Source organism: Serratia sp. CY47280 (genome assembly GCF_052168655.1).
Lineage (GTDB): Bacteria > Pseudomonadota > Gammaproteobacteria > Enterobacterales > Enterobacteriaceae > Serratia > Serratia bockelmannii.
The window spans coordinates 166279-277084 of record NZ_JBJNMG010000002.1; the positions used below are offsets into that span (position 1 = coordinate 166279).

110 protein-coding genes, 1 tRNA gene, 1 other RNA gene, 1 riboswitch and 1 other annotated feature (1 of these 114 cut by a window edge) are annotated in these 110806 nt (G+C 60.2%); of the genes, 48 read left to right on the forward strand and 64 right to left on the reverse strand.

The genetic code is table 11. From position 1 onward, the window contains the following. Nucleotides 1-268 carry the 3' end of an HMP-PP phosphatase gene (cof, locus tag ACJ8J4_RS10140; protein WP_197836498.1) on the forward strand. Its footprint begins 557 nt before the window's first position, so the window shows 268 of its 825 coding nt (coding positions 558-825); its start codon lies off the left edge, out of view; its stop codon occupies nt 266-268. Nucleotides 269-328: 60 nt separating this feature from the next. Here the strand turns inward: cof and ACJ8J4_RS10145 are convergent, their stop codons facing one another. Next, on the reverse strand, nt 329-1369 hold the full coding sequence (locus tag ACJ8J4_RS10145) for a PLP-dependent cysteine synthase family protein (RefSeq protein WP_025301773.1): 1041 nt from the start codon (nt 1367-1369) through the stop codon (nt 329-331). A gap of 122 nt (nt 1370-1491) precedes the next feature. Between ACJ8J4_RS10145 and ACJ8J4_RS10150 the strand changes: the two genes are divergently transcribed. The 5 genes from ACJ8J4_RS10150 (at nt 1492) to amtB (ending at nt 7533) form a co-directional block, all read left to right on the forward strand. Further along, nucleotides 1492-1953 carry an Lrp/AsnC family transcriptional regulator gene (locus ACJ8J4_RS10150; RefSeq protein ID WP_004940330.1) on the forward strand — a complete coding sequence of 154 codons (462 nt, stop codon included), beginning with the start codon at nt 1492-1494 and terminating at the stop codon, nt 1951-1953. A gap of 92 nt (nt 1954-2045) precedes the next feature. After that, nucleotides 2046-3821, forward strand: coding sequence for a multidrug efflux ABC transporter permease/ATP-binding subunit SmdA (gene smdA, locus ACJ8J4_RS10155; RefSeq protein ID WP_025301774.1), 1776 nt, complete (start codon nt 2046-2048; stop codon nt 3819-3821). Next, nucleotides 3814-5592, forward strand: coding sequence for a multidrug efflux ABC transporter permease/ATP-binding subunit SmdB (gene smdB / locus ACJ8J4_RS10160; protein WP_151429016.1), 1779 nt, complete (start codon nt 3814-3816; stop codon nt 5590-5592). The genes smdA and smdB overlap by 8 nt, the downstream gene beginning before the upstream one ends. Nucleotides 5593-5871: 279 nt before the next feature. Continuing rightward, entirely contained in the window at nt 5872-6210 is a 339-nt protein-coding gene (gene glnK / locus ACJ8J4_RS10165; protein ID WP_004940327.1) for a P-II family nitrogen regulator, read from the forward strand. Between the two features lie 36 nt (nt 6211-6246). Next, nucleotides 6247-7533: an ammonium transporter AmtB gene (amtB, locus tag ACJ8J4_RS10170; RefSeq protein WP_049295142.1), complete on the forward strand. Its 1287-nt coding sequence runs from the start codon at nt 6247-6249 to the stop codon at nt 7531-7533. Between the two features lie 90 nt (nt 7534-7623). Here the strand turns inward: amtB and tesB are convergent, their stop codons facing one another. Further along, a complete protein-coding gene (gene tesB / locus ACJ8J4_RS10175; RefSeq protein WP_016928847.1) occupies nt 7624-8487 on the reverse strand; it encodes an acyl-CoA thioesterase II in 864 nt (287 codons plus the stop codon). A 231-nt stretch (nt 8488-8718) separates the two neighbouring features. Here tesB and ACJ8J4_RS10180 point away from each other — a divergent pair, with 231 nt between their 5' ends. Continuing rightward, a complete protein-coding gene (locus ACJ8J4_RS10180) occupies nt 8719-9210 on the forward strand; it encodes a YbaY family lipoprotein (RefSeq protein WP_025301777.1) in 492 nt (163 codons plus the stop codon). Nucleotides 9211-9274: 64 nt separating this feature from the next. On the opposite strand, the gene ACJ8J4_RS10185 is transcribed toward ACJ8J4_RS10180, so the two are convergent. Then, the gene (locus tag ACJ8J4_RS10185) at nt 9275-9589 is read right to left on the reverse strand and encodes an MGMT family protein (RefSeq protein WP_025301778.1); all 315 of its coding nucleotides are present in this window, start codon (nt 9587-9589) and stop codon (nt 9275-9277) included. 156 nt (nt 9590-9745) lie between these two features. On the opposite strand from ACJ8J4_RS10185, the gene ffs reads away from it, so the two are divergent. Further along, nucleotides 9746-9842: signal recognition particle sRNA small type (gene ffs, locus ACJ8J4_RS10190), an RNA gene on the forward strand. Nucleotides 9843-10172: 330 nt separating this feature from the next. On the opposite strand, the gene ACJ8J4_RS10195 is transcribed toward ffs, so the two are convergent. The 3 genes from ACJ8J4_RS10195 to ACJ8J4_RS10205 all read right to left on the reverse strand — a co-directional run bounded on the left by ACJ8J4_RS10195 (nt 10173) and on the right by ACJ8J4_RS10205 (nt 11307). Continuing rightward, nucleotides 10173-10376: an HHA domain-containing protein gene (locus tag ACJ8J4_RS10195; protein WP_004940313.1), complete on the reverse strand. Its 204-nt coding sequence runs from the start codon at nt 10374-10376 to the stop codon at nt 10173-10175. Nucleotides 10377-10426: 50 nt separating this feature from the next. After that, complete coding sequence (tomB, locus tag ACJ8J4_RS10200) at nt 10427-10795, reverse strand: Hha toxicity modulator TomB (RefSeq protein ID WP_004940312.1); 369 nt, start codon at nt 10793-10795, stop codon at nt 10427-10429. Between the two features lie 158 nt (nt 10796-10953). Further along, entirely contained in the window at nt 10954-11307 is a 354-nt protein-coding gene (locus ACJ8J4_RS10205; protein ID WP_025301779.1) for a hypothetical protein, read from the reverse strand. Nucleotides 11308-11715: 408 nt separating this feature from the next. Between ACJ8J4_RS10205 and ACJ8J4_RS10210 the strand changes: the two genes are divergently transcribed. Genes ACJ8J4_RS10210 through ACJ8J4_RS10220 form a run of 3 tightly spaced genes read left to right on the forward strand, consistent with a single transcriptional unit; the run spans nt 11716 to nt 14187 of the window. Continuing rightward, nucleotides 11716-12429, forward strand: coding sequence for a metal ABC transporter ATP-binding protein (locus ACJ8J4_RS10210; protein ID WP_025301780.1), 714 nt, complete (start codon nt 11716-11718; stop codon nt 12427-12429). Continuing rightward, nucleotides 12426-13283 (forward strand): metal ABC transporter permease, encoded by an 858-nt coding sequence (locus ACJ8J4_RS10215; RefSeq protein WP_043135664.1) that lies wholly within the window; start codon nt 12426-12428, stop codon nt 13281-13283. Before ACJ8J4_RS10210 ends, ACJ8J4_RS10215 begins: the two co-directional genes overlap by 4 nt. 25 nt (nt 13284-13308) lie before the next feature. Then, a complete protein-coding gene (locus ACJ8J4_RS10220) occupies nt 13309-14187 on the forward strand; it encodes a metal ABC transporter substrate-binding protein (protein WP_049209312.1) in 879 nt (292 codons plus the stop codon). A gap of 108 nt (nt 14188-14295) precedes the next feature. On the opposite strand, the gene ykgO is transcribed toward ACJ8J4_RS10220, so the two are convergent. From ykgO to sdeX, 4 genes are all read right to left on the reverse strand, one after another. Next, complete coding sequence (gene ykgO / locus ACJ8J4_RS10225) at nt 14296-14436, reverse strand: type B 50S ribosomal protein L36 (RefSeq protein ID WP_004940304.1); 141 nt, start codon at nt 14434-14436, stop codon at nt 14296-14298. 12 nt (nt 14437-14448) lie between these two features. Further along, nucleotides 14449-14703: a type B 50S ribosomal protein L31 gene (locus ACJ8J4_RS10230; protein WP_004940303.1), complete on the reverse strand. Its 255-nt coding sequence runs from the start codon at nt 14701-14703 to the stop codon at nt 14449-14451. 186 nt (nt 14704-14889) lie between these two features. Next, nucleotides 14890-18036: a multidrug efflux RND transporter permease subunit SdeY gene (gene sdeY, locus ACJ8J4_RS10235; RefSeq protein WP_025301783.1), complete on the reverse strand. Its 3147-nt coding sequence runs from the start codon at nt 18034-18036 to the stop codon at nt 14890-14892. 17 nt (nt 18037-18053) lie between these two features. Further along, complete coding sequence (sdeX, locus tag ACJ8J4_RS10240) at nt 18054-19241, reverse strand: multidrug efflux RND transporter periplasmic adaptor subunit SdeX (RefSeq protein ID WP_025301784.1); 1188 nt, start codon at nt 19239-19241, stop codon at nt 18054-18056. A 142-nt stretch (nt 19242-19383) separates the two neighbouring features. Between sdeX and acrR the strand changes: the two genes are divergently transcribed. The 3 genes from acrR (at nt 19384) to mscK (ending at nt 23907) form a co-directional block, all read left to right on the forward strand. Beyond that, complete coding sequence (gene acrR / locus ACJ8J4_RS10245; RefSeq protein ID WP_043135668.1) at nt 19384-20058, forward strand: multidrug efflux transporter transcriptional repressor AcrR; 675 nt, start codon at nt 19384-19386, stop codon at nt 20056-20058. Between the two features lie 11 nt (nt 20059-20069). Beyond that, entirely contained in the window at nt 20070-20423 is a 354-nt protein-coding gene (locus ACJ8J4_RS10250; RefSeq protein WP_004940282.1) for a DsrE/DsrF/TusD sulfur relay family protein, read from the forward strand. 100 nt (nt 20424-20523) lie between these two features. Next, complete coding sequence (gene mscK / locus ACJ8J4_RS10255) at nt 20524-23907, forward strand: mechanosensitive channel MscK (RefSeq protein WP_049209313.1); 3384 nt, start codon at nt 20524-20526, stop codon at nt 23905-23907. 40 nt (nt 23908-23947) lie between these two features. On the opposite strand, the gene rsmS is transcribed toward mscK, so the two are convergent. Both rsmS and priC read right to left on the reverse strand, forming a co-directional pair. Beyond that, nucleotides 23948-24127 (reverse strand): pleiotropic regulatory protein RsmS, encoded by a 180-nt coding sequence (gene rsmS, locus ACJ8J4_RS10260; protein WP_016928837.1) that lies wholly within the window; start codon nt 24125-24127, stop codon nt 23948-23950. 106 nt (nt 24128-24233) lie between these two features. Beyond that, on the reverse strand, nt 24234-24770 hold the full coding sequence (priC, locus tag ACJ8J4_RS10265; RefSeq protein WP_049209315.1) for a primosomal replication protein PriC: 537 nt from the start codon (nt 24768-24770) through the stop codon (nt 24234-24236). Between the two features lie 134 nt (nt 24771-24904). Between priC and ACJ8J4_RS10270 the strand changes: the two genes are divergently transcribed. The 12 genes from ACJ8J4_RS10270 to ACJ8J4_RS10325 all read left to right on the forward strand — a co-directional run bounded on the left by ACJ8J4_RS10270 (nt 24905) and on the right by ACJ8J4_RS10325 (nt 38210). Next, nucleotides 24905-25285, forward strand: a complete 381-nt coding sequence (locus tag ACJ8J4_RS10270) for a DUF454 family protein (RefSeq protein ID WP_043135674.1) — start codon at nt 24905-24907, stop codon at nt 25283-25285. Nucleotides 25286-25438: 153 nt separating this feature from the next. Then, entirely contained in the window at nt 25439-25990 is a 552-nt protein-coding gene (apt, locus tag ACJ8J4_RS10275) for an adenine phosphoribosyltransferase (RefSeq protein ID WP_019454166.1), read from the forward strand. Nucleotides 25991-26082: 92 nt separating this feature from the next. After that, the gene (dnaX, locus tag ACJ8J4_RS10280) at nt 26083-28041 is read left to right on the forward strand and encodes a DNA polymerase III subunit gamma/tau (RefSeq protein ID WP_127146258.1); all 1959 of its coding nucleotides are present in this window, start codon (nt 26083-26085) and stop codon (nt 28039-28041) included. Further along, nucleotides 27374-27438 (forward strand) — a sequence feature (DnaX frameshifting element). It overlaps the preceding gene by 65 nt. Before the next feature lie 41 nt (nt 28042-28082). Further along, the gene (locus ACJ8J4_RS10285) at nt 28083-28412 is read left to right on the forward strand and encodes a YbaB/EbfC family nucleoid-associated protein (RefSeq protein WP_025301790.1); all 330 of its coding nucleotides are present in this window, start codon (nt 28083-28085) and stop codon (nt 28410-28412) included. After that, on the forward strand, nt 28412-29017 hold the full coding sequence (gene recR, locus ACJ8J4_RS10290) for a recombination mediator RecR (RefSeq protein ID WP_025301791.1): 606 nt from the start codon (nt 28412-28414) through the stop codon (nt 29015-29017). Before ACJ8J4_RS10285 ends, recR begins: the two co-directional genes overlap by 1 nt. Before the next feature lie 144 nt (nt 29018-29161). After that, entirely contained in the window at nt 29162-31027 is a 1866-nt protein-coding gene (gene htpG / locus ACJ8J4_RS10295; protein ID WP_038628970.1) for a molecular chaperone HtpG, read from the forward strand. Nucleotides 31028-31230: 203 nt separating this feature from the next. Then, nucleotides 31231-31875, forward strand: coding sequence for an adenylate kinase (gene adk, locus ACJ8J4_RS10300; RefSeq protein WP_025301793.1), 645 nt, complete (start codon nt 31231-31233; stop codon nt 31873-31875). Nucleotides 31876-32041: 166 nt separating this feature from the next. Continuing rightward, nucleotides 32042-33175 carry a sugar diacid recognition domain-containing protein gene (locus ACJ8J4_RS10305; RefSeq protein ID WP_197836499.1) on the forward strand — a complete coding sequence of 378 codons (1134 nt, stop codon included), beginning with the start codon at nt 32042-32044 and terminating at the stop codon, nt 33173-33175. A 119-nt stretch (nt 33176-33294) separates the two neighbouring features. Then, entirely contained in the window at nt 33295-34560 is a 1266-nt protein-coding gene (locus tag ACJ8J4_RS10310) for a GntP family permease (RefSeq protein WP_025301795.1), read from the forward strand. 9 nt (nt 34561-34569) lie between these two features. Further along, nucleotides 34570-35733 carry a glycerate kinase gene (locus tag ACJ8J4_RS10315; RefSeq protein WP_049295146.1) on the forward strand — a complete coding sequence of 388 codons (1164 nt, stop codon included), beginning with the start codon at nt 34570-34572 and terminating at the stop codon, nt 35731-35733. Nucleotides 35734-35852: 119 nt separating this feature from the next. After that, nucleotides 35853-36815, forward strand: a complete 963-nt coding sequence (gene hemH / locus ACJ8J4_RS10320) for a ferrochelatase (RefSeq protein WP_004940253.1) — start codon at nt 35853-35855, stop codon at nt 36813-36815. Between the two features lie 90 nt (nt 36816-36905). Next, complete coding sequence (locus tag ACJ8J4_RS10325; protein ID WP_025301797.1) at nt 36906-38210, forward strand: inosine/guanosine kinase; 1305 nt, start codon at nt 36906-36908, stop codon at nt 38208-38210. Between the two features lie 58 nt (nt 38211-38268). Here the strand turns inward: ACJ8J4_RS10325 and ybaL are convergent, their stop codons facing one another. Both ybaL and ACJ8J4_RS10335 read right to left on the reverse strand, forming a co-directional pair. After that, nucleotides 38269-39960, reverse strand: coding sequence for a YbaL family putative K(+) efflux transporter (ybaL, locus tag ACJ8J4_RS10330; protein ID WP_025301798.1), 1692 nt, complete (start codon nt 39958-39960; stop codon nt 38269-38271). 245 nt (nt 39961-40205) lie between these two features. Next, entirely contained in the window at nt 40206-41426 is a 1221-nt protein-coding gene (locus ACJ8J4_RS10335; protein WP_049206191.1) for an MFS transporter, read from the reverse strand. A gap of 178 nt (nt 41427-41604) precedes the next feature. On the opposite strand from ACJ8J4_RS10335, the gene ushA reads away from it, so the two are divergent. Next, on the forward strand, nt 41605-43257 hold the full coding sequence (gene ushA, locus ACJ8J4_RS10340; RefSeq protein WP_025301800.1) for a bifunctional UDP-sugar hydrolase/5'-nucleotidase UshA: 1653 nt from the start codon (nt 41605-41607) through the stop codon (nt 43255-43257). 108 nt (nt 43258-43365) lie between these two features. Here ushA and ACJ8J4_RS10345 read toward each other — a convergent pair whose 3' ends face one another. Further along, nucleotides 43366-44133: an AraC family transcriptional regulator gene (locus ACJ8J4_RS10345; protein WP_049209318.1), complete on the reverse strand. Its 768-nt coding sequence runs from the start codon at nt 44131-44133 to the stop codon at nt 43366-43368. Nucleotides 44134-44233: 100 nt separating this feature from the next. Between ACJ8J4_RS10345 and ACJ8J4_RS10350 the strand changes: the two genes are divergently transcribed. Continuing rightward, nucleotides 44234-45391, forward strand: a complete 1158-nt coding sequence (locus ACJ8J4_RS10350) for a multidrug effflux MFS transporter (protein WP_089180608.1) — start codon at nt 44234-44236, stop codon at nt 45389-45391. A 92-nt stretch (nt 45392-45483) separates the two neighbouring features. Continuing rightward, the gene (dacB, locus tag ACJ8J4_RS10355) at nt 45484-46950 is read left to right on the forward strand and encodes a D-alanyl-D-alanine carboxypeptidase/D-alanyl-D-alanine endopeptidase (RefSeq protein WP_049206188.1); all 1467 of its coding nucleotides are present in this window, start codon (nt 45484-45486) and stop codon (nt 46948-46950) included. Nucleotides 46951-46960: 10 nt separating this feature from the next. Here the strand turns inward: dacB and ybaK are convergent, their stop codons facing one another. The 3 genes from ybaK to copA form a co-directional block, all read right to left on the reverse strand. Further along, nucleotides 46961-47440, reverse strand: coding sequence for a Cys-tRNA(Pro)/Cys-tRNA(Cys) deacylase YbaK (ybaK, locus tag ACJ8J4_RS10360; protein ID WP_004940240.1), 480 nt, complete (start codon nt 47438-47440; stop codon nt 46961-46963). 228 nt (nt 47441-47668) lie between these two features. After that, on the reverse strand, nt 47669-48475 hold the full coding sequence (locus ACJ8J4_RS10365) for a TraB/GumN family protein (RefSeq protein ID WP_025301805.1): 807 nt from the start codon (nt 48473-48475) through the stop codon (nt 47669-47671). A 133-nt stretch (nt 48476-48608) separates the two neighbouring features. After that, nucleotides 48609-51320 carry a copper-exporting P-type ATPase CopA gene (gene copA / locus ACJ8J4_RS10370; RefSeq protein ID WP_197812864.1) on the reverse strand — a complete coding sequence of 904 codons (2712 nt, stop codon included), beginning with the start codon at nt 51318-51320 and terminating at the stop codon, nt 48609-48611. 107 nt (nt 51321-51427) lie between these two features. Between copA and cueR the strand changes: the two genes are divergently transcribed. Beyond that, nucleotides 51428-51829, forward strand: a complete 402-nt coding sequence (cueR, locus tag ACJ8J4_RS10375) for a Cu(I)-responsive transcriptional regulator (protein ID WP_025301807.1) — start codon at nt 51428-51430, stop codon at nt 51827-51829. Here the strand turns inward: cueR and ACJ8J4_RS10380 are convergent. Then, nucleotides 51826-52287 carry an NfeD family protein gene (locus tag ACJ8J4_RS10380; RefSeq protein ID WP_025301808.1) on the reverse strand — a complete coding sequence of 154 codons (462 nt, stop codon included), beginning with the start codon at nt 52285-52287 and terminating at the stop codon, nt 51826-51828. The two genes, cueR and ACJ8J4_RS10380, sit on opposite strands and share 4 nt — an antisense overlap. 2 nt (nt 52288-52289) lie before the next feature. Continuing rightward, on the reverse strand, nt 52290-53195 hold the full coding sequence (locus ACJ8J4_RS10385; protein ID WP_004940203.1) for an SPFH domain-containing protein: 906 nt from the start codon (nt 53193-53195) through the stop codon (nt 52290-52292). 320 nt (nt 53196-53515) lie between these two features. Between ACJ8J4_RS10385 and cfa the strand changes: the two genes are divergently transcribed. Continuing rightward, nucleotides 53516-54667, forward strand: coding sequence for a cyclopropane fatty acyl phospholipid synthase (cfa, locus tag ACJ8J4_RS10390; protein ID WP_089180611.1), 1152 nt, complete (start codon nt 53516-53518; stop codon nt 54665-54667). A gap of 112 nt (nt 54668-54779) precedes the next feature. On the opposite strand, the gene ACJ8J4_RS10395 is transcribed toward cfa, so the two are convergent. The 3 genes from ACJ8J4_RS10395 to tesA form a co-directional block, all read right to left on the reverse strand. After that, entirely contained in the window at nt 54780-55634 is an 855-nt protein-coding gene (locus ACJ8J4_RS10395; RefSeq protein ID WP_025301810.1) for a co-chaperone YbbN, read from the reverse strand. 77 nt (nt 55635-55711) lie between these two features. Beyond that, the gene (locus tag ACJ8J4_RS10400; protein WP_004940195.1) at nt 55712-56488 is read right to left on the reverse strand and encodes an SDR family oxidoreductase; all 777 of its coding nucleotides are present in this window, start codon (nt 56486-56488) and stop codon (nt 55712-55714) included. A 26-nt stretch (nt 56489-56514) separates the two neighbouring features. Then, nucleotides 56515-57153, reverse strand: coding sequence for a multifunctional acyl-CoA thioesterase I/protease I/lysophospholipase L1 (gene tesA / locus ACJ8J4_RS10405; protein ID WP_161781779.1), 639 nt, complete (start codon nt 57151-57153; stop codon nt 56515-56517). Here tesA and ybbA point away from each other — a divergent pair. From ybbA to ACJ8J4_RS10420, 3 genes are all read left to right on the forward strand, one after another. Then, nucleotides 57124-57810, forward strand: a complete 687-nt coding sequence (gene ybbA / locus ACJ8J4_RS10410; RefSeq protein ID WP_025301812.1) for a putative ABC transporter ATP-binding protein YbbA — start codon at nt 57124-57126, stop codon at nt 57808-57810. The genes tesA and ybbA overlap by 30 nt on opposite strands. Continuing rightward, nucleotides 57807-60239, forward strand: coding sequence for a putative ABC transporter permease subunit YbbP (gene ybbP, locus ACJ8J4_RS10415; RefSeq protein ID WP_025301813.1), 2433 nt, complete (start codon nt 57807-57809; stop codon nt 60237-60239). The genes ybbA and ybbP overlap by 4 nt, the downstream gene beginning before the upstream one ends. 357 nt (nt 60240-60596) lie before the next feature. Then, entirely contained in the window at nt 60597-62003 is a 1407-nt protein-coding gene (locus tag ACJ8J4_RS10420) for a sugar porter family MFS transporter (protein WP_043135713.1), read from the forward strand. 63 nt (nt 62004-62066) lie between these two features. Here the strand turns inward: ACJ8J4_RS10420 and purK are convergent, their stop codons facing one another. From purK to ppiB, 4 genes are all read right to left on the reverse strand, one after another. Beyond that, nucleotides 62067-63134 carry a 5-(carboxyamino)imidazole ribonucleotide synthase gene (gene purK / locus ACJ8J4_RS10425; protein WP_197836502.1) on the reverse strand — a complete coding sequence of 356 codons (1068 nt, stop codon included), beginning with the start codon at nt 63132-63134 and terminating at the stop codon, nt 62067-62069. Further along, on the reverse strand, nt 63131-63655 hold the full coding sequence (gene purE, locus ACJ8J4_RS10430) for a 5-(carboxyamino)imidazole ribonucleotide mutase (protein ID WP_025301815.1): 525 nt from the start codon (nt 63653-63655) through the stop codon (nt 63131-63133). Before purE ends, purK begins: the two co-directional genes overlap by 4 nt. Before the next feature lie 149 nt (nt 63656-63804). After that, on the reverse strand, nt 63805-64527 hold the full coding sequence (locus tag ACJ8J4_RS10435; RefSeq protein WP_043135719.1) for a UDP-2,3-diacylglucosamine diphosphatase: 723 nt from the start codon (nt 64525-64527) through the stop codon (nt 63805-63807). A gap of 10 nt (nt 64528-64537) precedes the next feature. Continuing rightward, nucleotides 64538-65032 (reverse strand): peptidylprolyl isomerase B, encoded by a 495-nt coding sequence (gene ppiB, locus ACJ8J4_RS10440; RefSeq protein ID WP_025301816.1) that lies wholly within the window; start codon nt 65030-65032, stop codon nt 64538-64540. Between the two features lie 308 nt (nt 65033-65340). Between ppiB and cysS the strand changes: the two genes are divergently transcribed. Continuing rightward, a complete protein-coding gene (gene cysS, locus ACJ8J4_RS10445; protein WP_033637393.1) occupies nt 65341-66726 on the forward strand; it encodes a cysteine--tRNA ligase in 1386 nt (461 codons plus the stop codon). Between the two features lie 61 nt (nt 66727-66787). Here the strand turns inward: cysS and ybcJ are convergent, their stop codons facing one another. After that, nucleotides 66788-67000, reverse strand: coding sequence for a ribosome-associated protein YbcJ (gene ybcJ / locus ACJ8J4_RS10450; RefSeq protein WP_033637394.1), 213 nt, complete (start codon nt 66998-67000; stop codon nt 66788-66790). Between the two features lie 10 nt (nt 67001-67010). Further along, nucleotides 67011-67877 carry a bifunctional methylenetetrahydrofolate dehydrogenase/methenyltetrahydrofolate cyclohydrolase FolD gene (gene folD, locus ACJ8J4_RS10455; protein ID WP_016928798.1) on the reverse strand — a complete coding sequence of 289 codons (867 nt, stop codon included), beginning with the start codon at nt 67875-67877 and terminating at the stop codon, nt 67011-67013. 205 nt (nt 67878-68082) lie between these two features. Between folD and ACJ8J4_RS10460 the strand changes: the two genes are divergently transcribed. From ACJ8J4_RS10460 to ACJ8J4_RS10495, 8 genes are all read left to right on the forward strand, one after another. After that, nucleotides 68083-68292 carry a hypothetical protein gene (locus ACJ8J4_RS10460; protein WP_025301819.1) on the forward strand — a complete coding sequence of 70 codons (210 nt, stop codon included), beginning with the start codon at nt 68083-68085 and terminating at the stop codon, nt 68290-68292. Then, a complete protein-coding gene (locus ACJ8J4_RS10465; RefSeq protein ID WP_197836503.1) occupies nt 68289-68585 on the forward strand; it encodes a hypothetical protein in 297 nt (98 codons plus the stop codon). Before ACJ8J4_RS10460 ends, ACJ8J4_RS10465 begins: the two co-directional genes overlap by 4 nt. 96 nt (nt 68586-68681) lie before the next feature. Next, nucleotides 68682-68758: transfer RNA gene (locus tag ACJ8J4_RS10470), tRNA-Arg, on the forward strand. 133 nt (nt 68759-68891) lie between these two features. Further along, nucleotides 68892-69218, forward strand: coding sequence for a gamma-glutamylcyclotransferase family protein (locus ACJ8J4_RS10475; RefSeq protein WP_049206185.1), 327 nt, complete (start codon nt 68892-68894; stop codon nt 69216-69218). A 109-nt stretch (nt 69219-69327) separates the two neighbouring features. After that, complete coding sequence (locus ACJ8J4_RS10480; RefSeq protein WP_016928795.1) at nt 69328-69471, forward strand: hypothetical protein; 144 nt, start codon at nt 69328-69330, stop codon at nt 69469-69471. Between the two features lie 125 nt (nt 69472-69596). Then, complete coding sequence (locus ACJ8J4_RS10485) at nt 69597-71129, forward strand: glycosyltransferase family 39 protein (protein ID WP_197835175.1); 1533 nt, start codon at nt 69597-69599, stop codon at nt 71127-71129. A gap of 327 nt (nt 71130-71456) precedes the next feature. Next, nucleotides 71457-72008 carry a flavodoxin family protein gene (locus ACJ8J4_RS10490; protein WP_004940045.1) on the forward strand — a complete coding sequence of 184 codons (552 nt, stop codon included), beginning with the start codon at nt 71457-71459 and terminating at the stop codon, nt 72006-72008. A gap of 630 nt (nt 72009-72638) precedes the next feature. Continuing rightward, nucleotides 72639-74087, forward strand: coding sequence for a GGDEF domain-containing protein (locus ACJ8J4_RS10495; protein ID WP_264383867.1), 1449 nt, complete (start codon nt 72639-72641; stop codon nt 74085-74087). Between the two features lie 6 nt (nt 74088-74093). On the opposite strand, the gene ACJ8J4_RS10500 is transcribed toward ACJ8J4_RS10495, so the two are convergent. Together ACJ8J4_RS10500 and ACJ8J4_RS10505 are read right to left on the reverse strand one after the other, a co-directional pair. Continuing rightward, a complete protein-coding gene (locus tag ACJ8J4_RS10500; protein WP_015376921.1) occupies nt 74094-74255 on the reverse strand; it encodes a YnfU family zinc-binding protein in 162 nt (53 codons plus the stop codon). Nucleotides 74256-74336: 81 nt separating this feature from the next. Then, nucleotides 74337-74816, reverse strand: coding sequence for a cold-shock protein (locus tag ACJ8J4_RS10505; protein WP_025301823.1), 480 nt, complete (start codon nt 74814-74816; stop codon nt 74337-74339). Between the two features lie 166 nt (nt 74817-74982). Between ACJ8J4_RS10505 and ACJ8J4_RS10510 the strand changes: the two genes are divergently transcribed. Further along, nucleotides 74983-75492, forward strand: coding sequence for a VOC family protein (locus ACJ8J4_RS10510; RefSeq protein WP_043135732.1), 510 nt, complete (start codon nt 74983-74985; stop codon nt 75490-75492). 36 nt (nt 75493-75528) lie between these two features. On the opposite strand, the gene ACJ8J4_RS10515 is transcribed toward ACJ8J4_RS10510, so the two are convergent. The 6 genes from ACJ8J4_RS10515 to ACJ8J4_RS10540 form a co-directional block, all read right to left on the reverse strand. Beyond that, complete coding sequence (locus tag ACJ8J4_RS10515; RefSeq protein ID WP_025301825.1) at nt 75529-76356, reverse strand: amino acid ABC transporter ATP-binding protein; 828 nt, start codon at nt 76354-76356, stop codon at nt 75529-75531. A gap of 9 nt (nt 76357-76365) precedes the next feature. Further along, the gene (locus ACJ8J4_RS10520) at nt 76366-77253 is read right to left on the reverse strand and encodes an amino acid ABC transporter permease (protein ID WP_197835188.1); all 888 of its coding nucleotides are present in this window, start codon (nt 77251-77253) and stop codon (nt 76366-76368) included. Between the two features lie 30 nt (nt 77254-77283). Continuing rightward, complete coding sequence (locus ACJ8J4_RS10525; RefSeq protein ID WP_043135734.1) at nt 77284-77811, reverse strand: GNAT family N-acetyltransferase; 528 nt, start codon at nt 77809-77811, stop codon at nt 77284-77286. A gap of 9 nt (nt 77812-77820) precedes the next feature. Continuing rightward, nucleotides 77821-78741, reverse strand: a complete 921-nt coding sequence (locus ACJ8J4_RS10530) for an ABC transporter substrate-binding protein (RefSeq protein WP_141997449.1) — start codon at nt 78739-78741, stop codon at nt 77821-77823. 26 nt (nt 78742-78767) lie between these two features. Further along, nucleotides 78768-80093, reverse strand: coding sequence for an LLM class flavin-dependent oxidoreductase (locus ACJ8J4_RS10535; RefSeq protein ID WP_049295155.1), 1326 nt, complete (start codon nt 80091-80093; stop codon nt 78768-78770). Between the two features lie 189 nt (nt 80094-80282). Beyond that, nucleotides 80283-81446, reverse strand: a complete 1164-nt coding sequence (locus ACJ8J4_RS10540) for a M20 peptidase aminoacylase family protein (protein WP_197835190.1) — start codon at nt 81444-81446, stop codon at nt 80283-80285. Nucleotides 81447-81792: 346 nt separating this feature from the next. Here ACJ8J4_RS10540 and cspE point away from each other — a divergent pair, with 346 nt between their 5' ends. Further along, nucleotides 81793-82002 (forward strand): transcription antiterminator/RNA stability regulator CspE, encoded by a 210-nt coding sequence (gene cspE / locus ACJ8J4_RS10545; RefSeq protein ID WP_004940030.1) that lies wholly within the window; start codon nt 81793-81795, stop codon nt 82000-82002. Between the two features lie 57 nt (nt 82003-82059). On the opposite strand, the gene ACJ8J4_RS10550 is transcribed toward cspE, so the two are convergent. From ACJ8J4_RS10550 to crcB, 3 genes are all read right to left on the reverse strand, one after another. Then, complete coding sequence (locus ACJ8J4_RS10550; RefSeq protein WP_193402530.1) at nt 82060-83250, reverse strand: multidrug effflux MFS transporter; 1191 nt, start codon at nt 83248-83250, stop codon at nt 82060-82062. Nucleotides 83251-83256: 6 nt separating this feature from the next. Continuing rightward, complete coding sequence (locus ACJ8J4_RS10555) at nt 83257-83853, reverse strand: TetR/AcrR family transcriptional regulator (RefSeq protein WP_049295158.1); 597 nt, start codon at nt 83851-83853, stop codon at nt 83257-83259. Between the two features lie 288 nt (nt 83854-84141). After that, complete coding sequence (crcB, locus tag ACJ8J4_RS10560; protein ID WP_016928782.1) at nt 84142-84525, reverse strand: fluoride efflux transporter CrcB; 384 nt, start codon at nt 84523-84525, stop codon at nt 84142-84144. A gap of 79 nt (nt 84526-84604) precedes the next feature. Beyond that, nucleotides 84605-84667, reverse strand: a riboswitch (Fluoride riboswitch). 82 nt (nt 84668-84749) lie between these two features. Here crcB and ACJ8J4_RS10565 point away from each other — a divergent pair. After that, nucleotides 84750-85178: a GNAT family N-acetyltransferase gene (locus ACJ8J4_RS10565; protein ID WP_025301832.1), complete on the forward strand. Its 429-nt coding sequence runs from the start codon at nt 84750-84752 to the stop codon at nt 85176-85178. Between the two features lies 1 nt (nt 85179). Here the strand turns inward: ACJ8J4_RS10565 and ACJ8J4_RS10570 are convergent, their stop codons facing one another. Beyond that, nucleotides 85180-86247, reverse strand: coding sequence for a diguanylate cyclase (locus ACJ8J4_RS10570; protein ID WP_043135746.1), 1068 nt, complete (start codon nt 86245-86247; stop codon nt 85180-85182). A 218-nt stretch (nt 86248-86465) separates the two neighbouring features. Here ACJ8J4_RS10570 and tatA point away from each other — a divergent pair, with 218 nt between their 5' ends. Further along, nucleotides 86466-86681 carry a Sec-independent protein translocase subunit TatA gene (gene tatA, locus ACJ8J4_RS10575; RefSeq protein WP_025301834.1) on the forward strand — a complete coding sequence of 72 codons (216 nt, stop codon included), beginning with the start codon at nt 86466-86468 and terminating at the stop codon, nt 86679-86681. Nucleotides 86682-86774: 93 nt separating this feature from the next. Here the strand turns inward: tatA and lipA are convergent, their stop codons facing one another. The 13 genes from lipA to leuS all read right to left on the reverse strand — a co-directional run bounded on the left by lipA (nt 86775) and on the right by leuS (nt 100276). Further along, entirely contained in the window at nt 86775-87740 is a 966-nt protein-coding gene (lipA, locus tag ACJ8J4_RS10580; RefSeq protein ID WP_025301835.1) for a lipoyl synthase, read from the reverse strand. After that, nucleotides 87733-88401 carry a lipoyl(octanoyl) transferase LipB gene (gene lipB, locus ACJ8J4_RS10585; protein WP_015376934.1) on the reverse strand — a complete coding sequence of 223 codons (669 nt, stop codon included), beginning with the start codon at nt 88399-88401 and terminating at the stop codon, nt 87733-87735. The genes lipA and lipB overlap by 8 nt, the downstream gene beginning before the upstream one ends. A 134-nt stretch (nt 88402-88535) precedes the next feature. After that, nucleotides 88536-88802, reverse strand: coding sequence for a DUF493 family protein YbeD (ybeD, locus tag ACJ8J4_RS10590; protein ID WP_004940012.1), 267 nt, complete (start codon nt 88800-88802; stop codon nt 88536-88538). Nucleotides 88803-88906: 104 nt separating this feature from the next. Continuing rightward, nucleotides 88907-90118: a D-alanyl-D-alanine carboxypeptidase DacA gene (gene dacA, locus ACJ8J4_RS10595; RefSeq protein WP_004940010.1), complete on the reverse strand. Its 1212-nt coding sequence runs from the start codon at nt 90116-90118 to the stop codon at nt 88907-88909. Nucleotides 90119-90298: 180 nt separating this feature from the next. Continuing rightward, nucleotides 90299-91384, reverse strand: a complete 1086-nt coding sequence (gene rlpA / locus ACJ8J4_RS10600) for an endolytic peptidoglycan transglycosylase RlpA (protein WP_025301837.1) — start codon at nt 91382-91384, stop codon at nt 90299-90301. A gap of 10 nt (nt 91385-91394) precedes the next feature. Beyond that, the gene (gene mrdB, locus ACJ8J4_RS10605) at nt 91395-92507 is read right to left on the reverse strand and encodes a peptidoglycan glycosyltransferase MrdB (protein WP_004940006.1); all 1113 of its coding nucleotides are present in this window, start codon (nt 92505-92507) and stop codon (nt 91395-91397) included. Between the two features lie 8 nt (nt 92508-92515). Further along, nucleotides 92516-94411, reverse strand: coding sequence for a peptidoglycan DD-transpeptidase MrdA (gene mrdA / locus ACJ8J4_RS10610; RefSeq protein WP_025301838.1), 1896 nt, complete (start codon nt 94409-94411; stop codon nt 92516-92518). 38 nt (nt 94412-94449) lie between these two features. Continuing rightward, on the reverse strand, nt 94450-94920 hold the full coding sequence (gene rlmH, locus ACJ8J4_RS10615) for a 23S rRNA (pseudouridine(1915)-N(3))-methyltransferase RlmH (RefSeq protein WP_004940002.1): 471 nt from the start codon (nt 94918-94920) through the stop codon (nt 94450-94452). A 3-nt stretch (nt 94921-94923) separates the two neighbouring features. Beyond that, nucleotides 94924-95241, reverse strand: coding sequence for a ribosome silencing factor (gene rsfS / locus ACJ8J4_RS10620; protein WP_025301839.1), 318 nt, complete (start codon nt 95239-95241; stop codon nt 94924-94926). Between the two features lie 194 nt (nt 95242-95435). Next, complete coding sequence (gene nadD, locus ACJ8J4_RS10625) at nt 95436-96098, reverse strand: nicotinate-nucleotide adenylyltransferase (protein WP_049295160.1); 663 nt, start codon at nt 96096-96098, stop codon at nt 95436-95438. Next, complete coding sequence (gene holA, locus ACJ8J4_RS10630; protein ID WP_033651150.1) at nt 96088-97122, reverse strand: DNA polymerase III subunit delta; 1035 nt, start codon at nt 97120-97122, stop codon at nt 96088-96090. Before holA ends, nadD begins: the two co-directional genes overlap by 11 nt. After that, on the reverse strand, nt 97119-97679 hold the full coding sequence (gene lptE / locus ACJ8J4_RS10635) for an LPS assembly lipoprotein LptE (protein WP_049242706.1): 561 nt from the start codon (nt 97677-97679) through the stop codon (nt 97119-97121). Before lptE ends, holA begins: the two co-directional genes overlap by 4 nt. A 14-nt stretch (nt 97680-97693) precedes the next feature. Next, the gene (leuS, locus tag ACJ8J4_RS10640; protein ID WP_141970419.1) at nt 97694-100276 is read right to left on the reverse strand and encodes a leucine--tRNA ligase; all 2583 of its coding nucleotides are present in this window, start codon (nt 100274-100276) and stop codon (nt 97694-97696) included. 285 nt (nt 100277-100561) lie between these two features. Between leuS and ACJ8J4_RS10645 the strand changes: the two genes are divergently transcribed. Further along, nucleotides 100562-101044, forward strand: a complete 483-nt coding sequence (locus ACJ8J4_RS10645) for a zinc ribbon-containing protein (RefSeq protein WP_025301844.1) — start codon at nt 100562-100564, stop codon at nt 101042-101044. 40 nt (nt 101045-101084) lie between these two features. On the opposite strand, the gene ACJ8J4_RS10650 is transcribed toward ACJ8J4_RS10645, so the two are convergent. From ACJ8J4_RS10650 to ACJ8J4_RS10695, 10 genes are all read right to left on the reverse strand, one after another. Continuing rightward, nucleotides 101085-101789, reverse strand: a complete 705-nt coding sequence (locus ACJ8J4_RS10650; protein WP_049206176.1) for an FMN-dependent NADH-azoreductase — start codon at nt 101787-101789, stop codon at nt 101085-101087. A gap of 148 nt (nt 101790-101937) precedes the next feature. Beyond that, entirely contained in the window at nt 101938-102870 is a 933-nt protein-coding gene (rihA, locus tag ACJ8J4_RS10655; protein WP_043135761.1) for a pyrimidine-specific ribonucleoside hydrolase RihA, read from the reverse strand. A 115-nt stretch (nt 102871-102985) separates the two neighbouring features. Beyond that, a complete protein-coding gene (locus ACJ8J4_RS10660; RefSeq protein ID WP_025301847.1) occupies nt 102986-103711 on the reverse strand; it encodes an amino acid ABC transporter ATP-binding protein in 726 nt (241 codons plus the stop codon). Then, nucleotides 103711-104385, reverse strand: coding sequence for a glutamate/aspartate ABC transporter permease GltK (gene gltK / locus ACJ8J4_RS10665; RefSeq protein ID WP_025301848.1), 675 nt, complete (start codon nt 104383-104385; stop codon nt 103711-103713). Before gltK ends, ACJ8J4_RS10660 begins: the two co-directional genes overlap by 1 nt. Further along, nucleotides 104385-105125 (reverse strand): amino acid ABC transporter permease, encoded by a 741-nt coding sequence (locus ACJ8J4_RS10670; RefSeq protein ID WP_019454074.1) that lies wholly within the window; start codon nt 105123-105125, stop codon nt 104385-104387. The genes gltK and ACJ8J4_RS10670 overlap by 1 nt, the downstream gene beginning before the upstream one ends. 213 nt (nt 105126-105338) lie before the next feature. Then, complete coding sequence (locus ACJ8J4_RS10675; RefSeq protein ID WP_025301849.1) at nt 105339-106235, reverse strand: amino acid ABC transporter substrate-binding protein; 897 nt, start codon at nt 106233-106235, stop codon at nt 105339-105341. A gap of 392 nt (nt 106236-106627) precedes the next feature. Further along, nucleotides 106628-108157 (reverse strand): apolipoprotein N-acyltransferase, encoded by a 1530-nt coding sequence (lnt, locus tag ACJ8J4_RS10680; protein WP_197835193.1) that lies wholly within the window; start codon nt 108155-108157, stop codon nt 106628-106630. A 7-nt stretch (nt 108158-108164) separates the two neighbouring features. Further along, entirely contained in the window at nt 108165-109043 is an 879-nt protein-coding gene (gene corC / locus ACJ8J4_RS10685) for a CNNM family magnesium/cobalt transport protein CorC (RefSeq protein ID WP_025301851.1), read from the reverse strand. Between the two features lie 85 nt (nt 109044-109128). Further along, complete coding sequence (ybeY, locus tag ACJ8J4_RS10690) at nt 109129-109602, reverse strand: rRNA maturation RNase YbeY (RefSeq protein WP_016928766.1); 474 nt, start codon at nt 109600-109602, stop codon at nt 109129-109131. Further along, complete coding sequence (locus ACJ8J4_RS10695; RefSeq protein WP_149570298.1) at nt 109599-110654, reverse strand: PhoH family protein; 1056 nt, start codon at nt 110652-110654, stop codon at nt 109599-109601. Before ACJ8J4_RS10695 ends, ybeY begins: the two co-directional genes overlap by 4 nt. Nucleotides 110655-110806: the final 152 nt, after the last annotated feature.

The window sequence follows — 110806 nt, forward strand, 5'->3', positions numbered from 1 at the left end:
CGGTTGCAACAAGGGTACGGCGCTGGACCGGCTGAGCCGCCATCTGGGGCTGACGATGGCCGACTGCATAGCGTTCGGCGACGCAATGAACGACAAAGAGATGCTGGGGGCGGTGGGGCACGGCGTGGTGATGGGCAACGCCCTGCCGCAGCTGAAATCCCTGCTGCCGCAGCTACCGGTTATCGGCCATTGCCAGCAACAGGCGGTGGCCCACTATTTACAACATTGGCTGCGTTCACCTTGCCTCACCTATTCCCCCGAAGAATGAGGTTCTCCTTACAGCCGGCCGGGTATGACTACCCGGCTTTTTTTTACCTAACGCCTGGCGTTACAAATCCGCCAGCTGCGCCAGATACGGCTGCAGATCGCCGATGTTGTTGCTGACCCATTCCGGGTTGTAATAGGTATCCAGGTAACGCTCACCGCTGTCGCACAGCAGGGTGACGATCGATCCTTGCTCGCCGTTTTCCCGCATCTGCTTCGCCAACTGCAGCGCACCCCAAACGTTGGTGCCGGTAGAGGCGCCAACCTTGCGGCCCAGCACGCCTTCCAGCCAGTGAATGGTGGCGACGCTGGCAGCATCCGGCACGCGCAGCATGTTGTCGACCACCGATGGGATGAACGACGGCTCGGCGCGTGGGCGGCCGATGCCTTCGATACGGCTGCCGCAGCTGCCGATCAGGGTGCGATCGCCGTGGTGGAAGCAGTCATAGAACACCGAGTTTTCCGGATCGACCACCGTCAACCGGGTGTCGTGCCCCTGATAGCGGATGTAGCGCCCCAGCGTGGCGGAGGTGCCGCCGGTGCCGGCGCTCATTACGATGTGTTTCGGCACCGGGAAGGGTTCGCGCGCCATCTGGCGGAAGATGCTGTCGGCGATGTTGTTGTTGCCGCGCCAGTCGGTGGCGCGTTCGGCGTAGGTGAACTGATCCATATAGTGGCCGTTCAGCTCTTTCGCCAGCTGTTCGGAGGCGGCGTAGATCTGGGCGGCGTGATCGACGAAGTGACAGCGGCCGCCGTAAAAGGCGATCTGTTCCACCTTGCGGCGCGCGGTGCAGGACGGCATCACCGCGATGAACGGCAGGCCGATCAGGCGAGCGAAGTAGGCTTCGGACACCGCGGTGCTGCCGGAAGAGGCCTCGATGATGGTGGTGTTCTCGGTGATCCAGCCGTTGCACAGGCCGTAAAGGAACAGCGAGCGCGCCAGGCGGTGTTTCAGGCTGCCGGTCGGGTGGGTGCTCTCATCTTTCAGGTACAGGCAGATGCCAGGAAACGCCGGCAGGTTCAGGCGAATCAGGTGCGTATCGGCGGAGCGTTGAAAATCCGCTTCTATTTCACCGATAGCATATTTTACCCAAGAGTTTGTCATGATTTGGCCTCAGAATAGGGGGCTGATTTATGGCGTAGCATAGCCTGTCGGCGGGAAAAAAGGATTGCCATTTTTCCTGTTTAATCGCCTAATGAGAGAAAATTTTTCTCCGGGTGGCCGCTATGTTAGATAAAACAGACCGTAAGCTGCTGTGCATGCTGCAGCAAGATTGCACCCAGTCGCTGCAGGCGCTGGCGGATGCGGTCAATTTGACCTCGACGCCGTGCTGGAAACGCCTGAAGCGTCTGGAAGACGAGGGCTATATCCGCGGTCGGGTGGCCTTGCTGGATAATGAAAAGCTCGGCCTGGGGCTGACGGCGTTCGTGCTGATCAAAACCCAGCAGCACAGCAGCGAGTGGTATCAGGCTTTTGTGCAGCTGACCAGCCAGATGCCCGAGGTGCTGGCGTTTTACCGCATGGCGGGAGAGTACGACTACCTGATGCAGGTCGAAGTGGCGGACATGAAAAGCTACGACGGCTTTTATAAGCGTCTGGTGAACGGCGTACCGGGCCTTATCGACGTCACCTCGAGCTTTGCCATGGAAAAAATCAAATACACCACCGCGCTGCCGGTGCCGGAGTGAAAAGTTCACCGGACGGGCGGCTCAACGGTGGTATCCTGCTCTGCTGAAGCAGAAAAAGAGACAAATCCCATAAAACCCTGGAATCAAACTGCGTGAGATTATTTGCTCAAATCGGCTGGTACTTCCGCCGGGAGTGGCGCCGCTACCTCGGGGCGGTGGTGCTGCTGATCGTCATCGCCATCCTGCAACTGCTGCCGCCTAAGCTGGTCGGCATCATCGTGGACGGCGTCACCGAAAAACAGATGTCCACCGGCGTGCTGATGGCCTGGCTCGGGTTGATGATCGGTACCGCGATCGTCGTTTACCTGCTGCGCTATGTGTGGCGGGTGTTGCTGTTCGGCGCGTCCTACCAGCTCGCGGTCGAGCTGCGCGAAAACTTTTACCGTCAGCTCAGCCGGCAAAACCCCGCGTTTTACCTGCGTCACCGCACTGGCGATCTGATGGCGCGCGCCACCAACGACGTGGATCGCGTGGTATTCGCCGCCGGTGAAGGCGTGCTGACGCTGGTGGATTCGCTGGTGATGGGGTTGGTGGTGTTGGTGGTGATGAGCACCCAAATCAGCTGGCAACTGACAGTGCTGGCGTTGATCCCGATGCCGTTGATGGCGATCGCCATCAAATATTACGGCGATCAGCTGCACCAGCGCTTTAAATCGGCACAGGCGGCGTTTTCCAGCCTGAACGATCAGGCGCAGGAAAGCATGACCAGCATCCGCATGATCAAGGCCTTCGGGCTGGAAGATCACCAATCCAACCGCTTCGCCGAGGTGGCGGCGCAGACCGGGGCCAAGAACATGCACGTGGCGCGGGTGGATGCGCGCTTCGATCCGACCATTTATATCGCCATCGGCGCGTCTAACCTGCTGGCCATTGGCGGCGGCAGCTGGATGGTGGTGAACGGTTCGCTGACGCTCGGGCAACTGACCAGCTTTGTGATGTATCTCGGCCTGATGATCTGGCCGATGCTGGCACTGGCCTGGATGTTCAACATCGTCGAACGCGGCAGCGCGGCCTACAGCCGCATCCGCAGCCTGCTTGATGAGGCGCCGGCGGTGCAGGATGGCCCACAGGCGCTGCCGGCCGGGCGCGGCGTGCTGGACGTGGATATCCGCGCGTTCCACTACCTGGAAAACCCACATCCGGCGCTGCACGATGTGGCGGTGACGCTGAAACCAGGGCAAATGCTGGGGCTGTGCGGGCCGACCGGGGCCGGTAAATCGACGCTGTTGTCGCTGATCCAGCGTCAGTTCGACGTCGACCAAGGGCAGATCCGCTATCACGGCCTGCCGTTGCCGCAGGTCAAACTTGACGACTGGCGTTCGCGACTGTCGGTGGTGAGCCAAACGCCGTTCCTGTTCTCCGATACCGTGGCGAACAACATCGCGCTGGGCCATCCGGGCGCGACGCAGGCGCAGATCGAACAGGCAGCGCGGCTGGCCAGCGTCCATGAGGACATTTTGCGGTTGCCGCAGGGATATGACACCGAGGTGGGCGAACGCGGCGTGATGTTGTCGGGCGGGCAGAAACAGCGCATCTCCATTGCGCGTGCGCTGCTGCTGGATGCAGAGATCTTGATCCTCGATGACGCGCTGTCGGCGGTGGACGGCCGTACCGAACACCAAATCCTGCACAACCTGCGCAGCTGGGGGCAAGATCGCACGGTGATCATCAGCGCGCACCGGCTGTCGGCATTGACCGAAGCCAGCGAGATCCTGGTGATGCAGCACGGTGGCGTTGCACAGCGCGGCGATCCGGCGGCGCTGGCGGCGCAGCCGGGCTGGTATCGCGATATGTACCGTTATCAGCAGCTGGAAGCGGCGCTGGACGAAGCGCCGGAAAACGGCGAGGAGGCGTTGGCCAATGAATAAAGTGCAAAAGCTGTGGCCGACGCTGAAGCGGCTGCTGGCCTACGGCTCGCCGTACCGCAAACCGCTGGGGCTGGCGGTGCTGATGCTGTGGATAGCGGCGGCGGCGGAAGTCGCCGGGCCGATCCTGGTCAGCTATTTTATCGATAATTACGTCGCCAAAGGGCAACTGCCGTTGATGATTGTCGGCGGGCTGGCGGCGGCCTACATTCTGCTGGAGTTGCTGGCGGCGGCGCTGCACTACTTCCAGGCGCTGTTGTTCAACCAGGCGGCGGTGGGCGTGGTGCAGCGGTTGCGTACCGACGTGATGGACGCCGCGCTGCGCCAACCGCTCAGCGCCTTTGACACACAACCGGTCGGGCAATTGATCTCGCGCGTTACCAACGACACCGAAGTGATCAAGGATCTGTACGTGATGGTGGTCTCCACGGTGCTGAAAAGCGCCGCGCTGATCGGCGCCATGCTGGTGGCGATGTTCAGCCTCGACTGGCGCATGGCGCTGGTGGCTATCTGCATCTTCCCGGCGGTGTTCGTGGTGATGGGCATCTATCAATACTACAGCACGCCGATTGTGCGCCGGGTGCGCAGTTATCTGGCGGACATCAACGACGGTTTCAACGAAGTGATCAACGGCATGGGCGTGATTCAGCAGTTCCGCCAGCAGGTGCGCTTCGGCGAGCGCATGAGCGCCGCCAGCCAGTCGCATTATCTTGCGCGCATGCAGACCCTGCGGCTCGACGGTTTTCTGCTGCGGCCGCTGCTCAGCCTGTTTTCGGCGCTGGTGCTGTGCGGCCTGTTGATGCTGTTCGGCTTCAGCGGCGAGGGCGTGATTGGCGTCGGCGTCCTCTACGCCTTCATCAACTACCTGGGGCGCCTGAATGAACCGCTGATCGAGCTGACGTCACAGCAGTCGATCCTGCAGCAGGCGGTGGTGGCCGGCGAACGCATTTTCGAGCTGATGGATCGCAGCCAGCAGAGTTACGGTGCCGACGATCGTCCTCTGGCCGGTGGCCGCATCGACATCACCGATCTGAGCTTCGCTTACCGTGCGGACAAAAAGGTGCTGCAGCATATTTCGCTGGCGGTGCCCTCACGCGGCTTCGTGGCGCTGGTCGGACATACCGGCAGCGGCAAGAGCACCTTGGCCAACTTGCTGATGGGCTATTACCCGGTCAGCGAGGGGGAAGTGCGTCTCGATGGACGCCCGATATCCAGCCTGTCGCACCGCACGCTGCGTCAGGGTGTAGCGATGGTGCAGCAGGATCCGGTGGTGATCGCCGATTCGGTACTGGCCAACGTCACGTTGGGGCGTAACATCGAGGAAGACGCCGTTTGGCGGGCGCTGGAAACGGTGCAGTTGGCGAGTCTGGTGCGCGGCTTCCCGCAGGGTATCCACACCCGCCTGGGGGAGCAGGGCAATAACCTGTCGGTCGGGCAGAAACAGCTGCTGGCGATGGCGCGGGTCTTGGTGCAGGCGCCGCAGATTTTGATTCTCGACGAGGCGACTGCCAATATCGACTCGGGCACCGAGCAGGCTATCCAGCGGGCGCTGCGTGCGATCCGCGAGCACACCACGCTGGTGGTGATCGCCCACCGCCTCTCAACCATCGTCGATGCCGATTCCATTCTGGTGCTGCATCGTGGCCACGCGGTGGAGCAGGGCAACCATCAACAGCTGCTGGCGCAGCAGGGGCGCTACTACCAGATGTATCAGCTGCAGCTGGCGGGCGAGCAGTTGGCGGAAGCGGTGCGCGAGGAGAGCCAACTCGTCTGATCCCACGGGCTGCATTCGCGGCCCTTATTTTTCCCAACGCACCACAAGCAGGCAACTCGCCCAAGCTACGCCCCCTTTCTGCACTTTTTCGACGCGATGCGCACCAAATCAGTGCGCATTATTTAACCCATTCAAGGTATCGGCGCTGCGCTGCGTCGCGGCGGCGCCCGCGTGTGCGCTAATCCGCTGAATCGTCATGCAAAATTAAATTTGGCACAGCCCTTGCTACATATGACGCGTACCAGGGGTGAGTTTGGGCTTAATTCGTGGAGGGGCAATATGAAGCTGGTGACCGTGGTAATCAAACCGTTCAAGCTGGAGGATGTGCGCGAGGCTCTGTCCTCCGTGGGCATTCAGGGGTTGACCGTAACCGAAGTGAAGGGCTTTGGCCGCCAGAAGGGGCATGCCGAGCTGTATCGCGGCGCCGAATATAACGTCAACTTCTTGCCCAAGGTCAAAATCGATATCGCTATCGCCGACGATCAGTTGGATGAAGTGGTTGATGTGATTAGCAAAGCCGCCTACACCGGTAAAATCGGCGACGGCAAAATTTTCGTTGCCGAGTTGCAACGCGTGATCCGCATTCGCACCGGCGAAACCGACGAATCGGCACTGTAACCACGAACTCAGTTAAGCAATGGGGATGGATTGATAATGAAAAGACTGTTATCCATGTTGGGCCTGAGTTCGGTAACCCTGGTTCCTTCTTTGGCCCTGGCCGCCCCGGCGGTCGCCGATAAGGCCGACAACGCCTTTATGATGATCTGCACCGCGTTGGTGCTGTTCATGACGCTGCCGGGCATCGCGCTGTTTTACGGCGGCCTGCTGCGCGGCAAAAACGTGCTGTCGATGCTGACGCAGGTCACCGTCACCTTCGCGCTGGTCTGCGTGCTGTGGGTGCTGTATGGCTACAGCCTGGCGTTCAGCGAAGGCAATGCGGTGTTCGGCGGATTCGAGACGGCGATGCTGAAAGGCATCGGCATCGACAGCGTCACTGGCAGCATCAGCCAGATGATCCACGTCGCTTTCCAGGCCTCCTTCGCCTGCATTACCGTGGCGCTGGTGGTGGGGGGCTTCGCCGAACGCATTCGCTTCTCGGCGGTGCTGATCTTCGCGATCGTGTGGTTCACCCTGTCTTACCTGCCGATCGCGCACATGGTGTGGGGCGGTGGCTATTTGGCCACCGACGGCGCGCTGGACTTCGCCGGCGGCACCGTGGTGCACATCAACGCCGCCAGCGCCGGGCTGATCGGCGCCTATCTGCTCGGCAAACGCGCCGGCTTCGGTAAAGAGGCGTTCAAACCGCACAACCTGCCGATGGTGTTTACCGGGGCGTCCATCCTGTATATCGGCTGGTTCGGCTTCAACGCCGGTTCCGCCAGCGCGGCCAACGGCATCGCGGCCCTGGCATTCCTCAACACGGTGGTGGCTACCGCGGGCGCCATTCTCTCCTGGACCTTCGCCGAGTGGGTGCTGCGCGGCAAGCCTTCGCTGCTGGGCGCCTGCTCCGGCATGATCGCCGGGCTGGTTGCGGTGACGCCGGCGGCGGGCACCGTCGGCGTGGGTGGGGCGTTGATCATCGGCCTGGTGGGCGGCGTCGCCGGCCTGTGGGGCGTCGTGACGTTGAAGAAATGGCTTAAGGTGGACGACACCTGCGACGTGTTCGGCGTGCACGGGGTGTGCGGCATTGTCGGCTGTCTGCTGACCGGCGTGTTCACCGCTTCTTCCCTCGGTGGCACCGGCTATGCCGAAGGCGTGACGATGGGCCATCAGGTGTGGATCCAGCTGCTGAGCGTCGTGATTACGCTGGTGTGGTCAAGCGTCGCCGCCTTTATCGCCTTCAAGATTGCGGGCGCGATGGTGGGGCTGAGAGTGCCGGAAGAGCAGGAGCGCGAAGGGCTGGATGTCAACAGCCACGGCGAGAGCGCCTACAACCAATAAGACTCGAAGCAGGGTAGTGCGCGAAAGACTAAAATAATGATGAAGCAAAAAGGGGCGATGGAAACATCGCCCCTTACTTTATATTGCGGATTAGGCGTCGCGCTGGCGAATCACCCCTTCCTGCACGGTGGTGGCGACCAGTACGCCGTCGCGAGTGTAGATCTGGCCGCGCACAAAGCCCCGTGCGCCGGAGGCGGAGGAGCTCTCCACCGCGTACAGCAACCAGTCATCCATACGGAACGGACGGTGGAACCACATTGAGTGGTCAATGGTGGCCACCTGCATGCCCGGCTCGAGGAAGCCGACGCCGTGTGGCTGCAGCGCCGTCGGCAGGAAGTTAAAGTCCGACGCGTAGCCCAGCAGATATTGGTGGATGCGCTGATCGTCCGGCATGCTGCCGTTGGCACGGAACCACACGTAGCGATGCGGCTCTTCCACGCTGCCTTTCAACGGATTGTGGAATTTCACCGGGCGCATTTCGATCGGCTTCTGGCCGATAAATTTTTCGCGCACTTTTTCCGGCAGCATATGCGCCAGCTTCTGGGCGATCTCTGACTCGGACAGCAGCCCTTCTGGAGGCGGCACGTCCGGCATCAGGTTCTGGTGCTCGAAACCGGTTTCCGGGCTTTGGAAAGAGGCGGTCATATAGAAAATAGGTTTGCCGTGCTGAATAGCGCTGACGCGACGGGCGCTGAAGCTGTTGCCGTCGCGCAGGGTTTCTACGTCGTAAACGATGGGTTTGCTGCTGTCGCCCGGGCGCAGGAAGTAGCTGTGGAACGAGTGCACGCTGCGCTCGTCCGGCACCGTCTGCTTGGCGGCGTAGAGCGCTTGGCCGACAACCTGTCCACCGAACACCTGGCGCAGCCCCAGATCTTCGCTTTGGCCGCGGAACAGTCCTTCTTCGATTTTCTCCAGATCCAGCAGATCAAGGAGGTTTTGCAATGCCTGGCTCATAAAATTGTTACCTTTCTAATAATCATTTTGCGCAGTGTGCGGAATATCACGGCGTGGCGTCAACATTTTGCATTACAGGGCCGATGAGAATGCTCTTAATCGTGGGCGCCTTGGGCTGTTTAAGTGATTAATAGGCGGGGTAAAGTGGATTTATCAGTGTTTTGTGCTAGGTTTAATAAGTGCGGTGGTGAAAGCCACCAACATGTTGATAATAAAAAAGGAGACCGATCCATGAAACTCTGGCAAATCGTAGGCGGTGCCGCGGCACTGACGATCACGCTGGCAGGATGCGCGCAAAAGAGTGCTGATGTGCCTACACAGGCGGCCGGTAATCCGGCGGCTGCGCAAACGCAGATTCAAGGCCCGGCGGTGACAGGTTCGGTTAATATACGTCAGCGTATTGCGCTGCCGCCGGACGCCGTACTGACGGTCACCCTCTCTGACGCCTCGCTGGCGGATGCCCCGTCCAAAGTGATTGCACAGCGCGCGATACGTACTGAAGGGCAACAGGCGCCATTCAACTTTACGCTACCGTACAATCCGTCCGACATCCAACCGAATGCGCGTATCATTCTGAGCGCGGCGGTGACGGTCAACGGGCGACTGATGTTTATTACCGACACTATCCAGGAAGTGGTTAACCGCAACGGCACCCGCGCCGATCTGCTGCTGGTTCCGGTTCAGGGTGTGCCGATTCAGGCTGCGCCAACCGCCATGCAGTAAATTTCCTGCGGTACAGCAAGATGAAATCAACAGCCTTTGCGCTTCGGCCAAAGGCTGTTTTGTTTTACCAGCGCCAGCCGTAGCGCTCGAAATCGACCGTGCTGTGCGGGCCGAAAATAATCCCTTCCGCCAGCAGTGCCTGCCGTTGCCGTTGAAAATCCTCCCCCTGCTGCGAGATCTGTCCGTGCCGGTTGATCACCCGGTGCCAGGGCAGCGCGCTGCCTTCCGGCAAACGCCGCAGCACGCCGCCAACCTGGCGCGCGGCACGCGGTGAACCGGCCAGCCGGGCGACTTCGCCGTAGGTGGTGACTTTGCCGTAAGGAATGGCGGCCACGATGTGGAATACCCGCTGGCTGAAAGAGGCGTCTTCTGGTTGCATATTGCTGTTCCTGCGCGAGTCAAAACCCAGGCGAAGAGTGTGCCACAGTGCAGGTGGGTAAGAAAACAGCGGTTAGCCCCGGTTGGCTTGCTATTTGGCGGGGCATCGCCGATAATGCCCACCGCTTCAGAGTACAGAAGCCGTCAATGGGGGCCCTGTTGGTTCTCCCGCAACACTAACTTGTGAACTCGGTCAGGTCCGGAAGGAAGCAGCCGCAGCAGGTGACGTGTGTGCCGGGATGTAGCTGGCAGGGTCCCCACCCATTTGGCCTTCGCCAATCCGCACTTTTGCCGTCTCTCTTCTACTCATCGATTATCCCTTTCTGCCATCAGGCAGAGCGACAAGGCATTTCTTTTCTTCCCGCCCTCAATTCTTTTGGATAATGAATTAGCGGTTCTGGATGCAAGCATAATGAGGGGGCGATGGCGTAACCTGTCTCGATTTAAAAAGAAAATTGCTTCCAGGCAATATTATTATTGAAAGGGGGAGTGCAAATGAAGTTTTACTGTCAATAGGAAAAGTACGTATTCAGCTTGAACATTGAAGCCGATAAAAGCATCGGCTCAACGCGTTGGGGGTCTGATTATCTGACATATTTCCAAACGGAGGTGGGGATTTTGTCATACAGTTTGTTCATGGTGAGCTCTGCCAGACGGTGATCGGCCGCTGAGTAAAACAGCTCCAGTTCATCATCGGAAAGCTCGTACTTATTTTTCTCAATAACACGTTCGAGAGTATCAATCGTGGTGCATTTACGTAAACGCATCAGATAGTCGGTTTTAGTCATGGTGGCCTTTAGTTTAATAACCGTAAAAATAGCTCGGGAATAATTATCCCTTAAGTTTTCATTGTCGTACAGATGTCCTCTCCTGAGAACATTCTGAATAATCTCGCCTTGGTTTTTTGCCAGCGGCGCAGGTCGGAATCATTGATACCGTAACTGCTGAACAGCGTATAGGTATCATCGAGATATTCTTCGACTAACTCCGACAGGTCAGATTCGTCCATGTATTTAATTTTATAGCTCATCACAAACGAAGCGATATGTTCGATCAACTCATTAAGCTGCAGGTTGACGGAGGACGTCGGATCGTTGACCCACCCATGATGACTGTCTCCCAGGGTAGCGATACCTTCATCATACAAATTTTCGCACAAGAATTTGAGCTGAGCAATGTCGTGTCGCTTAGGCGAATACTCATCCATATCATCCCCTCCGTAAGTCTTAATTGCGGTGTGATAACACTATGTGAGTAAGCTGATTTACATCATGGACGGAGGCAGCTTAACGGTCTTTAAATAAACTTCCCGTAAAGTGAATATAAATCATTTTTTCGCGTTTGGCCTGTAGTTATTACGTAAACTTACAATTCATCCGCTGTTGATGGACGTGAGTTATCAATGATGTCGAAGATTAAACCCCGTTCTGTCACACGGAACCGGACGCTATCGCTGAGAGTGTCTTCGCTGTTGATATCCAGGCAGGCATTAAAAATGCCCCACTTATAACGATAACTCATTGAATAATCGCTACCACCCTGTTGCACTATATCAAGTATTTCTAATGAATCTTCGGCATAGCGTGCGCTTTCAGAATAAAAACTGAGTCCGCTGGTCAGCGCCGGCACTAACTCCGCTATATTGTCATTAATCACTTTCTTTAATTTGTTAACAGAAAGTGCGTTGACATCCAGGTTACAGGCAAGGGTAACAAGCATTAATCTCGGCCAACAGCAATGTTATCTGCTTATCTTACTCCTTTTCCTCCCTCGTCGGTAAATTTTTCGATTTACCGCTGTTCTTTACCTTACGCCAACATTTCAACCGAATGGGAATATCCCTGGATTTGATAAGGAGGCTTGGGGGGAAAGTGCCGCTGCGCGAGAGATTGTTACGTTCCGTTGCATTATTGTCGCGCCATAGCTTGAGATGCGACAGTGTATGTGATGTTATATTATAACTATAAACCCATCATTTTTGGCTACGACATTGACTCCCACTTCGCAACATGACGCCACGCCGTCACTGAATTCGTTGTTCACCACCTCTGCTGCCGCGCGTTGCGCAGGTGCCGTTATGCTGCTGGCCCTGCTGTGGCTCGGCATCTTCTGGGCGGTGTCGCTGCCATGATTACCTTGCGTCAGCTGGCGATAGGCTATGGCGCCACGCCGCTTTTCCCGCCGCTGAGCGGGCAGTTTACCGCCGGATCGCTCACCGCGGTGGTGGGCGTCAACGGGGCAGGTAAGTCGACGCTGCTGAAAACCTTCGCCGGATTGTTGCCGCCGCTGGGCGGCAGCCTGAGTTTTATCGGCGGAAAGCCGCCGCGCAGAGCTTATCTACCGCAACAGGCTGAGCTGGATCGGCAATTCCCGATTGCGGTAAGCGATCTGGTGGCGATGGGCTGTTGGCCGCAAAGTGGCATGTTCGGCGGCATGAGCAAGCGTGCGGCGAGCCAGGTCAACGAGGCGTTGGCGAGCGTTGGCATGAGCGCGCTGGCGCACACTCCGGTGGGTGAACTGTCCGGCGGCCAGCTGCAGAGGGGGTTGTTTGCGCGCCTGCTGGTCCAACAGGCGCCGCTGATTTTGCTGGATGAACCTTTCACCGGTATCGACAGCGCCACCACGCAAATTTTGCTGCAGGTGATTGCACAACTGCACCGGCAGGGGAAAACGGTGATCGCCGTGCTGCACGATATGTCGATGGTCGCCGAGCATTTTTCACAGGTACTGTTGCTGACGCCGCAGGCTTGCCACTGGGGCGCGGCCAAGCGGGTGCTGGAACAGGTGCCGAGGTATCACGCCGCCGAACGGCAGCCGGATCTGCGGGCGGTGGCGCCATGATGTTGTTGCATGGGCTTATCGATCCTTTCCTCTCTTTCGGTTTTATGCGCCGCGCGCTCATGGCGTGCCTGGCGTTGTCGCTCAGCGCCGCCCCGCTGGGCGTGTTTCTGCTGCTGCGCCGCATGAGCCTGGTCGGGGACGCATTGTCCCACGCGGTGTTGCCGGGCGCGGCGATCGGTTATCTGATCTCCGGCATGTCGCTGGTGGCGATGGGGGTGGGCGGTTTTATCGCCGGGTTGGCGGTGGCGATGCTGTCCGGCCTGGTGAGCCGCCGCACGCCGTTAAAAGAAGATGCCAGCTTCGCCGGGTTCTATCTGGGGTCACTGGCGCTGGGGGTCACGCTGGTCTCGCTGCGCGGTTCCAGCGTGGATCTGCTGCACGTGCTGTTCGGTTCGATTTTGGCGGTGGATGCGCAGGCCATGCTGATGGTCGGTGCGATCGCCTCGGTTTCGCTGCTGGCATTGGCGGCGCTGTACCGCGCGTTAGTGATCGAATCCTTCGACGTCACTTTTCTGCGCGTCAACGCCCCGCGCCGGTTGGCGCTGATCCACGGCCTATTTCTGGCGCTGGTTGTGGTCAATCTGGTGGCAGGATTCCAGATCCTCGGCACCCTGATGTCGGTGGGGCTGATGATGCTGCCCGCCGCCAGCGCGCGCTTCTGGGCGCGCAATCTGCCGCAGACGCTGGCGACGGCGATGGGTATCGGCGCGCTGTCCAGCGTGATTGGGCTGGTGTGGTCCTATTACGCGTCGTTGCCTGCCGGCCCGGCGATCGTGCTCAGCGCCAGCGTCATCTTTTTCGTCTCGATCCTGTTTGGAACGCGCGGAGGCATTTGCGCCTTCGCGCGCCGTTGAGAAGTGCCATTTGCAAGGAGAAAGTATGAAACGTTTACCTATATCGCTGGCGGTTGCTGCTCTGCTGGCCAGCCCATGGGCGATGGCGAAGACCGTCGACGCCGTCGCCAGCTTTTCCATTCTGGGTGATATCGTCAAAGAGGTGGGCGGCGATCACGTCAAGGTCAGCACGCTGGTGGGGCCGGATGGCGATCCGCACAGCTTCGAGCCTTCGCCGCAGGACGGCAAGAAGCTGGCTCAGGCTGATGTGGTGTTCGTCAGCGGTCTGGGGCTGGAAGGGTGGATCGATCGCTTGGTCAGCGCTTCGGGTTATAAAGGGCAGGTGATCACCGCTTCACAGGGGATCAGTACCCGCCAGATGGAAGAGGACGGCAAACCGATTACCGATCCTCACGCCTGGAACAGCATGAAAAACGGCGTACAGTACGCCACTAACGTGATGAACGCCCTGATTGCCGCCGATCCCGAGGATGCCAACTATTTTCGCCAGCGCGGAGCCGGATACATTCAGCAGCTGCAAAAGCTGGACCAGTGGGCCAAAACCCAGTTCGCCGCAGTGCCACCACAGAAACGTAAGGTGCTGACCAGCCATGATGCGTTTGGCTACTTTGGGCAAGAGTATGGCGTCACCTTCCTTGCCCCGGTCGGGTTTTCCACCGAGGCCGAAGCCAGCGCCAGCGACGTGGCCAATCTGATCAAGCAAATCAAACAGGAAAAGGTCAACGCTTACTTTATCGAAAATCAGACCGATCCGCGGTTGGTGAAACAGATCGCCGCCGCCACCGGCGCCAAGGCGGGCGGCGAGCTGTACCCTGAAGCGCTCTCCCGCGCGGGCGGCCCGGCGGCCACCTATGAGCAGGCGTTCAAGCACAATGTCGACGCGCTGCTGAGCAGCATGAAGTAATCTCCGCCCCCGCCTGCCGGCGGGGGACGGCTTGCAGGTACTTTCTCGCCGTAAAAAAAAAGCCCCGTTGAGCAGCAACGGGGCTTTGCGACAGATGACACTTTGGAGTTAACGCTTTTTCTTACGTCCCTGTACCGCTTTGAATCGCGGATTGCTTTTACAGATCACATAGATGCGGCCACGACGACGCACGACTTTGCAATCCGGGTGGCGGTTTTTCGCCGAACGCAATGAACTCAATACCTGCATGGGATTTCCTTGTTACTTATTGCCGATAAAGCGGCCAAAGCGCTGCTGGAAGCGCGCCGTGCTGCCTTCTTTGGAATAGTCTTTCTGCTTGCCGGTGTAATACGGATGCGAAGCAGAAGAGACGTCAAGGGTGACATACGGCCAGCTTTCGCCGTCCAGTTCGATGGTGCGATCGGTTTTGATGGTCGATCCCACTTTGAAGTAGGCATTGGCGCTGACGTCGTGGAACACCACGGTGCGGTAATCGGGGTGGATGCCGGGTTTCATAATGGCTCTCTCGTGTAATGTTATACTATAACAATAATTATGCGCCGACCTGGCATCGCGATCAAGCGCAAATTGCACACAAAAGTGAATTAATGAGAACGGTTTGCATTAAGCAACTGAAGCAAAAGAAAAAGGCCGCATGCGCGGCCTTTTCGGTTATCGGGTAGAGATCCCTTCACTGAGCGATCAGTGGTGTTCTACCGGATGGCTGTGTTCCAGGTCTTCGTTCTTCTTGCTGAAGCGGCGGCGAACCACCACGAAGAACACCGGCACGAAGAAGATCGCCAAGACGGTGGCGGTGATCATCCCGCCCATTACGCCGGTACCTACCGCGTTCTGTGCGCCGGAGCCTGCGCCGCTGCTGATAACCAGCGGCAGAACCCCGAGGATGAAGGCCAGAGATGTCATGAGGATTGGACGCAAACGCATACGCACCGCTTCCAACGTCGCTTCGATCAGACCTTTGCCTTCTTTCTCCATCAGATCCTTGGCGAACTCAACGATCAGGATGGCGTTCTTCGCCGATAGACCGATGGTGGTCAGCAGCCCCACCTGGAAGTACACGTCGTTGTTCATGCCGCGCATCGTCGCGGCCAGCAACGCACCGATAACCCCCAGCGGCAATACCAGCATGACCGAGAACGGCACGGACCAGCTTTCATACAGCGCTGCCAGACACAGGAACACCACCAGAATCGAGATGGCGTACAGCGCCGGCGCCTGGTTGCCCGACAGACGTTCCTGATAGGACATACCGGTCCAGTCGTAACCGATGCCACTTGGCAGTTTGGATGCCAGCTGTTCCATCAGGTTCATCGCTTCACCGGTACTCTTGCCCGGTGCGGCCTGGCCCAGAATTTCCATCGACGGCAGGCCGTTATAGCGTTCCAGACGCGGTGAGCCGTATTCCCACTTCGCCGAAGAGAAGGCGGAGAATGGCACCATCTGGCCGCTGGTACCGCGCACGTACCACTTGTTGATGTCTTCCGGCAGCATACGGAACGGCGCGTCGGCCTGTACATACACCTTCTTCACACGACCGCGGTCGATGAAGTCGTTGACGTACGAACCACCCAGGGCGGTGCTCAGCGTGCTGTTGATGGTAGTGATGCTGACGCCCAGCGCCTTGGCTTTCTCCTGATCGACGATCAGTTTGAACTGCGGCGTATCTTCCAGGCCGTTCGGGCGCACACCCACCAGCACGTCCGGATGCTGAGCAACCATGCCCAACAGCTGGTTACGCGCTTCGGTCAGTTTTTCGTGCCCCAGGCCACCCTGGTCAATCAGCTCGAAGTCGAAGCCGGTTGCGGTACCGAGTTCGATGATCGCCGGCAGGTTGAACGGGAACACCAGGCCTTCTTTAATCTGCGAGAAGGCACCCATGGCACGGCCCGCGATCGCCTCGACCTTGTTCCCGGCCCCTGGACGCTCACCCCAGTCTTTCAGGCTGACGAATGCCAGGCCGTTGTTCTGGCCGTTACCGTTGAAGCCGAAGCCCGCGACGGTAAACACCGAAACCACGTTGTCCTTTTCCTTGTTCAGGAAGTAGTCAGAGACTTCTTCCAGCACTTTGTTGGTACGGGACTCGGTGGCACCGGCAGGCAACTGCACCATGGTCAACAGGATGCCCTGATCTTCGTCCGGCAGGAACGAGGAAGGCAGGCGCAGGAACAGCAGGCCCATGCCAACCACGATCAACAGGTAGATGATCAGATAGCGGCCGGTGCTGCGCAGGATGTTGCCCACGCTGTCGGTATAGTGATGCGTGCTCTTCTCGAACATGCGGTTAAACCAGCCGAAGAAGCCTGTTTTAACCCCGTGATCGCCTTTCGGGATCGGTTTGAGTAGGGTGGCGCACAGCGCCGGCGTCAGGATCAAGGCCACCAGCACCGACAACGCCATCGCGGACACGATGGTGATCGAGAACTGGCGATAGATGGCGCCGGTTGAACCGCCGAAGAACGCCATCGGCACGAATACCGCCGACAGCACCATGGCGATACCCACCAGCGCGCCCTGGATCTGGCCCATCGATTTACGGGTAGCTTCTTTCGGCGGCAGCCCCTCTTCGGACATGACGCGCTCGACGTTTTCCACCACCACGATGGCGTCATCCACCAGCAGGCCGATCGCCAACACCATGCCGAACATCGTCAGGGTGTTTATCGAGAAGCCGAACGCGGCGAGGATCGCAAAGGTCCCCAGCAGTACTACCGGCACCGCGATGGTTGGGATCAGCGTCGCGCGGAAGTTCTGCAGGAACAGATACATCACCAGGAAGACCAGGATGATGGCTTCGATCAGCGTTTTCACCACTTCGTTGATGGAGATTTTAACGAATGGGGTGGTGTCGTACGGATAAACCACTTTCATCCCTTGCGGGAAGAATGGCGCCATCTTGGCCAGCTCGTCTTTCACACCTTTGGCAGTGTTCAAGGCGTTGGCGCCGGTCGCCAGTTTGATACCCAGGCCGGCGGCAGGCTTGCCGTTGTAGCGAGCGGTAACGGCATAGCTTTCCGCGCCGCGCTCGATGTGAGCGACGTCGCGCAGGCGTACCTGAGAACCGTCGGTATTCACTTTCAGCAGGATCTTGCCGAACTCTTCCGGCGAAGTCAGACGGGTCTGCGCGATGATCGAGGCGTTCAACTGCTGCCCCGGCACCGGCGGCAGGCCGCCCAGCTGGCCTGCGGCGATCTGGTTGTTCTGCTCGGTGATGGCGGAGGTCACGTCCGTGGTCGTCAGCTGGAAGTTGTTCAGCTTGTTCGGATCCAGCCAGATACGCATCGCGTACTGGGCACCGAACAGCTGCACTTCACCCACGCCGGACGAACGGCTGATCGGGTCCTTGATGTTGGACGCCACGTAGTCCGCAATATCGTCCTGAGTCATGTTCGGATCGTCGGAAACGAAGCCGGCCACCATCAGGAAGCTGCTGCTGGATTTTTCTACTTTCAGGCCCTGTTGCTGAACTTCTTGCGGCAGTAACGGGGTGGCCAACGACAGTTTGTTCTGAACCTGAACCTGCGCGATGTCAGGATCGGTGCCGGAATCAAACGTCAGGGTAATGGTGACGCTACCAGAGGAATCACTGGTGGAGGACATGTACATCAGGTTATCGATACCGTTCATGTTCTGTTCGATAATCTGCGTGACGGTATCCTGCACCGTTTTGGCATCTGCGCCCGGGTAGTTGGCGGAAATACTCACCGCCGGCGGTGCAATAGTGGGATACTGCGCGATTGGCAGTTTCATTATTGCAAGCACCCCCGCCAACATGACGATGATGGCGATTACCCAGGCGAAAATCGGGCGATCTATAAAGAACTTAGCCATGTATTACAGGCTCCTTTTTATGACTTCTGCGCTTCAGACTGCGGCTGTTTTTGCGCCTGAGTGTCAACTTCCTGCACTTTTACCTGCGCGCCCGGATGCACTTTCATCAGGCCGGAGACGATCACGCGATCGCCGGATTTCAGGCCATCGGTAACCAGCCATTTGTCGCCGATCGCCTGGTCGGCCTTCAGCGTGCGCAGCTCAACTTTGTCGTCTGCCCCTACCACCAACGCCGTCGCGTCGCCGCGCGGGTTGCGGGTAACGCCTTGCTGAGGCACCAGCAGCGCATCGCTGCGCACGCCTTCGTCCAGACGGGCGCGTACGAACATGCCCGGCAACAGCGTATCGTTCGGGTTAGGGAACAGGGCGCGAATGGTGATGGAGCCAGTGGTTTCATCGACGGTGACGTCAGAGAACTCCAGCGTGCCTTCCTGCGCGTATTCGGTGCCGTTTTCCAGCATCAGTTTCACTTTTGCCTTGCCGTTTTCCTGCTTCAGCGCGCCGCTGGCCAGCTCTTGCTTCAGGCGCAGGAAATCAGTGCTTGACTGGGTGACGTCGACATACATCGGATCCAGCTGCTGCACGGTAGACAGTGCGGTTGCCTGGCCGTTGCTGACCAGAGCGCCTTCGGTCACGGCGGACTTGCCGATGCGGCCGGAGATCGGAGAGGTCACCTTGGTGTACGCCAGGTTGATGCGCGCGGTTTCCACGGCGGCCTTGGCGGCCACGACGGCGGCGTCCGCCTGCTGCAGCGTGGAGACGGCGTTGTCGTAGTCCTGTTTACTGATGTAGCTCGTGCCCAGCAATGGCTTGTAGCGGTTTACCGTCACGCGTGCGATGGAAGCGCTGGCCTGTGCTTTGGCCAAATCGCCTTTCGCGCTGTCGTAGCTGGCTTGATAGGTTGCGGGATCGATTTGGTACAGAGACGTCCCGGCCTTGATATCGCTGCCTTCAACGAAGTTGCGCTTCAGGATGATGCCGCTGACCTGAGGGCGAACTTCGGCGATACGATACGCAGCGGTGCGGCCAGGAAGATCGGTAGTAATGTTGAGAGGCTCAGCCTTCAAGGTGACTACGCCCACTTCAGGCGCCTGTTGTTGGGCGCCTTGCTGTTGGGTTTCTTTATCGTTACATCCTGTTAGCACTAAGCTGCCTGAAAGCATCAGAACGGCCGCCAGAGGCGTTAACCCTCTGTTTTTGTTCATAGAAAAACCTCAAGTGTCCGATTTCAAAATGATCAATGGATCACAAGCTTTAAAACCCATTGCTGCGTTAATTATATGTGCGTGCTATGGTACATACATTCGCGAATGTATGTAAATCACACTCCCCCTAAATAACAATGCCATGGCACGAAAAACCAAACAGCAGGCGCAAGAAACCCGACAGCAAATCCTTGATGCTGCGGTGAGAGAGTTCTCTGAACGTGGCGTTGCTGCAACGTCACTGACAGATATTGCCACCGCTGCCGGGGTTACGCGTGGAGCCATCTACTGGCACTTCAAGAATAAGGTAGACCTGTTTAATGAAGTTTGGGAATCTACCGAGCCGAAAATTGACCAGCTCGAAACAGAGTATCAGGCAAAGTTTCCCGATAATCCACTGCGGGTTATCCGAGAAATTCTGATTTACATTCTGACGTCTACGGTTGAAGACGGCCGTAGGCGGGCGTTGATGGAAATTATATTCCACAAATGCGAGTTTGTCGGTGAAATGATGCCGCTGCTGGATTCGCGCAAGGTGCTGTACCTCGCCGGTTATGAACGCATCGAAGCGGTGCTGTATAACTGCATTCACCACGGGCAATTGCCCGCCGATTTACATACCCGTCGTGCGGCGATCATCCTGCGCGGTTATATCACCGGCCTGATGGAAAACTGGCTGTTTATGCCGGAAAGTTTCGATCTGCGGGCCGAAGCCGAAGCGCTGGTGGACGCGTTTTTGGAGATGCTGCAGTTTTGCCCCACCTTGCGCCTCAAACCCGACGCGGTGACGCCTGACGCCGACCGCGTTCCTTTATAAGGAGAGATTTCATGTCATCAGTTGTTCTTATTGCCAATGGCGCCGCCTATGGCCATGAATCCTTGTTCAATGCGCTGCGGTTGGCCATCGCCATGAAAGAGCAGCAGAGCAGCCTCGACCTGCGGCTGTTTCTGATGTCCGACGCGGTGGTGGCCGGGCTGGCCGGACAGCAGCCGCACGAAGGGTACCATCTGCAGCAGATGCTGGAGATCCTCACCGCGCAGCAGGTGCCGGTCAAGCTGTGCAAGACCTGCGCCGACGCGCGCGGCGTCAGCCGCTTGCCGCTGGCGGACGGCGTGGCGATCGGCACCTTGGTCGAGCTGGCGCAGTGGACGCTGGCGGCGGAGAAAGTGCTGACTTTCTGATTTCGCGACAACGAGACATCACCGGCAACGTTTTTGTTGTTCGTTGCCCGCCGGCGGTCGTGATAATCTTCAGGCTTCTTTACCGATCCGAAGCCAAATCATGCATCGCTGGTTGACTCTGCCTTCTCTGACGCCGCTCACGTTTGTCGGCGCATGCCGGCGGCGCATCGCCGCCGTGACACTCCTTTTCCTGATTTTTGCGTGTTGCTTGCCGGCACAGGCGGCGCTGAACGGCGATCTGCCGCAGCGCAGCGAAGTGCAAAGCCAGCTGGAAACGCTGAACAAACAAAAAACCCTGACGCCGGTCGAAAAGCTCTCCCAGCAGGATTTGACCCGCACGCTGGAACTGCTGGATGCCATCGAGCGCAACCGGCAAGACGTCGCACAGCTTAAACAGCAGGTGCAGCAGGCGCCGGCGAAGCTCAATCAGGTCACCGCCGAACTGGATGCGCTGAAGCAGCCGACGGACAACGCGGCCGCGCGCGCCGCGCTGTTGCCGCTGTCGCTGCGCCAGCTGGAAAGCCGGCTGTATCAAACGCTCGACGAGCTGCAAAGCGCGCAGGAGAGCCTCTCGACCTACAACAGCCAACTGGTGTCGCTGCAAACCCAGCCTGAACGGGTGCAGAGCACCATGTACGCCGCTTCGCAGCGCCTGCAGGAGATCCGCAGCCAGCTCAGCGGCCAGACGCCGGGGCAAGATTCGCTGCGCAATAGCCAGCAGGTCATGCTGGCCACCGAACAGGCGCTGCTCAACGCGCAGTTGGAGCTGCAGCGCAAGAGCCTGGAAGCCAACACTACGCTACAAGATCTGCTGCAAAAACAGCGTGATTACACCACGGCACATATCGATGCGCTGGATCGGTCGGTGCAGCTGCTGCAGGAGCTCGTCAACAGCAAGCGCCTGACGCTGTCTGAAAAAACCGCCAAAGAGGCGCAGAACCCGGAAGACGCCACCGATATCCAGCACGATCAGCTGGTCAGCAAGCAGCTGGACGTCAACCGACAGTTGAGCCAACAGCTGATTGCCGCCACCGAAGAGAGCAACACCCTGTTCCAGCAGAATATTCGTGTCAAAAACTGGCTCGATCGCGGTCTGCAGGCGGAACGTAACCTGAAAGAGCAGATCCAGGTGCTGAAGGGCAGCCTGGTGCTGTCGCGCATTCTGTATCAGCAGCAGCAGAGCCTGCCGCAGGGCACGCTGCTGGCTGATATAGACACGCGCATCGCCGATCTGCGGCTGGAGCAGTTCGATATCAATCAGCAACGCGACGATCTGTTCAAGGGTGAGGATTACATCAATCAGCTGGTGGCAGAGAGCAAGGAAAAGGCCGGCCCGGAAGTGATCGACGCACTGAACGAGATCGTCGACATGCGCCGCGAACTGCTGGATCAGCTGAACAAGCAGCTCAGCAACCAGCTGTCGCTGTCGATCAACCTGCAGATCAACCAACAGCAGCTCACCAGCGTTTACGGCTCGCTGCAGGATACGCTGACCCAGCAGATTTTCTGGGTCAACAGCAACAAGCCGGTCGATCTGGCGTGGCTGAAGGCAATGCCGGAGGCGGTGCGCGATCAGCTCGCCGGGCTCGATCTCAAATTCGACGGTGGCAAGCTATTGCAGGGCGGCTTGAATGCGCTGGTGTTCCTGATCCCGTTGCTGTTGGCGATCGGGGTATTGCGCTGGCGCTACCGGTTGATCGACAGTCATTTGCAAAAGCTGGCCAACGACGTGGGGCAACTGAAGCGCGACGGCCAACTGCACACGCCGAAGGCCATCGCGCTGACCTTGCTGAAGGTGTTGCCTGGCGCCGCGCTGCTGCTCGGCGTCGGTTTCTGGATGTATCGCGCGGATTTGGGTATCAGCGACTTTATTTGGGCGTTGTCGCAGCAGCTGGCGTTGTCGTGGCTGGTGTTCGGCTTCAGCTATCGCATGCTGAAACCGGGCGGCATCGCCGAGCGGCATTTCAACTTCGGCGCTAACCTGTGCGCGCATTACCGCCGCCAGACGCTGCGGCTGGGGCTGGCGCTGCAGCCGCTGATCTTCTGGTCGGTATTGGGCGAGAAAGCGCCGCTGCGTCTGGTGGAAGACGTCATCGGCCAGATCGTGGTGATGTTGACGCTGGCGCTGCTTGCGGTGCTGGTGTTCCCGCTGTGCCGCGACAGCTGGCGTGAAAAGGGCTCGCATGCCGTGCGGCTGGTGGTGGTGACCGCGCTTGCCGCCACACCGCTGATCCTGCTGGGGCTGATGTTCGCCGGTTACTTCTATACCACGCTGCGGCTGGCCAGCCGCTGGATAGACAGCCTGTATCTGTTCTTCCTGTGGAATATCGTGTATCTGACTGCCCTGCGCGGCCTGAGCGTGGCGGCGCGGCGTTTGGCCTACCGGCGCGCGCTGGCGCGGCGGCAAAACGTGGTGAAAGAGGGGGCCGAAGGCGGCGAAGCGGTGGTGGAAGAGCCGCCGCTGGCGCTCGATCAGATCAACCAGCAGTCGCTGCGCCTGACCACCCTGGTGCTGTTCGCCATCTTCGCCAGCGCCTTCTACGCCATTTGGTCGGATCTGGTGACGGTCATCGCTTACCTGGACAGCATCACGCTGTGGCATTACACCAGCACCGTGGCGGGCAGCAGCGTGTCGCAGGCGGTGACGCTGGGTAACATGATGGTGGCGATCGCCGCGGTGATCGTCGCTTATGTGCTCACCCGCAACTTGCCCGGCCTGCTGGAGGTGGTGGTGCTGTCGCGGCTGCAGCTGCGGCAGGGGGCGTCTTATGCCATCACCACCGTGCTCACTTACCTGATCACCGCCGTGGGCGCCGTGGTTGCGCTGGGATCGCTGGGCGTATCCTGGGACAAACTGCAATGGCTGGCCGCCGGTCTGACGGTCGGGCTTGGCTTTGGCCTGCAGGAGATCTTCGCCAACTTCGTCTCCGGCCTGATCATTCTGTTCGAACGCCCGATCCGCATCGGCGATACCATCACCATCGGCACCTTCTCCGGTTCGGTCAGCAAGATCCGCATTCGTGCCACCACCATTACCGACTTCGATCGCAAAGAGGTAATCATTCCGAACAAGGCGTTCGTCACCGAGCGGCTGATCAACTGGTCACTGTCCGACACCATCACCCGCGTGCTGATCAAGGTGGGCGTGGCCTACGGTTCCGATCTCGACAAGGTGAAAAAGGTGCTGCTGCAGGCGGCGCACGACAACCCGCGGGTGATGACCGATCCCGAACCGCAGGTGTTCTTCCTCAACTTCGGGGCCAGCACGCTGGATCACGAACTGCGGCTCTATGTACGGGAACTGCGCGATCGCAGCTACACGGTGGACGAACTGAACCGCTCAATCGACCGCTTGTGCCGGGAAAACGGCATCGACATCGCCTTCAATCAGCTGGAGGTGTATCTGCATAACCAGCAGGGCAATGAAGTGCAGGAAGTGAAAAGAACGCTCTCGCCGGATGAAGGCGGCCAGACGGCGGGCTGATGTGCGTTGAAAGATGGAAGGGACAGCGGGCTGTCCCTGATTACTGTCCGGCAGGCAAATAGGGAGAGGTGACGCCGGCGCGCTGCAGCTTTTCCTGATAATCCCGTTTGACGATATCCAGTGCTGCCAACGCGGTAGCCGGATCGATCTCGTTGCATTCCAGCAGGTAAATCAAGTCTACCGCCAGCTGCAGTTCGGGTGAGGCATTTTCCAGAGACATAGCACCTGCGCTTATTAATTAATGGGATGAAAAACTCGTGTCTCGGCAGAGTATAGTGAACCCGGCGCGCAACCGGGAATAATCATTAAAATATTGTGATAAATCTTCAAAAACCGTTTTCTTTGCGCTCGATATTGCGCTCGATGCGCGCCAGCGCCTGACGGCAGCGCATCAGTCTCCCCTCCAGCGCCGCCAGCTCGTGCTGCAGCTTTTGCTGCGCCGCCAGTGTGGTCTGGCGCCCCAGCAGGCTTTCCCGATCCTGAATCATGGCGATCAGCCGGCGTTCGTAATCCTGGTGCTCGGCCAGCTTGTGGTACAGATCGGCCTCGGGGGCTTCCTTCGGCTGATTCTTGCGCCGTAGCGCCTGGGTTGCCAGCTCGCGCTGCAGGGCAGAGATTTGGGCAACCAGTTTTTCGGCCAGAAAGGCCACCTGGCTGGCGCGGCTGTCGTTAGCGGCGTTTTGCAGCTGGGCGAAGTTTTTCTCCACCTCGGCCAGGTAGTCGCGCAGCCGCGTGCCGCGGTTGGCGAACAGGGCGACGTCGAACCGCGCCTGCGGGATCGGGGCGTCGCCGCGCGGAGTGACTTCGGCCGCCAGCGCCGCGATCTGCTGCGCCAACACCTGTAATAGACGCTGAGTGCTCACATAAGCTCCCTCTTGATTTCAACAGGCGTAAGCTTGCCCGCGATGCCGCCCTGAAACAAGCGCCGCATGCATATTCCGCCGGCGCGGCGCCGATGCTACAGTAAGCCGCAACCGATTGAGGAGCGAAGAGCCGCATGAAGCGAGGGTTATTGATCATTTTGGGCTGGCTGGCGGTGGTGCTGGCGACGTTGGGCGTGGTGCTGCCGCTGTTGCCGACCACGCCGTTCCTGCTGTTGGCTGCCTGGTGCTTCGCCCGCTCTTCGCCGCGCTTTCATCACTGGCTGCTGTACCGTTCCTGGTTTGGCCCTTATCTGCGCCACTGGCAGCAGCATCGCGCGCTGCCGCCGGGAGCGAAGTGGAAGGCGGTGCTAGTGATCGTGCTGACCTTCGCCTGTTCGCTGTGGCTGGTGAAAATCTGGTGGGTGCGCGGTCTGTTGCTGCTGATGTTGGCTATTTTGCTGACCTTTATGCTGCGCCTGCCGGTTATTGACCTGTCGCAACAAAAACAGCGCTGATTGTGCGCCGCTGGTTGCATTTGTCCGCCAGTTTGCATAGATTTGGGCGTTTTCGTGCGCGGATCGCCTGCCATTCCTTCTCCGGTGTGTTTCACCCAGAGGCGGCGGGTGAGCGGCGCGCCGGTTTTCAGGCAGCTTTATCAGGCAACAATTATGACCGCTACTGCGCAGCAGCTTCAGTTTATTAAAGACAGTATCAAAACCATCCCGGATTATCCGAAGCCGGGCATCCTGTTCCGCGACGTGACCAGCCTGCTGGAAAACCCGTTGGCCTACGCCGCCAGCATCGAGCTGCTGGTTGAGCGCTATCGCGAAGCGGGCGTGACCAAGGTGGTGGGTACCGAAGCGCGTGGTTTCCTGTTCGGTGCGCCCGTCGCGCTGGCGCTGGGCGTCGGTTTCGTGCCGGTGCGCAAACCGGGCAAACTGCCGCGTGCCACGCTCAGCGAAAGCTATGAGCTGGAGTACGGTACCGACAAGCTGGAGATCCACACCGACGCCATCACCGCGGGTGACAAAGTGCTGGTGGTGGACGATCTGCTGGCGACCGGCGGCACCATCGAAGCAACCACCAAACTGATCCGCCGTCTGGGCGGTGAAGTGAAAGACGCCGCGTTCATCATCAACCTGCCGGATCTGGGCGGGGAAGCGCGTCTGAACAAGCTGGGTATCGACTGCTACTGCCTGGTGGACTTCGCCGGCCATTGATGCGGCATCGCCCCTTGGGCACAACGGCCTCGCGGATCGCCGCGGGGCTGTGTTAGCATGACCCTCCAGATTACTCGACTTCTCCGGTATTAATGAGCTATCAGGTTCTCGCCCGTAAGTGGCGCCCTCAAACGTTCGCAGACGTGGTCGGCCAGGAACATGTCCTGACCGCGCTGGCCAACGGCCTCTCGCTGGGGCGGATCCATCACGCCTATCTGTTCTCGGGCACCCGCGGCGTGGGGAAAACCACCATCGCGCGCCTGCTGGCTAAAGGCCTGAACTGTGAAACCGGCATCACCGCCACGCCGTGCGGCCAATGCGACAACTGCCGTGAGATCGAACAGGGGCGTTTCGTCGATCTGATCGAGATCGACGCCGCTTCCCGAACCAAGGTGGAAGATACCCGCGATCTGCTGGACAACGTTCAGTACGCGCCGGCGCGCGGCCGCTTCAAGGTCTACCTGATCGATGAAGTGCACATGCTCTCGCGCCACAGCTTCAACGCGTTGCTGAAGACGCTGGAAGAGCCGCCATCGCACGTGAAATTCCTGTTGGCCACCACCGATCCGCAAAAATTGCCGGTGACCATTCTTTCCCGCTGCCTGCAGTTTCACCTCAAAGCGCTGGACGTCGATCAGATCCGTCAGCAGCTGGAAACGGTGCTGACGGCGGAGCAGATCACCAGCGACGCCCGCGCGCTGCAACTGCTGGCGCGCGCCGCCGACGGCAGCATGCGCGATGCGCTGAGCCTGACCGATCAGGCGATCGCCATGGGGCAGGGGCAGGTGACCGCCGCCACCGTCAGCCAGATGCTCGGCACGCTCGATGACGAGCAGCCGCTGGCGATCCTCGAAGCGCTGGTCAGCGCCGACGGCGAAAAGGTGATGGCGCAGGTCGCGCAGGCCGCTTCGCGCGGCGTGGACTGGGAAAACCTGCTGGTGGAGACGCTGGCGTTGCTGCACCGCATTGCGATGGTGCAACTGCTGCCTTCGATGCTCGACAACCACTACGCCGCCGTGGAACAACGGCTGCGTGAGCTGGCGCGCACTCTGCCGCCGGCCGATGTGCAACTCTATTACCAAACGCTGTTGGTGGGCCGCAAAGAGCTGGCCTATGCGCCGGATCGTCGCATGGGGGTTGAGATGACTCTACTGCGTGCGCTGGCGTTTCACCCGAAAGCGGTGATCCCGGAGCCGGTGGCGTTGGTGCAGACCGCGCCGGCGCCGATGGCGCAACCGCAGCAGGCCACATCGCCACAGCCGCCGCAGTTTCAGGACGTGCCGCCCCCGCTAGGGCAGCCGGCCGCGCCGCAGCGACAATCATCGACCCCTTTACCGGATGCCACCGCCCAGCTGTTGAAAGCGCGGTCCCAGCTGCAACGGCAGCAGGGAGCATCCACACCAAAAAAGAATGAGCCGGCGGCGCCAGGAATAGCGCGGCCGGCAAACTCGGCGCTGGGGCGTTTGGCTTCCGTGACCGAGCGTAGCCAGCAGCGCCTGGCGGAGAAGAAGGTGCCGGAAAAACCGGCGAAGCCGGAAGCCTATCGCTGGCGCGCGCAGACCGAGCCGGAAGCGGCGCCGGAACCGTTGGCGACGCCGAAAGCGCTGCGCACGGCGTTGGAGCACGAGAAAACGCCGGAGCTGGCCGCCAAGCTGGTGGTGGAATCGCTGGAGCGCGACGCCTGGGCGGCGGAAATCGATAAGCTCAAGATCCCGAAACTGGTGCAGCAGCTGGCGTTGAACGCCTTCAAGCAGCAGCCGGAAGCGGGCAAGATTAACCTCCATCTGCGGTCTTCGCAGCGCCATCTGAATTCGCCTTCGGCGCAGAAGACGCTGGCCGAAGCGCTCGGCGAGCTGTACGGCAGTCCGGTTGAGCTGACCGTGGTGGAGGACGATAATCCGGCGGAGCGCACCCCGCTGGAGTGGCGACAAGCCATCTATGAAGAAAAGCTGGCGCAGGCGCGCCAGTCCATCGTTGCGGATACCCATATCCAGACGCTGTGCCGGTTCTTCGACGCGGATCTGGATGAAGAGAGTATCCGCCCCCTTTAAACGCCGCGCGAGGTGCGCGGCCCTAGCGACGAGAGACGACTATGTTTGGTAAAGGCGGTCTGGGCAACCTGATGAAGCAAGCCCAGCAAATGCAAGAAAAAATGCAGCAGATGCAGGAAGAAGTCGCCAAATTGGAAGTGACCGGCGAGTCTGGCGCAGGCCTGGTGAAAGTCACCATCAACGGCGCACACAACTGCCGCCGCGTGGAGATCGATCCTAGCCTGATGGAAGATGACAAAGACATGCTGGAAGATCTGATCGCCGCCGCGTTTAACGACGCCGCGCGCCGCATCGAAGAGACTCAGAAAGAGAAAATGGCCTCCGTTTCCAGCGGCATGCAGTTGCCGCCTGGCTTCAAGATGCCGTTCTGATGCAAACCAGCCCGCTCCTTGAATCCCTGATGGAGGCGCTGCGCTGCCTGCCGGGCGTCGGCCCGAAATCGGCGCAGCGCATGGCGTTTCAGTTGCTGCAGCGCGATCGCAGCGGCGGCATGCGCCTGGCGCAGGCGTTGACGCGCGCGATGTCGGAAATCGGCCACTGCGCCGACTGCCGCACCTTCACCGAGCAGGACATCTGCACCATCTGCGCCAATCCGCGCCGTCAGCAAAACGGCCAGATTTGTGTGGTGGAAAGCCCGGCGGATATTCACGCCATCGAGCAGACCGGCCAGTTCGCCGGGCGCTACTTTGTGCTGATGGGCCATCTGTCGCCGCTAGATGGCATCGGGCCGGGGGATATCGGTCTCGATCGCCTGGAGCAACGGCTGGAAAAGGAAAGCATCACCGAAGTGATCCTCGCCACCAACCCGACGGTGGAAGGGGAAGCGACTGCCAACTACATCGCCGAGATGTGCGGCCAGTATGGCGTGCTCGCCAGCCGCATCGCCCACGGCGTACCGGTGGGTGGCGAGCTGGAGATGGTCGACGGCACCACGCTGTCGCATTCGCTGGCCGGGCGTCACGCCATCAAGTTCTGATGTTTTCCCGGACGGGGCCATTCGGCCCCGTCGTTTTTTTGCCAAAAATTTCCCTCCGTCCGCTTGAAAAACAAGACCCTGACCCTCATCTGATCCTCATTGTTCGATTTTGGTAGCCATTGTCTTTTGAGGTAATCAATGAGTATGAAAGGTCAAGAAACCCGCGGGTTCCAGTCTGAAGTAAAACAGCTGCTTCATTTGATGATCCATTCGCTGTACTCCAACAAAGAAATTTTCCTGCGCGAGCTGATTTCCAACGCCTCTGACGCCGCCGACAAGCTGCGCTTCCGCGCCCTGTCCGCGCCAGAGCTGTATGCCGGCGACGGCGAGCTGCGCGTGCGCTTGTCCTTCGATAAAGAGCAGCGCACCCTGACCATCGCCGACAACGGTATCGGCATGCGCCGCGAAGAAGTGATCGAAAACCTCGGCACCATCGCCAAATCGGGCACCAAAGCGTTCCTGGAATCCATCGGTTCAGATCAGGCGAAAGACAGCCAACTGATCGGCCAGTTCGGCGTCGGTTTCTACTCGGCGTTCATCGTGGCGGACAAAGTGACCGTGCGCACCCGCGCTGCCGGCGCCGCCGATGACGAAGGCGTGTTCTGGGAGTCCGCCGGTGAAGGCGACTACACCATCGCCGACATCACCAAAGAGACCCGCGGCACCGAAATCACCCTGCATCTGCGCGAAGGCGAAGATGAGTACCTCGACGCCTGGCGCTTGCGCTCGGTGATCGGCAAATATTCCGATCACATCGCCCTGCCGGTAGAGATCGAAAGCAAGAACGAAGAAGACGGCACCGTCACCTGGGAGAAGATCAACAAGGCGCAGGCCCTGTGGACCCGCAGCAAGGCTGACGTCACCGACGAAGAGTACAAAGAGTTCTACAAACACATCGCCCATGACTTCACCGATCCGCTGAGCTGGAGCCACAACCGGGTGGAAGGCAAGCAGGAGTACACCAGCCTGCTGTATATCCCGGCGCAGGCGCCGTGGGACATGTGGAACCGCGATCACAAGCACGGCCTGAAGCTGTACGTGCAGCGTGTGTTCATCATGGACGACGCCGAGCAGTTCATGCCGAACTACCTGCGCTTCGTGCGCGGCCTGATCGATTCCAACGATCTGCCGCTGAACGTGTCGCGCGAGATCCTGCAAGACAGCCGTGTGACGCAGAACCTGCGCGGTGCGCTGACCAAGCGTGTGCTGCAGATGCTGGATAAGCTGGCCAAAGACGACGCCGAAGGCTACCAGAAATTCTGGCAGCAGTTCGGTCTGGTGCTGAAAGAAGGCCCGGCGGAAGACAACGGCAACCAGGAAGCGATCGCCAAACTGCTGCGCTTCGCGACCACCCACGGCGACAGCTCGGCGCAGACCGTGTCGCTGGAAGAGTACGTCGGCCGCATGGCGGAAGGGCAGGAAAAGATTTACTACATCACCGCCGACAGCTACGCCGCCGCCAAGAGCAGCCCGCATCTGGAGCTGTTCCGCAAGAAAGGCATCGAAGTGTTGCTGTTGTCCGATCGCATCGACGAGTGGATGATGAGCTACCTGACCGAGTTCGACGGCAAGCCGTTCCAGTCGGTCAGCAAAGCGGATGAAACGCTGGATAAACTGGCGGATGAAACCGAAGAGCAGAAGGCGGCCGAGAAGCAGTTGGAACCGTTCATCGAACGTGTGAAAACCCTGCTGGGCGAGCGTGTGAAGGATGTACGCCTGACGCACCGCCTGACCGATACGCCGGCGATCGTGGTGACCGACGCCGACGAAATGAGCACCCAGATGGCCAAGCTGTTCGCCGCCGCCGGTCAGCAGGCGCCGGAAGTGAAGTACATTTTCGAGCTTAATCCCGAGCATGCGCTGGTCAAACGAGCATCCGACGTGGGCGATAACGAACATTTCGCCGAATGGATCGACCTGTTATTGGATCAGGCGCTGCTGGCTGAACGCGGCACGCTGGAGGATCCGAACTTGTTCATCCGTCGCATGAATAAGTTGCTGTCCGCCTAAAAGCTGAAGATATGCGCCCTTAACGGCACCATTAGGGGCGTATTTCCGGTTTTTCCCCGCTTTTTCTTGCCTTTTGTTCGTCCGTTTTTTTGCACATTCCGCAATCGATTTCCTTCGCGCGCCTTGAGCCTGCCCCCCCTGAAATGGTATCGTTGAGCGTTTTCGCAATTTTATAAAAACTACATAGCAAGGGGATTTACGCAATGCGTATCATTCTGCTGGGCGCTCCGGGCGCTGGTAAAGGTACTCAGGCTCAATTCATCATGGAGAAATACGGCATTCCGCAAATCTCCACCGGTGACATGTTGCGCGCAGCCGTGAAGGCCGGCAGTGAACTGGGCAAGCAGGCGAAAGAGATCATGGACGCCGGCAAGCTGGTGACCGATGAGCTGGTGATCGCGCTGGTCAAAGAGCGCATCACGCAGGAAGATTGCCGCAAGGGCTTCCTGCTGGACGGCTTCCCACGCACCATTCCGCAGGCTGACGCGATGAAAGAAGCCGGCATTAACGTGGACTTCGTGCTGGAGTTCGACGTGCCGGACGAGCTGATCGTTGACCGCATCGTTGGCCGCCGCGTACACGCGCCGTCCGGCCGCGTCTACCACGTGAAGTTCAACCCGCCGCAGGTGGAAGGCAAAGACGACGTGACCGGCGAAGAGCTGACCACGCGCAAGGACGATCAGGAAGAGACCGTGCGCAAGCGCCTGGTGGAATACCATCAGATGACCGCGCCGCTGATCTCTTACTACAGCAAAGAAGCGGCAGCGGGCAACACCCAATACCGCAAAATCGACGGCACCCGCAAGGTGGCCGAAGTGAGCGCAGAGCTGGCGACTATCCTCGGTTGATAGCAAACTGGCAGTGCATGACGCCGGGCCTGTGGTCCGGCGTTTTTTTTTGCCGTTTTCCCGCCAAATTGTGATCGCGGCAGCTTGTTGCGGCCGTGCCCGTTAATCGCCCGCGCCAAATGGCGTATAACAAGCCTGCGTTTTCACCCTCAGCAGGGAGCCGGGCATGCTCAGACAAACCAATCTTCTGGCGGAAGCCACCGCGCGCCAGATCGTCCAGCGGTCGATGGGCATCATCAGCCATTCCGTCAACGTGATGGACAGCAACGGCGTGATCATCGCCTCCGGCAACCCGCAGCGCCTGTTCCAGCGTCATGAAGGCGCGGTGCTGGCGCTGGCGGAGAACCGGGTGGTGGAAATCGACCGCGCCACCGCCGAACACCTGAAGGGCGTGCGGCCCGGCATCAACCTGCCGTTCAGCTTTCGCAATCAGCGGGTGGGGGTGATCGGCATCTCCGGCGAGCCGGCCGAGGTGCGCGCCTATGCCGAGCTGGTGAAGATGGCGGCGGAGATGATGGTGGAGCAGGCGGCGCTGCTGGATCAGCACCAGTGGGAAAAACGTTACCGGGAAGAGCTGGCGAATCAGCTGCTGCAGCCGCAGCCGAACACCGCGTCGCTGGAGGCGATGGCGGCGTATCTGGGATTGGATCTGCGCCAGGCGCGCATCGTCTGGATCGTCGAGCTGCAAGAGGCGCAGCCGCACCTGCTGCGTGAGCTGTTGGCGGAGCTGGAGGCCACCCAGCGCGACGCGTTGATCGCCATTACCGGCTTCAATGAAATGACCCTGTTGCGCCCGGCCTGCATGGCTCAGGGCGAATGGAGTTTGAAGCTGGAGCGCCAGCAGGCGCAGCGTTTGCAAAACCAGCTAAAACACCGCTTTCGGGTGCGGCTGATCGTCGGCGGTTTTTATGACGATCCGCAAAGCGCCTACCGTTCCAGCCTGACGGCGCGTGCCACCCAGGCAATGGCGCAGCGCCTGAAACTGCGTCACGCCACGCTGTTCTACCACGACTATCCGCTGCCGTCGCTGCTGTGCGATCTCGGGGAGGACTGGCGAGCGCAAGAGCTGGGGCGCCCCTGGCGGACGCTGGGCGAACAGGATGAAAAAGGCGTGCTGCGCGCCACGCTGCGCCACTATTTTTCGCAGAATTGTGATCAGACGCAGGCCGCCGCGCAGCTGCATATTCACGTCAATACCCTGCGCTACCGCCTGCAGCGCATCGAAGCCATAACCGGCATGAAAATCAATCAATTAACCGACGCTCTGCGGTTGTATATCGGCATGCTGATGCACGACTGAGTTGTGCCAACCCACAAATTTCGCGCCGTTCCTTCGGCAATTTTTTGTTGTTTCCCCTCAGGTCAACGCCGGGCGCGCGGGATATGTTGGCCTGCACATCAACCACGGAGAAAACAACAATGACAACCGTATCCACTCTGGGAGCGCTGGTGGCGTTAGCCGTCGCCATCGTTCTGATCCTACGCAAGGTGCCGCCGGCTTACGGCATGATTGCCGGCGCGCTGGCGGGCGGGCTGTGCGGCGGCGCCGATCTGGTGCAGACCGTAACGCTGATGATCGGCGGGGCGCAGGGCATCACCAACGCCGTGATGCGCATTCTGGCGGCGGGGGTATTGGCCGGGGTGCTGATCGAATCCGGCGCGGCGCACACCATCGCCGAAACCATCGTGCGCAAAGTGGGCGAAACCCGCGCGCTGCTGGCGCTGGCGGTGGCTACACTGATCCTGACGGCGGTGGGGGTGTTTATCGATGTGGCGGTGATCACCGTCGCGCCGATCGCGCTGTCGATCGCCCAGAGGGCCGGCATTTCACGCGCGGCGATCCTGCTGGCGATGATCGGCGGCGGCAAGGCCGGCAACGTGATGTCTCCCAACCCGAACACCATCGCGGCGGCGGACAACTTCCACGTGCCGCTCACTTCGGTGATGATGGCCGGCATCGTGCCGGGGCTGTGCGGCCTGGTGGTGGCCTATCTGCTGGCGCGCCGCCTGAGCGATAAAGGCGGCAGGGTGATGGCTGAAGAGCTGACTCAGCATGCCGAAGGGGCGCGGCCGGGCTTCGCTGCGGCGATCAGCGCGCCGCTGGTGGCGATCCTGCTGCTGTCGCTGCGGCCGATCGCCGGTATCGCCGTCGATCCGCTGATCGCGCTGCCTGCTGGCGGGTTGGCGGGCGCGCTGCTGATGGGGCGCATCCGCCAGTGCAATCAGTTTATGGTTTCCGGCCTGTCGCGCATGGCGCCGGTGGCGATTATGCTGCTCGGCACCGGCACGCTGGCGGGCATTATCGCCAACTCGGCGCTGAAGGATGTCTTGATTAACGGTTTGACGCACACCGGGCTGCCGGCCTGGCTGCTGGCGCCGCTGTCCGGTGCGCTGATGTCGATGGCGACCGCCTCGACCACCGCCGGCACCGCCGTGGCTTCCGGGGTGTTCAGCTCCACGCTGCTCGAGCTGGGGGTGAGCGGATTGGCCGGTGCGGCGATGATCCATGCGGGCGCCACGGTGCTGGATCACCTGCCGCACGGCAGCTTCTTCCACGCCACCGGCGGCAGCGTCAATATGGCGGTGCACGAGCGGCTGAAGCTGCTGCCGTATGAAACGCTGGTGGGGTTCACCATTGCGGCAATCTCGGCGCTGATGTTTGGCGTATTTAACCTGGCGGGATAAGGAACAGTGATGAAAACGCTGAAAAAAGTGGTTATTGCCCCGGATTCTTTCAAAGAGAGCCTGAGCGCGCTCGGCGTCGCTGACGCCATCGAGCGGGGATTCCGCCAAATTTACCCGCAGGCGCACTACGTGAAGCTGCCGATGGCGGACGGCGGCGAAGGCACAGTGGAGTCGATGGTGGCGGCCACCGGCGGCGAAATCGTCCAGGTGACGGTCACCGGGCCGCTGGGGGAGCCGGTGTTGGGATTTTATGGCCTGCTGGGCGACGGCGAAACCGCGGTGATTGAAATGGCCGCCGCTTCCGGGCTGCATTTGGCGCCGCCCAACCGGCGCGATCCGCGCATCACCACCAGTTACGGCACCGGTGAGCTGATGCTGGCGGCGCTGGAGCGCGGCGTGAAGGCGATCATTCTCGGCATCGGCGGTAGCGCCACCAACGACGGCGGCGCTGGGATGATGCAGGCGCTGGGCGTTAAATTGCTGGATAAGGATCGCCGGCCGCTGCCGGTGGGCGGTGCGGCACTGGCGCAGCTGGCGCATCTCGATCTCGCCGAGCTGGACGCGCGTTGGCAACGGGTGAGCGTAACCGCCGCCTGCGACGTGGATAACCCGCTGTGCGGCGAAAAGGGCGCGTCGGCGGTGTTCGGGCCGCAGAAGGGGGCGACGCCGGAGATGGTGGCCCAGCTCGATGCGGCGCTGCATCACTATGGCGAACTGCTGGAGCGGGAAACCGGCCGCGCCGTGCTGACCCAGCCAGGGGCGGGCGCGGCGGGCGGCATGGGGGCGGCGCTGCTTGGCATGCTCGAAGCGCGCTTGCGGCCGGGCATCGAGATTGTCACCGAAACCCTGCGCCTGGATGAAGCGGTGCGCGATGCCGACTTGGTGATCACCGGCGAAGGGCGGCTGGACAGCCAGTCGATCCACGGCAAAACGCCGATCGGCGTGGCGCGAGTGGCCAAGCGTCACGGCGTGCCGGTGATCGCCATCGCCGGCAGCCTGACGCCGGATTATTCGGTGGTGCATCAACACGGCATCGATGCGGCGTTTTCGGTGCTCGATCGCATCGTGACGCTGGAAGACGCGCTGGCGGACGCCGATCGCAATCTGCAGGTGACGGCGCGCAACGTGGCGGCGGTATGGCAACTGGCGCAAGGGGGAAGCCCACAGGGATAGCCTGTTGCTGTTATCGGTTCCGACGCAGGACTTTTCCGTTACAATAGCCGGCATTAATGGCTGCTGACATCCCGACCCAGAACGGAATGCCGGCCGGAAAGGAAATGAGGGGAACTGAGATGAAGCAAGAGAAACACGGCGTATTGCTGGTGAACCTGGGCACACCAGATGCGCCGACCTCGTCGGCGGTCAAACGCTATCTGAAGGAATTCCTCAGTGACGATCGCGTGGTCGACACGGCGCCGCTGATCTGGTGGCCGATCCTCAACGGCGCGATCCTGCCGATCCGCTCGCCGCGCGTGGCGAAGCTCTATCAGTCGGTGTGGATGGAAGAAGGCTCGCCGCTGCTGGTATACAGCCGCCGCCAACAGCGGGCGCTGGCGGCGCGCATGCCGAATACGCCGGTGGAGCTGGGAATGAGCTACGGCTCGCCAAGTTTGGCGGAAGCCATCGACAAGCTGCTGGCGCAAGGTGTGACCAACCTGGTGGTGCTGCCGCTCTACCCGCAATACTCCTGTTCCACCAGCGCGGCGGTATGGGATGGAGTAGCGCGAGTGCTGAAAGGCTATCGCCGCTTGCCGTCGGTGGCCTTCATCCGCGATTACGCCGAACACCCGGCCTATATCGCCGCGCTGCAGCAAAGCGTGGAGCGCTCGTTCGCCGAGCACGGCCAGCCGGATCGGCTGGTGCTGTCGTTCCACGGCATCCCCAAACGCTATGCGCGCCTGGGCGACGACTACCCGCAGCGCTGCGAGGATACGCTGCGTGCGCTGAGCGCCACGCTGCCGCTGGCGCCGGAGCGCGTGATGATGACGTACCAATCGCGCTTTGGCCGCGAGCCGTGGCTGACGCCATACACCGATGAGACCCTGAAGGGGCTGCCGGCGCAGGGCGTGAAGCACATTCAGCTGATTTGCCCCGGTTTCTCGGCGGACTGCCTGGAAACGCTGGAAGAGATCAAAGAACAGAACCGCGAGATCTTCCTCAAGGCCGGCGGCGAGAAGTTTGAATATATCTCGGCGTTGAACGACGAGCCGGCGCATATCGATATGATGCAGCAGCTGGTGGCGCAGCGCCTGTAATCATCCATAATCTGTCTATTAGATGCATCGTGATCGGGCGGGGATGTGTTAACATTCTCCGCTTGTTAAACCGTCACCACCGCCAATCACATGAAATTTCCTGGTAAACGCAAGTCCAAACACTATTTCCCGGTGAGCGCCCGCGATCCGCTTCTGCAGCAGGCTCAGCCCGAAAGTGAAATCAGCACCTCGTATATCGTCGGCATCGATCAGACGCTGGTGGATATCGAGGCGAAAGTGGACGACGCTTTTGTCCAGCGCTACGGCCTGAGCCTGGGCCACTCTCTGGTGATCGAAGACGACGTCGCCGAGGCGCTGTATCAGGAACTGAACGAAAACAACCTGGTTACCCATCAGTTCGCCGGCGGCACCATCGGTAACACCATGCACAACTATTCGGTGCTGGCGGACGATCGCTCGGTGCTGCTCGGCGTGATGTGCAGCAACGTGAAAATCGGCAGCTACGCTTACCGTTACCTGTGCAATACCTCCAGCCGTACCGATCTCAACTATCTGCAGGGCGTAGACGGCGCCATCGGCCGCTGCTTCACGCTGATCGGGGAAAGCGGCGAGCGCACCTTCGCCATCAACCCTGGCCAAATGAACCAGCTGCGCCCGGAAAGCATTCCTGAAGAGGTGATCGCCGGCGCGTCGGCGCTGGTGCTGAGCTCTTATCTGGTGCGCTGTAAGGAGGGGGAGCCGATGAAGGCCGCTACCCTGCAGGCGATCGAATATGCCAAAAAACACGACGTGCCGGTGGTGTTGACGCTGGGCACCAAGTACGTGATCGCCGACAACCCGCAGTGGTGGCGCGACTTCCTGAAGGAAAACGTGACGATTCTGGCGATGAATGAAGACGAAGCGCTGGAGCTGACCGGGCTGAGCGATCCGCTGACCGCCTCGGACATGGCGCTGGAGTGGGTGGATCTGGTGCTGTGCACCGCCGGGCCGAACGGCCTGTATATGGCGGGTTACACCGAAGAAGCCAACAAGCGCCAGACCCAGCACCCGCTGCTGCCGGGGCATATCGCCGAGTTCAACCGCTACGAATTCAGCCGCGCCATGCGCCGCGAACACTGTGAAAATCCGCTGCGCGTTTATTCGCACATCGCGCCTTATATGGGCGGCCCCGAGAGGATCATGAACACCAACGGCGCCGGCGACGGCGCACTGTCGGCGTTGCTGCACGATATCGCCGCCAACGGCTATCACCGCCATAACGTGCCGAATTCCAGCAAGCACGTGCGCAGTTACCTGACATACTCCTCATTGGCGCAGGTGTGCAAATACGCCAACCGCGTCAGCTACCAGGTGTTGAACCAGCATTCGCCGCGCCTCACTCGCGGCCTGCCGGAGCGCGAAGACAGCCTGGAAGAGTCTTACTGGGAGCGTTAACCCGCTGAAAAAGAAAAGGTCCGGCATGCCGGACCTTTTTTTGTGCGCGCGGGGCGTTTCAGATCGGGCAGCCGCCCATTTTTTCTTCTTCGCTCAGGGTGTCCAGCTGCAGGATGTTCAGCATGCTGTTGGCGATCTCCCGTTCGCCCATCACTACCTGATTGGCGCCGCGATCGGTGATGTAGGCCACCTCGTCGTCGTAGTGGGCGCGGGCGATGATCTCGATGTTCGGGCGCTTGGCGCGCGCCGAGGCGACGATCTCGCCGGCCTCATAGCCGTTGGGGATAGTCAGCAGCAGCCAGCGTGCGCAGTCGAGCCGCGCCAGATCCATCACTTCCGGATTGGCGGCGTTGCCCAACACCGTCTTAATGCCTTGCTCGCGCAGCGCTTCCACCCGCGGGCGGGAGTTTTCGATCACCACCAGCGGAATGCCCGCCTCGGCCAGTTTGCCGCCCAGCAGGCTGCCGACGCGGCCGTAGCCGACCACTAGCGCATGGTTGCACATCTCTACCGGGATCTGCTTCTCTTCTTCCACCGCCTCTTCGAGGATTTGCTCTTCGATGGTTTCGGTCTTGGCCAGATAGCGCTCCAGCAGGGTGAACAACAGCGGGTTGAGCATGATCGACAGGATAGCGCCTGCCAGCACCAGATTGCGACCGTGTTCCGACATCATGCCGAGCGTGATGCCGAGGCCCGCCAGAATAAAGGCGAACTCGCCGATCTGTGCCAGGCTGGCGGAGATGGTCAGCGCGGTGCGCTTGGAGTGGCCGAACATTTTCACCAGCAGGAACGCAGCGGCGGATTTGCCGAACACGATGATCGCCAGCGTCGCCAGCACCGCCAGCGGTTCGTTAATCACGATCATCGGATCGAACAGCATGCCGACCGAGACGAAGAACAGCACCGCGAACGCGTCGCGCAGCGGCAGGGTATCGTGCGCCGCGCGGTGGCTCAGTTCGGACTCGTTCAGCACCATGCCGGCGAAGAAGGCGCCCAGGGCGAAGGAGACGTCGAACAGTTTCACCGCGCCGTAGGCGATGCCGAGCGCCAGCGCCAATACCGCCAGGGTGAACAGTTCGCGCGAGCCGGTGCTGGCGGTTTTCGACAGGATCCACGGTACCAGACGGCGGCCGACCACGATCATCAGCGCGATGAAGGCGATGACCTTGCCGATGGTCAGCGCCAGCTCCATCAGCAGTTGGCCGCTGCTGGCGTTGTTGTTGCCCAGCATGTTGCCGAAGGCCGGTAGTAACACCAGCGTCAGCACCATCGCCAAATCTTCGACGATCAGCCAGCCGATGGCGATTTGCCCGCGCTGGCTGTCGATCAGCTGCCGTTCCTCCAGCGCGCGCAGCAGCACCACGGTGCTGGCGGTGGAGAGACAGAGGCCGAACACCAGCCCGGAGATCAGATCCCAGCCGAGCAGCTTGGACAGCCCCATGCCGAGCAGGGTAGCGACGGCTATCTGCGCCACGGCGCCGGGTATGGCGATAGATTTTACTGCGAGGAGGTCTTTCAAAGAGAAGTGCAGGCCAACACCGAACATCAACAGGATAACGCCGATTTCCGCCAGTTCCGGCGCCAGTGAGGTATCAGCAACGAAACCGGGGGTGAACGGGCCGGCGAGTACCCCTGCGGCCAGATACCCCACCAGAGGGGAGATGCGCAGGCGGTTCGCCAGCATGCCGAGGAGGAAGGCGAGTACTAACCCTCCGACGATGGTGGTAATGAGCGGTGTTGAATTATGCATCCATACTCCTTCTGGCTATGCATCGCGGCACGGGAGAAACGCAACAAAGTTACGAAAAGATACATTTAGTTTATTGCATTTGTTCGCGGCTTGCTTGGCTAATTTGGCCTTTTTTGTAAAAAAGCAGAGGATTTCACTTAAGGCGGGGCAATAAGGGAGTTTTGTGTCAGATAAGCCAAATAACATTGATTTATCCGTAGGATAACCCGGATGAATAAATAATTTCATCCGGGCGGTTCGCGGGGTTATTGCGGTTTATGCTCCATATTGGGCAGTAGCGCGGTAATAATGCCGATCAGCGGTAGGAAAGCACAGATTTGGTAGACCAGTTCGATACTGGTTAAATCGGCGACATAACCAAGAACTGCCGCGCCTAACCCGCCCATACCGAAAGCAAAACCGAAGAATAAGCCGGAAACCATGCCGACTTTACCGGGGATAAGCTCCTGAGCGTAGACCAGAATGGCGGAGAACGCCGAGGCGAGAATAACCCCGATGATCACCGTTAAAATGCCGGTCCAATAGAGTGATGCATAGGGTAAAACAAGGGTAAATGGCGCAGCGCCGAGAATAGAGCCCCAAATAACGTATTTACGCCCTATCTTATCGCCAAGAGGCCCGCCGATAATGGTGCCAGCTGCTACCGCGAACAGGAAGGCGAACAGATGAATTTGCGCATTCTGCACTGAAACGCCGAACTTATGTATCAGATAAAAGGTGTAATAGCTGCTAATGCTGGCCAAGTAGAAGTATTTGGAGAAAATTAGCACCAAAAGAATGCCCAGCGAGTAGGCAACGGTACGTTTTGGCAGCGGTTTCAGCATCGACGGGCTTTTCGGCTGCCCTTTAGTTGCCCGGTGCTGATGTTGATACCACTTGCTGACCTGCAGCAATACCACGATCGCCAGCAGTGCCGCCAGCGTGAACCAGGCGACGTTGCCTTTGCCGTAAGGCGCGATGATCAGCGCGGCCAGCAGCGGGCCGAGCGAGCTGCCGAAGTTGCCGCCGACCTGGAACAGCGACTGCGCCAGGCCGTGTCGTCCGCCGGAGGCCATGCGCGCCACGCGCGAGGATTCCGGGTGGAAGACCGATGAGCCGGTGCCCACCAGCGCCGCCGCCAGCAGCACCAGCGGGAAGGTGCTCGCCACCGACAGCAGCAGCAGGCCGGACAGGGTAAAGCCCATGCCGATCGGTAACGAGTAAGGCTGCGGGTGTTTATCGGTGTAATACCCGATCAGCGGCTGCAGCAGCGAGGCGGTTAGCTGATAGGTCAGGGTGATCATGCCGATCTGCACGAAGCTGAGGTGGAAATCGGCTTGCAGGATCGGGTAGATCGCCAGGATCAGCGACTGGATCATATCGTTGAGCAGGTGAGACACGCTGATGGCGCCAAGGATGGAGAAGGCGGTTCCCTTCACCGCACTGCCCTTGGCGGGCGGCATCGCGCTTTGGCTACTGTCGGTCATATTATTATTAGCCTGAGAAGTTGTTGAGCACAGAGATGACATCTTAGGCAGGGCGCCCAATTTTTACCATATCTGAAATAATCAGACTCACATCGCAAAAATTTGAAATCAGCTGTCATTAATTCGCGCTACAATTCCGCCCTCATCATAAAAGCTATTGAATACACGGAGATCCGCCATGCGTTTTTCGCTGAAAACCACCGCATGCGCGCTGGCCGTTTCCCTGACGTTGCTGTCGGGGGCCGCCAGTGCCTGGGAAAAGGATAAGACCTACGCCATCACCATTCTGCATACCAACGATCATCACGGTCACTTCTGGCAGAACGATCACGGCGAATATGGTCTGGGCGCGCAGAAAACGCTGGTGGACGGCATTCGTCAGGAAGTGGCGGCGCAGGGCGGCAGCCTGCTGTTGCTGTCCGGCGGCGATATCAACACCGGCGTGCCGGAATCGGATTTGCAGGACGCCGAGCCGGACTTCCGCGGCATGAACCTGGTGGGCTATGACGCGATGGCGATCGGCAACCACGAATTCGACAACCCGCTGAGCGTACTGCGCCAGCAGGAGAAATGGGCAACTTTCCCGCTGCTGTCCGCCAATATCTATCAGAAAAGCACCGGCCAACGCCTGTTCAAGCCTTACGCCTTGTTCGACAAGCAGGGCATCAAGATTGCCGTTATCGGCCTGACGACCGACGACACTGCTAAGATTGGCAACCCGGAGTACTTCACCGACATGGAGTTCCGCGTGCCGGCGCAGGAAGCGAAGCAGGTGGTGGAGCAACTTCGCAAGGACGAGAAGCCGGACGTGATTATCGCCGCCACCCACATGGGGCACTACGATAACGGCGAACACGGCTCGAACGCGCCGGGCGACGTGGAGATGGCGCGCAGCCTGCCGGCCGGATATCTCGACATGATCGTCGGCGGCCACTCACAGGATCCGGTGTGTATGGCCGGCGACAACCGCAAACAGGTGGATTATGTGCCGGGCACGCCGTGCTCGCCGGATCGCCAGAACGGCACCTGGATCGTGCAAGCGCATGAGTGGGGGAAATACGTGGGTCGCGCCGACTTCGAATTCCGCAACGGCGAGCTGAAGCTGGTGCATTATCAGCTGATCCCGGTAAACCTGAAGAAGAAGGTGGAGAAGGCGGACGGCACCAGCGAGCGGGTGTACTACACCCAGCAGATTGCGGAAGATCCGACCATGATGAAGCTGCTGACGCCGTTCCAGGATAAGGGCAAGGCGCAGCTGGGCGTGAAGATCGGCAGCGTCAACGGCAAGCTTGAAGGCGATCGCAGCAAGGTGCGCTTCGTGCAGACCAACCTGGCTCGGGTGATGCTGGCGGCGCAGAGGGAGCGCGCCGACGCCGACTTCGCCGTGATGAGCGGCGGCGGGGTGCGCGATTCGATTGAAAGCGGCGATATCACCTACAAGAACGTGCTCAAGGTGCAGCCGTTTGGCAACACGTTGGTGCATGTCGATATGAAAGGCCGTGAGGTTGAACAGTATCTGGCGGTGGTGGCCAACATGAAGCCGGACTCCGGCGCCTACGCCCAGTTCGCCAACGTCAGCCTAGTGGCGGACGGCAAGGGCGTCAGCGAGGTGAAGATTAACGGCCAGCCGCTGCAGGCGGATAAAACCTACCGCATGGCGACACTGAACTTCAATGCGCTGGGCGGCGACGGCTATCCGAAGCTGGACGGGCTGCCGAGCTACGTCAACACCGGTTTTATCGATGCCGAAGTGCTGAAGCAGTACATCGAGAAACACTCGCCGCTGGATGCGGCGGCCTACGAGCCAAAGGGCGAGATCGTCTATCGATAGAGGTGTAGCGGAACGGCGTTCTCGCTTGTCGCGGGGGCGCCGTGCCCGCCTTCGCGAGCCTCCTCTCCATCAACGCCTTCTGTCGGCGTTGCCGTTTTAGACGGCGTCTTACTTTCGTCTCTCCATATACGCCCTCGCTGGGCAACCCATCATATTCTTGAAAAAAGTGGCGAAGGCGCTGTCGCTGGAAAACGCCAGCTGGCCGGCGACCTCGGATTGGCTCAGCCCTGCGGCCAACATCTCTATCGCTTTGATCAGGCGCCATTGCTGACGCCACTGTTGATAACTGAGTCCGGTTTCACGGCGGAAAATCCGGCTGATGGTTTTCTCGGAAGCGCCGCTATAGCGCGATAGCTCGTGCAGCGGCGGAAGCATGTCCAGATTGGCCAGATGGCGCAGGCGCCGGTCGCTGGGCAGCGGCAGCAACGTCAGTTCGCGCGGTGCGGCGGCGATCTCGTCGAGGCAGACCGCCAGAATATTGGCGTGAGGCCCGTGCTGCCAGTCGGTGTCGAAAGCGGCGAACGCGATGCGTTCCAACACCTCGCGCAGCAGCGGCGAGGCTGTCAGTACGGCAAGCTGCGCAGGCAGACAGGCATAGCGATCGGCGTCGAGATAAAGCGAACGGTAACCGACGACGCCGTTGACCTGAACGCGGTGAGCCACCTGCGGCGGGATCCAGGCGACTCTGCCCGGCGGCAGCATACAGATGCTTTGGTTGAGCGTGATGCGCATGCTGCCTTGCTGACAGAACAGCAACTGCCCCCTGTCATGCCAATGCGTGCCCGAGTCGTGCTGCGCCAGTTCGGCGGCGATCCCGAGTACCCCGTTGTCGAGCGTATCCGGATTAAAACTGTCCTGCGCCTGAAGCCACGCCATAGTATGTCCGATTTTGTAAATTTATTGTCTTTTATATTGTAATCGGCACCGGGGAGCTGATGCTACCTTGTGCAGCCTATTCTTGGCTACAGGATCTGTTATGCAACGTAAACTGACGCTGACGTTGGCGACGTCGATGATGATGTTTCCCCAGGTGGTGGAGACCATCTACAGCCCGGCATTGACGCACATTGCGCACGGTTTCCGGGTCAGTGCGGAGATGGCGGCGCAAACGCTCTCTTGTTACTTTTTCGCTTTTGCGCTCGGCGTGGTGGTATGGGGGCGGATGTGCGACGTCATCGGACGCCGTCCCACCATTTTGGCCGGGCTGACGCTCTATCTGCTGGCTTCTCTCGTTGCGCTGTTCAGCGGCAGCTTCAGCATGCTGCTGGCGGCGCGGGTGCTGGCCGCCTTTGGTGCGGCGGTCGGCTCGGTCGGGACGCAAACGGCGATTCGCGATCGCTTCGACGGTTATGAGTTGGCGCGGGTGTTCTCGGTGATGGGGATCGCCATGGCGATCAGTCCGGCGGTTGGCGTGTTGAGCGGCGCAGTGCTGACTTACTATTGGGGCTATCAGGGGGTGTTCGGCGGTTTGGTGCTGTTGGCGGCGCTGTTGTTGGGCTATGCCGGTTGGCAACTGCCGGAGACGCGTCCGCAACAGGTGGTGAAGAGTTCATTTTTTGGCACGCTGGGGCGGATGATCAAGGACGGGGATATTTGGCTCAGTGCGCTGTTGGTGGCGTTGTTCAATATTTGCATGTTCAGCTATTACCAACTGGCGCCATTCCACTTCTCAGCGTTGGGATTGCCGACGCAGTGGTTCGGTTATACCGGTTTGGTATTGGCGGTCGGAGTGGGTATCGGCGCGGCGATCAACAAGTTTTTGATCGGCAAACGCTGGCTGTTCCCCGCACTGTTGATGCTGGCCTGCGCGCTGTCGCTGACCGGCGGCCTGCTGGTATTGCTGCTGGAAGGGACCTTGTGGTTTGTTCTGCCGATGATGCTGGTGGTGATGGCGTACGGCATCGCCATTCCCAATATTCTGGCGCGCGCGCTGCGCCATTATAAAGACTGCATGGGCACTGCCGGCGCCATCCTTGGCCTGATGTATTACCTGATGCTCGGCGGTGGCCTGGTGCTGGCGGGGCTGTCGCTGCACCTGGGTGCCGTGCTGTCGCTCTGCAGTCTCTGCGTGCTGCTGTTGGCGTGGCGGGTGGCGCACAACGAGCGTCGTTTGGCGTTGCCTGCGCGTAGCTGAATGATAAACGGGGCGGACATTCTCGCCACCGCTGCCTTCCAATGATAGCCTGAGCGACAATTTGGTTTTGATAACGCAAACAGGAAGATGACATGTTGAAAACCGCAGGCTGGCTGCTGCCCGCCATCCTGGCGCTGGCGGGGTGTTCGTCATCCGGCCAAGGTCATGAGCAAACGCTTAGCCAGGCGCTGGCGGCCCTCGGCCAGGACAAGGCGCTGGTTGGGGCGTCGAGCGGCGTGATGGTGCGCGATGCCGAGAGCGGCACCGTGCTTTATCAGGCGCACGCGGAGCAGCGTTTGGCGCCGGCTTCCAACATGAAGATGTTCACTTCTCTGGCGGCGTTCGGCGTGCTGGGGGCGGATTACCGGTTTGAAACCCGGCTGCTGACCACCGGTGAACAGCGCGGCAACACCTTGCAGGGGGATCTCTATCTGCAGGGCAGCGGCGATCCGACGTTGCATCCTGACGATCTCGACACCTTCGCCGCCACGCTGGCGCAGCGCGGCGTTCGCCAGATTCATGGGCGGCTGATCCTGGACGCCAGCGCGTTCGATCAAACGCCATTCGGCGCCGGCTGGAGCTGGGACGATGAACCCTTTGCCTTCGCTGCACCGATCTCGGCGCTAAACTACGCCTTTACCCCCGGCGGCGATATCAACGTGGTGCGGGTGGATGTGCAACCGGGCGCCCGCGCCGGTGCGCCGGGGCGGGTGAGCTTCTATCCCGCCAATGACGCGGTGACGCTGGTCAACCGTACCAGCACCGGCGGCGACACCGCACTGACGTTCGAGCGCCAGCCGGGCAGTAATCGGGTTGTGGTCAGCGGCACCATCGCCGCGCAGGCGGAGGCCCGTTCGCGATTGATCACTGTCGATCAACCCACCCGCGTGGTTGGCGCCTTACTGCAAAATGCCCTGCGCGCGCACGGCATTACCCTGCGCGGTAATGCTGAAGAGGGTGTGACGCCAGCCGGCGCACAGCTGCTGGCGCAAAAAAACTCGCCGCCGCTCTCCCGCCTGATCGTCACCTTCCTGAAAGTGTCCAATAACGGTTACGGTGAGGTACTGACCAAAGCGATGGGCCGCAAAACGCAGGGTAAGGGGGATTGGGCCGCCGGCCTGCAGGCGATCGGCCAGTTTGTGCAAAGCCAGGGCATCGCGGCCGGCGCGTACCGTCAGGTGGACGGTTCAGGGCTGTCGCGCATGAACCAGATCACGCCGCAACAGCTGACGACGCTGCTGTTGGCGGCCAGAAAACAGCCGTGGTTCGCCGACTGGTATCGCGCTTTGCCCGTCGCGGGCCAGCCGGGGTTGCTGGTGGGCGGCACGCTGCAGCACCGTATGGTAAAAAGCGCGGCGGCGGGCCGCGCCCACGCCAAGAGCGGCTCCATGACCGGGGTCTCGTCGCTCAGCGGCTATGTCGATTCGGCGACCGGACGGCCGCTGGCGTTCGCCATTATCAGCAACAACTATCTGGTGCCCGGCGCGGAGGTGAAGGCGCTGGAGGACCGCCTGGTGGAGACGCTGGCAGCCTGTGACGCCACGGTGGTGTGCCGCTGAGTACGCGTCGTCAGTCGCGTTTGGCGATGTCGGCGAAGCTGCCGGCCAGCAGGCGGCACAGATCGGCGGCGGCCAGCTCGATGTCCAGCCCGCGTTTGCCGCCGGAAACGTAGATGGTGGCGAACGCTTGCGCCGGGCTGTCGATCACCGTCGGCAGCCGTTTTTTCTGCCCCAGCGGGCTGATGCCGCCCACCAGATACCCGGTGACGCGCTGCGCCAGCTGCGGATCGGCCATCTCGGCCTTTTTGGCGCCGAGGGCGCGGGCAACCTTTTTCAGATCCAGCTGGGTGGCGACCGGCGTGACCGCCACCGCCAGGTGTTTGGCGTCGCCGTTCAGCGCCACCAGCAAGGTTTTGTAAACCCGATCGGCATCCAGCCCCAGCTTTCTCACCGCCTCATCGCCGAAGTTGGTTTCGTCGCTGTCGTGGTGATAAGGATGGAGGGTGAAGGCGACCTTTTGTTTCTCAAGCAGAACGACTGCGGGCGTCATGATGTGTTGTCCAAAATATCCCCAGCGGGGAAGGGGTGATAACCAGCCTTAAAAATACAAAAATCCAACCTGCCCGGCAACCTGAGCGGCTGTTACATAAAGCGGGTTGCCAAGATATTCACCGGGTTGCTACCCTGTTTACTGTAACCGTTAACACGGTTGCTATGCGTATAACTAGAATACAAGAAATTCCTCTTTGACTGGCCAATAGCGATATTGGCCACTTTTTTACCCCTGTGGCTGCAGCATCGCCGGCAGGTTATCCTCGCCATACAGGTGCAATGCGCCAACCGCCACCACATAGTCCCCGGCCGGCAGCGCCTCCAGCTGACGCCGCCAGTCGCGATTGCGCTGGTGCATCAGCACGTCGTACAGCCCAGCGCTGAAGGTGGCCGGCAGCGTGTCCAGCGTGCCGCGCGGTTTGGCGTCCAGCCACCAGCTCACCATGGTTTGCAGCAGCCGCGCGTTGGTATGCCAGTGTTCCAGCGTATCGCGCAGCAGTGCGATGCCGCCTTCCGGCAGCTGTTCCAGCATTGCCAACTGCTGCTGCGCCCCTTCAAGTTCGATCACCGGTTTGTCCTGCGCTCTGGCGGCCTGCAGCAGCTGATAATCTACGCCGTACTCTGCGCGCAGCCCCAGACGCTGAGCCTGCCGCGCCTGCATCATCAGCGCCACCTGCCAGCCGGGCAGGGTGGCGAAGGCGTGCGGATCGGCGCCCAGTTCGTGGCACAGCGCCAGCAGCTGTTGATACTCTTCGGCGGACAGGCGCTGTTCCAGCTCCGGCTGCTGTTCGGCGTGGTCGAAAGGGGAGGCGGCGCCGGTGATATCGGCTTCGACGATCAGCGCGTCGGCCTGTTGCAGCCGGGCGGCCAGCCGGGGCGGCAGCGGCGACATATCGACGGTGCCCATATGGATGCTGCCCACCAGATGCAGCCGACGTTCGCCCGGCAGGGTGATGTCCAGCGCCGGATAAGCGTAACTTTTGGGCGAGATCAGGCCGAGAAAGGCGGCGAGGCGGCGTAACAGTTGACCCATACGGCGTGGCTCCTGAATAACGGGTGCGCGTTTTCGCGTGCAAGGCGAGGGAAAATCGTCATTCATGCTAAACGCTATCTGCCGCGCAGGGAAGCCCGGAAAACAGCGGGGCGCCTTGACGGCGCCCCGGAGCTTACTTCCTGGGTTTAAAACGCAGCAGCCGGTTGGCGTTGCTGACTACGGTAATCGACGACAGCGCCATTGCGGCACCCGCCACCACCGGGCTGAGCAGTGTGCCGGTCAGCGGGTAGAGCACGCCGGCGGCGATTGGAATGCCCAGCGTATTATAGATAAAGGCGCCGAACAGGTTCTGCTTCATGTTGCGCAGCGTGGCCTTCGACAGCTCCACTGCATCCGCTACGCCATTCAGGCTGTGGCGCATCAGGGTGATGGCAGCGGTCTCGATGGCGATGTCGCTGCCGCCGCCCATCGCGATGCCCACGTCGGCCTGCGCCAGCGCCGGGGCGTCGTTGATGCCGTCGCCGACCATCGCCACGCGTTGGCCCTGCGCCTGCAGCTGTTTGATCGCCGCTGCTTTGCCGTCCGGCAGCACGCCGGCAATCACCCGATCGATACCGGCTTCTTTGGCGATGGCGTTGGCGGTCACCGGGTTGTCGCCGGTCAGCATCACCAGCTGATATCCCTGCTGGTGCAGGCGCTGCAGCGCCGCGACGCTGTCCTCGCGTAGCGGATCGCGAATGGCGAACAGCGCGGCCGGTTTACCGTCAACGGCCAGCAGCACCGGCGTCACGCCGCGTTCGGCCTGGGCGCGCATCGGCGCATCCAGTTCGGCGGTCGCGACCTGATGCTGTTCCAGCAGCGCGGCGTTACCCAGCAGCAACTGCACGCCGTCGATCTCCCCGCTGACCCCGGCGCCGCGCAGGGTGCGGAACTGCGCCACCTGCGGCAGCGTTTGCCCGGCGGCGCGTTCCATGATGGCGCGCGCCAGCGGGTGGTTGGAGCCTTGTTCCAGCGCGGCGGCCCAGCCGATCGCCTGCTGCTCGCTGACCTGATTGAAGGTCAGGATCTCCACCACCTGCGGTTTCCCTTCGGTCAGGGTGCCGGTTTTGTCGAACACCAGGGTGTCCAACTGGCTGGCCTGTTGCAGGGCGTCGGCGTCGCGAACTAGCACGCCGAACTCCGCCGCGCGGCCGACGCCGGAGATGATCGACATCGGCGTTGCCAGGCCCAATGCGCACGGGCAGGCAATGATCAGCACCGTAGTGGCGATCACCAGCGTATAGACCAGCTGCGGCTGCGGGCCGAAGAAGTACCACATCGCTGCGCTGAACAGGGCGATCGCCACCACCGCCGGCACGAACACCGCCGAGACGCGGTCAGCCAACTGGCCAATCGCCGGTTTACTGCTCTGCGCCTGACGCACCAGTTTGATGATGCGCGCCAGCGTGGTTTGGCTACCGATGGCGGCGGCGCGGAACAGCACGCTGCCGTCGTCGACCACCGTCCCGGCATGCACCGTATCGCCGGGGCCTTTCTGCTGTGGCACCGCTTCGCCGGTCAGCATCGCTTCATCGAGCCAGACTTCGCCCTGCACGATTTCACCGTCGACCGGCACGCGATCGCCGGTGGTCAGCCGCAGCGTCATGCCGAGCTGCACCTCCGCCAGCGGGATATCGCGTTCGCCGTCGTCGGTCACCAGCCGCGCGGTGGGCGGTGTCAGATCCAGTAACCGCTCCAGCGCCTGTGAAGAACGCTGACGAGCGCGCTGCTCCAGCGCATGGCCGAGGTTGATCAAACCGATGATCATCGCGCTGGCCTCGTAATAGAGGTGGCGCGCTTCCGTCGGGAAGAAATCGGGCCAAATGTTGACGGCGATCGAGTAAAGCCAGGCGGCGCCGGTGCCGAGTGCCACCAAGGTATCCATGGTGGCGCTGCCGTTCATCAGCGCGCGCCAGGCGTTGCGGTAGAAGTGCCCGCCGGCAAACACCATCACCGCCAGGGTGATGACGCCGACCAGCAGCCAGGGGCGCTGGGTTTCCGGCGTCAGCGTCATGCTGCCGCCGAACAGCCCCCAGGCCATCAGCGGGATACCCAACGCCAGCCCCAGCGCCGCCTGCCAGCTAAAGCGCTTCATGTTGGCGCGTGCGGTCTGCTGTTGGCGTTCGCGACGTTCGGTCTCGTCCTGAATCATCTCGGCACCGTAGCCGGCTTTTTCCACCGCCGCTACCAGTGCCTGCGCATCGGCGGCGCCGGTGACCAGCGCACTGCGCTCCGCCAGGTTGACGCGCGCGTGTTCAACGCCGGGGACGCTTTGCAGCGCATGCTGCACTTTATTGACGCAGCTGGCGCAGGTCATGCCGCTGAGCAGCAGCTGTACGCTGTCGTCCGCGTTGTCGGTTGCCGGAAGGGGAGGCTGCGCCGCTGGCTGAACGTCCGGCAACGAAGGTGTTGCGTCAGTCAACGGCTCAGTTTTTGGGACGACGGCACCCGCCACGCTGGCGTGATAACCGGCATGTTCCACCGCGGCGATCAGCGCCTGCGGATCGGCATCGCCGTACACTTTCGCGCTGTCGATCTCGACCTCGGCGGCGAACACCCCCGGCACCGCTTCCAGCGCCTTGCGGGTGCTGCCGACGCAGTGCATGCAGCTCAGACCGCTCAGCTGCAGTTCGGTGTCGGCGCGCGGCGCGACTTCGGCCTGATAGCCGGCGGCGATCACGCTGTCGATCAATGCGCTGTCCGGCGCTTCGCCGGTCACTTTGGCGTAATGAACGTTAACCTCCGCCTGTTCGACATCGCTGCGGCTTTCCAGGGCTTTTTTCACCCGCTGCGCGCAGTTCATGCAGGACAACCCCTGCAATGCCAGCATAGTGGTGTGTGACATGATTGAACTCCTTGCGTAGAGGCGGTGTTTAAAGGTTGACCGCCTGACCTGTTTTCACTAAGAATGGAGCTTAAACCTTCCAGCAAGGGTAAGGTCAAGGAGGGAAAATGAATATTAGCGACGTCGCGAAAAAAACCGGGTTAACCAGCAAGACGATTCGTTTTTACGAAGAGAAAGCGCTGATTACCGCCCCGATCCGCAGCGACAACGGTTACCGCCACTATTCCGCCAAGCATGTCGAAGAGCTGACGCTGCTGCGTCAGGCGCGGCAGGTGGGCTTCAACCTGGACGAGTGCCGCGAACTGGTGGCGTTGTTCAACGATCCGGCCCGCCACAGCGCCGACGTGAAGGCACGCACGCTGCAGAAGGTGGCGGAGATCGAAAAGCACATCAGCGAGCTGGGGAACATGCGCCAGCGCCTGCTGACGCTGGCGGAACAATGCCCGGGCGATGAGGGGGCGGAGTGCCCCATCATCAATAACCTGGCGGGGTGTTGTCGTTCTAATTAACGGCTGATGGCGCGGATCACCAGCGTGACCCCTTCCACCGCCACCACTTCCACCTCGGTGCCGGCGGGCAGATCTTCCGCCGCCTGCGCGCGCCAGCTGCTGTCGCCGATATTAATGCGCCCCATACCGTTGTGCATCGGCTCCGTCAGCGTGGCGCGGGTGCCGATCAGCTGGCGGTTGCGCTGGTTGAGCACCGGCGACCCGCCGGATGCGGCTGCCGGGCGCCGACGCAGCCAGTACCACCACAGGTAAGCGACGACGACGGTCAGGACGGCGAAGATCATGCCTTGCCATGCCCAGGAAAGCGGCGGCAGTAGCCAGATCAGGGCGCCGACCAACAGCGCCGCCACACCGCTCCACAGCAGGTAGCCGCCGGCGCCGAGCATTTCCGCCGCCAGCAACACGCCCCCGAGAGAGAGCCAGAACCACAGCGGATTCGCCGCGATCAGTTCGAGCATGATTATTTGCCTTTGCTTTCTTTCAGCAGTTCGGTAATGCCGCCGATCGAGCCGAGCAGGCTGCTGGCGTCCAGCGGCATCATCACCACTTTGCTGTTGTTGGAGGAACCGATCTTTTGCAGCGCGTCGGTGTATTTCTGCGCCACGAAGTAGTTCACCGCCTGAATGTTGCCGCTGGCGATGGCGTCGGATACCAGCTGGGTGGCGCGCGCCTCGGCCTCGGCGGCGCGTTCACGCGCTTCCGCCTGCAGGAACGCCGACTGGCGTTCGCCCTCGGCCTTCAGGATCTGCGATTGTTTCTCCCCCTCGGCGCGCAGAATGGCCGCCTGACGCACCCCCTCTGCCTCCAGGATGTCGGCGCGCTTGGTGCGCTCGGCCTTCATCTGGGCGTTCATCGAGGCGATCAGTTCCGCCGGCGGCCGCACGTCGCGGATCTCGATACGGGTGATTTTCACCCCCCAAGGATTGGTCGCTTCATCGACGATGTGCAGCAGGCGGCTGTTGATGCTGTCGCGCTGCGACAGCATTTCGTCGAGCTCCATCGAGCCGAGCACGGTGCGGAAGTTGGTCATGGTCAGGTTGACGATCGCCTGTTCGAGGTTGCTAACCTCGTAGGCGGCGCGCGCCGGATCGACCACCTGGATGAAGCACACCGCGTCGATGGCGACGTTGGCGTTATCGCGGGAAATCACCTCTTGGGAAGGGATATCCAGCACCTGCTCCATCATGTTGATTTTGCGGCCGATGCGGTCCATGAACGGCACCACCAGGTTCAGCCCCGGCATCAGCGTTTTGGTGTAGCGGCCGAAGCGTTCTACCGTCCATTGGAACCCCTGCGGCACAATTTTGACGCCGGCGAACACCACAATCAGCGCGACGACGATCACGATGGGAATAAAAGTAAGCATGCAAACCTCCTGTCAGACATATGTAAACAGATATTACGTCAGCGCCGGAAAAATGCCTACTGATACCGCGACTTAATCCAGGGCGCTGACGCAACCCGCGAGCGGTGGATCCCGCGTCTGGAACAGAGTGTTGTCACGACAAGTGTGGCACAGCTGAAAAATAAGTATGCCTAAATGGCATGATTTCAATAATTTTTATTCATTTCATGCTGTTGCTCGCCTTGGCTAGAGTAAAAACACCCCCTGTATTTACCGTCAAAAAGTTGTCATTTTTATTTGCGACTATGCTTTTTGAAATGACATTTCGGCCAAGGATTGTTATGGATTCGCTCAGTGTTGATGAACTCGCCCAGAAGAAGGATCGTTGGTATCGCATTGTGGAGGAGATGTTGGCGGAAGCCGGCGTCGCCATCAACGGCCCGCGCGCCTGGGATATCCGGGTGCATAACCCGGCGCTGTTCAAACGCATTTTGCAGGAAGGCTCGCTCGGCTTCGGCGAAAGCTATATGGACGGCTGGTGGGAGTGCGAACGGCTGGACATGCTGTTCACCCGCATTCTGCAGGCCGGCGTCGATGAACGGTTGCCGAAAAGCCTGAGCGACATCGCGCGCATCGCCTATGCCCGGCTGTTCAATCGCCAATCGCGCAAGCGTGCCTGGCAGGTGGGCAAAGAGCACTACGACATCGGCAACGACCTGTTCCGGGCGATGCTCGATCCTTATATGCAATACTCCTGCGGCTACTGGAAAGAGGCGCAGACGCTGGAGCAGGCGCAGCAGGCCAAGCTCAGGATGATCTGCGAAAAACTGCAGTTGAAACCGGGCATGACGCTGCTGGATATCGGTTGCGGCTGGGGCGGATTGGCGCAGTTTGCGGCGCAAAACTACGGCGTCTCGGTGCACGGCGTGACCATTTCGGCCGAGCAGCAGAAGCTGGCGCAGGCACGCTGCGCCGGGCTGGACGTCGAGATCTTGCTGCAGGATTACCGCGATCTGGATCGTCAGTTTGATCGCATCGTGTCGGTCGGCATGTTCGAGCACGTCGGGCCGAAAAACTACGACACCTATTTCAGCGTCGCGGCGCGCAACCTGAAGCCCGACGGCCTGTTTTTGCTGCACACCATCGGTTCCAATCAAACCGATCTCAACGTCGACGCCTGGATAGACAAATACATCTTCCCCAACGGCTGCCTGCCTTCGGTGCGGCATATCGCCGAGGCCAGCGAAGGGCGTTTCGTGATGGAGGATTGGCACAACTTTGGCGCCGATTACGATCGCACGCTGATGGCCTGGCTGGAGAATTTCAAACGGGCGTGGCCGGATCTGATGGGCGGTTATTCCGAGCGCTTCGAACGCATGTTCACCTATTACCTGAACGCCTGCGCCGGCGCGTTCCGTTCGCGCAACATTCAGCTGTGGCAGGTGTTGTTCAGCCCGGCGGGCGTGGAGGGCGGGGTGCGGGTCTATCGCTAATCCCCGTCATATTTCAAGCTGGCTGCACGTTCGAGCCCTGGTCACTTAGTTATCTAAGCTCCCAGGGCTTTTCACATTTGCCGCCTGGATGCAGCTTCAAGTATGACGGATATCAGTACAGCAGGGAGTACAGCTGGCGGCGATATTTAGCGGCCAGCGCGTCGCCGGTGCCGAGCGCGGCCAGAATGTCCATCAGGGTTTTGCGCGCGCTGCCGTTGGCGGCGGCCAGATCTTTCTTCAGATGCCCCATCAGCAGTTCCAGCGCTTCTTCGTTACGCCCGACCTGATGCAGCTGCAGCGCCAGCTGCACCGCCAGTTCGACGTTGTCCGGCTGCTGCTGCACCTGTTGTTGCAGCTGCTGGATTTCCGGCGTGTCCGCCGCCTGCTTCAACAGTTCAATCTGCGCCACCAGGCCCTGATAGCGGGTATCGCGATCCTGCAGCGGGATGGTCGCCAGCACAGCTTCGGCATCTTCGCTGCGGCTGAGGGCGATCTGGGTTTCGGCCAACGTCAGACCGATGTCGCTGCGCTGCTGGCTGCTCTGCCAGGCGTCTTTCAGCAGCGGCAGCGCTTCGGCGGCGTTGCCGGCGGCCAGCAATTCTTGCGCCTGCGCCAGTTTCAGATCTTCTTCCTTCGGCAGGAAACGCTGCAGCAAGTCGCGGATCGCTTCTTCCGGCTGCGGGCCCTGGAAGCCATCGACCGGCTGACCGTCTTTAAACAGGTAGACCGTCGGAATCGAACGCAACCCGAATTGGGAGGCGATCATCTGTTCGGCGTCGCAGTCCACCTTGGCCAGAATGAACTGACCGGCGTATTCCGCCGCCAGCTTGTCCAGCACCGGCGTGAGCTGCAGGCAGTGTTGGCTGCGCTCGGACCAGAAGTAGAACAGCACCGGAATGGACATCGACTGTTCCAGCGTCTGGTGCAGGTTAGTTTCGTTAATATCAACAACAGCTTGAGCTAGCATCTTTTTTCTCTCTGATCGTGCGAAGCCATGGGGTGTAGATGGGGGCGCGCCGCCATTCTTCAACCCCGGCGGGCGAATTAAGCGTTGCTGCGCAGCAGCCAATCCAGACAGCGGCCCGGCAAAATGCGGCGCAGCACGCTCATGGCGTGCGCCAGCAGGGTCACCGGGTAGCGCAATTTGGCGCGCGGGCTTTCCAGCGCGTGGCGCAATTTGGGCAGAATGGCCTCCGGCGGCAGCGTCAGACGCTTGGCGATACCGGGATTGTGCACCGGCTTGTCGCTCTGCGCCTGGTTGACGTTCTGGCTAAAGTGGGTGGAGATCGGCCCCGGTTCGATCAGGCTGACCTGAATGCCGCTGCCGTGCAGCTCCATGCGCAGCGCGTCCGACCAGGCTTCCAGCGCGAACTTGCTGGCGGCGTAGGCGCCGCGCCCGGCGCTGGAAACCAGGCCCATCACCGAACTGGTCTGAATAATGCGCCCTTCGCCGTGCGGCAACATCGCGGGCAACAACAGTTGGGTCAGTTGGTGGGTGCCGAACAGGTTAGTGGCGAATTGCCGCTCAAGCTGGCTGCGCGAAATGCGGCTGAGCGGGCCGTAAACGCCGAAACCGCCGTTATTGAACAGGCCGTACAGGCGGCCGTCGGTCAGCGCGATCACCTCGGCGGCGGCGCGCTCGACGCTGGCGCTGTCGTCCAGATCCAGCTCGATGCCTTCCAGCCCGAGCTGGCGCATGTTTTCCACGTCCTGCGGTTTGCGGCAGGCAGCCAGCACCCGGTAGCCGCGGTTGCGCAGATCCTGCGCCGCAATCAAGCCAATCCCGCTGGAACAGCCGGTTATCAATACCGCTTTTTGCATAACTTTACCTAGTGTACGACCCTAATTTAGTGAGACTCATGTTTTACTAGAGGCTCCAGGCGCTCCGCCATCCAGGTGGCGATAAACGGCTGGGCATCCCCATTGGGGTGCAATCCGTCATCCTGCATCCATTCCGGCTTCACCACCACCTGTTCCATATAGAACGGCAGCAGCGGAATGTTGAACTGTTTGGCCAGCGCCGGGTAGACGGCGCCGAACGCTTCAGTATAGCGGCGGCCGTAGTTCGGCGGGATGCGGATCTGCATCAGCAGCGGCTGCGCGCCGGCTTGCTGCACCAACGTGATGATTTGGCCGAGATCGCGCTGTACGTCCTGCGCCGGGAAGCCGCGCAGGCCGTCGTTGGCGCCCAGCTCGATCAGCACCCAGCGCGGCTGATGGTGTTTCAGCAGCGCGGGCAGACGCGCCAGCCCCTGCGCGGCGGTGTCGCCGCTGATGCTGGCGTTGACCAGCTGCGGCGCGCCCGACTTTTTCTGCCACTGTTCGGCCAACAGCGTCGGCCACGCCCGCTCGATCGGCAGGCGGTAGCCGGCGCTTAAACTGTCGCCCAAAATCAACAAGGTATCGGCGGCGGCAGCGCGTAAACTGAATAATCCCAACAGCAAAAGGAAGGGAAGATGCCAGCGGAAAACGTTCTTGAAGTTCATCATCTTAGTAAACACGTTGGTCAGGGTGAGCATCAGCTCACCATCCTTACCGGAGTCGAGCTGCTTGTCAAACCCGCGCAGACGATCGCTCTGATCGGCGAATCCGGATCGGGGAAATCGACCTTGCTGGGCATTTTGGCCGGGCTGGATGACGGCAGCGAAGGCGAGGTGCGCTTGCTCGGCGAGTCGCTGACCGCGCTGGACGAAGAGGGGCGCGCCGCGCTGCGCGCCAGGAATGTCGGCTTCGTGTTTCAGTCGTTCATGCTGGTGCCGACGCTGAACGCGCTGGAGAACGTGCAGCTGCCGGCGCTGTTGCGCGGCGAGAGCGACAGACAGAGCCGCGAGCAGGCGGTGCAGCTGCTCGATCAGTTGGGGCTGGGGAAACGGCTCGATCACCTGCCGGCGCAGCTGTCCGGCGGCGAGCAGCAGCGCGTGGCGCTGGCGCGCGCCTTCAGCGGCCGACCGCGGGTGCTGTTCGCCGATGAACCGACCGGCAACCTCGATCGTCAGACCGGCGATCGCATCGCCGACCTGCTGTTTTCCCTCAACCGCGATTTTGACACTACCCTGATCCTGGTGACCCATGACGAAACCCTGGCGGCGCGCTGCCAGCGGCGGCTGCGGCTGCGTGAAGGCAAGCTGTGGGAGGAAGCATGATCTGGCGCTGGTTCTGGCGCGAATGGCGCTCGCCGTCGCTGCTGATCGTTTGGTTGGCGTTGACGCTCTCCGTGGCCTGCGTGCTGGCGCTGGGCAGCATCAGCGATCGCATGGACAAAGGGCTCAGCCAGCAGAGCCGTGACTTTATCGCCGGCGATCGGGTGTTGCGCAGCGCGCATCCGGTGCCGGAAGGCTGGCTGCTGGACGCGCAGCAACAGGGGCTGAAGGTGAGTCGTCAGCTGTCGTTCACCACCATGACCTATGCCGGCGATCGGCCGCAGCTGGCGGACGTGAAAGCCACCGATCTGGCCTATCCGCTGTACGGCAAGCTGGAAACGCGCCCGGCCAACATCCAGCCCGAACCGGGCAGCGTGCTGGTGGCGCCGCGTTTGCTGGCGCTGCTGAACGTGAAAGTGGGGGATTCGCTCGAGGTGGGCGACACCACGCTGCGCATCGCCGGTGAAATCATTCAGGAGCCGGACGCCGGCTTCAACCCGTTCCAGACCGCGCCGCGCATCATGATCAACCTGGCGGACGTCGATAAGACCGGCGCAGTGCAGCCGGGCAGCCGGTTGACCTACCGCTACATGTTCGCCGGCGCCGAGCCGGATATTCAGCGTTACGAAGCGCGGTTGACGCCGCAGTTGACGCCGGATCAGCGCTGGTTCGGGCTACAGGAGTCCGGCAGCGCGCTCGGCAAGTCGCTGCAGCGCTCCCAACAGTTCCTGCTGCTGTCGGCTCTGCTGACGCTGCTGTTGTCGATCGCCGCTGTGGCGGTGGCGATGAGCCACTATTGCCGCAGCCGCTACGATCTGATTGCGGTGCTGAAAACTCTTGGTGCCGGGCGCGGCGCGCTGCGTAAATTGATCGTCGGCCAGTGGCTGGCGGTGATGGCGCTGGCGGCGGTGTGCGGCGGGGCGATCGGGCTGGCGTTCGAAGCGCTGCTGATTCGCCTGCTGAAACCGGTGTTGCCGGCTGCATTGCCCGCCGCCGGCGCCTGGCCGTGGCTGTGGGCGCTCGGCGCGTTGGTGCTGATTTCGCTGCTGGTCGGGTTGCGGCCGTATCGCCAACTGCTGGCTACCCAGCCGCTGCGGGTGCTGCGCCGCGATGTGGTGGCCAACGTCTGGCCGCTGCGCTACTTCCTGCCGGTGACGGTGGCGATCGTGGTGGCGCTGTTGGTGACGCTGATGGGGGCCAGCACGCTGCTGTGGGCGATCCTGGCGGGTATGGCGGTACTGGCGCTGCTGCTGGGCGGCATCGGCTGGGGCAGCCTGCTGCTGCTGCGCCGCATCACGCTCAAGAGCCTGGCGCTGCGGCTGGCGGTCAACCGCCTGCTGCATCAGCCGTGGGTAACCATCAGCCAGCTGGCGGCGTTCTCGCTGTCGTTCATGCTGCTGGCGCTGCTGTTGGTGCTGCGCGGCGATCTGCTCGAACGCTGGCAGCAACAGCTGCCGCCGGACAGCCCGAACTATTTCCTGCTCAACATGACCGAGGCGCAGGTGCCGCAGGTGAAAACCTTCCTGCAGCAGCACCAGATCAAACCGGAAACCTATTACCCGATCGTCCGGGTGCGCCTGACCGAGATAAACCAGCAGGTGGCGACCGAACGGGTGCATGAAGACGATCCGGGCGGCGAGGCGGTGAACCGTGAGCTGAACCTGACCTGGCTGGCCGAACTGCCGGATCACAATCCGTTGGTGGCGGGCAATTGGCCGCCGAAAAGCGGCGAAGTCTCGATGGATGAAGGTATCGCCGGGCGGCTGAAGATCACGCTGGGCGACACGCTGACCTTCAGCGGCGATACCCAGGCGTTCAGCGCCAAAGTCACCAGCCTGCGCCAGGTGGATTGGGAAAGCCTGAAGCCGAACTTTTACTTTATCTTCCCGCCGGGCGCGCTGGACGGCCAGCCGCAGACCTGGCTCACCAGCTTCCGCTACGACGGCGACGGCCAGATGCTGACCCAGCTCAACCGTCAGTTCCCAACGCTCAGCCTGCTGGACATCGGCGCGATCCTGAAACAGGTCGGCGGCGTGCTGCAACAGGTCAGCCGCGCGCTGGAGGTGATGGTGGTTCTGGTGGTGCTGTGCGGCGGCCTACTGCTGCTGGCACAGGTGCAGGTCGGCATGCGTCAGCGCCGCCAGGAGCTGGTGGTGTACCGCACGCTGGGGGCCGGCAAACGGCTGCTGCGCCGCACGCTGTGGTGCGAGTTCGCCCTGCTGGGGCTGGTGGCGGGCATCGCGGCGGCGGTAGGCGCCGAGGCGGCGCTGTGGCTGCTGCAGAGCCGGGTGTTTGACTTCCCGTGGACGCCGACGCCGGTGCTGTGGTGGGCGCTGCCGCTGGCCAGCGCGCTGCTGCTGTCGCTGTGCGGCGGCTGGCTGGGCGTGCGCCTGCTGCGCGGCCGGGCGTTGTTCCGCAGTTATGAGGGCTGATCTTGCTGTCGCAGGTCCGTTGCCGCCAAGCGTGGCCGGGCCTGCCGTTTTTCTTGGGCGCGTTACTGGCGCTATTCCTCTTCATGCCTATCTTGAGTGAAATCGATTACACTTATATTGTGTCAATACGGCTACCTTTGATAATCGGTGCAACGGATATCAGGTCGGTTTCGCCTGTTTTATGCATTAATTTATAGGGTTGTGCATAAATTAAGCGACTTTATCCACCTTGAAAAACAGCATATCCATTTTTAATGGAATGTAACCGTTTTCACTAATGTGATCGCACTCACTTATCTTCGACGCATTGCCTCCTATCATGTCGCACACTGATGACCGTTTTCTCCTGGAGGCTGTATGAGCGATACCGTCAAAGTGACACCGGCGGAGAAAAGCCCGACTCATGTCGGCATGACTTTTTTCGTCTGTTTTTTAGCCGCCTTGGCCGGCCTGCTGTTCGGTCTTGATATCGGCGTGATCGCCGGCGCCCTGCCGTTTATTACCGAGACTTTTCAGATCACCAGCTCTCAGCAGGAGTGGGTGGTCAGCTCAATGATGTTTGGCGCCGCCGTCGGCGCTATCGGCAGCGGCTGGATGAACTTCCGGCTGGGGCGCAAATACAGTTTGATGATCGGCGCTATCCTCTTCGTGGCGGGATCGCTGTGTTCTGCGTTCGCCCCCAACGTGGAGGTGTTGATCGTTTCACGTATTCTGCTGGGATTGGCGGTGGGGATCGCTTCTTATACCGCGCCGATTTATCTTTCTGAAATCGCGCCGGAGAAAATCCGTGGCAGCATGATCTCGATGTATCAATTGATGATCACCATCGGCATTCTGGCCGCTTACCTGTCTGATACGGCATTCAGCTATACCGGTGCCTGGCGCTGGATGTTGGGCGTCATCACCATCCCGGCCGGGCTGTTGTTGGTCGGCGTGTTCTTTTTACCTGACAGCCCGCGGTGGTTGGCCTCGCGCAATCGTCATGAGCAGGCGCGTCAGGTGTTGGAGAAGCTGCGCGACAGCAGTGCCCAGGCGCAGTATGAACTGAATGAAATTCGTGAAAGCCTCAAACTGAAGCAAAGCGGTTGGGCGTTGTTCAAAGGCAATAAAAATTTCCGCCGCGCGGTTTTCCTTGGCATTCTTCTTCAGGTGATGCAGCAGTTCACCGGGATGAACGTCACCATGTATTACGCGCCGAAGATTTTCGGTCTGGCGGGCTTCGCCAGTACGGAACAGCAGATGTGGGGCACGGTGATCGTCGGTCTGGTCAACGTGCTGGCCACCTTTATCGCTATTGGGCTGGTAGACCGCTGGGGCCGCAAGCCCACTTTGATCCTTGGGTTTATCGTGATGGCCGTCGGCATGGGGGCGCTGGGAACCATGATGAACATCGGCATGAACTCGGCGGCGGAGCAATATTTCGCCATCGTCATGCTGCTGATGTTTATCGTCGGCTTTGCCATGAGTGCCGGCCCGCTGATTTGGGTGCTGTGCTCAGAGATCCAGCCATTGAAAGGCCGCGATTTCGGCATCACCTGTTCCACCGCCACTAACTGGATCGCCAATATGATCGTGGGGGCGACATTCCTGACCATGCTGAATTCGTTGGGTAGCGCTCACACCTTTTGGGTCTATGCGGGGCTTAACGTGCTGTTTGTTTTCATCACGCTGGCGCTGATCCCGGAAACGAAAAATATTTCTCTGGAACATATTGAACGCAATCTGATGGCCGGCAAACCGTTGCGCAACATCGGCTCGCGTTGATCTTTGCGGCAAAAAAAAGGTTCAGCCTGGGCTGAACCTTCTTCTTTTCGGCGGTATAAACCGTTAAGCCAGCTTCTGCTGTGCCCAGGCCAGCCCGCTTTGGTATTCACCCGGCAGTAGCGGTGCCAGCGCCTGCAGCGCCTGGCGCAGATCGGCGGCGCTCGTGTCGTTCAGATTGAGGTGGCCGACCTTGCGGCCCGGGCGCACCTCTTTCTCATACCAGTGCAGATGCACCAGCGGCAGCGACAGCCACTGTTCGTTGACGGCGGTGCCGATCAGGTTGACCATCACCGACGGCGTGCTCACCACCGGCTGCGGCAGCGGCAGGCCGAGAATCGCGCGCAGGTGCAATTCGAACTGGCTGATGGACGCGCCGTTTTGCGTCCAGTGGCCGCTGTTGTGCACGCGCGGCGCCAGTTCGTTGATCAGCAGCCGATCGCCGACGATAAAGCACTCCATCGCCATCACGCCGACGTAGTTCAGCTCGTTCAGGATCGCCGCCAGCATCTGCTCGGCCTGTTGCTGCAGTGCCGGGTTGGGCTGCGGCAGCGCCACGCTGGTGCGCAGGATGCCGTCTTCATGCAGGTTGTGGGTCAGCGGGTAGAATACCGAACGGCCGTCGTGGCCGCGCGCGCCCACCAGCGACACTTCGCCGGAGAAATTGATGCCTTGCTCGACGATGCACTCGCCATAGGCGTCGGCCGGCAGTTCGGCTTCCTGGCCCGGGCGCAAGCGCCATTGGCCGCGGCCGTCATAGCCGCCGACCCGGCGTTTGACGATCGCCAGCTCGCCCAGCGCAGCGAACACCTGCGGCCATTCGGCGGCGCTCGCCAGCAGCTGCCACGGCGCGGTCGCCAGGCCGAGCTGGTCGAGCAGCTGTTTTTGCGTCAGGCGATCCGCCAGACGCGGGAAGATGTCACGGTTGACGAAGGCGCTGTGGGTCGCCAGCTCGCGCGTCAGCGCGGTTTCTGGCCAGCGTTCGATCTCGGCGGTAATGACGCTGTTCTGATACGGCACCGCTTCAGGTTCGGCATCGATGCCGACAGGGTAGACGGCGATGCCCAGCGGTTCGCCGGCCTGGCGCAGCATGCGCCCCAGTTGGCCGTTGCCCAGTACGCAAACCGGCTTCATGCGTCCTCCCGCGGATCGGGGTGGTTCAAGACGTCTTCGGTCTGCGCCTGACGCCAGTCCGCCAAACGCTGCGCCAGCGCGGCGTCGTGCAGCGCCAGGATCTGCATCGCCAGCAGCCCGGCGTTGGCGGCGCCGGCTTTGCCGATCGCCAGCGTGCCCACCGGAATGCCGCGCGGCATCTGTACGATGGAGTACAGGCTGTCTACGCCGCTCAGCGCGGCGCTTTGCACCGGCACACCCAGCACCGGCACCAGGGTTTTCGCCGCCAGCATGCCCGGCAGGTGCGCCGCACCGCCGGCGCCGGCGATGATCACGTCAAAGCCGTTGGCGGCAGCCTGCTCGGCGAAGCTGAACAGCTTGTCCGGCGTGCGGTGAGCGGAAACGACTTCGACATGGAAGGGGACATCGAGCTGGGTCAGGACTTCGGCGGCGAACTGCATGGTGGCCCAGTCACTTTTCGATCCCATTACAATTGCGATTTTAGCCCCGGTAGTGGCGGCTGAAGCGGCGTTGGCTCCCATGGGTGTAAGGCTCCTGTGATTTTTCTGGCGTCGGCTGAGGGCCGAATGAGGGCGTAGAGCATACCATGAGCGCACGGCGAGGAAAACGGTTGCGTCGCCGGTTTTCACCGTCGAAAGCGCGAATTTTTACTCGCGCGCCAGTGCGGAATTCAGAATGGGAATGAGATCAGCTCGACGGCGTCGGCGCTGACTTTGATCATCGATCCTTCGACGTGCCAGGCACCCAGCACCGCGCGATGGGCTTCGCCGTTGCTCAATGCCAGCCGGTGCACCGCCGGGCGATGGGTATGGCCGTGGATCATCCAGTGCACGTCGTGGCGCAGCATGGTTTGCTCGACCGCCTGCGGGTTGACGTCCATGATGGCGTCCGACTTGTACTGGTTGGATTGCTGGCTGCGGGCGCGCATCTTGGCGGCGATCTTCAGTCGCCAGCGCAGCGGCATCGCGAGGAACAGTTTTTGAATCAGCGGGTTGTGCACTTTACGGCGGAATTGCTGATAGGCTTGATCGTCAGTGCACAGGGTGTCGCCGTGCAGGATCAGGATCCTGCGGCCGTACAGCTCCAGCACTTTCTCTTCCGGCAGCAGCTGCATGCCGCTGGCGCGGGCGAAGCGTTTGCCGAGCAGAAAATCACGGTTGCCGTGGATGAAATAGCAGGGCACGCCGGCCTGTTGCAGCGTTTTCAGCGCCGCGGCGATCTCCGCGTGCAGCGGCTCGGGATCGTCGTCGCCGATCCAGGCTTCAAACAGGTCGCCGAGGATGTACAGCGCGTCGGCGTGCACCGCTTCGCGCCGTAAAAAACGCAGAAAACCGGCAGTGATTGCCGGTTCCTGTGCGCACAAGTGCAGATCTGCGATGAACAGCGTACTCATGCAGCCGCGATTACTCGCTGACGGTCACGCTGTTGATCACGACGTCTTCTACCGGTACGTCCTGGTGCATGCCGCTGCGGCCGGTTTTCACGCCTTTGATCTTGTTGACCACGTCCATGCCTTCAACCACTTCTGCAAACACGCAGTAGCCCCAACCTTGCGCGTTTTCGCCGCGGAAGTTCAGGAAGTCGTTGTCAGCCACGTTGATGAAGAACTGTGCGGTGGCGGAGTGCGGATCGTTGGTACGTGCCATTGCCAGGGTGCCGATGGTGTTTTTCAGACCGTTGTTGGCTTCGTTCTTGATAGTCGCGTTGGTCGCTTTCTGGTTCATGCCCGGCTCGAAACCGCCGCCCTGGATCATGAAGCCGTTGATCACACGGTGGAAGATGGTGTTGTCGTAGAAACCGGCGCGGCAGTAGTTCAGGAAGTTTTCAACGGTAACCGGCGCTTTGTCAGCAAAGGTCTTGATAACGATATCGCCGTGATTGGTGTGGAAAGTAACCATAGTTTTAATCCTAACAAGGTGAAGTGAGACGTCACGTAAAGCGAGTGAACATTCAGACCGCCCTTATAACATATCCGCCCTAGCGAGTCAGCAGCGGCTCAACCGCGCACTGTCTGTGGTAATTGTGTTTATGTTATATTATAACAATTGCGCTGACCGCCGAATTTTGCGCGTTTTCTTCGCGTGAAGCCAGCAAAGCATGGCCTTAACCTTGCAATAGATCAGGCTTCAGGTTTCAATACGCTACCGGGCGGAAACCTGAAGCCCGGTTATCTTTTTTGTTATCACGCACACCACGGAATCTCCCGATGCTAAAGATTTTTAATACCCTGAGTCGTCAAAAAGAGGAATTCAAACCCATTCATGCCGGGAAAGTGGGCATGTACGTGTGCGGGGTAACCATTTATGACCTGTGTCACATCGGCCACGGTCGTACCTTTGTCGCTTTCGACGTGGTGGCGCGTTACCTGCGCTATCTCGGCTATTCGCTGAACTACGTGCGCAACGTCACCGACGTGGACGACAAAATCATCCGCCGCGCGGCGGAAAATCATGAGACCTGCGACCAGCTGACCGAACGCATGCTGGCGGAAATGCACGCCGACTTCGACGCGCTGCTGATCGATCGTCCGGATCAAGAGCCGCGCGCGACCCAGCATATCGCCGAGATCATCGAGATCACGCAGCGCCTGATCGATCGCGATCACGCCTATGTGGCCAGCAACGGCGACGTGATGTTCTCCATCGACAGCGATCCGCAATACGGGCTGTTGTCGCGCCAGGATCTGGATCAGCTGCAGGCCGGCGCGCGCGTGGAAATCGACGACGTGAAGCGCAACCCGATGGACTTCGTGCTGTGGAAAATGTCCAAGCCGGGCGAGCCGAGCTGGCAGTCGCCGTGGGGGCCGGGCCGTCCGGGCTGGCATATCGAATGCTCCGCCATGAACTGCAAACAGCTGGGCACCCACTTCGACATCCACGGCGGCGGTTCCGATCTGATGTTCCCGCACCACGAGAACGAGATCGCGCAGTCGAGCTGCGCCCACGACGGCCCGTACGTCAATTACTGGATGCACTCCGGCATGGTGATGATCGACAAAGAGAAGATGTCCAAATCGCTGGATAACTTCTTCACCATCCGCGACGTGCTCGGCCATTACGATGCGGAAACGGTGCGTTACTTCCTGATGTCCGGCCACTATCGCAGCCAGCTGAACTACAGCGAAGAGAACCTCAAGCAGGCGCGCACCGCGCTGGAGCGCCTCTATACCGCGCTGCGCGGCACCGATGCCGACGCCGCACCGGCCGGCGGCGAAGCGTTCGAAGCCCGTTTCCGCGAAGCGATGGACGACGACTTCAATACCCCGGAAGCCTACTCGGCGCTGTTCGATCTGGCGCGCGAGGTTAACCGCCTCAAGGGTGAAGACATGGCGGCTGCCAACGGCATGGCGGCGGAACTGCGCAAGCTGGCGAAAGTGCTCGGCCTGCTGCAGCAGGAGCCGGAGCAGTTCCTGCAAGGGGGCGCTCAGGTTGATGACGGCGAAGTAGCGGAGATTGAAGCGCTGATCAAACAGCGTAACGAAGCGCGTGCCGCCAAAGACTGGGCGCTGGCGGATGCCGCTCGCGATCGGTTGAACGAGATGAACATCGTGCTGGAAGACGGCCCGCAGGGCACCACCTGGCGCCGTAAATAATCCGGCCGCAGGGAAAAACAAAAAAGGCGCTGAATTCAGCGCCTTTTTCTATGGCAGCGGGTTAGGGTTTAACCATGACCTTGCCGCCGTTGAACTCCACCACCTGATCGGCGACGATCTTGCAGCGCTTGCGGGTTTCGACCTTGCCGTCGACTTTCACCTGCCCTTCAGCGATCACTTCTTTGGCGGCGCCGCCGCTTTCACACCAGCCCTGGAACTTCAGCAGATCGCACAGTTCGACGTGGGGATGATTGTCCAGATTGAAAATTTCCATACTGCCTTACTTATTTAGGTTGAACGTCGTGATATTCCTCGCAGGCCTGCAAGGTATTTTGGATCAGTGTAGCAACGGTCATCGGGCCAACGCCACCCGGCACCGGGGTGATGTAGGCGGCGCGCTCGCTGGCGGCGTCGAAATCGACATCGCCCACCACTTTACCGCTTTCCAAGCGGTTGATGCCGACGTCCACCACGATGGCGCCCGGTTTGATCCAGTCGCCCGGAATGAAGCCCGGTTTGCCGACCGCCACCACCAGCAGATCGGCGTTCTCGACGTGATGACGCAGATTCTTGGTGAAGCGGTGGGTGACGGTGGTGGTGCAGCCGGCCAGCAGCAGCTCCATGCTCATCGGGCGACCGACGATGTTGGACGCGCCGACCACCACGGCATTCAGGCCGTAGGTATCGATGTTATAACGCTCCAGTAGGGTAACGATGCCGCGCGGCGTGCACGGTCGCAGCTTAGGCGCGCGCTGGCACAGGCGGCCGACGTTGTACGGGTGGAAGCCGTCGACGTCTTTGTCCGGGTGGATGCGTTCCAGCACCTTGACGTTATCGATGCCGGCCGGCAGCGGCAGCTGCACCAGAATGCCGTCGATTTCTGCGTCGGCGTTCAGCTGGTCGATCAACGCCAGCAGCTCGGCTTCACTGGTGGCAGCGGGCAGGTCGTAGGAGCGGGAAAGGAAGCCGACTTCATCGCAGGCGCGGCGCTTGCTGGCGACGTAAATTTGCGAAGCCGGATTCTCGCCGACCAACACAACCGCCAGCCCTGGGGCGCGCTTGCCGGCCGCCAGACGTTGTTTCACTTGCTCAGCCACTTCGTTTCTAACCTGCTGCGCAATCGTTTTACCATCAATAATCTTTGCTGACATCAGTGTGGAAATCCATCAATTAAGAAAAGCGGGGATGCCGCTATTCTGGCAGAAGCTGAGCGCGCTGTCAGGCGCAGAATCACCCTCGCGGCCGTTGCCAATGCCGATTTACGCTTTTTTTATATCGGCCTCAGGATCCTCTACGCCATTTTTACCTGCATTTGCATACGCTGGGGCCATACACAGGGCGAAAGAGGGCAGGATCATGAGAGCGATAACCCGGCTTTATCCGTTGCATCATCAACCTGATCAGCAACCGGCGGAGCCTAAACACGTAGGGGAGACGGTGTTCGATTCTTCACGGCATCCGGCGGGCAGTGCGCAACTCACCGCGCTGCATCAGCTCGGCCAGCACCAGGCAGCGCCGTCGTGGCGGGCGCGCCTGAGCGCGCTGTGGCGGAAGCTGTGCGCATGAACGGCAGCGCATGGGGAGGTTGCGCGCTATTGCTGGCTTGGGCGCTGTGGAGCCAGGCATCCTTAAACAGCGCACGCCCTGACTCCGCATTGGGGGAAAGGGGGGAAGCGACCTGCAATATGCAGGTGGTTGAGCATGCCGATTGGGGGGATATTGCCGCAGTGGTACAGTCTACGCGCCTTTGTCTGCGGCGGGGCGGTGGGCGGCAAGAGGCTGAGCGCACACCAGGCGATACCGCGGTCGACCTGGCGCACCGTAACATAGCGCGGGCGCTGGCGGAAAAAACGCCATAAAGCGCCGTCGCCGCCGTAACGTCATGAAAAGGCATTGACTCGCTAACCTCTGACCGTATAATCGCAACCCGCAACCACAGGTTGCCGCATCTCAATGCGCCCTTAGCTCAGTTGGATAGAGCAACGGCCTTCTAAGCCGTAGGTCATAGGTTCGAATCCTATAGGGCGTGCCATTACTTCCTTGATTTTCTTCCCCCCGACTTGTTCCCTCAAAAATTCGACTGCGTAATCCATACTCTCGTTGGCTCGCCATTGAGCGCCATGCTATGTTCGTTCGCTAACTTTTAGTCAGTGGCAGAGAGCAACATGCAAAGCTTATTCGTTTACGGCACCCTGGGGCCGGGCAGACCCAACGCGCACATTATGGAAGCCATCGGCGGCAGCTGGGAAGAAGGCAGCGTCGGCGGATCGCTGCTTAACGAAGGCTGGGGCGCCGAGATGGGCTACCCAGGCATCGTGTTGGATAACAGCGGCAATCGCGTGAACGGTTTTCTGTTCCGTTCAGCTAATCTCGTCAACCACTGGCCGACTCTCGATGCGTTCGAAGGTGAGGGGTATGAACGGGTGGCGGTCAGCGTCTCCACCGCCGGCGGCGAAACCGTCGATTCGTTTATCTACATGTTGAAGAAATGAGATGAAGCCGCCTCGCTGAGTGAGTGCGAGGCGCTTGACCCGCCGGCAATTGAACTTTCGTTTATTTTGCCGCGCTACAATAGGCGAAAATTTCCCCATGGAGCCTATCGTGCGCAAATCCAGATTCCTGCTCGTGACCTTGCTGTGCCTGTGCGCCGCCGCCGTGCTGTACGTCATGGCTTACCGGGCGTTGGGGCATTACCTCAGCGACGGGGAGAAAGCCTACCCGGATATCAGCGTTGAAATCCGCTGAGGGCCGTGCGGCGCCGCGGTGATTGCACCGACTTTTTCGCACTGATTTACCCGCCATTTACCCGCCGTCGGCAATGATGACGCTGCGTCTCCACACGGTGTGGTTCTCTTGGGCGGAATGCCGTTATGTCACTGCAGCAGGTATCGAATTTTTCTTTGAGCAACAACGGCTTAAAGGGCATCGGTTACAAACATTACGCGTTGGCGATCGTGGCGTTTTCGGCGATCGTGCGATTTATTTCCTTATCAGATCGGTATTTTTGGTGCGATGAAGCCTCCAGCGTACTGACCAGCCGCTATGACGTGGGCGCTTTGCTGTACCACGCTTCTTTCGATGTTCACCCGCCGCTTTATTACCTGTTGCTGCATGGCTGGATGGCGCTGTTTGGCGACGGCATCATGGCGGCCCGCTCGCTGAGCCTGGTGTTCGGCGTAATGACGGTGGCGCTGGCGATGCGTTTTACCCGTTGGTTGACCAATGAGCGGGCGGCGCTGATAGCGGGGTGGCTGATGGCAATCATGCCGATGGCGGTGCGTTACAGCCAGGAGGCGCGCATGTACGCGCTGATGGGGATGCTGGCGATCGCCGCCGCCATGGCGTTGGCGAAGTGGCTGAAAACGCCGGATAACCACCGTTACCTGGCGCTGTATGCGTTATTGATGACGCTGAGCTTTTATACCCACTACTTCACGATTTTTACGCTGATCGCTCACTGGCTGGTGCTGCTGGCGCTGTCGTGCCGCCGCGAAGGCGTACGTTACATCAAGCAGCCGGCGTGGTGGCTGGCCAATGTGGCGATCGGGGTGGCCTACATTCCCTGGCTGCTGGTGCTGTTCAATCTGCTGGCGCATATCGCCGAGCTGCGGGTCGGCGGCGACGTCGGTTGGATCCCCCAGGTTTCCTGGGGCGATCTGCCGGCGATGTATTGGCGTTTTCTCACTGGGCATGATGGCAGCAATTATCCGACGGTCATTCTCTGGCTGCTGCCGGCGATGTTTATCGCCTTATGTTCATTGCTACTGTGGCGGCGGGAGACGCCGAGAACATTCTCGCTGCTGCTGCTCGGCGGCATTCTGATCCCGGTGACGTTGGTATTCGCCATTTCCTGGCGCTCGCCGCTGTTTGTCGATCGCTACCTCTATTCGGCCGCGCTGGGCATTCCGCTGGTGTTGGGCGTGCTGATCGCCGGCACGAAAAGCCGGGTGCGCGGGATTTCTTTGCTGCTGTTCTTCAGTTTGCTGTTCGGCTGCGGCGTGCGTAACGATTACCCGGTCGAGAAAGATGAGTTCAAAGTGATGGTGCACTACATCAACAGTCTCTATCAGCCTAACGATGCGGTGGTGGTCAGCAACATGTTCAACTACCTGAGCTATGTGTATTACAACAAGCAGGGCTATCGCGCCCTGTTGTATACCCCGGCCAGGCCCAACGGCATTTCGGGCAAGCCCAATGCCTATGGTTTCGGCACCTTTTTCCACGATCGGGCGGCGCAGACTTACGTCGATAATCTCAGCGCGTTAGCGAAAGGCCATCGCCGGGTCTGGCTGGTCAGCGGCGGCGATTTCAATCAGGACTTCGGCCGTTCGCCGCCGGGATGGGTCAATACCGGCACCTTCAAGAGCGGCGGCTTTGAGTCACGCCTGTTCGTGGTGCGTTGAGAAAAATGTCATATTTCCCATTCGGCGTTACATCTGGCCGAGCAAACTTACGCGGGGATGACAGTTCTATACATTGGGATTGGTACTGTAGCTCTACCCGATGATGTTGTGTGTTATCCATTCCCTGTAGTGTATTACCCCATCCCTGTTAAGTTTATCCCGCCTTGTGCGGGATTTTTTTTATCTGCGCATACCCGGCGGTGCGTAACGCGATTTTTTTGAATAACACCGTCAGTTTTATTCGGTATTCAGCCGCTGCGCGCTTGATTAGATTGAACGCGAGAGGGGGCGCCGTCGGTGCCTTTGTGCAATGAGTGGAGAATTTCTATGGCGAAGACAGTAGTGGTGTTTCATTCCGGCTACGGCCATACCGAGCGTTTGGCGAAAGTCGTGGCGGAAGGTGCGGGGGCGGAACTGATCGCCATCGATCAGAACGGTGACATCAGCGACGAAGCCTGGCAGACGTTGGATGAGGCGGACGCCATCATCTTTGGCTCGCCGACCTATATGGGCGGCCCGTCCTGGCAGTTCAAGAAATTCGCCGACGCGAGCTCCAAAGCCTGGTTCGGCCGCAAGTGGCAGGACAAAGTGTTCGGCGGCTTTACCAACAGCGCCAGCCTGAACGGCGACAAGCAGGTCACGTTGATCGCGCTGCAGACGCTGGCTTCGCAACATGGCGGCCTGTGGGTCAGTCTGGGGCTGCTGCCGGCCAACACCAAATCGGCGCAGCGTACCGACGTCAATAACCTGGGCGGTTCGGTGGGGCTGCTGGTGCAGACCCCGGCGGATGCCGGCGTGGATGAGATGCTGTCGGGCGATCTGGCGACCGCCAAGCTCTATGGCCAGCGCGTAGCGGGCTTTGCCGCCAAACTGGCGTAAGGCCTTGCCGTGTAGATGGGGTGGCGGTGCGGTTGAACGGATGCCGCGTTCATTTTCTCTGCACAATTGGCGTGTAGGCTGCGAAATGTTATTAGCCTGCTTGGGCTAACACTGCATTTCGTACAAATATTCCCGGTTCCTAGGCCGGGTTTTTTGTTGCTAAGGTCTGCTTAAGCTTTCACCGCTATACTGCGTGGCAACACGGGCATGCAAGGCATGGCCGTGTTGTAACTGTCGATTTGCTGTTGTTCAAGCAAGCCCGCTTCATGCGGGCTTTTTTTGGGTTGTTATTGCACGGGCGGCCCAGTTGCAGGAAAATAATCGCGCAGTTATTCAAACATCATTCAACGACCAATAACCACAAGCTTATTAATGTAATTGACGCCGTCGGCGACCTATTACGCTATGCGCTATGCTGACAGCAGAGTAGCCATTATTTGCTGACGCTACGCGGGTGTGCCCGCCGCAGCCGAACGGGGCTAAGAAAAGTCTGTTAATTAAATGTTAACGTTTTTTATTATTGATTTGTCTGGCTTTTTTGGTTGAAATCCGGGTTGACTATCCCTCACTGGCCGGGCGAGAGAGTATGCACATTATTATTCTGGTTATTAGCAAAATATGGGCAAGGCGATGAACGCCAGAATAAACGCCAGGCATGGCCTGCCGCTAACGGTTCAGCTGATCAATCTTTTCATGCTGGCCTTTTTACTTTCCCTGGTGGGTATTCTTAGCCGGCCGATTGGCTCGCTTTCCTTATTTTGGCCGGTGAATGCGATTCTGCTCGGTCTGCTGCTGCGCAAACCCGTTTACGGCACGCCGCTCGGCTGGCTTACCACCTATCTGGGCATGGTCGCCGCCGATCTCAGCACCGGCGAAGGCTGGTCTCTGGCGCTGTGGCTGAACGCCTGCAACATGTCGCTGATCGCCGTCGGTTACGGCATCATGCTGATGCTGCCACAATCTCAACGGCGCATGGGCAAGCCCCAGGCGATACTCTATATGTTCAGCGCCAGTTTGGCCGGCGCGGCGGTGGCGTCGACGCTGTCGGTGCTGCGTAATGACAGCCTCTATAACAACACGGTGGTGATCGCCTGGCTGGCTTGGTTCAGTGAGCAATTCTCGACGACCTTGCTGCTGTTGCCGGTGCTGATGGCGGCGCCGCGGCTGAAGCAACTGCTGCGCATACAGGTACGTTGGCGCCTGAAAGGCTGCCTGCCGTTGCTGGCGTTGCTGCTGTCGCTGGCGTTCAGCGTCTATATCGGCGGGCCGGGCGCCATCGCCTTCCCGATCCCGGCGCTGCTGTGGTGCGCGGTACGCTACCCGCTGTTCCCCGTGACGTTGCTGACGTTGTTGACCGGCATGACCGAGATCAGCAGCATTTCTGCCAACCTGGTGCTTTATGAAACGCCGAACAACCACAACGCCTTCCTCGATACCCTGATGTCCGCCCGATTGGGCATCGCCATGCTGGTGATGGGGCCGCTGATCCTCGCCAGCTCCATCGCCGCCAACCGAAAGCTGATGCGGCGTCTGGAGCACAGTGCCAACCACGATTTTCTGACCGGGGTGCTGGCGCGCAGCGCGATGACCCGCAAAGCGGGCGAGTTGCTGGAGCATAAACACCGTTCCAAAGAGGCGGTGTCGCTGCTGCTGATCGACATTGATCATTTCAAGCTGATCAACGATACGCACGGCCACAGCGCCGGCGATCAGGTTTTGGCGTCGTTCGCGCACATCGTGCGGCGCGAGCTGCGTCACGATCAGCTGTTCGGCCGCTTGGGCGGGGAAGAGTTTGCTATCATGCTGCCGCGCGCGCTGGCGGCGCAGGGCGTGGCGCTGGGGGAACATTTGCGCCGGCTGGTGGAGCAGACGGAGCTGCAGGCGGAAGGCAAGCAGACGTTGAAAATCACCATCAGCGTCGGCGTCGCCAGCCTGGCGATGAATGAGGTGAAATCGTTGGAACAGCTGATGAATATGGCGGATATCGCGCTGTATCGCGCCAAATCGCAGGGGCGTAATCGGGTGGAGTCGTTCAACGTGATCAACGGCAACAGCGTCGAGCATATCCTGTTCCGTTAACCGTTTTCAGCCTTGCCTGGGCTCGAAGCGGGTTTCGCAATTAGGGCAAATCAGTATCACATCTTGCAGCATTGCTGCGCATTTTTGCCGGGTAACATAGCCGCATTTAGGGCAGACGATTTGGGTGGAGCGGTTGATAAAACCTTTGACGCTGCTGGAATCGGACATATCAATGGCCTGTGTCAGGTGAAAACTCACGCTAACACAGGCAACGACAAATTTCGTTGGTTATTTTCCGTACGCAGATACTTACAGGCTTTTCAGCGCCTTGATGGTTTCATCCATATCGATCTCGTGCTCGGAGAAGGTATGGGTGGTGTTCTGGAAGGTGGTAATGGTCAGCATGCGCAGCGTTTGCATGGTCTGCGCCTGATCTTCGGACTGTGGGCGAATGCGGTTCATCAGCAGGCCAACCGACAGCACGGTGTTCTCTTTATCCACGTCGGCTTTGACCGGCACTTCCTTGGTGAAGGTATTAAAAGACTTGATGCTGGTGATCTTGATTCTTTCATTGGCGATGATGATGTATTTGCTGGGCGCCAACACTTTTACCGCATAAGCCGACGGGCCTTTGGTGTTGTTGGTTGGCTCGAAGGTGACCGCCGCGTTTTTCTTAATCAGCTCCGGGTTCTGCACTTTAATCACGTGAAAATAACGATTTTCTCCGTTCTCGTCGGTAATAAAGCCGAAGCCTTTGTCTTCAAAAAAAGTCGTTATCTTGCCGTTCATCGCTATTCTCACAAAAGGGTTCAATACAGCGCTTATGATAGCGCGGAATGCCTTGCAGCGACAGATTGCGCGGGCGGCATTTAGTCATGCGATAACGGCATTTAGCGGCTTCCTGGCCACATGCTATGTTCATGCTGACTTCATTCAATGCGAAAAAGGAATATCGATGGGCATCAAACGTCTCAATCACGCCGTGCTGTATGTCAGCGATGTGCGGCAGAGCGCCGACTTTTATCATCAGGTCTTGGGCTTCAAGCTGAAGCCGTCCGACAGCCCCGATCGCGCGGTATTTACCCAGGCCGCCGATTCGGAAAACGATCACGATTTGGCGCTGTTCAGCAAGAATCTGGGCCAGCAGCGCGCCGGGGTGTTTCGCGCCAACAACGAGCCGCCGGCGGAGCATGAGCCACCGGCCGGGCTGTACCATCTGGCCTGGGAAGTGGACAGTCTGGAAGAGCTGGAGCGCATTCGTCACCAGTTGGCCGAACGCGGTATTCTCGGGCTGGAAGAGGATCATGGCGTGCACAAAAGCATTTATGGTCACGATCCGGACGGGCTGCTGTTCGAGGTGACCTGGTTTATTCCGCCGGCGTTGCTGACCGACGAGGATAAAAACCAGCAGGGGATCCGCCCGCTGGATTTCGCCGCCGAGAAGCGGCGTTTCGCCGGCCTATAAGCGGCTCAGGTGCGGGGCGCCGCGGCGCCCCGACGATCACAGCACTTTGTTGAGGAAGTTAACGGTGCGCGGATGCTGCGGTTGGGACAGCACCTGCCTGGCGTCGCCCTGTTCGACGATCTGCCCGTCGACCATAAACACCACCCGATCCGCCGCTTCGCGCGCAAAGCCGATTTCATGCGTGACCACCACCAGCGTGACGCCCAGATCCGCCAACCCCTTAATCACGTCCAGCACTTCGCCGACCAGCTCGGGATCGAGCGCGGAGGTCGGTTCATCGAACAGGATCACCTTCGGGTTCAGCGCCAGCGCGCGCGCGATGGCGATGCGTTGTTGTTGGCCGCCGGAGAGGTGGCGCGGGTAGGCATCCGCCTTGTGGCGCAGCCCGACGGTATCCAGCAGCTCATAGGCGACCGCCTTCGCCCGCTCGCGGGAGTGAATTTTGTGCACCACCGGCGCTTCGATGATGTTTTCCAGCACCGTCAGGTGCGGGAACAGGTTGAAATTTTGGAACACATAGCCGACGTTGATGCGCTGCCGGAGGATGGCCTTTTCCTTCAGCTCGTACAGCCGGTTGCCCTTGCGGCGGTAGCCGACGTAGTCGCCGTCGATGCGGATAAAGCCCTCGTCGACGCGCTCCAGGTGGTTGATCGCCCGCAGCAGCGTCGATTTGCCGGAGCCGGAAGGGCCGAGGATCACGGTCACGGTGCCCGGCTGCAGCGTCAGGCTGACGTCGTCCAGCGCCTTGTGTTTGCCGAAGAACTTGCTGACGTTGCTGATTTCGATCAGGCCGCGTGCCGGCACCGGGGTGAGATTGCGTACCGGCTGCTCGGGCAAGGCGTAATAATCAATGGCTTCAGACATGTGGGTCTCCTAACGTTTTAGCCAGCCGGCCAGTTTCTGCCAGGGCGTCGGCGGCAATTCGCGCACCGCGCCCCGGGCGAAATAGCGCTCGATATAGTATTGGATCACCGACAGCGCGGTGGTGATGAACAGGTACCAGACGGTGGCGACCATCAGCAGCGGTATCACCTGCTGGGTGCGGTTATAGATAACCTGAATGGTGTAAAACAGCTCCGGCAGCGCCAGCACGTAAACGATAGAGGTGCCTTTCGCCAGGCTGATGATCTCGTTGAAGCCGGTCGGAATAATGGAGCGCAGTGCCTGCGGCAGAATGATACGGAAGGTGCGACGATAGCCCGGCAGGCCTAGCGCCGCCGCCGCCTCGTGCTGGCCGTAATCCACGCCCAGGATGCCGCCGCGGATGATCTCGGCGGTGTAGGCGGACTGCACCAGCGTCAGGCCCAGCACCGCCACGGCGAACTGGCCGAGAATGTCGATGGTGGGAAAGCTGGCGAACACCACGGAGGTGAAGGGAATGCCCAGCGAGATGGCGTCATACAGATAGGAGAAGTTGTACAGAATGATCAGCACCAGGATCAGCGGCAGAGAGCGAAACAGCCAGATATAGCCCCAGGCCAGCGACGCCAGCAGGTAGGAGCGCGACAGGCGCGCCAGCGCCAACAGGGTGCCGAACAGGATGCTGAACAGCGTACCGAGCAGCGTCAGCAGCAGGGTTTGCCCCAGCCCCGCCAGTACCGCCGGCGCGAAGAACCACTCGGCGAACACGCCCCATTCCCAGCGCGCGTTACCCGCCACCGATTGCACGATGGTGGCCAGAATAAACAGCGAAAACAGCGCGCCGATCAGCCGCAGCGGATAGCGGGCGGGCACCACTTTCAAGACTTCTTGTTTGGACATGTCATGTCTCCCGATACAGATAAAGGGGTCTTAGGCGATTTTCCTTTCCGACGCGCAACAACACGCGTCCTCTGCAATCAGGCTTTTGCGGAACGGCAGGCGGCCATCGTAGGGCGGGCGGCTGTAAACCTCGCTGTCGACGGTGGGATCGAACTGCGGCTGATACCCGTTGTTCAGATACAGGCCCACCGCTTCGGGCTGGCGAAAGCCGGTGGTCAGATAGAGCCGGCGATATCCCTGCGCCAGCGCCAGCGTTTCCAATTGCTGCAACACTCGCTGCGCCAGGCCCTGGCGGCGCAGATCGCCTCGCGTCCAGATGCGCTTCAGCTCGGCGGTCTGTGCGTCATAGCGTTTGAAGGCGCCCATGGCGATCGGCGCACCGGCGCGCAGCAGCACGATGAAGGCCCCTTGCGGCGGCGCGTACAGATCCAGCGCTTCCGGTTCCTGGTCACCAAAATAGTCGCCGTAACGCTGGCGATATTCGCCGAACAGCCCCTCGATCACCGGGGCGATCAGCGGGTCGGTCGGCAGCGTCTGAATGAAAGTGTCTTGCGTCATCGCGCGCTCCTAATCGCCCAGGCCGGGCGGGTTGATTTCCGACTGCGCAAGGCGTTCGACGCTCTCGCCCCAGCGGTTGAGCACCCGATCGTACTGCCCGCCGCGGATCGTGCCGTTCAGCGCTTCGTTCACCGCCTGCACCAGGCCGTTGCCTTTACGGGTGGTGACGGCGATGTGTGCCGCCTTGGGCCAACCGCCTTCCACCGTGCCCGCCAGCCGGGTGCGGCCGTTCAGCGCCGCTTTATAGGCGCCCAGCACGTTCGGCCCGAAGTAGGCGTCGGCGCGGCCGGACTGGATCGCCAGCGTGGCGGCCGCATCGTCGGTCACGTAGATCGGCTGGAAGGGTTTGAGCCCCTGCTGCCGGTTCTGTTTGTCCCACGCCAGCAAAATTGCTTCCTGATTGGTGCCGGAGCCAACGATGATCTTTAATCCGGCGATATCGGCAGGCTGTTTGATCGTCGCGATCTTGCCGCCGGTTTTGACGTAAAAGCCGAGCGAATCGATGCGGTAGGTGGCAAAGTCGAAGCGGGTTTTGCGCTCTTTGGTGACGGTGACGTTGGTGATGGCTGCGTCATATTTGCCGGAAACCACCCCCAGCGGCCAGTCTTCCCACGAGGTTTGCACCACGTTTAATTCAAGCCCCAGGCTGTCGGCCACCAGCTGCGCGATATCCACTTCGCTGCCGATCAGCCGCCGGTTATCGGCGGCAAACAGCGCCAGCGGCGGCGTGTTGAGCGCGGCGATTGCAACGGTGAATTGGCCCGGCTTCACGAAGTGGAAATCGGCCGGCAGTTTGGCGATCGCCTGCGGGTTTTTTGGCGCGTGGATCGGGGTTTCATTGGCCTGTAAATCGATGCCGGTGCCCGCCTGCGCGGCGCCGGTCAGGCTCAGCAAGGCCGCCACGAGGGCGGCGGTAACGGTTTTCTGCATAGCGGATATCCCTGAAAACGATCTTATTATTGGGTGAATCTGTTCAACGGGCGCTTCAGGCCCAAGTGCTCGCGCAGCGTATCGCCGTGGTACGCCTGACGGAACAGGCCACGCTGTTGCAGGATGGGTACCACCCGATCGACGAAGTGGCCGAAGGCGTTGGGCGTACCGCCGCTGATGATGAAACCGTCGGCGGCTTCACCGTCGAACCAGCGTTGCAGGCCGTCCGCCACCGCTTCCGGCGTGCCGCTGAACACCGGGCGCGGCGAGGCGGCTTCCAGCGCCACCTGGCGCAGCGTGAGGTTACGTTCGCGGGCGTTGCGCTTGATGGCGTCGGTAGTGCTGCGGAAGCTGTTTTGCCCCAGATCGCCGATGTCCGGGAAGGGGGCGTCCAGCGGATGGCGGGAAAAGTCGTAATGCTCGAAGTAGCGGCCAAGATAGTTGAGGGCGTTCTCAATGCTGACCAGGCGGGCGGTCTCCTGGTACTGGCGCTCGACGTCCGCGTCGTCGTCGCCGACGATCACGCTGACGCCCTGGAAGATGCGCAGGTCGTCCGGCTCGCGCCCCTGTTCCACCAGCTGCCGCTTCACGTCCTGATAAAAATCCTGCGCCTGCTCCAGCGTGTCGTGATGGGTGAAGATCGCATCGGCGTGTTGAGCCGCCAGCCGTTTGCCGTCTTCGGAGGCGCCGGCCTGGAACAGGATCGGGCGCCCCTGCGGCGTGCGGCCGATGTTCAGCGGCCCCTGCACCGAGAAGAACTCTCCCTGGTGATTGAGGGTGTGTAGCTTGCCGGTGCGGAAGAATTCGCCGCTAGCCTTGTTGCGCACAAAGGCATCGTCTTCCCAGGAATCCCACAGCCCTTTGGCGACGTCGAGAAATTCGCCGGCGATGCGGTAACGCAGGCTGTGTTCCGGGTGTTCGGCGCGCGAGAAGTTTTTGGCCGAGCCTTCCAGCGGCGACGTCACCACGTTCCAGCCGGCGCGGCCGTTGCTCAGGTGGTCGAGGCTGGCGAACTGGCGGGCGACGGTGAACGGATCGCTGTAAGAGGTGGAAAGGGTGCCTACCAGGCCGATTTTATCGGTGGCGGCGGCCAGCGCGGCCAGCAGGGTGAGCGGTTCGAAACGATTAAGAAAATGCGGAATGGATTTTTCGTTGATATATAACCCATCGGCGACAAACACGAAATCGAATTTCCCCTGTTCGGCTTTTTTCGCCGAGGCGATATTAAATTCGAGGTTGATGCTGGCGTCGGCGGTGGCATCCGGGTGGCGCCAGGCGGACATATTTCCCGATGCGCCGTGCAGAATGGCGCCCAGCCGTAATTGCCGTTGATTATTCGCGTTGTCGCTCATCGTGATTATCCTGTCATGCGCCGCAAAGGCGCGCGGTGTCTGATGTGTCCACTATTGATGAGCGGCAACGGGATGTAAAACAACAAAACAGCATATTCAAATGTTGAAAACTGCAAATATCACGGCGAGCGAAAATAATAATCCCCGGCGCGGTATCTGCGGCGTCGGGGAAATACTATTTCACGTTATTCAGGCGTTGCTGAGGGCTTTTTCTGGCGCGGTAGTGAGCTGTTGCAGCGTGCGTTCCGCCAGCAGCGTAAAATATTGTGCCGCGGGGAACAGGGCGCGTTCATCGGGATTGAAACGCGGATGATGCAGGCCGAACTCGCTGGCGGAGCCGATGCTGACGAAGACGCCCGGCACGTGATGCAGATACAGCGCGAAATCTTCACCCCCCATTTGCAGCTCCGCCTCTTCGACCCGGTAGCCGGCCTCGGCGGCGACGGTTTTGCTGAACGCCGCCCAATGGGCGTCGTTGATCACCGCCGGCGGCCCCGGCTGCCAGTGGAGTTCGGCCTGCGCGCCGAGCGCGGCGGCAACGCCGTCGATCACCTGGCGAATTTTATCAGGCACCTGGCGGCGCACCGCGTCGCTGTGGGTGCGCACCGTGCCTTCCAGCTCCACGGTTTGCGGCAGCACGTTCCAGGTATTGCCGCCTTCGATGCGCGTCACGCTCACCACCAGCGATTCCAGCGAGCTGAAGCTGCGGCTGGGCAGCGTCTGCAGCGCGCCGACGATCTGGCTGGCGGTGACGATGGTATCGACGCCCTGTTCCGGTTTGGCGGCGTGGGCGCCTTTGCCGGTGATGTGGATCTGGAAGCGATCGACGTTGGCGTAGAACGGCCCGGCGCGGGTGGCGAAGGTGCCGGTGGGCAGCTCCGGCGCGTTATGCAGGCCAAATACCGCCGCAACGTTATCCAGCGCGCCGGCGTCGATCAGGTGCCGGGCGCCGTTGAAGGTCTCTTCCGCCGGCTGGAAGAAGATGCGCACCGTGCCGGGCAGCTCGGCCTCACGCGCTTTGAGCAGGTGCGCGGCGCCGAGCATCACCGAGGTGTGAAAGTCGTGGCCGCAGGCGTGCATTACGCCGCTGTTTTGCGAGCTGAAGGGCACGTCGGCGATTTCGTCGATCGGCAGGGCATCAATGTCGCCGCGCAGCGCGATAATCGGCCCCTTGCCGCTGCCGATCTCCGCCACAACGCCGGTTTTCAGCGCCAGCGGCAGCAGACGGATGCTTGCCTCTTCCAGCCAGCGGGTCAGCCGGGCGGTGGTGGCGAATTCGTGATTGGAAAGTTCCGGGTTTTGGTGCAGCTCACGCCGATAGGCGATGATTTTGTCTGCCAATTGGCTGGTCATAGGCTTGGCTCACAGTGGGAAATAAACCCTAACCCTAGTGCAGGGACCGCCGAAGCAAAAAGACCATCTGGTTATATTTCATAGCGATTGCGTCTGCATGGGGGCGTCAACGCTGGGGGAAGCGGGCGAGTTTGGGCGTTCGCTCGTTGTTCGCCGGCGCAGGGAGAGGTTTGGCCTGGAACGGTAACGTATCGCAACCGGTGCAATCCATTTACACCTGACAACACGGATTTTTTCACTCTTTATCGGATTTCTGTGATCGCGGTGGTGGACAAAATCCTGCCTGCTTGCTGTACTGTAATCGACACAGGTTTTGTGTCTTTCATTCACGTTAAAGGTAAGTTTGATGTCTAAGATTAAAGGTAGCGTTAAGTGGTTTAATGAATCCAAAGGCTTCGGTTTCATTACTCCGGAAGATGGTAGCAAGGACGTTTTCGTCCACTTCTCTGCCATCGTTAGCAACGGTTTCAAAACGCTTGCTGAAGGCCAGCGTGTAGAATTTGAAATCACGAACGGTGCCAAGGGCCCATCTGCCGCTAACGTTACTGCTATCTAAGCTGCGTAGCTGAATTTCTTAAAACCCGCTCATTGAGCGGGTTTTTTATTGGGCGCGTTATGCGTCGTTGCGGCGGGCCAACAGGCCGAACAGCAGGATGGCGATGGCGTAACAGCCGACGATGGTCAGCGCCATCGACAGGCCCGAGGTGCCGCCCAGCCCGGTGAGCGGCACGGCGCAGGCGCCGAGGGCGAACATGCACACGCCGATCAAGGCCGAGGCGCTGCCCGCTTTGTCTCCCTGGCTTTGCATCGCCAGCGAAGAGGCGGTCGGGCCGACGATGCCGATCACCGCTACCGAGAAGAACAGCGGCACCAGCAACACGACCAGCGGCGCATGCAGCGCGGCGGCCAACAGCAGCAACAGCGACGCGACGGCCGCCAGCGTTAACCCGCCCCTCAACACCCGGCGTTCCCCCCAACGCGCACTGAGACGGCTGGCCAGCTGTGCCGCAATGATCAAGCCGACGCCGTTAATGGCGAAGCATAGGCTGAACATCTGCGGGCTGAGGCCGTAGATCTGCTGCAAGACGAAAGGCGAGGCGCCGATATAGGCGAACATGCCGGCCATCACGAAGCCCTGTGTCAGGCACAGGCCCATGAAATAGCGCTGGGTCAGCAACCCGCCGAGCGACATCAGCATCGCCAGGATACCGCCCTGGCTGCGGCGCTCGACCGGCAGGGATTCGCGCAGCTTCAGCGCCGACAGGCTGAACAGCAGCACGGCGATGGCCGCCAGCACGCCGAAGATACCGCGCCAATTCATTACCTGCAGCATCACGCCGCCCAGCACCGGTGCGACGATCGGCGCCAGGCCGTTGACCAGCATCAGCAAGGCGAAGAAACGGGTCAGCTCATGGCCGGCATACAGATCGCGGGCGATGGCGCGGGAGATCACCGCGCCACCGGCGCCGGCGATGCCCTGCAGCAGACGAGCGATCAGCAGTTGGTCGATGCTGGACGCGAGGGCACACCACAGCGAAGCGCCCAGCAGCAGGATCAGCGACAGCAGCAGCGGGCGCATGCGGCCCAGTTTGTCGCTGTAAGGGCCGAAAATCAGCTGGCCGACGCCCAGGCCGAGCAGCCCGGTGGTCAGGCTGAGCTGCGCGGCGGCGGTAGAGGTATTCAGCTCACCCGCCATTTCCGGCAGGGCGGGCAGGTAGAGATCGGTGCACAGCGGCCCCAGCGCGGCCAGCAGGCCAAGCACGACGGCGTACACCAGACGCTGTCTGGCTAAGTGTTTGGTCATGGGAGATTAGAGTTTCCTGAACAGGTGAGAAATGGCCTGCTGATACAGATCGCGCAGCAGGGACGCATCGGCTTTTTGCGTGGTAAGGATACGGTAACCGGTGCCTTCGCTCATGACGGCGATAAATTCCACCCGCGCGGCGATCTCTTCCGCGCTGAAATGGGGATACAGCCGCTGCAGATTGTGGCACACGTGGCGAAACAGCCGCGCTTCCGCATCGCTGAGCAGTTTGGCCACCACCGGGTTGCGCGTGGCCTCGGCGGTCACTTCCAGCATCAGCATGTGATCGGTTTCACTCTCGCCCGGCTGCTGAAACAGCGTGCGCGCCGCCAACGTGCCGGCGATCAGGTTGATGTGATCGCCAAGGTTTTCCAGCCGCTGCATCTTGTTAGTGATGATGCGGTTGACGATCTCTTCGATAATCGCGTCTTTATTGGCGAAATAACGATAGATTTGCCCGACGCTGAGCTGCGAGCCTTGGGCGATCTCCGCCATGCTGGCGGCGTGGAAACCGTGGCGGCGAAAGCTGGTTTTCGCCGCTTCGACGATCTGATCGCGGCGCGCCTGCACCTTGGCCTGTTTACTGTCGTTGGGGGAGAGCATCTGCCCGATCCTTTGCTACGCGTGAGCCGGGTTCACATTTTTGGGTGTGAACGTTCATTCTCAATTGTAGTGTAAACGGCCGGAAAGACGCAAGATGAACGCGTGCTGCGGGTAAGGGCGCTTAAGCGAACAGGTAGGATTTGATAAAGGCGGCGACGATCAGGACGCACAGCGCAACGGCAATCGCTTCGGCGGCGGTTTTCGGCAGGCTAAACATAGCGGTTTCTCATCCAGTCAGGAGTACTGGATGAGATTATGCGCATGCAAGATTAAGGAAACATTAAGGGCTTAGCGCCCGTTGAGCCACATCACCAGCATAAAGGCCAGCAGCGTCATCGCCAGCGAGCCGGCCAGGTTGAGCAGCATGTTGGCCAGCGCCCAGCCGAAGCGGCCATCTTGCATCAGATATACCACCTCCAGCGAAAAGGTGGAGAAGGTAGTCAGGCCGCCGCAGAACCCGGTGGTAATCAGTAATTTCCAGGTGGGATCCAGATGCGTCATGCGGGTGAAAATCGCCATCGCCAGGCCGATGATAAAACCACCGATCAGATTGACCATCAGCGTACCGAGCGGAATGTGGGCATTCAGCGGATTCATTTTCATGCTTACCGCCCAGCGCAAAACGCTGCCGACGCCGCCGCCGATAAATACGGCCAGTAAAGAACTCAACATGGGGCAACTACCTTTCAATCAGAGAAATTCACGGGACTCGGAAAGGGACAGGCGTAACGCTACGCGCCTCTCTCCGAGAGGTTACGTAGACATCATCAGCCTGTGAAGGCGGTTAGGGAGGAATGTCATCTCCAGCGTGCCGCACGGCCTTTTTTGCCGTACCCGGTGGATGTTACACCTAACGCCATCTATTTTGTAGTATCGACACTCTGCGAGGTCACCCTATGCAAATCAGAACGGCGCGCCTGAGCGATCGCCATGCTATCGCCGAATTAATGACGGCGTTGGATTATCCCGGCACCGAGGCGTTTCTGACGCAGCGCATGCAGCAACTGTTGGCGCATCCGGATGAGGCGCTGCTGGTGGCGACGGACGGGGAGCAGGTGTTGGGCGTGTTGTCGCTGCATTTCCTGCCGCAGCTGGCGTTGGCCGGCGACATTGGCCGCATCAGCTATTTTTGCGTCGATGACCGAGCGCGCGGCGCGGGCGTAGGCCGGCGGCTGCTGGCGGAGGGCGAGGCGCTGGCGCACCGTCGCGGCTGCGATCGGTTAGAGGTCCATTGCCACAGTCGCCGCGAGCGGGCGCATGCGTTTTACCGGCGCGAAGGCTTTGTCGAAGCGCCGAAGTATTTTGCCAAGTTATTAAGTCAGTAAGTTACTCCCCTGGCGGCACTGCCGTTTCCAACCGGTTGCGGCCATTATGCTTCGCCCGATAGAGCGCACCGTCGGCCGCTTTCAGCCAGTCAAGATAGCCGCCCAGCGCGGGGTGGTAGTTAGCGATGCCTGCGCTGATCTGCAGCCGCAGCTGCGGCGCCTCCTTGAAACTGACCGCGTCCAGCCGCTGCTGGATGCGGTGCAGGACGATTTCCGCCTGTTCGGCGTTAGTGTTCGGCAGCACCGCGCCAAACTCGTCGCCGCCGTAGCGCCCGACGATATCCACGTTGCGCAAGCCGATCAGCAGTTCTTCCGCCAATACCGCCAGGGCTTCATCCCCCAGCGCATGGCCGAAGGTGTCGTTGATGGTTTTGAAGCGGTCGATGTCCATCAGGATCAGCGTGGCGTTGTCCTGGTAGCGACGACAGCTGTCGAACTGGCGATGCAGAAGATGTTCCCAGTGGCGACGGTTATATAAGCCGGTCAGCCCATCGCGGGTGCTGATGCGTTGCAGCTCCTGTTTTTTTTCCGCCAGCCGTTTGGCGGTGCGGTAGGTCACCAGCCCCAGCAACGTCGGATAAAGGTAGATCATCGGCAGGCACAGATAGACTTGCAGCGGCGTGCTGTATGGATGAAACGGGAAGCCGAGCAGCGTGCCGGTGAGCATCGCCGTGGCCAATTGAATCGCCAATCCTTTGACAAACAGCGCTTTGCCGGCCGAAGCGATATTGTTCATGCTCATCATCGACAGGATGACGATCGCCGGCAGGGCATTGAATGCCATCATCGCTGCCCAGAAGCCGCCGAAGGCGGAGTCGATCAAGAGGTTGCGGATCTCGGCTTTGAACGGATCTTTGGCGCGGTAGGCCAGGCGATAGGCCAGATGCGGCCAGAGAAAGCCGTGAAAGGCCAGCAATAGCCAGACCGCCGCGGGCGGAGCCAAGGGATAGAGCGCGGCGCAAACGCAGATAAACCCGAGCCCCAGACCGGCGACGCGGGGCAGATAGGTGCGTTTGGCGAAGCTGAGGCCGGATTTTCGGGCATCGAAAATGGATGGGGCAATATACATCCGGCATCTCCCTGATGAGTATCACGGCAGCGTATCATGCGGGTGATAAACTAAGAATAGTCTGGGATTCACGCCGCGAGGTTACGTGACATTCCTGCAACGGATCTCACTCTGTTACATGTTGCGGTTGTGTGAGCCGAAGGAAAGTCGCTAAATATTCGCAGGCAAGGTCAGTTTTTCTCGCTGTTCACACAGCGCTCTATGATAAGAAGGTGAGTATGGAAGGTATCAGCATTACCAAACTTCTGGTGATTGCGGTGTTGGTGATTTTACTGTTCGGCACCAGCAAACTGCGCACGCTCGGCGCCGATCTTGGCGCGGCGCTGAAAGGCTTTAAAAAAGCGGTGGGCGACGACAGCACGCCGCCGGCCGCCGGCAACAGCACCGCCGAGAGCCAGTCCGCTCAGCAGAGCGTCGAAAAGAAAGACGTTTAATTCCGTCTGACTGCGCGCAATAAAAAACGGATGCCTTGCGGACATCCGTTTTTTGGCGTTTCCGCCGTCTTTAGCGTAACAAACTATTACGCGTTATTTCACTTCCATCCCTTTGGCCTGCAGATCGGCGTGGTAAGACGAACGCACGAACGGGCCGCAGGCGGCGTGGGTGAAGCCCATCGCCATCGCTTCTTCTTTCATCTCGTCAAACTCGGCCGGGCTGACGTAGCGCTGCACCGGCAGGTGGTGACGGCTCGGCTGCAGGTACTGGCCCAGCGTCAGCATGGTCACGCCGTGGCGACGCAGATCGCGCATCACCTCAACGATTTCCGCGTTGGTTTCGCCCAGGCCGACCATCAGGCCGGATTTGGTCGGGATATCCGGGTGAGCTTCTTTAAAGCGCTCCAGCAGCTTCAGCGACCACTCATAGTTGGCGCCCGGGCGCACCTGGCGGTAGACGCGCGGCACGTTTTCCAGGTTGTGGTTAAACACGTCCGGCGGCGTGGCGGTGAGGATCTCCAGAGCGCGATCCATACGGCCGCGGAAGTCCGGCACCAGCGTTTCAATTTTGATGTTCGGACTCTTGGCGCGGATGGCCGAGATGCAGTCGGCAAAGTGCTGAGCACCGCCGTCGCGCAGGTCGTCGCGGTCAACCGAGGTGATCACCACGTAACGCAGCGCCATGTCGGCGATGGTTTGCGCCAGCTTTTCCGGCTCGTTAGCGTCTGGCGCGATCGGGCGGCCGTGGGCCACGTCGCAGAACGGGCAGCGACGGGTGCAGATAGCGCCGAGGATCATAAAGGTGGCGGTACCGTGGTTGAAACACTCGGATAGGTTAGGGCACGAGGCTTCCTCACAGACGGAGTGCAGGCCGTTTTTACGCATCGCGGCTTTGATGCCCTGAATGCGCGTTGAGTCGGCAGGCAGTTTGATCTTCATCCACTCGGGTTTACGCAACAGCTCCTGCCGTTCGGTGACCACCGTTTTGACCGGGATCAGCGCCATTTTGTCAGCATCGCGGTATTTGACGCCGCGTTCCATCTGAATTGGTTTACTCATAATCGTGCAGGTTCCAGTTACGAAGCTCGACCGTCTGGTAGCCGAGTAAATGAACAAATTCCTGTACCAGGATTGGGTGTATGTCTTCAATGCCAACGCCGGGCGCCAGCGCGCTGACCTGCGTCATCTGCATGCCGGCGTAACCGCAAGGGTTGATGCGTTGGAAGGGGCTGAGATCCATCGCCACATTCAGGGCCAGGCCGTGGAATGAGCTGCCTTTGCGGATCCGCAAACCCAACGAACAGATTTTCTGCTCCCCCACATACACGCCAGGCGCATCTGGACGGGCGCGCGATGCGAGGCGAAAGTGGGCGAGGGTGTTGATAACCGTATCTTCTATCGCCGTGACCAATTGACGCACGCCGACCTTGTTGCGTTTCAGATCGACCATCACGTACATCACCTGCTGACCCGGGCCGTGGTAGGTCACCTGGCCGCCGCGATCGCTCTGGACCACCGGGATATCACCGGGCATCAGCACATGCTCGGCTTTGCCGGCCTGGCCTTGGGTGAACACCGGGTGATGCTGTACCAGCCACAGTTCGTCCGGCGTAGTCTCGGTACGACTGTCGGTGAAGTTATGCATGGCTTGGGATACAGGCGCGTAGGGCTGCAACCCCAGCTGACGCAAAATGATCTTGTCTGGTTGCAAAAGAGTCATCGTCAGGTTACAGAAGTGGTAAAGCCATTATACCGGGCGCTCCGGCTTGCGGCCAGCCTTTCGCTGACCAAAAATGCGCAACCCGGGAAGACGCTGCGCCATCCCGGGTTGATAAGCAGGGGTTTATGCTGGAATTACAGCACCATGCGAACAATTTCAATGTTGCCTAACTCTTCGTACAGGGTTTCGACCTGCTCGATGTGAGTGGCATTGATGGTGATGGAGACGGAGTGGTAGTTGCCTTTGCTGCTTGGCTTGACCTGCGGGTTGTAATCGCCCGGCGCATGGCGCTGCACCACTTCAACTACCTGGTCAACCAGCTCAGGCTGCGCCAGGCCCATCACCTTGTAGGTAAACGAGCAAGGGAATTCGAGCAGTTCGTTCAGTTTAGTTTTTTGCATGTGCGTGCGCTCCAGAGTGCTAGCTAATCTATAAATTATAACTCCCGCCGGGGCGGGAGTTAATGTTATTCAGTATATGGGGGCAATTTCGCCCGTTTCAACCGTTAACCGAACCAGTGGTGGAACATCAGTTTGATGTAGTCCACGATGCGGCTGAAGAAACCGCCTTCTTTCACTTCGTTCATCACCACCAGCGGGCGCTGATCGATGGTTTTGCCGTCCAGCTGGAAGTTGATGCTGCCCACCACCTGGTTTTTCGCCAGCGGCGCGTGAATTTCCGGCGTGTTCAGCACGTAGCTGGCCTTCAGATCTTTCATGCGGCCGCGCGGAATGGTCAGGTAGACGTCTTTGTCCACGCCGAGCTCAACGCGGTCGGCATCGCCGAACCAGACAGGCTCGGAGGCGAACTCTTTACCGACTTTCAACGGCGCCACGGTTTCGAAGAAGCGGAAGCCCCAGGTCAGCAGTTTCTTGCTTTCGGCTTCACGGCCTTTGTAGGTGCGGCCGCCCATCACGGCGGAGATCAGGCGCATTTGGCCTTCGGTCGCCGAAGCCACCAGGTTGTAACCCGCCGCGTCGGTATGGCCGGTTTTGATGCCGTCGACGTTCAGGCTGTTATCCCACAGCAGACCGTTGCGGTTCATCTGGCGGATATTGTTGAAGGTGAACTCTTTTTCTTTGTAGATCGCGTACTCTTCCGGCACGTCGCGGATCAGCGCCTGGCCGATCAGCGCCATGTCGCGCGCCGAACTGTACTGGCCCTGGGCATCCAGGCCGTGTACCGTCTGGAAGTGAGTGTTCTGCAGGCCCAGCTTGCTGACGTAGGTGTTCATCAGGTTAACGAACGCGTCCTGGCTGCCGGCGACGTAGTCGGCCATCGCCACGCAGGCGTCGTTACCGGACTGCAGGTTGATGCCGCGGGTCAGTTTGGAGACCGGCACGCGATCGCCCGGCTTCAGGAACATCAGCGAGGAGCCTTTGAACACCGGGTTGCCGGTCGCCCAGGCGTCCTGGCCGACGGTCACCAGATCGTCCTGGCCGATTTTACCCGCTTTCAGCGCCTGGCCGATGACGTAGCTGGTCATCATTTTGGTCAGGCTGGCCGGATCGCGACGCGCATCGGCGTTCATCTCGGCCAGCACCTTGCCGGAGTTGTAATCAATCAGGATGTACGCTTCCGCATCGATCTGCGGGACACCTGGGATCATGGTTTTGATGTTAACGTCATCGGCGTGCGCAACGGAGGCTGCGCTCATTGCGATAACGGTGCCGAGGGCGATGCTTTTGATTAAGCGAAAAGAAGTTACTTGTTTCATGATCGGGACTACAACATCCGTGAAAGTAAAGTTAAAAAACGAGCCACACTATAGCAGATGCGATCCCGGCAGGCATTACCCATTCATCTGACTAATTGCGGTTAGTGCCCTTTTAGCTGCAAGAAAATGTTTCAGCTAAATAACCGCTTATCGGCCGTGAATGCCCACCGGGCTTAATGCTCAGGGTGCAGCAGTAACGAAAGACTGTTGTTGCGCTTCGCTCGCCAGGCGTTGCTGCAGCTGGGCCGCCTGCTGACGGCTGCTGAACGGGCCGAGCTGGACGCGATAAACGTTGCCGTTGGCCGCCACTTTGCCCGGGACGCCAAACTGTTGGCTCAGGCTTTGCTGCCAGCTCTGGGCACGCTCGGCGCTGCTCAGCGCACCGACCTGTACCACGTAACCGCCGGAGGAGGAAGCGGCAGCCATGCCGGCAGCTGCGGCGCCGGCCGCGACCGGTGCAGCCACGGCGGCGGCTTCAGGCTCCGAACCTTCCAGCACGCCGGCCGGCAATGCGCTTGGCGCGCCGAGGAAACCGCTGCGGCCGCTACCGGCGTTGCCGCCGGTTGCTGGGGCGTTGTCGTCGTCGGTGCGCAGGGTGCTGTTATCGATCGGGCGTACCGCCGCGCCGCTGGCGACCGGCACGTCCTGTTGGATGGGGGTGCCCATGCCGCTGGCGCCGAGATCCGGGCGCGACGGCAGGGCATAGCTCTGCTTCGCCACGATGGTACCGATGGTGCCTGGGCCGCTCAGCGTGCCGTCAGGCGCCACGTTGATGAAATCGACTTTGACCTTGGTGTTGTTCGACAGGTTGAGGCGATCGGCGGCGGCTTTCGACAGATCGATAATACGGCCCTTGGTGTAAGGCCCGCGATCGTTGACCCGCACCACCAGCTGACGGCCGTTGGCCAGGTTAGTGACGCGCACATAGCTTGGGATCGGTAAGGTCGGGTGCGCCGCAGTCAGACCGTTGGGGTCGAACTGCTCGCCCAGCGCCGTGGTGTTGCCGTTGGCTTCTTCGCCATACCAGGCCGCCAGGCCGGTCTGCGAGAAGTTCTGCGGATCTTTTACGATGCGGTAAGTATCGCCATTAACCTTATAATCCTGCATGTTATTAGGGTTATAGGGTTCATATTGAGGCTCGACGCCACCGATCTCCACCACCGGGCCGTTGTACGGCTGCTGTGGTGCCTGCTGTTCCGTGGTCGGGGCGGTACAGGCGGAGAGCAACACCGCCGCGACGCCGATCCAAAGCCATTCCTTACGCATTACTCACCTCTTATAAACTTTTAGACAGCATTTTCCGATGCGTGTGGATCGACATGATGATGCCGAAACCGGCCATCAATACTATCAGCGCCGAACCCCCGTAACTGACCAGAGGCAAAGGTACGCCAACTACCGGCAAAATGCCACTGACCATACCGATGTTAACAAAGACATAAACGAACAAAATCAGCATCAAGCCGCCGACCATCACGCGGCCAAAGGTGGTTTGCGCCTTGGCGGCGATCATCAGCCCGCGAATGATCACCAGCAGGTAGAGCGCCAGCAGCACCAATACCCCGATCAGCCCCAGCTCTTCGGCCAACACGGCGAAGATAAAGTCGGTATGGCGCTCCGGCAGAAACTCCAGCTGCGACTGGGTGCCGTGCAGCCAGCCCTTGCCGGACAGGCCGCCGGAGCCGATGGCTATCTTGGATTGAATGATGTGATAGCCGGCGCCGAGTGGGTCGCTCTCCGGATCGAGCAGCATCATGACGCGGTCGCGCTGATAGCCGTGCATCAGGAAGAACCACAGCACCGGGATAAAGGCCGCCAGTGCGACGGCGGCGACGGCGATCAGCTTCCAGCTCATGCCCGACAGGAACAGCACGAACAGGCCGGAGGCGGCGATCAGGATCGAGGTGCCCAGATCTGGCTGCGCGGCCACCAGCAGCGTTGGCAGGAAGATCAGCACCAGCGCGATGGCGGTGTTTTTCAGTGAAGGCGGGCAGACATCGCGGTTCATAAAGCGCGCCACCATCAGCGGCACGGCGATCTTGGCGATTTCCGACGGCTGGAAGCGCACCACGCCGAGATCCAGCCAGCGCTGCGCGCCTTTACTTATCTGGCCGAAGGCGTCCACGAGGATCAGCAAAATCACGCAGAAAATATACAGATAGGGCGCCCAGCTTTCGTACACGCGCGGCGGGATTTGCGCCATGACGGCCATCACGATCAGCCCCATGACGATCTGCCCGATCTTGCGCTCCATCATGCCGATGTCCTGGCCGCTGGCGCTCCACATCACGAAGGCGCTGTAGACCAACAGGGCCAGGATCAGCAGCAGGAACGTCGGGTCGATGTGGATTTTGGTCCAGATCGAGCCTTTTTGTTGGCTTTCAGTCATGTTCTACCTTAGTCACCTTCTACGCCAGGCGGCAGCGGGGCCTCGCTTGGCAATTGCGTATTGTTGTCGCCCAGCAGAATGTGGTCGAGGATCTGGCGGGTGATGGTTCCCACCGCCGGACCGGAGCCGCCGTTTTCCAGAATGATGGCGACCGACACCGTCGGATTGTTGAACGGTGCGAAGGCGGTCATCAGTTTGTGATCGCGCAGGTGCTCCGCCAGTTTGTGGGCGTTGTAGGTTTCATAGCCGAATACCTGTGCGGTACCCGATTTCGCCGCGGCTTTATAAGGTGCGTCCGCAAAGTATTTGCGCGCCGTCCCGTTCGGACGGTTGGCCACACCATACATGCCGTCTTTGGCGATTTCCCAGAAGCCGGAGTGAATATCGCCGATCTGCGTGCTCTCTTCCTGTTTGAACGGCACCAGCGCGCCGTTGACGCGGGTACTCTGCAGCAGGTGCGGCGTTTTGACGGTGCCGTCGTTGATCAGGGTGTTCAGCGCTTTGGCCATCTGGATCGGCGTGGCGGTCCAGTAACCCTGGCCGATACCCACCGGAATGGTGTCGCCCTGATACCACGGCTTTTTATAGCGTTTCAGCTTCCACTCGCGCGTCGGCATTAGGCCGGATCGTTCTTCGGACAGATCGATGCCGGTGTACTGGCCGTAACCGAATTTGGTCAGCCAGGTCGACAGCCGATCGATCCCCATGTCATAGGCGACCTGATAGAAATAGGTATCTGCGGACTCTTCCAGCGCCTTGGTGACGTTCAGGCGGCCGTGGCCCCATTTTTTCCAGTCGCGGAAGCGTTTTTCCGAGCCGGGCAGTTGCCACCAACCGGGATCGAACACCACGGTGTTTTTGGTGATCACTCCGGCGCTCAGCGCCGACACCGCGATGTAAGGCTTCACCGTTGATGCAGGCGGATAGACCCCCTGCGTGGCGCGGTTGATCAGCGGGCGATTCGGATCGTTCAACAGCCCCTGGTAGTCCTTGCTGGAAATGCCGTCGACGAACAGGTTCGGATCGTAACTCGGGTTGGACACCATCGCCAGGATGGCGCCGGTGCGTGGATCGCTCACCACCACCGCGGCGCGGCTGCCGACCAGCAGCTGCTCGATATAGCGCTGCAAATCAAGATCGAGCGTCAGGTAAACGTCCTGACCGGCGGAAGGCGGCTGTTCGTGCAATTGGCGGATCACCCGGCCACGGTTGTTGACCTCGACCTCTTCATAGCCGGTTTTGCCGTGCAGCGTGTCTTCGTAATAGCGTTCGATACCCAGCTTGCCGATATCGTGGGTGGCGGCGTAGTTGGCCAGCTTGCCGTCTTTATCCAGGCGTTCGACGTCGCGGTCGTTGATCTTCGACACATAGCCGGTGACGTGGGTGAGGGCGGAACCGTAGGGGTAGTAGCGGCGCTGGTAGCCTTTTACTTCCACGCCGGGGAAGCGGAACTGATTGACCGCAAAGCGGGCGACCTGCACCTCGGTTAGCGCGGTTTTCACCGGAATGGAGACGAAACGGCGCGAACGCTTGCGCTCTTTTTCGAAATTGGTGATGTCGTCGTCGGTCAGATCGACCACCGTGCGCAGCGCCTGCAGCGTGGCTTTGAGATCGTCAACCTTCTCCGGCATCAGTTCCAGCTGATAAATGGTGCGGTTGAGTGCCAGCGGGGTGCCGTTGCGATCGTAGATAATGCCGCGGCTGGGCGCGATGGGCACCAGCTTGATGCGGTTTTCGTTGGAGCGGGTGCGGTAATCCTCGACGCGGACCACTTGCAGATTATACAGGTTGGCGATCAGGATGCCGGACAGCACCAGGATGACCAGGAACGCCACCAGGGCGCGGCGTACAAACAGGGCGGATTCAGCCGTATAGTCGCGAAAAGGGTTACGTTCTATTTTCATCCCGCTGCTTTATTTCACTCTGTCACGGTCACCACCGGCTATTCCCGGTGGTAAGGATGATTTGTTGTAATACTCCAGGCGCGGTAGAGGCTTTCGGCCACCAGGACGCGCACCAAAGGATGCGGCAGCGTCAACGGAGAAAGCGACCAGCTCTGCTCGGCAGCGGCTTTGCAGGCGGGCGCCAGCCCTTCCGGGCCGCCGATCAGCAGGCTGACGTTGCGGCCATCCTGCTTCCAGCGCTCAAGCTGCTGCGCCAGCTGCGGCGTTTCCCACGGCGTGCCTGGGATATCCAGCGTAACGATGCGGTTGCCTTTGCCCACCGCCGCCAGCATCTGTTCGCCTTCCTTGTCCAGAATGCGTTTGATGTCGGCGTTTTTGCCGCGTTTGCCCGCCGGGATCTCGGTCAGCTCAAACGGCATATCTTTGGGAAAGCGGTGCAGGTAATCCATAAAGCCGGTTTGCACCCAGTCTGGCATTTTGGTGCCGACCGCCACCAATTGCAGTTTCACCGCTTAGCTCCAGAGTTTTTCCAGCTCGTACAGGCGACGGCTTTCTTCCTGCATCACGTGTACGATCACTTCGCCCAGATCGACCACGATCCAGTCGGAGGCTTCCTGGCCTTTCATGCCAAACAGCTCCATGCCTACGGCACGGGATTCCTGTACCACGTGGTTGGCGATCGACATCACGTGGCGAGTCGATGTGCCGGTGCAGATGATCATGCAATCAGTGATGCTGGATTTGCCCTGTACGTCCAGAGCGATAATGTCTTGGCCTTTCAGGTCATCGATTTTATCGATGACGAAATCTTGGAGCGCTTTACCTTGCAAAGGTTCCCCCTCGGGTGTGTTCTGTTCAGTCGACTGCAGCGGGCAACATGCGCACGCTGCGGCGTAACCGGATAATGATTTCGGCAGGCTGCCGCTGAAAGCCAGCTAACTGGTGACTGCCCGGCCAGCTAAGGTTTCCGGGGTTTTCAGCGGATACCTGAAAAATAGCGGCGCAGTATATCACGCACCTTTCGCTAGCGATATAAACCCTGCAACTCGATATAGCGCTGCACCGGGCGCGGCAGCAGGTCGTCGCAGTTGAGGCCCTGATGGCGGCGCTGGCGGATCTCGGTGGCGGAAATTTCCAGCTCCGGCGTATCTGCCAGATAGATATGGCCGTGCGGGCGGCGGCTGAGCATCGCCGGATCGGCGGTGCGATGACGTTCCAGCCACTGCTGCAGTTCCGGTGTGTCCATGCGATCGTTATAGCCCGGGCGCGCCAGCACCAGCAGGTGGCAGACGTCCAACAGCGCCTGCCAGCGATGCCATTTATGCAATGTCAGCAGCGAGTCCTGGCCAATAATAAACGCCAGTGGCTGGGCGGCGCCACGCTCTTTACGAATCGTTTCCAACGTCTCGATGGTGTAGGAGGGGGTGGTGCGGTGCAGTTCGCGATCGTCGACCGCAAACAGCGGGTTGCCGGCGATCGCCAGCTCGACCATCTTCAGGCGTTGCTGCGCATTGGCCTCCGGCTGCGGGCGGTGCGGCGGCACGTGGTTAGGCAGCAGCGTGACGCGATTCAGGCCCACTTCGGCGGCCAACGCCTCCACCGGCCGCAGGTGGCCATAGTGGATAGGGTCAAAGGTGCCGCCGAACAGCGCGTGCAAAACGGTGGGGTGTTCCGGATTAGTGGGCATCGGTAAAACTCGTGGCCAGGGGTTTGCCGCACAGCAGCATCGACAGGGTTTCCAGTTCCGGCCAGACCGACTGGCCATAGTCCTGCTTGAGGGTCAGCTCGATTTGCGTCAGCAGCTGTACCGCTTGCTGCAGCTGGGCGCCGGACAGGCGTTGCAGCGCCTGGGTCACCAGCGGGCGGCGGTTCTGCCAAACCTTGTGCTGATCGAACAGCGTGCGCAGCGGCGCGGACGCCATGCGGCGCTGCAGCGTCAGCAACAGCAGCAGTTCGCGCTGTAAGGTGCGCAGCAGGATCACCGGCTCCACGTCCTCTTGCTGCAGCTGCTGCAAGATATGCCAGGCGCGCTTGCTTTTGCCGGCCAGCAGGGCATCCAGCCAGTGGAACGGCGTGAAGTGGGCGGCGTCGTTCACCGCCTGTTCGACGCGCGGCAGCGTGAGTTTGCCGTCCGGGTGCAGCAGCGACAGCCGCTCCAGCGCCTGCGACAGCGCCAGCAGGTTGCCTTCGTAGCAGTAGCACAACAGCTGATTGGCGGCGTCGTCCAATTCCAGCTTCATCGCCTTGGCGCGCGTGGCGACCCAGCGCGGCAGCTGTGCCTGTTCCGGCGTCTGGCAACTGACGAGGGCGCCGTGTGGGCTGAGCGCCTTGAACCAGGCGCTGTTTTCCTGCGCTTTGGTGAGGCGCGGGCCGCGCAGGATCAGCAGAATATCCTCGTGCAGCAGCGTGGCAAGCTTGGTCAGCTGTTCGCCGATCGGCGCCGTCGGGCCGTTTTCCGGGAAGATCAGCAGCAGCGTCTGGCGGCTGGCGAACAGGCTCATCGCCTGGCAGATGCCGAAGATGGCGTCCCAGTCGGTATGGGCGTCGAGGGAAATGCTGTAGTGCTCGCTGAACTGCTGCTGTTGCGCAGCCTGCCGGAGCAGATCCTGGCTTTCCTGCAGCAGTAGCGGTTCATTGCCGCTCAATAAATAACAAGCGCGCAGCCCCTCTCGGAGCTGCGCGGCAAGTTGTTCCGGATAAATGCGGATCATTGTGCGGTTTGGCTTGCCGCTCGTTCGCCGACGGCAGCGGCTTTCTGCCGGTTTTCTTCTTCCGCCGCGTGCACGGTCAGCAGTTTGCGCACCAGCTGTTGCGCCGCCTGCTCACGCATTTCCTGGCGAATGATCTCCTGCTCGGAGTCTTTGGCCAGCGCGGTCAGCGGGTTGTCGAAGAACGAACGGAACACTTTCACCGACAGCGGATACAGGTCGTGGCCCGGGAGCAGCACCTGCGCCTGCACGGTCAGCACCAGCTGGTACTCGGCGGTTTTACCGTCCTGGAAGATCGAGGCGGTATCCTGGCTTTCCGTCGCGCCGACGATGCGCAGAGAAGGCACGTCTTTACGCTTCGGATCGCTGACGATGGTCACGGCGTTCAAACGCAGCTGCTCACGCACCGCGCGCGTCAATGGTCCGTAAGGATCCGAACTGTCCAGGATCAGCGTTTTCATTTCATTAGGCACCTGCGTGGTGCCACGCAGGTGAAAACCGCAGCCGGCGGTGACCAGCACCGCCAACCCCAGCAACAGCGTCAGAATACGTTGTCGCACAACTCCTCCTTGTGTTAACCCACAACCAGGTTAAGCAGTTTGCCCGGAACGTAGATCACTTTGCGAATCGTGACGCCGTCCAGATATTTAGCCACCAGATGCTCTTCGGCAGCGCGCGCGCGCACTTGCTCTTCGGTCGCATCGGCAGATACGGTGATTTTAGCGCGAACCTTGCCGTTCACCTGCACCACCACCAGCTTGGAGTCCTCGACCATCGCCTGTTCGTCGGCAACCGGCCATGGCGCGGTGTCCACGTCGCCTTCGCCGCCCAGCGCCTGCCACAGGGTGAAGCACACGTGCGGGGTGAACGGATACAGCATGCGAACCACGGCCAGCAGCGCTTCCTGCAGCAGCGCGCGATCCTGCTCGCTCTCCTGCGGCGCGCGGGCCAGCTTGTTCATCAGCTCCATCACGGCGGCGATCGCGGTGTTGAAGGTCTGACGGCGGCCGACATCGTCGGTCACTTTGGCGATGGTTTTGTGCAGATCGCGGCGCAGCGCTTTCTGATCTTCGTTCAGCGCCGCCACGTCCAGCGGCTGTACCGCGCCTTTTGCCACGTGATCGTAGGCCAGTTTCCACACGCGTTTCAGGAAGCGGTTAGCCCCTTCCACGCCGGACTCCTGCCACTCCAGCGTCATTTCTGCCGGTGAAGCGAACATCATGAACAGACGCACGGTGTCCGCGCCGTATTTTTCCACCATTTCCTGTGGGTCGATGCCGTTGTTCTTCGACTTCGACATTTTGCTCATGCCAGCATAGACCAGTTCACGGCCTTGCGGATCGGTGGCCTTGATGATGCGGCCCTTGTCGTCACGCTCGACGGTGGCGTCAACCGGAGATACCCAGACGCGCTCGCCGCTGTTGCCGGTGTAGTAGAAGGCGTCGGCCAGCACCATGCCCTGACACAGCAGGCGCTTGGCCGGCTCGTCGGAATCCACCAGGCCCGCATCGCGCATCAGCTTGTGGAAGAAGCGGAAGTACATCAGGTGCATGATGGCGTGTTCGATACCGCCGATATATTGATCGACCGGCAGCCAGTAGTTGGCGGCGGCCGGATCCAGCATGCCCTGGTCGTACTGCGGGCAGGTATAGCGCGCGTAGTACCAGGAAGACTCCATAAAGGTGTCGAAGGTGTCGGTTTCACGCAGCGCCGGCTGGCCGTCAACGGTGGTCTTCGCCCACTCAGGGTCGGCCTTGATCGGGCTGGTGATGCCGTCCATGACCACGTCTTCCGGCAAGATCACCGGCAGCTGATCTTCCGGCGTCGGCATCACGGTGCCGTCTTCCAGCGTCACCATCGGGATTGGCGCGCCCCAGTAACGCTGACGGGAGACGCCCCAGTCGCGCAGACGGTAGTTGACCTTGCGCTGGCCCACGCCCTTGGCGACCAGTTTGTCGGCGATGGCGTTAAAGCCGGCTTCGTTGTCCAGACCGTCAAACTCGCCGGAGTTGAACAGCGCGCCTTTGTCGGTCATCGCTTCGGCGCTCACATCAGGTTGGCTGCCGTCGAGGTTCAGGATCACCGGTTTGATCGGCAAATCGTATTTGGTGGCGAATTCCCAGTCGCGCTGGTCGTGCGCCGGTACCGCCATCACGGCGCCGGTGCCGTATTCCATCAGCACGAAGTTGGCGACCCACACCGGCAGCTTCTCGCCGCTCAGCGGGTGGACAACGAACAGGCCGGTTGGCATGCCTTTCTTCTCCATCGTCGCCATTTCGGCTTCGGCCACTTTGGTGTTGCGGCATTCGTCGATGAAGTCGGTCAGCGCCGGATTGTTGCGCGCGCCCTGTTGCGCCAGCGGGTGGCCCGCGGCGACCGCCACGTAGGTGGCGCCCATGAAGGTGTCGGGACGGGTGGTGTAAACCGTCAGCTTCTCTTCGCTGTCCGCCACGTCGAAGGTGATTTCCACGCCTTCGGAGCGGCCAATCCAGTTGCGCTGCATGGTTTTCACCTGCTCCGGCCAGCTTTCCAGCGTGTCCAGATCGTTCAGCAGCTGATCGGCGTAAGCGGTGATTTTGATGAACCACTGCGGGATCTCTTTACGCTCGACCTTGGTGTCGCAGCGCCAGCAGCAGCCGTCGATAACCTGTTCGTTGGCCAGCACGGTCAGATCGTGCGGACACCAGTTCACCGCCGAGGTCTTCTTGTAGACCAGGCCTTTTTCATACAGCTTGGTGAAGAACCACTGTTCCCAGCGGTAGTATTCCGGCTGGCAGGTAGCGATTTCGCGATCCCAGTCGTAGCCGAAGCCCAGCAGTTTCAGCTGGTTCTTCATGTATTCGATGTTGTCGTAGGTCCACGGGGCCGGTGCGGTGTTGTTTTTCACCGCCGCACCTTCCGCCGGCAGGCCGAACGCATCCCAGCCGATCGGCTGCAGTACGTTTTTACCCAGCATGCGCTGATAGCGCGAGATCACGTCGCCGATAGTGTAGTTACGAACGTGGCCCATGTGCAGTCGGCCGGACGGGTAAGGCAGCATGGATAGGCAGTAGTACTTTTCCTTGCTGTCGTCTTCGGTAACTTTGAAAGTCTGCTTCTCTTGCCAGTGAAGCTGTACGTTCGATTCTATGTCTTCTGGACGGTATTGCTCTTGCATGGCGGCCGGTGGTCCTGTAGGTGTAAACCGTTGCCCCGGTCAGAGGCAACGCAATGAACATTTAGTATTCGTAGATCCGCATAGCATAGCTGATAAGACCTCTCGGCAACAACTCCAAGCGCCTGACTCGGCGCATTTAAAAAAAACGCCGCCATGACGCGGCTCACAACCTGCGGATCCCGCGTCTTGCCAAGTGACATCAGTCATTTACGGCTAAAATAAGAACAAGTAGCTTAGGGGTATCCCTACAGCCAAGCCCGGCGCAGCGTTTATCGAGGAGAGTCTATGAACAAGGTTGCTCAGTATTACCGCGAATTGGTGGCATCACTGACCGAACGCCTGAAAAACGGTGAACGCGATATCGACGAACTGGTGGCCAGCGCGGAGCGGCGGTTGAACGAGGCCGAAGATCTGACCCGCGACGAGGTGCGGCAGGTGACGCAGGCGGTGCGGCGCGATCTGGAAGAGTTCGCCCGCAGCTATCAGGAAAGCCGGGACGAGTTTACCGACAGCGTGTTTATGCGGGTGATCAAAGAGAGCCTGTGGCAGGAACTGGCGGATATCACCGACAAAACCCAGCTGGAGTGGCGTGAAGTGTTCAAGGATGTCAGCCATCACGGCGTTTATCACAGCGGTGAAGTGGTGGGGTTGGGCAATCTGGTGTGCGAGCAGTGTCACTACCATCTGGCGTTTTACACGCCGGAGGTGCTGCCGCTTTGCCCGAAATGCGGTCACGACCAGTTCCAGCGTCGGCCGTTTGAGCCTTGATGACGTTCCCCGCCAGGGCGGGGAACGCTAAGGCCGGCGTTTAACGGAACAGTTTCTTCAGCAGGTTGCTCAGGAAACCGCCGCTGACGGCTGCTGGGGCGGCTTGCGCCTGCGCCGGTGCGCTGGCCGGTACGGCGACGCCGGCCGGGATTTTCTGCGCGACCGCGACGCGGCTGTCCTGGGCGGCTTTCTCCGCCGCTTCCGGGCCGTAGGCGAAGCCCTCCGCCAGCACGAATTCAACGTCGGTGATGCCGATAAAGCCCAGGAACAGCTTCACGTACGGCGTGATCAGATCCGTCGGCGTGTCGGCGTGGATGCCGCCGCGGCTGGAGATGACGATCGCTTTCTTGCCCGTCACCAGCCCTTCGGCACCGGCGGAGGTGTAGCGGAACGTCTGACCGGCGCGGGCGATCAGATCGAAGTAGATTTTCAGCTGCGTCGGGATGTTGAAGTTGTACATCGGGGCGCTGATGATCAGCGTGTCGTGCGACTTCAGCTCGGCAATCAGCTCATCGGAAAGCGCCAGGGTGCTCTGCTGATGCGGCGTCAGCGGGTTGTCGCCGGCGGTAAAGCCAGCCATCACTTCGCCATCCAGCTCCGGCAGCGTTGGGTTAGCCAAGTCGCGCACGGTGAACGTGTCTTCTGGGTGAGCTTCACGCCATTGTTCAACAAAAAAATCGACTAATTTTCCAGACTGGGAATATTCACCCAGAATACTTGATTTCAGGACCAGTACGCGGCTCATTGGCTTATCTCCAGGCGAAGTTTAATCGGTGACGATGTCAGTCGGTGTAAACGCATGGTAGAGGCAAGCCATCAACAGTGATAGCGCAAAAATTCGCTGAGTTAAATCAAAAAAGTTGAATGAGGGGCGCGAGCGCGCCCCGATGGGATCAATAACGCGCCAGGCGCTCGGCCAGCAGATCGATAAAACCCTCGCGGTTGATGCTGGTCAGCACTTCCACGTTGGCCGCGTTGCCGGTTTGCTGGAAATAGTCCACCACCGTCATGCCGACGGTGTATTCCCCTTTGGTCTCCACACCGACCCAGCGTTCTACGCCGGTGAACAGCTGCGGCGCCAGCAGCCAGGCGATGGTGCAGGGATCGTGCATCGCAGCGCCGGGCAGGCCGCGCGGATGGCTGAGGTACAGCGGCAGGTAAAAATCGAGCATCTCCGCGACCGCCTGCGCGACCGGATTGTCTATCTGGCGAATGCGCTCGATATCCTGCGGCAACACCAGCGCTTGATGGGTGACGTTCAGCCCGGCCATGGTCAGCGGCACCCCGGATTTCAGCACCATTTCGGCGGCTTCGGGATCGACGAAGATGTTGAACTCCGCGACAGGCGTAGTATTGCCGGCGTTCATACCGCCGCCCATGAATACGATGCGTTCGATATGGCTTTTCAGCTCGGCATGCTGGGCCAGCAGCAGGGCGATATTGGTCATCGGGCCGGTCACCACCAGGGTTATCGGCTGCGGGCTGGCGCGCAGCAAGTCGGCGATCAGCTCGACGGCGCCGCGGGGATCGGGTTTGATTGTCGGCGTCGGCAGGTGGGTGTTGCCCATGCCGGTTTTGCCGTGGACATAGTCGGCGATCACCAGTTCGCGCATCAGCGGGCCGCTGGCGCCGGCGGCGACCGGTATGTCCTCGCGCTGCATCAGGGTCAACAGGCCCAGCGCGTTATGCAGGGTTTTCTCCGGCGTCTGGTTGCCGGCGGAGGTGGTGATGGCTTTGATGTCCAGTTCTGACGAACGCAGCGCCATAGCCAGCGCGATGGCGTCGTCGAGGCCGGGATCGCAATCGATGATAATAGGGCGGGGCATGTTCTTTCTCCTCTGTTTGTTATCCAGCGAGCATCGGATCAAAACCGGGGAGAAACAAGCGCTTTTAGTGCCGGGGGAAAAGATGCGCCCCTGGCGGGGCGCATAGGCAGAGCGTTTAGTGCAGGATCTTGGCCAGAAAATCCTTGGCGCGATCGGACTCGGGGTTGTTGAAGAAATCGTCTTTGTTGCGGTCTTCGACGATTTTGCCTTCGTCCATAAAGATCACTCGATTCGCCACCTTGCGGGCGAAGCCCATTTCGTGGGTTACCACCATCATGGTCATGCCTTCGTTCGCCAGTTCGACCATCACGTCCAGCACTTCGTTGATCATTTCCGGATCGAGCGCAGAGGTCGGCTCATCGAACAGCATGGCGATAGGATCCATGCACAGCGCACGGGCGATGGCGACGCGCTGCTGCTGGCCGCCGGACAGCTGACCGGGGAACTTGTTGGCATGGGCGGAGAGGCCGACGCGCTCCAGCAGCTTCAGACCCTTCTCGCGTGAGGCGGATTTGTCGCGCTTGAGCACTTTCACCTGCGCCAGCGTCAGGTTGTCGATGATAGACAGGTGCGGGAACAGCTCAAAGTGTTGGAACACCATGCCTACCTTGGCACGCAGCTGCGCCAGGTTGGTTTTCTTGTCGTTGACCGGCGTGCCGTTCACCAGGATATTGCCCTGCTGGATCGGCTCGAGGCCGTTGACGGTTTTGATCAGGGTGGACTTGCCGGAACCTGAAGGACCGCAGACGACGACCACTTCGCCTTTTTTCACTTCGGTGGTGCAATCGGTCAACACCTGAAAGTGACCGTACCACTTAGAAACATTTTTCAGGGATATCATCAAACAGTCCTTTTCTTCAAATAGCTTACCAGCGCCGAGGCGGCGAGGCTGATAACAAAATAGACAAAGCCGGCGAACAGGATCATTTCAACCTGGGTGCCGTCGCGTTCGCCGATGGTCGACGCGGTGCGGAAGAAGTCGGCCAGGCTCAGTACGTAAACCAGCGAGGTATCCTGGAACAGGACGATGCCCTGGGTCAGCAGCAGCGGCACCATGGCGCGGAACGCCTGCGGCAGGATCACCAGCCGCATGGATTGCCAATGGGTCATGCCCAGCGCCAGCGCGGCGGAGGATTGGCCGCGCGAGATGCTGATGATGCCGGCGCGGATGATTTCCGAGTAATAGGCCGCTTCAAACAGGGAAAAGGCTACCATAGCCGAGATCAGGCGAATATCGGTTTTCGGCGATAAGCCTAGAACCTGTTGTAATAAGCTTGGAACCACCAGGTAGAACCACAGCAGCACCATCACCAGCGGCACCGAGCGGAACAGGTTGACGTACAGGGTGGCGAACCAGCTGATCGGTTTGAACGGCGACAGGCGCATCACCGCCAGCACGGTACCCCACAGAATGCCGACCACGATGGCGGTCACGGTGATCTTCAGCGTGATTACCATGCCCTGCAGCAGAAACGGGAAGCTTGGGACGATCGACGCCCAGTCAAATTCGTACATTATTTACTCCCCAGGTTGCCAGGCAACTGCACTTTCTTTTCGACCAGACGCATAAACAGCATGATAACGGCGTTGATGCCGATATAAGCCAGCGTGATGGCGGTAAAGGATTCATAGGCGTGTGCGGAGTAATCCAACAGCTTGCCGGCCTGCGCGGCCATGTCCACCAGCCCGATGGTAGAGGCGATGGCGGAGTTTTTGACCAGGTTGAGCATCTCCGAGGTCATCGGCGGCACGATCACCCGGTAGGCGTTCGGCAGCAACACGTAGCGGTAGGTTTGCGGCAGCGTCAGGCCCATCGCCAGCCCGGCCGCTTTCTGGCCGCGCGGCAGGGACTGGATGGCGGCGCGCACCTGTTCGCAAACGCGGGCGGCGGTAAACAATCCCAGGCAAAGCATGGAAGAGACGAAGAACTGCACGTTGGGATCCAGCTCGCTTTTAAACCAGGTGCCGATATTGGCCGGCAGCAGCTCGGGGATCACCAGATACCAGGTAAAGAATTGCACGATCAGCGGCACGTTGCGGAACAGTTCGACGTAACAGGTGCCGAGGGCGGAAAGAAAGCGGTTGGGTACGGTACGCAAGATACCGAACAGCGAACCGACGAAGAAAGCGATAATCCATGCACAGACGGAGAGGGCCACCGTGACCTGAAAGCCGGACCAGATCCAGCCGAGGTAAGTGGTGTTCCCAAACGGGGCCTGCTGCAGGAAGATACCCCAGTTCCAATCTATTGACATAACAAACTCCGGTAAACGGGCGCAGAGCGCCGAAGATTGATGACTTGATGAGCGCCGATCGCCGCGCGGCCAGTCTGGCTGGCTTATTGTGTGCGGATGTCGGTGATGCGCCTTGGGGAAAATGAGGGAGGGGAACGGCCCCCCTCATACCTGTCTGTCCCAGTCATCAACTGGGCCGGTTTGGCCTGGCGGCCGCCCCGGCTGTCATTCTATTTAGTTCAATGCCTTGTCGTTAGGTTCTTTGAACAGCTGCTTCATGTCGTCCGACAGTTCGAAGTTCATGTTGAGGTTTTTCGGTGGAATCGGCTGCTTGAACCATTTATCAAACCACTTGGCCGCTTCGCCGGAGGTTTGCGCCTGGGCGATAGTGTCATCGACCAGTTTCTTGAACGCAGGATCGTCTTTACGCAGCATGCAGCCGTAGGCTTCTTTCGACTGCGGTGTGCCGATGATTTCCCACTGATCCGGCTTCTTGGCCTTGGCGCGCTCGCCCGCCAGCAGGGCGTCGTCCATCATGAAGGCCACCGCGCGGCCGCTTTCCAGAGTGCGGAAGGAGTCGCCGTGGTCTTTGGCGCTGATGATGCGCATGTTCATCTTGCCGCTGTCGTTCAGCTTGTTCAGCAGCACTTCGGAGGTGGTGCCGGAGGTGACCACCACCGGTTTGCCGGCCAGGTCTTTAAAGTCTTTGATGTCGGAGCCTTTTTTCACCAGCAAGCGGGTGCCGACCACGAAAATGGTGTCGGAGAAGGCGGCCTGTTTCTGGCGCTCGAGGTTATTGGTGGTGGAGCCGCACTCGAAATCATAGGTGCCGTTTTGCAGCAGCGGGATGCGGTTCTGCGAGGTAATCGGCAGCATTTTCACCTGCAGATTCGGTGCATTCAGCTTTTTCTTAACGGCTTCAACGATTTGGTTGGAGTAGTCCTGAGAGTAGCCCACAACTTTTTGTTGGTTGTCGTAGTAGGAGAACGGCACTGACGATTCGCGGTGGCCGACAACGATCACGCCATTGTCTTTGATTTTCTTCAGCGTACCGGTCAGGTCTTCCGCGTGCGCCACGCTACCTGCCGCACCGAGCAGCAGTAACGATAACGCCAATTTACGCATTTGCATGGTCCAACTCCTTTACTGTTGTTGTGGCTCTGACTAAAGAGCGTCAGGTTAAATCGACTGTTTATTGCTCAAGTTATAAAGATAGTCTTATGAACTGAACGCTGTTAAAAAATAACCGATTGTGAACACCTTGAAACTAAAATGTTTCATTTTTTGAGACGCCGCGCGCACCAAATCAATGCAACAAAACGTCGGCGCACCCATGCGGTGCGTTCAATGCACCCAAAATGTGCGCAGGTGCGACAAAACGTCAGCAAAAGTAAACCGGCGCGCGATGTCGCCATAGATAAAAGCAAGGAGTGTGCCAGCCGCGTTGATTTAACGGCGTTTTCTGACTGAGGGAAGATTTGACGGGAAAGCGGGGCGCAGCGGGTGCGCCCCGACGAAGAGGGCTATTTGCGGCGCAGGCCCAACATCAGCGCCCAGCCGCCCAGCAACAGGGTCATCACCCACAGCGGCGTGGCGCCGAAGCGCGCATAAGGCGTGACGCCGGTGGTCGGCGTGACTTTCACTTCGAGTACCTGACGGGTGAACTGCGGGATCTCGGCGATCACCTCGCCATTCGCGTCCACCGCGGCGGTGACGCCGTTATTGGTGCTGCGCAGCAGCGGTCGGCCGAGCTCCAGCGCCCGCATGCGTGCCATCTGGAAGTGCTGCCACGGGCCGATGGAGTGGCCGAACCAGGCATCGTTGGAGATGGTCAGCAGGAAGTTGGTGTCCGGGCGGAAGTTATCGCGCACCTGCTGGCCCAACACGATTTCGTAGCAGATGGCCGCCGTCAGGTTGTAGCCGCGTACGCTGAGCTGCGGTTGTACGTAGTCGCCGCGGCTGAAGGAGGACATCGGCAGGTCGAAGAACGGCGCCAGGGGCCGCAGCAGCGTCTCCAGCGGCACGAACTCGCCGAACGGTACCAGGTGGTGCTTGTTGTAGCGATCGTTGGCCGGGTAACTGTACGGCGTCGGTTCACCGAGCACGATGGCACTGTTGTAGATTTGCTGGCCCTGCGGCGTGGCACGCACGTCGACGATGCCGGTGATCAGGCTGCTGTTCTTCGCCCGCATCAGGTCGTCCATCATCGTCAGGAAGCCGTTCTGATTGGCTTCATAATCCGGAATGGCGGATTCCGGCCAGATGACGATCGGCGCCTTGCCCATGTAGGGACGGGTTTCGTCCAGATAGGTTTGCAGCGTGCTGACCAGCGCTTTCGGATCCCATTTCATCGATTGAGCGATGTTGCCTTGCACCATGGCGACGTTCACCGCTTTCTCCGGCTGCGGGGTAAACCACTGCAGCTGGCGCAGCGGCCACGGCAACAGCAGCAGCGCGGCGGCAATCACGGCTGCCGAGAGACGGCGCTGATTGACGGCGTACACCAGCAGGCCGGCGATGGCCATCAGCACAAAGGTGATGGCGTCGACGCCCAGCAGCGGCGCGATGCCTTTCAGCGGGCCGTTGATCTGGCTATAGCCGAACTGCAGCCACGGGAAGCCGGTCAGCACCCAGCCGCGCAGGAATTCGGTCACCTGCCACAGCACCGGCGCGGCGATGGCCAGCCGCCACCAGCGGGTGGCCGGCCACAGGCGCGTCAGCAGCCCGGCGAACAGCCCGGTATACAGCGACAGGTAAGCGGCGAGCAGTACCACCAGGAAGACGTTGACGGCGAAGGGCATGCCGCCGAAATCGGCGATGCTGACATACACCCAGTTGATGCCGCTGCCGAACAGCCCGAAGCCCCAGACAAAGCCGAGCAGGGCGGACTGTTTGGTGGTGCGATTGAGGGTAACGGCCAGCAGGCCGAACAGGGAGACGATGGCCGCGGGCCAGAAATCGTAGGGCGAGAACGCCAGCGTCCCGCCGGCACCTGACAACAGCGCCAGCAGGGCGCGAACCCACTGGCGTTCAAGTAATGAGGCTTTAGCCATGTTGGATTTAATCTTCCAGTTTCGGTGGTGGAGAGTCGTCCGGAATTTTTACATGAACCTGGATGATACGTCGACTGTCTGCCATGGCAACTTTAAATAGGTAACCTTCGATTTCAATGGTTTCCCCGCGCGCCGGCAGGTGGCCGAAGGCCTGCATCACCAGACCGCCGATGGTATCGACCTCGTCGTCGCTGAAATGGGTGCCGAAGGCGTCGTTGAAGTCTTCGATCGGCGCCAGCGCGCGCACGGTGTACATGTGGCGGCTGAGCTGGCGGATATCCAGATCGTCTTCGTCGTCGTATTCGTCTTCAATCTCGCCGACGATCAGCTCCAGGATATCTTCGATGGTGACCAGGCCGGACACGCCGCCGAATTCGTCAATGACAATCGCCATGTGATAGCGCTGGGAGCGAAACTCTTTCAGCATCCGGTCGACGCGCTTGCTTTCCGGCACCACCACCGCGGTACGCAGCACTTTGTCGATGCTGAACGGCTCGGAGTCTGCGCGCATGAACGGCAGCAGATCCTTGGCCATCAGGATGCCTTCGATGTGATCTTTATCTTCGCTGATCACCGGGAAGCGCGAGTGGGCGGAGTCGATAATCACGTCCAGGCACTCTTCCAGCGTCTGGTTGCGCTTGAGCGTCACCATTTGGGAGCGGGGGATCATGATGTCGCGCACGCGCTGTTCGGCGATATCCATCACGCCTTCCAGCATGTCGCGGGTATCGGGATCGATCAGGTCGTTTTGTTCGGAATCACGGATCAGCTCGACCAGATCGCCACGGTTTTTGGGCTCGCCGTGGAACAGCTGGTTAAGGATAAGAGTAAAGAACCCCTTCTTGGGACTGGGGCTGTCATTGCTTTGTGAATGGTCGTCGCTCATGGCGTTTTAGTTACTGTCACTCATGTCAGAGTTAAGGGGCGTCAGCGACAGCCCCGCATGGGGGCTGTGGGGTAAACGGCTGACGTCAGACGGGGTCTTTTTCCGCCAGGTACGGATCAGGATAACCCAGTCCGTGCATGATTTCGGTTTCCAAAGACTCCATTTCTTCGGCTTCATCGTCTTCGATGTGGTCATACCCTAGCAGATGAAGACTGCCGTGGACAACCATATGCGCCCAGTGGGCCTCCAGCGTTTTGCCTTGCTCAATCGCTTCCTGCTCAACCACCTGGCGGCAGATGATCAGATCGCCGAGCAGCGGCAGCTCGATGCCCGGCGGGGCTTCGAACGGGAAAGAGAGCACGTTGGTCGGCTTGTCTTTGCCGCGGTAGGTCAGGTTCAGCTCGTGGCTTTCCGCTTCGTCCACCAGACGCACGGTGACCTCGGCCTCTTCCTGAAATTGCGGCAGCACGCCTTCCAGCCAGCGCTGGAAGGTGGCCTCATCCGGCAGGCCGTCGCTGCTTTCACAGGCAATCTGCAGATCCAAAATCACCTGACTCATGGTGTCTCCTGCTCGGAGGCGGCGAGCGCCTCGCGCTTACGTTGCTCGGCAATCGCGTCTTTGCGTTTCTGTTCGGCGGCTTCCCAGGCCTCATAGGCGATGACCACGCGGGCCACCACCGGGTGGCGCACCACGTCTTCGCTGTGGAAGAAGTTGAAGCTCAGCTCCTCAACGTCCGACAGCACTTCCACCGCATGGCGCAGGCCGGATTTCTGGTTGCGCGGCAGGTCGATCTGGGTGACGTCGCCGGTGATGACCGCCTTCGAGTTGAAGCCGATGCGTGTCAGGAACATCTTCATCTGCTCGATGGTGGTGTTCTGGCTCTCATCCAGGATGATAAAGGCGTCGTTCAGCGTGCGGCCGCGCATATAGGCCAGCGGCGCGACTTCGATCACGTTGCGCTCAATGAGCTTCTCCACGCGCTCGAAGCCCAGCATTTCGAACAAGGCGTCGTACAGCGGGCGCAGATAAGGATCAACCTTCTGGCTCAGATCGCCGGGCAGGAAGCCCAGCTTTTCGCCGGCTTCGACCGCAGGGCGGGTCAGCAGTATGCGGCGAATTTCCTGGCGTTCCAGCGCATCCACCGCAGCGGCGACCGCCAGGTAGGTTTTGCCGGTGCCCGCCGGGCCGATGCCGAAGGTGATGTCGTGATCGAGAATATTGGCGATGTACTGCGCCTGGTTAGGCGTGCGCGGTTTCACCATACCGCGCTTGGTTTTGATGGTGACCGCCTTGCCGTAATCCGGCACGCTGTCCGCCACCTGTTCCAGCACCCGACTCTCTTTGATCGCCAGATGGATTTGCTCCGGATCGATATCCGGGATCAGGCCGCGAATCGGAGCGGTATCCACGTACAGATGGCGCAGGATATCGGCGGCGGCAACCACGCACAGGTTTTTGCCGACCAGCTTGAAACGGTTGTCGCGGCGATTGATTTCGATGCCCAATCGGCGCTCGAGTTGCTTGATGTTGTCATCAAACGGGCCGCACAGGCTGAGCAAACGCTTGTTGTCTGCGGGCTCTAACAAAATTTCTTGTGTTGCGACGTTCAAACTATTCCTCTAGGTCACATCGGGCCTGGTTGATGTCACATAGCGCGTCCGGGACGCGCGCGTTCAGGGCGAGCCTGAATACTCTCTTTCTTGAATTATTCATGGTGCGCCGCAACGGCGCAAGTTTACCGCTGATCTATCTGTGCGCCGTC

What these genes read in the sequence shown, in the direction of transcription:
- smdB (WP_151429016.1), top strand. Translation starts at nt 3,814, where the DNA reads ATGAATAAAGTGCAAAAGCTGTGGCCGACGCTGAAGCGGCTGCTGGCC.
- rlpA (WP_025301837.1), bottom strand. Translation starts at nt 91,384, where the DNA reads ATGCGTAAGGAATGGCTTTGGATCGGCGTCGCGGCGGTGTTGCTCTCC.
- ACJ8J4_RS10185 (WP_025301778.1), bottom strand. Translation starts at nt 9,589, where the DNA reads ATGCAACCAGAAGACGCCTCTTTCAGCCAGCGGGTATTCCACATCGTG.
- tomB (WP_004940312.1), bottom strand. Translation starts at nt 10,795, where the DNA reads ATGGATGAGTATTCGCCTAAGCGACACGACATTGCTCAGCTCAAATTC.
- ACJ8J4_RS10315 (WP_049295146.1), top strand. Translation starts at nt 34,570, where the DNA reads ATGAAAACGCTGAAAAAAGTGGTTATTGCCCCGGATTCTTTCAAAGAG.
- ACJ8J4_RS10525 (WP_043135734.1), bottom strand. Translation starts at nt 77,811, where the DNA reads ATGACGCAAGACACTTTCATTCAGACGCTGCCGACCGACCCGCTGATC.
- ACJ8J4_RS10670 (WP_019454074.1), bottom strand. Translation starts at nt 105,125, where the DNA reads ATGTCAATAGATTGGAACTGGGGTATCTTCCTGCAGCAGGCCCCGTTT.
- hemH (WP_004940253.1), top strand. Translation starts at nt 35,853, where the DNA reads ATGAAGCAAGAGAAACACGGCGTATTGCTGGTGAACCTGGGCACACCA.
- ACJ8J4_RS10570 (WP_043135746.1), bottom strand. Translation starts at nt 86,247, where the DNA reads ATGTATATTGCCCCATCCATTTTCGATGCCCGAAAATCCGGCCTCAGC.
- ACJ8J4_RS10420 (WP_043135713.1), top strand. Translation starts at nt 60,597, where the DNA reads ATGAGCGATACCGTCAAAGTGACACCGGCGGAGAAAAGCCCGACTCAT.
- ybeY (WP_016928766.1), bottom strand. Translation starts at nt 109,602, where the DNA reads ATGAGTCAGGTGATTTTGGATCTGCAGATTGCCTGTGAAAGCAGCGAC.
- htpG (WP_038628970.1), top strand. Translation starts at nt 29,162, where the DNA reads ATGAAAGGTCAAGAAACCCGCGGGTTCCAGTCTGAAGTAAAACAGCTG.
- ybaL (WP_025301798.1), bottom strand. Translation starts at nt 39,960, where the DNA reads ATGCATAATTCAACACCGCTCATTACCACCATCGTCGGAGGGTTAGTA.
- glnK (WP_004940327.1), top strand. Translation starts at nt 5,872, where the DNA reads ATGAAGCTGGTGACCGTGGTAATCAAACCGTTCAAGCTGGAGGATGTG.
- tesA (WP_161781779.1), bottom strand. Translation starts at nt 57,153, where the DNA reads ATGAACTTCAAGAACGTTTTCCGCTGGCATCTTCCCTTCCTTTTGCTG.
- dacA (WP_004940010.1), bottom strand. Translation starts at nt 90,118, where the DNA reads ATGAAACAAGTAACTTCTTTTCGCTTAATCAAAAGCATCGCCCTCGGC.
- ybbP (WP_025301813.1), top strand. Translation starts at nt 57,807, where the DNA reads ATGATCTGGCGCTGGTTCTGGCGCGAATGGCGCTCGCCGTCGCTGCTG.
- ACJ8J4_RS10520 (WP_197835188.1), bottom strand. Translation starts at nt 77,253, where the DNA reads ATGTCCAAACAAGAAGTCTTGAAAGTGGTGCCCGCCCGCTATCCGCTG.
- ACJ8J4_RS10230 (WP_004940303.1), bottom strand. Translation starts at nt 14,703, where the DNA reads ATGAAACCCGGCATCCACCCCGATTACCGCACCGTGGTGTTCCACGAC.
- ACJ8J4_RS10150 (WP_004940330.1), top strand. Translation starts at nt 1,492, where the DNA reads ATGTTAGATAAAACAGACCGTAAGCTGCTGTGCATGCTGCAGCAAGAT.
- ACJ8J4_RS10675 (WP_025301849.1), bottom strand. Translation starts at nt 106,235, where the DNA reads ATGCAAATGCGTAAATTGGCGTTATCGTTACTGCTGCTCGGTGCGGCA.
- ACJ8J4_RS10205 (WP_025301779.1), bottom strand. Translation starts at nt 11,307, where the DNA reads ATGCTTGTTACCCTTGCCTGTAACCTGGATGTCAACGCACTTTCTGTT.
- cspE (WP_004940030.1), top strand. Translation starts at nt 81,793, where the DNA reads ATGTCTAAGATTAAAGGTAGCGTTAAGTGGTTTAATGAATCCAAAGGC.
- corC (WP_025301851.1), bottom strand. Translation starts at nt 109,043, where the DNA reads ATGAGCGACGACCATTCACAAAGCAATGACAGCCCCAGTCCCAAGAAG.
- ACJ8J4_RS10565 (WP_025301832.1), top strand. Translation starts at nt 84,750, where the DNA reads ATGCAAATCAGAACGGCGCGCCTGAGCGATCGCCATGCTATCGCCGAA.
- folD (WP_016928798.1), bottom strand. Translation starts at nt 67,877, where the DNA reads ATGTCAGCAAAGATTATTGATGGTAAAACGATTGCGCAGCAGGTTAGA.
- cfa (WP_089180611.1), top strand. Translation starts at nt 53,516, where the DNA reads ATGGATTCGCTCAGTGTTGATGAACTCGCCCAGAAGAAGGATCGTTGG.
- lnt (WP_197835193.1), bottom strand. Translation starts at nt 108,157, where the DNA reads ATGGCTAAAGCCTCATTACTTGAACGCCAGTGGGTTCGCGCCCTGCTG.
- tesB (WP_016928847.1), bottom strand. Translation starts at nt 8,487, where the DNA reads ATGAGCCAGGCATTGCAAAACCTCCTTGATCTGCTGGATCTGGAGAAA.
- ACJ8J4_RS10505 (WP_025301823.1), bottom strand. Translation starts at nt 74,816, where the DNA reads ATGAACGGCAAGATAACGACTTTTTTTGAAGACAAAGGCTTCGGCTTT.
- ACJ8J4_RS10515 (WP_025301825.1), bottom strand. Translation starts at nt 76,356, where the DNA reads ATGTCTGAAGCCATTGATTATTACGCCTTGCCCGAGCAGCCGGTACGC.
- cysS (WP_033637393.1), top strand. Translation starts at nt 65,341, where the DNA reads ATGCTAAAGATTTTTAATACCCTGAGTCGTCAAAAAGAGGAATTCAAA.
- ppiB (WP_025301816.1), bottom strand. Translation starts at nt 65,032, where the DNA reads ATGGTTACTTTCCACACCAATCACGGCGATATCGTTATCAAGACCTTT.
- ACJ8J4_RS10305 (WP_197836499.1), top strand. Translation starts at nt 32,042, where the DNA reads ATGCTCAGACAAACCAATCTTCTGGCGGAAGCCACCGCGCGCCAGATC.
- ACJ8J4_RS10325 (WP_025301797.1), top strand. Translation starts at nt 36,906, where the DNA reads ATGAAATTTCCTGGTAAACGCAAGTCCAAACACTATTTCCCGGTGAGC.
- ACJ8J4_RS10335 (WP_049206191.1), bottom strand. Translation starts at nt 41,426, where the DNA reads ATGACCGACAGTAGCCAAAGCGCGATGCCGCCCGCCAAGGGCAGTGCG.
- ACJ8J4_RS10270 (WP_043135674.1), top strand. Translation starts at nt 24,905, where the DNA reads ATGAAGCGAGGGTTATTGATCATTTTGGGCTGGCTGGCGGTGGTGCTG.
- ACJ8J4_RS10465 (WP_197836503.1), top strand. Translation starts at nt 68,289, where the DNA reads ATGAACGGCAGCGCATGGGGAGGTTGCGCGCTATTGCTGGCTTGGGCG.
- ACJ8J4_RS10540 (WP_197835190.1), bottom strand. Translation starts at nt 81,446, where the DNA reads ATGACCAGCCAATTGGCAGACAAAATCATCGCCTATCGGCGTGAGCTG.
- ACJ8J4_RS10285 (WP_025301790.1), top strand. Translation starts at nt 28,083, where the DNA reads ATGTTTGGTAAAGGCGGTCTGGGCAACCTGATGAAGCAAGCCCAGCAA.
- ACJ8J4_RS10660 (WP_025301847.1), bottom strand. Translation starts at nt 103,711, where the DNA reads ATGATATCCCTGAAAAATGTTTCTAAGTGGTACGGTCACTTTCAGGTG.
- ACJ8J4_RS10385 (WP_004940203.1), bottom strand. Translation starts at nt 53,195, where the DNA reads ATGCTTACTTTTATTCCCATCGTGATCGTCGTCGCGCTGATTGTGGTG.
- purE (WP_025301815.1), bottom strand. Translation starts at nt 63,655, where the DNA reads ATGGGAGCCAACGCCGCTTCAGCCGCCACTACCGGGGCTAAAATCGCA.
- lipB (WP_015376934.1), bottom strand. Translation starts at nt 88,401, where the DNA reads ATGACTCTTTTGCAACCAGACAAGATCATTTTGCGTCAGCTGGGGTTG.
- ACJ8J4_RS10400 (WP_004940195.1), bottom strand. Translation starts at nt 56,488, where the DNA reads ATGCAAAAAGCGGTATTGATAACCGGCTGTTCCAGCGGGATTGGCTTG.
- recR (WP_025301791.1), top strand. Translation starts at nt 28,412, where the DNA reads ATGCAAACCAGCCCGCTCCTTGAATCCCTGATGGAGGCGCTGCGCTGC.
- ykgO (WP_004940304.1), bottom strand. Translation starts at nt 14,436, where the DNA reads ATGCAGGTATTGAGTTCATTGCGTTCGGCGAAAAACCGCCACCCGGAT.
- ACJ8J4_RS10215 (WP_043135664.1), top strand. Translation starts at nt 12,426, where the DNA reads ATGATGTTGTTGCATGGGCTTATCGATCCTTTCCTCTCTTTCGGTTTT.
- gltK (WP_025301848.1), bottom strand. Translation starts at nt 104,385, where the DNA reads ATGTACGAATTTGACTGGGCGTCGATCGTCCCAAGCTTCCCGTTTCTG.
- ACJ8J4_RS10535 (WP_049295155.1), bottom strand. Translation starts at nt 80,093, where the DNA reads ATGAGCGACAACGCGAATAATCAACGGCAATTACGGCTGGGCGCCATT.
- ACJ8J4_RS10220 (WP_049209312.1), top strand. Translation starts at nt 13,309, where the DNA reads ATGAAACGTTTACCTATATCGCTGGCGGTTGCTGCTCTGCTGGCCAGC.
- apt (WP_019454166.1), top strand. Translation starts at nt 25,439, where the DNA reads ATGACCGCTACTGCGCAGCAGCTTCAGTTTATTAAAGACAGTATCAAA.
- ACJ8J4_RS10550 (WP_193402530.1), bottom strand. Translation starts at nt 83,250, where the DNA reads ATGACCAAACACTTAGCCAGACAGCGTCTGGTGTACGCCGTCGTGCTT.
- mrdB (WP_004940006.1), bottom strand. Translation starts at nt 92,507, where the DNA reads ATGACTGAAAGCCAACAAAAAGGCTCGATCTGGACCAAAATCCACATC.
- sdeY (WP_025301783.1), bottom strand. Translation starts at nt 18,036, where the DNA reads ATGGCTAAGTTCTTTATAGATCGCCCGATTTTCGCCTGGGTAATCGCC.
- acrR (WP_043135668.1), top strand. Translation starts at nt 19,384, where the DNA reads ATGGCACGAAAAACCAAACAGCAGGCGCAAGAAACCCGACAGCAAATC.
- crcB (WP_016928782.1), bottom strand. Translation starts at nt 84,525, where the DNA reads ATGTTGAGTTCTTTACTGGCCGTATTTATCGGCGGCGGCGTCGGCAGC.
- ACJ8J4_RS10250 (WP_004940282.1), top strand. Translation starts at nt 20,070, where the DNA reads ATGTCATCAGTTGTTCTTATTGCCAATGGCGCCGCCTATGGCCATGAA.
- ACJ8J4_RS10490 (WP_004940045.1), top strand. Translation starts at nt 71,457, where the DNA reads ATGGCGAAGACAGTAGTGGTGTTTCATTCCGGCTACGGCCATACCGAG.
- amtB (WP_049295142.1), top strand. Translation starts at nt 6,247, where the DNA reads ATGAAAAGACTGTTATCCATGTTGGGCCTGAGTTCGGTAACCCTGGTT.
- mscK (WP_049209313.1), top strand. Translation starts at nt 20,524, where the DNA reads ATGCATCGCTGGTTGACTCTGCCTTCTCTGACGCCGCTCACGTTTGTC.
- leuS (WP_141970419.1), bottom strand. Translation starts at nt 100,276, where the DNA reads ATGCAAGAGCAATACCGTCCAGAAGACATAGAATCGAACGTACAGCTT.
- tatA (WP_025301834.1), top strand. Translation starts at nt 86,466, where the DNA reads ATGGAAGGTATCAGCATTACCAAACTTCTGGTGATTGCGGTGTTGGTG.
- ACJ8J4_RS10475 (WP_049206185.1), top strand. Translation starts at nt 68,892, where the DNA reads ATGCAAAGCTTATTCGTTTACGGCACCCTGGGGCCGGGCAGACCCAAC.
- rihA (WP_043135761.1), bottom strand. Translation starts at nt 102,870, where the DNA reads ATGCCCCGCCCTATTATCATCGATTGCGATCCCGGCCTCGACGACGCC.
- ACJ8J4_RS10485 (WP_197835175.1), top strand. Translation starts at nt 69,597, where the DNA reads ATGTCACTGCAGCAGGTATCGAATTTTTCTTTGAGCAACAACGGCTTA.
- ybcJ (WP_033637394.1), bottom strand. Translation starts at nt 67,000, where the DNA reads ATGGAAATTTTCAATCTGGACAATCATCCCCACGTCGAACTGTGCGAT.
- ACJ8J4_RS10500 (WP_015376921.1), bottom strand. Translation starts at nt 74,255, where the DNA reads ATGTCCGATTCCAGCAGCGTCAAAGGTTTTATCAACCGCTCCACCCAA.
- ACJ8J4_RS10345 (WP_049209318.1), bottom strand. Translation starts at nt 44,133, where the DNA reads ATGGCGTGGCTTCAGGCGCAGGACAGTTTTAATCCGGATACGCTCGAC.
- ushA (WP_025301800.1), top strand. Translation starts at nt 41,605, where the DNA reads ATGCGTTTTTCGCTGAAAACCACCGCATGCGCGCTGGCCGTTTCCCTG.
- ACJ8J4_RS10195 (WP_004940313.1), bottom strand. Translation starts at nt 10,376, where the DNA reads ATGACTAAAACCGACTATCTGATGCGTTTACGTAAATGCACCACGATT.
- ACJ8J4_RS10180 (WP_025301777.1), top strand. Translation starts at nt 8,719, where the DNA reads ATGAAACTCTGGCAAATCGTAGGCGGTGCCGCGGCACTGACGATCACG.
- lipA (WP_025301835.1), bottom strand. Translation starts at nt 87,740, where the DNA reads ATGAGTAAACCAATTCAGATGGAACGCGGCGTCAAATACCGCGATGCT.
- ACJ8J4_RS10435 (WP_043135719.1), bottom strand. Translation starts at nt 64,527, where the DNA reads ATGAGTACGCTGTTCATCGCAGATCTGCACTTGTGCGCACAGGAACCG.
- copA (WP_197812864.1), bottom strand. Translation starts at nt 51,320, where the DNA reads ATGTCACACACCACTATGCTGGCATTGCAGGGGTTGTCCTGCATGAAC.
- ACJ8J4_RS10645 (WP_025301844.1), top strand. Translation starts at nt 100,562, where the DNA reads ATGAACAAGGTTGCTCAGTATTACCGCGAATTGGTGGCATCACTGACC.
- cueR (WP_025301807.1), top strand. Translation starts at nt 51,428, where the DNA reads ATGAATATTAGCGACGTCGCGAAAAAAACCGGGTTAACCAGCAAGACG.
- ACJ8J4_RS10495 (WP_264383867.1), top strand. Translation starts at nt 72,639, where the DNA reads ATGAACGCCAGAATAAACGCCAGGCATGGCCTGCCGCTAACGGTTCAG.
- dacB (WP_049206188.1), top strand. Translation starts at nt 45,484, where the DNA reads ATGTTGAAAACCGCAGGCTGGCTGCTGCCCGCCATCCTGGCGCTGGCG.
- ACJ8J4_RS10310 (WP_025301795.1), top strand. Translation starts at nt 33,295, where the DNA reads ATGACAACCGTATCCACTCTGGGAGCGCTGGTGGCGTTAGCCGTCGCC.
- ybbA (WP_025301812.1), top strand. Translation starts at nt 57,124, where the DNA reads ATGCCAGCGGAAAACGTTCTTGAAGTTCATCATCTTAGTAAACACGTT.
- ACJ8J4_RS10365 (WP_025301805.1), bottom strand. Translation starts at nt 48,475, where the DNA reads ATGGGTCAACTGTTACGCCGCCTCGCCGCCTTTCTCGGCCTGATCTCG.
- ybaK (WP_004940240.1), bottom strand. Translation starts at nt 47,440, where the DNA reads ATGACGCCCGCAGTCGTTCTGCTTGAGAAACAAAAGGTCGCCTTCACC.
- ACJ8J4_RS10460 (WP_025301819.1), top strand. Translation starts at nt 68,083, where the DNA reads ATGAGAGCGATAACCCGGCTTTATCCGTTGCATCATCAACCTGATCAG.
- ACJ8J4_RS10395 (WP_025301810.1), bottom strand. Translation starts at nt 55,634, where the DNA reads ATGCTAGCTCAAGCTGTTGTTGATATTAACGAAACTAACCTGCACCAG.
- dnaX (WP_127146258.1), top strand. Translation starts at nt 26,083, where the DNA reads ATGAGCTATCAGGTTCTCGCCCGTAAGTGGCGCCCTCAAACGTTCGCA.
- nadD (WP_049295160.1), bottom strand. Translation starts at nt 96,098, where the DNA reads ATGCCCACTAATCCGGAACACCCCACCGTTTTGCACGCGCTGTTCGGC.
- ACJ8J4_RS10530 (WP_141997449.1), bottom strand. Translation starts at nt 78,741, where the DNA reads ATGCAGAAAACCGTTACCGCCGCCCTCGTGGCGGCCTTGCTGAGCCTG.
- ACJ8J4_RS10510 (WP_043135732.1), top strand. Translation starts at nt 74,983, where the DNA reads ATGGGCATCAAACGTCTCAATCACGCCGTGCTGTATGTCAGCGATGTG.
- ACJ8J4_RS10380 (WP_025301808.1), bottom strand. Translation starts at nt 52,287, where the DNA reads ATGCTCGAACTGATCGCGGCGAATCCGCTGTGGTTCTGGCTCTCTCTC.
- mrdA (WP_025301838.1), bottom strand. Translation starts at nt 94,411, where the DNA reads ATGAAAATAGAACGTAACCCTTTTCGCGACTATACGGCTGAATCCGCC.
- ACJ8J4_RS10350 (WP_089180608.1), top strand. Translation starts at nt 44,234, where the DNA reads ATGCAACGTAAACTGACGCTGACGTTGGCGACGTCGATGATGATGTTT.
- sdeX (WP_025301784.1), bottom strand. Translation starts at nt 19,241, where the DNA reads ATGAACAAAAACAGAGGGTTAACGCCTCTGGCGGCCGTTCTGATGCTT.
- ACJ8J4_RS10555 (WP_049295158.1), bottom strand. Translation starts at nt 83,853, where the DNA reads ATGCTCTCCCCCAACGACAGTAAACAGGCCAAGGTGCAGGCGCGCCGC.
- purK (WP_197836502.1), bottom strand. Translation starts at nt 63,134, where the DNA reads ATGAAGCCGGTTTGCGTACTGGGCAACGGCCAACTGGGGCGCATGCTG.
- adk (WP_025301793.1), top strand. Translation starts at nt 31,231, where the DNA reads ATGCGTATCATTCTGCTGGGCGCTCCGGGCGCTGGTAAAGGTACTCAG.
- ACJ8J4_RS10650 (WP_049206176.1), bottom strand. Translation starts at nt 101,789, where the DNA reads ATGAGCCGCGTACTGGTCCTGAAATCAAGTATTCTGGGTGAATATTCC.
- holA (WP_033651150.1), bottom strand. Translation starts at nt 97,122, where the DNA reads ATGATCCGCATTTATCCGGAACAACTTGCCGCGCAGCTCCGAGAGGGG.
- rsmS (WP_016928837.1), bottom strand. Translation starts at nt 24,127, where the DNA reads ATGTCTCTGGAAAATGCCTCACCCGAACTGCAGCTGGCGGTAGACTTG.
- ACJ8J4_RS10145 (WP_025301773.1), bottom strand. Translation starts at nt 1,369, where the DNA reads ATGACAAACTCTTGGGTAAAATATGCTATCGGTGAAATAGAAGCGGAT.
- ybeD (WP_004940012.1), bottom strand. Translation starts at nt 88,802, where the DNA reads ATGCAAAAAACTAAACTGAACGAACTGCTCGAATTCCCTTGCTCGTTT.
- ACJ8J4_RS10210 (WP_025301780.1), top strand. Translation starts at nt 11,716, where the DNA reads ATGATTACCTTGCGTCAGCTGGCGATAGGCTATGGCGCCACGCCGCTT.